General features: G+C 72.6%; 129 protein-coding genes, 1 other RNA gene and 1 riboswitch. Of the genes, 92 read left to right on the top strand and 38 right to left on the bottom strand.

The genetic code is table 11. The features are described from left to right. The first annotated feature begins 81 nt into the window (after nt 1–81). From ABZ449_RS11900 to ABZ449_RS11835, 14 genes are all read left to right on the top strand, one after another. A complete protein-coding gene (locus ABZ449_RS11900; protein WP_360344174.1) occupies nt 82–1,473 on the top strand; it encodes a DNA methyltransferase in 1,392 nt (463 codons plus the stop codon). 55 nt (nt 1,474–1,528) lie between these two features. Then, on the top strand, nt 1,529–1,732 hold the full coding sequence (locus ABZ449_RS11895) for a hypothetical protein (protein ID WP_360344171.1): 204 nt from the start codon (nt 1,529–1,531) through the stop codon (nt 1,730–1,732). An 11-nt stretch (nt 1,733–1,743) separates the two neighbouring features. Beyond that, on the top strand, nt 1,744–2,280 hold the full coding sequence (locus ABZ449_RS11890; protein ID WP_360344168.1) for a hypothetical protein: 537 nt from the start codon (nt 1,744–1,746) through the stop codon (nt 2,278–2,280). Nucleotides 2,281–2,345: 65 nt separating this feature from the next. Continuing rightward, on the top strand, nt 2,346–2,585 hold the full coding sequence (locus ABZ449_RS11885; protein ID WP_360344165.1) for a hypothetical protein: 240 nt from the start codon (nt 2,346–2,348) through the stop codon (nt 2,583–2,585). A gap of 64 nt (nt 2,586–2,649) precedes the next feature. After that, nucleotides 2,650–3,000 carry a hypothetical protein gene (locus ABZ449_RS11880; RefSeq protein ID WP_360344162.1) on the top strand — a complete coding sequence of 117 codons (351 nt, stop codon included), beginning with the start codon at nt 2,650–2,652 and terminating at the stop codon, nt 2,998–3,000. Beyond that, nucleotides 2,997–3,197, top strand: coding sequence for a helix-turn-helix transcriptional regulator (locus ABZ449_RS11875; RefSeq protein WP_360344159.1), 201 nt, complete (start codon nt 2,997–2,999; stop codon nt 3,195–3,197). Before ABZ449_RS11880 ends, ABZ449_RS11875 begins: the two co-directional genes overlap by 4 nt. Next, nucleotides 3,197–3,454: a hypothetical protein gene (locus ABZ449_RS11870; protein WP_360344156.1), complete on the top strand. Its 258-nt coding sequence runs from the start codon at nt 3,197–3,199 to the stop codon at nt 3,452–3,454. Before ABZ449_RS11875 ends, ABZ449_RS11870 begins: the two co-directional genes overlap by 1 nt. Then, nucleotides 3,451–3,612 (top strand): hypothetical protein, encoded by a 162-nt coding sequence (locus ABZ449_RS11865; RefSeq protein ID WP_360344153.1) that lies wholly within the window; start codon nt 3,451–3,453, stop codon nt 3,610–3,612. The genes ABZ449_RS11870 and ABZ449_RS11865 overlap by 4 nt, the downstream gene beginning before the upstream one ends. Beyond that, nucleotides 3,609–3,761 (top strand): hypothetical protein, encoded by a 153-nt coding sequence (locus ABZ449_RS11860; protein WP_360344150.1) that lies wholly within the window; start codon nt 3,609–3,611, stop codon nt 3,759–3,761. The genes ABZ449_RS11865 and ABZ449_RS11860 overlap by 4 nt, the downstream gene beginning before the upstream one ends. Further along, entirely contained in the window at nt 3,758–4,345 is a 588-nt protein-coding gene (locus ABZ449_RS11855) for a hypothetical protein (RefSeq protein WP_360344147.1), read from the top strand. Before ABZ449_RS11860 ends, ABZ449_RS11855 begins: the two co-directional genes overlap by 4 nt. 60 nt (nt 4,346–4,405) lie before the next feature. Next, nucleotides 4,406–4,555 (top strand): hypothetical protein, encoded by a 150-nt coding sequence (locus ABZ449_RS11850; RefSeq protein ID WP_360344144.1) that lies wholly within the window; start codon nt 4,406–4,408, stop codon nt 4,553–4,555. A gap of 51 nt (nt 4,556–4,606) precedes the next feature. Beyond that, on the top strand, nt 4,607–4,873 hold the full coding sequence (locus ABZ449_RS11845) for a hypothetical protein (RefSeq protein WP_360344141.1): 267 nt from the start codon (nt 4,607–4,609) through the stop codon (nt 4,871–4,873). Nucleotides 4,874–4,971: 98 nt separating this feature from the next. Continuing rightward, complete coding sequence (locus ABZ449_RS11840) at nt 4,972–5,607, top strand: hypothetical protein (RefSeq protein WP_360344138.1); 636 nt, start codon at nt 4,972–4,974, stop codon at nt 5,605–5,607. After that, nucleotides 5,607–5,831, top strand: coding sequence for a hypothetical protein (locus ABZ449_RS11835; RefSeq protein WP_360344135.1), 225 nt, complete (start codon nt 5,607–5,609; stop codon nt 5,829–5,831). The genes ABZ449_RS11840 and ABZ449_RS11835 overlap by 1 nt, the downstream gene beginning before the upstream one ends. Before the next feature lie 84 nt (nt 5,832–5,915). Here ABZ449_RS11835 and ABZ449_RS11830 read toward each other — a convergent pair whose 3' ends face one another. Continuing rightward, the gene (locus ABZ449_RS11830) at nt 5,916–6,191 is read right to left on the bottom strand and encodes a hypothetical protein (protein ID WP_360344132.1); all 276 of its coding nucleotides are present in this window, start codon (nt 6,189–6,191) and stop codon (nt 5,916–5,918) included. 688 nt (nt 6,192–6,879) lie between these two features. On the opposite strand from ABZ449_RS11830, the gene ABZ449_RS11825 reads away from it, so the two are divergent. The 36 genes from ABZ449_RS11825 to ABZ449_RS11650 all read left to right on the top strand — a co-directional run bounded on the left by ABZ449_RS11825 (nt 6,880) and on the right by ABZ449_RS11650 (nt 30,875). Continuing rightward, nucleotides 6,880–7,938, top strand: a complete 1,059-nt coding sequence (locus ABZ449_RS11825; protein WP_360344129.1) for a protein transporter Sec31 — start codon at nt 6,880–6,882, stop codon at nt 7,936–7,938. A 6-nt stretch (nt 7,939–7,944) separates the two neighbouring features. After that, on the top strand, nt 7,945–8,091 hold the full coding sequence (locus tag ABZ449_RS11820; RefSeq protein WP_360344126.1) for a hypothetical protein: 147 nt from the start codon (nt 7,945–7,947) through the stop codon (nt 8,089–8,091). Between the two features lie 2 nt (nt 8,092–8,093). After that, on the top strand, nt 8,094–8,252 hold the full coding sequence (locus ABZ449_RS11815; RefSeq protein ID WP_360344123.1) for a hypothetical protein: 159 nt from the start codon (nt 8,094–8,096) through the stop codon (nt 8,250–8,252). Next, nucleotides 8,252–9,274 (top strand): hypothetical protein, encoded by a 1,023-nt coding sequence (locus ABZ449_RS11810; protein ID WP_360344120.1) that lies wholly within the window; start codon nt 8,252–8,254, stop codon nt 9,272–9,274. Before ABZ449_RS11815 ends, ABZ449_RS11810 begins: the two co-directional genes overlap by 1 nt. A gap of 20 nt (nt 9,275–9,294) precedes the next feature. Then, on the top strand, nt 9,295–9,702 hold the full coding sequence (locus ABZ449_RS11805; protein ID WP_360344117.1) for a hypothetical protein: 408 nt from the start codon (nt 9,295–9,297) through the stop codon (nt 9,700–9,702). Between the two features lie 5 nt (nt 9,703–9,707). Then, complete coding sequence (locus tag ABZ449_RS11800; protein ID WP_360344114.1) at nt 9,708–10,703, top strand: hypothetical protein; 996 nt, start codon at nt 9,708–9,710, stop codon at nt 10,701–10,703. 24 nt (nt 10,704–10,727) lie between these two features. Continuing rightward, nucleotides 10,728–10,889, top strand: a complete 162-nt coding sequence (locus ABZ449_RS11795) for a hypothetical protein (protein WP_360344111.1) — start codon at nt 10,728–10,730, stop codon at nt 10,887–10,889. Nucleotides 10,890–10,927: 38 nt separating this feature from the next. Next, a complete protein-coding gene (locus ABZ449_RS11790; RefSeq protein WP_360344108.1) occupies nt 10,928–11,095 on the top strand; it encodes a hypothetical protein in 168 nt (55 codons plus the stop codon). Between the two features lie 86 nt (nt 11,096–11,181). Then, on the top strand, nt 11,182–11,310 hold the full coding sequence (locus ABZ449_RS11785; RefSeq protein ID WP_360344105.1) for a hypothetical protein: 129 nt from the start codon (nt 11,182–11,184) through the stop codon (nt 11,308–11,310). Nucleotides 11,311–11,376: 66 nt separating this feature from the next. After that, complete coding sequence (locus ABZ449_RS11780) at nt 11,377–11,640, top strand: hypothetical protein (protein ID WP_360344102.1); 264 nt, start codon at nt 11,377–11,379, stop codon at nt 11,638–11,640. A gap of 184 nt (nt 11,641–11,824) precedes the next feature. Beyond that, the gene (locus ABZ449_RS11775) at nt 11,825–12,223 is read left to right on the top strand and encodes a DUF6221 family protein (protein ID WP_360344099.1); all 399 of its coding nucleotides are present in this window, start codon (nt 11,825–11,827) and stop codon (nt 12,221–12,223) included. 266 nt (nt 12,224–12,489) lie between these two features. After that, nucleotides 12,490–12,762 carry a hypothetical protein gene (locus ABZ449_RS11770; protein ID WP_360344096.1) on the top strand — a complete coding sequence of 91 codons (273 nt, stop codon included), beginning with the start codon at nt 12,490–12,492 and terminating at the stop codon, nt 12,760–12,762. 17 nt (nt 12,763–12,779) lie between these two features. Next, entirely contained in the window at nt 12,780–13,067 is a 288-nt protein-coding gene (locus ABZ449_RS11765) for a hypothetical protein (protein ID WP_360344093.1), read from the top strand. Continuing rightward, the gene (locus ABZ449_RS11760) at nt 13,064–13,234 is read left to right on the top strand and encodes a hypothetical protein (RefSeq protein ID WP_360344090.1); all 171 of its coding nucleotides are present in this window, start codon (nt 13,064–13,066) and stop codon (nt 13,232–13,234) included. Before ABZ449_RS11765 ends, ABZ449_RS11760 begins: the two co-directional genes overlap by 4 nt. 2 nt (nt 13,235–13,236) lie before the next feature. Continuing rightward, entirely contained in the window at nt 13,237–13,413 is a 177-nt protein-coding gene (locus tag ABZ449_RS11755; RefSeq protein WP_360344087.1) for a hypothetical protein, read from the top strand. A gap of 4 nt (nt 13,414–13,417) precedes the next feature. Then, a complete protein-coding gene (locus ABZ449_RS11750; protein ID WP_360344084.1) occupies nt 13,418–13,813 on the top strand; it encodes an HNH endonuclease signature motif containing protein in 396 nt (131 codons plus the stop codon). Between the two features lie 128 nt (nt 13,814–13,941). After that, nucleotides 13,942–14,400 carry a phage terminase small subunit P27 family gene (locus ABZ449_RS11745; protein WP_360344081.1) on the top strand — a complete coding sequence of 153 codons (459 nt, stop codon included), beginning with the start codon at nt 13,942–13,944 and terminating at the stop codon, nt 14,398–14,400. Continuing rightward, nucleotides 14,366–16,096 carry a terminase TerL endonuclease subunit gene (locus ABZ449_RS11740; RefSeq protein WP_360344078.1) on the top strand — a complete coding sequence of 577 codons (1,731 nt, stop codon included), beginning with the start codon at nt 14,366–14,368 and terminating at the stop codon, nt 16,094–16,096. The genes ABZ449_RS11745 and ABZ449_RS11740 overlap by 35 nt, the downstream gene beginning before the upstream one ends. Nucleotides 16,097–16,151: 55 nt before the next feature. Next, nucleotides 16,152–16,331, top strand: a complete 180-nt coding sequence (locus ABZ449_RS11735; protein ID WP_360344075.1) for a hypothetical protein — start codon at nt 16,152–16,154, stop codon at nt 16,329–16,331. Further along, a complete protein-coding gene (locus ABZ449_RS11730) occupies nt 16,331–18,268 on the top strand; it encodes a phage portal protein (protein WP_360344072.1) in 1,938 nt (645 codons plus the stop codon). The genes ABZ449_RS11735 and ABZ449_RS11730 overlap by 1 nt, the downstream gene beginning before the upstream one ends. 3 nt (nt 18,269–18,271) lie before the next feature. Beyond that, nucleotides 18,272–19,162: an HK97 family phage prohead protease gene (locus ABZ449_RS11725; RefSeq protein ID WP_360344069.1), complete on the top strand. Its 891-nt coding sequence runs from the start codon at nt 18,272–18,274 to the stop codon at nt 19,160–19,162. Between the two features lie 10 nt (nt 19,163–19,172). Further along, nucleotides 19,173–20,441 (top strand): phage major capsid protein, encoded by a 1,269-nt coding sequence (locus ABZ449_RS11720; RefSeq protein WP_360344066.1) that lies wholly within the window; start codon nt 19,173–19,175, stop codon nt 20,439–20,441. Between the two features lie 14 nt (nt 20,442–20,455). Continuing rightward, complete coding sequence (locus ABZ449_RS11715; RefSeq protein ID WP_360344063.1) at nt 20,456–20,668, top strand: hypothetical protein; 213 nt, start codon at nt 20,456–20,458, stop codon at nt 20,666–20,668. Nucleotides 20,669–20,772: 104 nt separating this feature from the next. Further along, entirely contained in the window at nt 20,773–20,976 is a 204-nt protein-coding gene (locus tag ABZ449_RS11710; protein WP_360344060.1) for a hypothetical protein, read from the top strand. Beyond that, nucleotides 20,966–21,517: a mobile element protein gene (locus tag ABZ449_RS11705; RefSeq protein ID WP_360344057.1), complete on the top strand. Its 552-nt coding sequence runs from the start codon at nt 20,966–20,968 to the stop codon at nt 21,515–21,517. The genes ABZ449_RS11710 and ABZ449_RS11705 overlap by 11 nt, the downstream gene beginning before the upstream one ends. 86 nt (nt 21,518–21,603) lie before the next feature. Next, nucleotides 21,604–21,861, top strand: a complete 258-nt coding sequence (locus tag ABZ449_RS11700) for a hypothetical protein (protein ID WP_360344054.1) — start codon at nt 21,604–21,606, stop codon at nt 21,859–21,861. A gap of 12 nt (nt 21,862–21,873) precedes the next feature. Then, nucleotides 21,874–22,164 (top strand): hypothetical protein, encoded by a 291-nt coding sequence (locus ABZ449_RS11695; protein WP_360344051.1) that lies wholly within the window; start codon nt 21,874–21,876, stop codon nt 22,162–22,164. Further along, complete coding sequence (locus ABZ449_RS11690; protein ID WP_360344048.1) at nt 22,161–22,583, top strand: hypothetical protein; 423 nt, start codon at nt 22,161–22,163, stop codon at nt 22,581–22,583. The genes ABZ449_RS11695 and ABZ449_RS11690 overlap by 4 nt, the downstream gene beginning before the upstream one ends. Nucleotides 22,584–22,601: 18 nt before the next feature. Then, nucleotides 22,602–23,381, top strand: a complete 780-nt coding sequence (locus tag ABZ449_RS11685) for a hypothetical protein (RefSeq protein ID WP_360344045.1) — start codon at nt 22,602–22,604, stop codon at nt 23,379–23,381. An 89-nt stretch (nt 23,382–23,470) separates the two neighbouring features. Further along, nucleotides 23,471–23,824 carry a hypothetical protein gene (locus ABZ449_RS11680; RefSeq protein ID WP_360344042.1) on the top strand — a complete coding sequence of 118 codons (354 nt, stop codon included), beginning with the start codon at nt 23,471–23,473 and terminating at the stop codon, nt 23,822–23,824. A 47-nt stretch (nt 23,825–23,871) separates the two neighbouring features. Further along, nucleotides 23,872–24,213: a hypothetical protein gene (locus ABZ449_RS11675; RefSeq protein WP_360344039.1), complete on the top strand. Its 342-nt coding sequence runs from the start codon at nt 23,872–23,874 to the stop codon at nt 24,211–24,213. Between the two features lie 29 nt (nt 24,214–24,242). Beyond that, entirely contained in the window at nt 24,243–26,939 is a 2,697-nt protein-coding gene (locus tag ABZ449_RS11670) for a hypothetical protein (RefSeq protein ID WP_360344036.1), read from the top strand. Nucleotides 26,940–26,945: 6 nt separating this feature from the next. Continuing rightward, complete coding sequence (locus ABZ449_RS11665; protein WP_360344033.1) at nt 26,946–27,845, top strand: hypothetical protein; 900 nt, start codon at nt 26,946–26,948, stop codon at nt 27,843–27,845. 18 nt (nt 27,846–27,863) lie between these two features. Continuing rightward, nucleotides 27,864–29,033 carry a hypothetical protein gene (locus ABZ449_RS11660; RefSeq protein ID WP_360344030.1) on the top strand — a complete coding sequence of 390 codons (1,170 nt, stop codon included), beginning with the start codon at nt 27,864–27,866 and terminating at the stop codon, nt 29,031–29,033. Then, nucleotides 29,033–30,145, top strand: coding sequence for a hypothetical protein (locus ABZ449_RS11655; RefSeq protein ID WP_360344027.1), 1,113 nt, complete (start codon nt 29,033–29,035; stop codon nt 30,143–30,145). The genes ABZ449_RS11660 and ABZ449_RS11655 overlap by 1 nt, the downstream gene beginning before the upstream one ends. Then, nucleotides 30,138–30,875: a hypothetical protein gene (locus tag ABZ449_RS11650; RefSeq protein ID WP_360344024.1), complete on the top strand. Its 738-nt coding sequence runs from the start codon at nt 30,138–30,140 to the stop codon at nt 30,873–30,875. Before ABZ449_RS11655 ends, ABZ449_RS11650 begins: the two co-directional genes overlap by 8 nt. Here the strand turns inward: ABZ449_RS11650 and ABZ449_RS11645 are convergent. Next, the gene (locus ABZ449_RS11645; RefSeq protein ID WP_360344021.1) at nt 30,872–31,051 is read right to left on the bottom strand and encodes a hypothetical protein; all 180 of its coding nucleotides are present in this window, start codon (nt 31,049–31,051) and stop codon (nt 30,872–30,874) included. The genes ABZ449_RS11650 and ABZ449_RS11645 overlap by 4 nt on opposite strands. A 1-nt stretch (nt 31,052) precedes the next feature. Here ABZ449_RS11645 and ABZ449_RS11640 point away from each other — a divergent pair, with 1 nt between their 5' ends. The 4 genes from ABZ449_RS11640 (at nt 31,053) to ABZ449_RS11625 (ending at nt 32,971) form a co-directional block, all read left to right on the top strand. Then, nucleotides 31,053–31,337, top strand: coding sequence for a hypothetical protein (locus tag ABZ449_RS11640; protein ID WP_360344018.1), 285 nt, complete (start codon nt 31,053–31,055; stop codon nt 31,335–31,337). Nucleotides 31,338–31,434: 97 nt separating this feature from the next. After that, complete coding sequence (locus ABZ449_RS11635) at nt 31,435–32,421, top strand: hypothetical protein (protein WP_360344015.1); 987 nt, start codon at nt 31,435–31,437, stop codon at nt 32,419–32,421. After that, nucleotides 32,421–32,648 (top strand): holin, encoded by a 228-nt coding sequence (locus ABZ449_RS11630; RefSeq protein ID WP_360344012.1) that lies wholly within the window; start codon nt 32,421–32,423, stop codon nt 32,646–32,648. Before ABZ449_RS11635 ends, ABZ449_RS11630 begins: the two co-directional genes overlap by 1 nt. Then, nucleotides 32,645–32,971: a hypothetical protein gene (locus tag ABZ449_RS11625; protein ID WP_360344010.1), complete on the top strand. Its 327-nt coding sequence runs from the start codon at nt 32,645–32,647 to the stop codon at nt 32,969–32,971. The genes ABZ449_RS11630 and ABZ449_RS11625 overlap by 4 nt, the downstream gene beginning before the upstream one ends. 62 nt (nt 32,972–33,033) lie before the next feature. Here ABZ449_RS11625 and ABZ449_RS11620 read toward each other — a convergent pair whose 3' ends face one another. Beyond that, a complete protein-coding gene (locus tag ABZ449_RS11620) occupies nt 33,034–33,600 on the bottom strand; it encodes a hypothetical protein (RefSeq protein WP_360344007.1) in 567 nt (188 codons plus the stop codon). Further along, nucleotides 33,600–34,028, bottom strand: coding sequence for a hypothetical protein (locus ABZ449_RS11615; RefSeq protein ID WP_360344004.1), 429 nt, complete (start codon nt 34,026–34,028; stop codon nt 33,600–33,602). Before ABZ449_RS11615 ends, ABZ449_RS11620 begins: the two co-directional genes overlap by 1 nt. A gap of 335 nt (nt 34,029–34,363) precedes the next feature. Here ABZ449_RS11615 and ABZ449_RS11610 point away from each other — a divergent pair, with 335 nt between their 5' ends. Further along, entirely contained in the window at nt 34,364–34,519 is a 156-nt protein-coding gene (locus ABZ449_RS11610; RefSeq protein ID WP_360344001.1) for a hypothetical protein, read from the top strand. Nucleotides 34,520–34,526: 7 nt separating this feature from the next. Here ABZ449_RS11610 and ABZ449_RS11605 read toward each other — a convergent pair whose 3' ends face one another. The 3 genes from ABZ449_RS11605 to ABZ449_RS11595 are packed head-to-tail and all read right to left on the bottom strand — an operon-like array spanning nt 34,527 to nt 36,633. Further along, nucleotides 34,527–34,781, bottom strand: coding sequence for a hypothetical protein (locus ABZ449_RS11605; protein ID WP_360343998.1), 255 nt, complete (start codon nt 34,779–34,781; stop codon nt 34,527–34,529). A gap of 36 nt (nt 34,782–34,817) precedes the next feature. Continuing rightward, nucleotides 34,818–35,366, bottom strand: coding sequence for an NUDIX hydrolase (locus ABZ449_RS11600; RefSeq protein ID WP_360343995.1), 549 nt, complete (start codon nt 35,364–35,366; stop codon nt 34,818–34,820). A gap of 10 nt (nt 35,367–35,376) precedes the next feature. Next, entirely contained in the window at nt 35,377–36,633 is a 1,257-nt protein-coding gene (locus tag ABZ449_RS11595; protein WP_360343992.1) for a helix-turn-helix transcriptional regulator, read from the bottom strand. A gap of 240 nt (nt 36,634–36,873) precedes the next feature. Between ABZ449_RS11595 and ABZ449_RS11590 the strand changes: the two genes are divergently transcribed. Then, on the top strand, nt 36,874–37,011 hold the full coding sequence (locus ABZ449_RS11590; protein ID WP_360343989.1) for a hypothetical protein: 138 nt from the start codon (nt 36,874–36,876) through the stop codon (nt 37,009–37,011). Between the two features lie 208 nt (nt 37,012–37,219). Here the strand turns inward: ABZ449_RS11590 and ABZ449_RS11585 are convergent, their stop codons facing one another. Further along, nucleotides 37,220–37,465: a helix-turn-helix transcriptional regulator gene (locus ABZ449_RS11585; protein WP_360343986.1), complete on the bottom strand. Its 246-nt coding sequence runs from the start codon at nt 37,463–37,465 to the stop codon at nt 37,220–37,222. 74 nt (nt 37,466–37,539) lie between these two features. On the opposite strand from ABZ449_RS11585, the gene ABZ449_RS11580 reads away from it, so the two are divergent. Next, nucleotides 37,540–37,845, top strand: a complete 306-nt coding sequence (locus tag ABZ449_RS11580) for a hypothetical protein (protein WP_360343983.1) — start codon at nt 37,540–37,542, stop codon at nt 37,843–37,845. Here ABZ449_RS11580 and ABZ449_RS11575 read toward each other — a convergent pair. The 3 genes from ABZ449_RS11575 to ABZ449_RS11565 all read right to left on the bottom strand — a co-directional run bounded on the left by ABZ449_RS11575 (nt 37,842) and on the right by ABZ449_RS11565 (nt 41,403). Then, nucleotides 37,842–38,837: a hypothetical protein gene (locus tag ABZ449_RS11575; protein ID WP_360343980.1), complete on the bottom strand. Its 996-nt coding sequence runs from the start codon at nt 38,835–38,837 to the stop codon at nt 37,842–37,844. The two genes, ABZ449_RS11580 and ABZ449_RS11575, sit on opposite strands and share 4 nt — an antisense overlap. A gap of 712 nt (nt 38,838–39,549) precedes the next feature. Then, an RNA gene (rnpB, locus tag ABZ449_RS11570) (RNase P RNA component class A) lies at nt 39,550–39,947 on the bottom strand. Between the two features lie 13 nt (nt 39,948–39,960). Beyond that, on the bottom strand, nt 39,961–41,403 hold the full coding sequence (locus ABZ449_RS11565; RefSeq protein WP_360344302.1) for a DHA2 family efflux MFS transporter permease subunit: 1,443 nt from the start codon (nt 41,401–41,403) through the stop codon (nt 39,961–39,963). A 276-nt stretch (nt 41,404–41,679) separates the two neighbouring features. Between ABZ449_RS11565 and yaaA the strand changes: the two genes are divergently transcribed. Continuing rightward, nucleotides 41,680–42,465, top strand: coding sequence for a peroxide stress protein YaaA (gene yaaA, locus ABZ449_RS11560; protein ID WP_360343977.1), 786 nt, complete (start codon nt 41,680–41,682; stop codon nt 42,463–42,465). A gap of 18 nt (nt 42,466–42,483) precedes the next feature. On the opposite strand, the gene ABZ449_RS11555 is transcribed toward yaaA, so the two are convergent. Genes ABZ449_RS11555 through ABZ449_RS11545 form a run of 3 tightly spaced genes read right to left on the bottom strand, consistent with a single transcriptional unit; the run spans nt 42,484 to nt 45,225 of the window. Then, complete coding sequence (locus ABZ449_RS11555; protein ID WP_360343974.1) at nt 42,484–43,617, bottom strand: bifunctional RNase H/acid phosphatase; 1,134 nt, start codon at nt 43,615–43,617, stop codon at nt 42,484–42,486. Nucleotides 43,618–43,621: 4 nt separating this feature from the next. Continuing rightward, complete coding sequence (locus ABZ449_RS11550; protein WP_360343971.1) at nt 43,622–44,365, bottom strand: C4-type zinc ribbon domain-containing protein; 744 nt, start codon at nt 44,363–44,365, stop codon at nt 43,622–43,624. A 23-nt stretch (nt 44,366–44,388) separates the two neighbouring features. Further along, nucleotides 44,389–45,225, bottom strand: a complete 837-nt coding sequence (locus ABZ449_RS11545) for a Nif3-like dinuclear metal center hexameric protein (RefSeq protein WP_360343968.1) — start codon at nt 45,223–45,225, stop codon at nt 44,389–44,391. A gap of 910 nt (nt 45,226–46,135) precedes the next feature. Between ABZ449_RS11545 and ABZ449_RS11540 the strand changes: the two genes are divergently transcribed. Together ABZ449_RS11540 and ABZ449_RS11535 are read left to right on the top strand one after the other, a co-directional pair. Continuing rightward, the gene (locus ABZ449_RS11540; protein ID WP_360343965.1) at nt 46,136–48,121 is read left to right on the top strand and encodes an alpha/beta fold hydrolase; all 1,986 of its coding nucleotides are present in this window, start codon (nt 46,136–46,138) and stop codon (nt 48,119–48,121) included. A gap of 426 nt (nt 48,122–48,547) precedes the next feature. Beyond that, nucleotides 48,548–48,721 (top strand): hypothetical protein, encoded by a 174-nt coding sequence (locus tag ABZ449_RS11535; protein WP_360343963.1) that lies wholly within the window; start codon nt 48,548–48,550, stop codon nt 48,719–48,721. 128 nt (nt 48,722–48,849) lie between these two features. Here the strand turns inward: ABZ449_RS11535 and ABZ449_RS11530 are convergent, their stop codons facing one another. Continuing rightward, nucleotides 48,850–49,932, bottom strand: a complete 1,083-nt coding sequence (locus ABZ449_RS11530; RefSeq protein WP_360343960.1) for an alcohol dehydrogenase catalytic domain-containing protein — start codon at nt 49,930–49,932, stop codon at nt 48,850–48,852. Between ABZ449_RS11530 and ABZ449_RS11525 the strand changes: the two genes are divergently transcribed. From ABZ449_RS11525 to ABZ449_RS11505, 5 genes are all read left to right on the top strand, one after another. Next, the gene (locus ABZ449_RS11525; RefSeq protein WP_360343957.1) at nt 49,931–50,077 is read left to right on the top strand and encodes a hypothetical protein; all 147 of its coding nucleotides are present in this window, start codon (nt 49,931–49,933) and stop codon (nt 50,075–50,077) included. The genes ABZ449_RS11530 and ABZ449_RS11525 overlap by 2 nt on opposite strands. Nucleotides 50,078–50,122: 45 nt before the next feature. After that, nucleotides 50,123–50,776, top strand: coding sequence for a class I SAM-dependent methyltransferase (locus ABZ449_RS11520; RefSeq protein WP_360343954.1), 654 nt, complete (start codon nt 50,123–50,125; stop codon nt 50,774–50,776). A 147-nt stretch (nt 50,777–50,923) separates the two neighbouring features. Beyond that, nucleotides 50,924–52,165: a hypothetical protein gene (locus tag ABZ449_RS11515; RefSeq protein ID WP_360343951.1), complete on the top strand. Its 1,242-nt coding sequence runs from the start codon at nt 50,924–50,926 to the stop codon at nt 52,163–52,165. A 7-nt stretch (nt 52,166–52,172) separates the two neighbouring features. Further along, on the top strand, nt 52,173–53,213 hold the full coding sequence (locus ABZ449_RS11510; protein ID WP_360343948.1) for an N-acetylmuramoyl-L-alanine amidase: 1,041 nt from the start codon (nt 52,173–52,175) through the stop codon (nt 53,211–53,213). 187 nt (nt 53,214–53,400) lie between these two features. After that, nucleotides 53,401–54,297, top strand: a complete 897-nt coding sequence (locus ABZ449_RS11505) for a hypothetical protein (RefSeq protein ID WP_360343945.1) — start codon at nt 53,401–53,403, stop codon at nt 54,295–54,297. A gap of 127 nt (nt 54,298–54,424) precedes the next feature. Here ABZ449_RS11505 and ABZ449_RS11500 read toward each other — a convergent pair whose 3' ends face one another. The 3 genes from ABZ449_RS11500 to ABZ449_RS11490 all read right to left on the bottom strand — a co-directional run bounded on the left by ABZ449_RS11500 (nt 54,425) and on the right by ABZ449_RS11490 (nt 57,788). Then, the gene (locus tag ABZ449_RS11500) at nt 54,425–55,486 is read right to left on the bottom strand and encodes a prenyltransferase (protein WP_360343942.1); all 1,062 of its coding nucleotides are present in this window, start codon (nt 55,484–55,486) and stop codon (nt 54,425–54,427) included. Continuing rightward, on the bottom strand, nt 55,483–56,226 hold the full coding sequence (locus ABZ449_RS11495; protein WP_360343939.1) for a class I SAM-dependent methyltransferase: 744 nt from the start codon (nt 56,224–56,226) through the stop codon (nt 55,483–55,485). Before ABZ449_RS11495 ends, ABZ449_RS11500 begins: the two co-directional genes overlap by 4 nt. 251 nt (nt 56,227–56,477) lie before the next feature. After that, the gene (locus tag ABZ449_RS11490; RefSeq protein ID WP_360343936.1) at nt 56,478–57,788 is read right to left on the bottom strand and encodes a glycosyltransferase family 4 protein; all 1,311 of its coding nucleotides are present in this window, start codon (nt 57,786–57,788) and stop codon (nt 56,478–56,480) included. A gap of 262 nt (nt 57,789–58,050) precedes the next feature. Between ABZ449_RS11490 and ABZ449_RS11485 the strand changes: the two genes are divergently transcribed. From ABZ449_RS11485 to ABZ449_RS11460, 6 genes are all read left to right on the top strand, one after another. Continuing rightward, the gene (locus ABZ449_RS11485) at nt 58,051–58,641 is read left to right on the top strand and encodes a TetR family transcriptional regulator (protein ID WP_360344299.1); all 591 of its coding nucleotides are present in this window, start codon (nt 58,051–58,053) and stop codon (nt 58,639–58,641) included. 144 nt (nt 58,642–58,785) lie between these two features. Continuing rightward, a riboswitch (cobalamin riboswitch) is annotated at nt 58,786–58,868 on the top strand. A gap of 106 nt (nt 58,869–58,974) precedes the next feature. Continuing rightward, on the top strand, nt 58,975–60,219 hold the full coding sequence (locus tag ABZ449_RS11480) for a prenyltransferase/squalene oxidase repeat-containing protein (RefSeq protein WP_360343933.1): 1,245 nt from the start codon (nt 58,975–58,977) through the stop codon (nt 60,217–60,219). Continuing rightward, the gene (locus tag ABZ449_RS11475; protein ID WP_360343930.1) at nt 60,219–60,989 is read left to right on the top strand and encodes an SCO2322 family protein; all 771 of its coding nucleotides are present in this window, start codon (nt 60,219–60,221) and stop codon (nt 60,987–60,989) included. The genes ABZ449_RS11480 and ABZ449_RS11475 overlap by 1 nt, the downstream gene beginning before the upstream one ends. Before the next feature lie 24 nt (nt 60,990–61,013). Beyond that, entirely contained in the window at nt 61,014–62,123 is a 1,110-nt protein-coding gene (locus tag ABZ449_RS11470; RefSeq protein ID WP_360343927.1) for a CbiQ family ECF transporter T component, read from the top strand. After that, the gene (locus ABZ449_RS11465) at nt 62,120–63,721 is read left to right on the top strand and encodes an ATP-binding cassette domain-containing protein (RefSeq protein WP_360343924.1); all 1,602 of its coding nucleotides are present in this window, start codon (nt 62,120–62,122) and stop codon (nt 63,719–63,721) included. Before ABZ449_RS11470 ends, ABZ449_RS11465 begins: the two co-directional genes overlap by 4 nt. After that, the gene (locus ABZ449_RS11460) at nt 63,718–64,554 is read left to right on the top strand and encodes an ECF transporter S component (RefSeq protein ID WP_360343921.1); all 837 of its coding nucleotides are present in this window, start codon (nt 63,718–63,720) and stop codon (nt 64,552–64,554) included. Before ABZ449_RS11465 ends, ABZ449_RS11460 begins: the two co-directional genes overlap by 4 nt. Here ABZ449_RS11460 and ABZ449_RS11455 read toward each other — a convergent pair. From ABZ449_RS11455 to ABZ449_RS11435, 5 genes are all read right to left on the bottom strand, one after another. Beyond that, complete coding sequence (locus tag ABZ449_RS11455; RefSeq protein ID WP_360343918.1) at nt 64,551–65,348, bottom strand: helix-turn-helix domain-containing protein; 798 nt, start codon at nt 65,346–65,348, stop codon at nt 64,551–64,553. The two genes, ABZ449_RS11460 and ABZ449_RS11455, sit on opposite strands and share 4 nt — an antisense overlap. Nucleotides 65,349–65,636: 288 nt before the next feature. Then, nucleotides 65,637–66,827, bottom strand: coding sequence for a UDP-N-acetylglucosamine--N-acetylmuramyl-(pentapeptide) pyrophosphoryl-undecaprenol N-acetylglucosamine transferase (locus ABZ449_RS11450; RefSeq protein WP_360343915.1), 1,191 nt, complete (start codon nt 66,825–66,827; stop codon nt 65,637–65,639). A 93-nt stretch (nt 66,828–66,920) separates the two neighbouring features. Then, a complete protein-coding gene (locus ABZ449_RS11445; protein ID WP_360343912.1) occupies nt 66,921–68,009 on the bottom strand; it encodes a methyltransferase domain-containing protein in 1,089 nt (362 codons plus the stop codon). Nucleotides 68,010–68,127: 118 nt separating this feature from the next. After that, complete coding sequence (locus ABZ449_RS11440) at nt 68,128–68,739, bottom strand: ATP-binding protein (RefSeq protein ID WP_360343909.1); 612 nt, start codon at nt 68,737–68,739, stop codon at nt 68,128–68,130. 99 nt (nt 68,740–68,838) lie between these two features. Then, entirely contained in the window at nt 68,839–70,053 is a 1,215-nt protein-coding gene (locus ABZ449_RS11435) for a helix-turn-helix transcriptional regulator (protein WP_360343906.1), read from the bottom strand. Nucleotides 70,054–70,165: 112 nt separating this feature from the next. Between ABZ449_RS11435 and ABZ449_RS11430 the strand changes: the two genes are divergently transcribed. The 3 genes from ABZ449_RS11430 (at nt 70,166) to ABZ449_RS11420 (ending at nt 72,013) form a co-directional block, all read left to right on the top strand. Next, on the top strand, nt 70,166–70,705 hold the full coding sequence (locus ABZ449_RS11430) for a GNAT family N-acetyltransferase (protein WP_360343903.1): 540 nt from the start codon (nt 70,166–70,168) through the stop codon (nt 70,703–70,705). A gap of 140 nt (nt 70,706–70,845) precedes the next feature. Then, nucleotides 70,846–71,496, top strand: coding sequence for a M15 family metallopeptidase (locus ABZ449_RS11425; RefSeq protein ID WP_360343900.1), 651 nt, complete (start codon nt 70,846–70,848; stop codon nt 71,494–71,496). 103 nt (nt 71,497–71,599) lie between these two features. Continuing rightward, complete coding sequence (locus tag ABZ449_RS11420) at nt 71,600–72,013, top strand: NUDIX hydrolase (protein ID WP_360343897.1); 414 nt, start codon at nt 71,600–71,602, stop codon at nt 72,011–72,013. A gap of 9 nt (nt 72,014–72,022) precedes the next feature. On the opposite strand, the gene ABZ449_RS11415 is transcribed toward ABZ449_RS11420, so the two are convergent. Continuing rightward, nucleotides 72,023–73,099 carry an FAD-dependent oxidoreductase gene (locus ABZ449_RS11415; RefSeq protein WP_360343894.1) on the bottom strand — a complete coding sequence of 359 codons (1,077 nt, stop codon included), beginning with the start codon at nt 73,097–73,099 and terminating at the stop codon, nt 72,023–72,025. Nucleotides 73,100–73,270: 171 nt separating this feature from the next. On the opposite strand from ABZ449_RS11415, the gene ABZ449_RS11410 reads away from it, so the two are divergent. Together ABZ449_RS11410 and ABZ449_RS11405 are read left to right on the top strand one after the other, a co-directional pair. Continuing rightward, a complete protein-coding gene (locus ABZ449_RS11410; RefSeq protein WP_360343891.1) occupies nt 73,271–74,179 on the top strand; it encodes an RNA polymerase sigma-70 factor in 909 nt (302 codons plus the stop codon). A gap of 159 nt (nt 74,180–74,338) precedes the next feature. Next, a complete protein-coding gene (locus tag ABZ449_RS11405) occupies nt 74,339–75,250 on the top strand; it encodes a LysR family transcriptional regulator (protein WP_360343888.1) in 912 nt (303 codons plus the stop codon). A gap of 2 nt (nt 75,251–75,252) precedes the next feature. On the opposite strand, the gene ABZ449_RS11400 is transcribed toward ABZ449_RS11405, so the two are convergent. From ABZ449_RS11400 to ABZ449_RS11390, 3 genes are read right to left on the bottom strand one after another with little or no spacing between them, the layout of a single operon-like run. Continuing rightward, nucleotides 75,253–75,576, bottom strand: coding sequence for an antibiotic biosynthesis monooxygenase (locus ABZ449_RS11400; RefSeq protein WP_360343885.1), 324 nt, complete (start codon nt 75,574–75,576; stop codon nt 75,253–75,255). A 45-nt stretch (nt 75,577–75,621) separates the two neighbouring features. Further along, entirely contained in the window at nt 75,622–76,107 is a 486-nt protein-coding gene (locus ABZ449_RS11395) for a hypothetical protein (protein ID WP_360343882.1), read from the bottom strand. Between the two features lie 25 nt (nt 76,108–76,132). After that, complete coding sequence (locus tag ABZ449_RS11390; RefSeq protein ID WP_360343879.1) at nt 76,133–78,241, bottom strand: MFS transporter; 2,109 nt, start codon at nt 78,239–78,241, stop codon at nt 76,133–76,135. 386 nt (nt 78,242–78,627) lie between these two features. Between ABZ449_RS11390 and ABZ449_RS11385 the strand changes: the two genes are divergently transcribed. Then, entirely contained in the window at nt 78,628–79,854 is a 1,227-nt protein-coding gene (locus ABZ449_RS11385; protein WP_360343876.1) for a peptidoglycan-binding domain-containing protein, read from the top strand. A 55-nt stretch (nt 79,855–79,909) separates the two neighbouring features. On the opposite strand, the gene ABZ449_RS11380 is transcribed toward ABZ449_RS11385, so the two are convergent. The 4 genes from ABZ449_RS11380 to ABZ449_RS11365 form a co-directional block, all read right to left on the bottom strand. Further along, on the bottom strand, nt 79,910–80,497 hold the full coding sequence (locus ABZ449_RS11380; RefSeq protein WP_360344296.1) for a TMEM165/GDT1 family protein: 588 nt from the start codon (nt 80,495–80,497) through the stop codon (nt 79,910–79,912). 266 nt (nt 80,498–80,763) lie between these two features. Beyond that, a complete protein-coding gene (locus tag ABZ449_RS11375) occupies nt 80,764–81,549 on the bottom strand; it encodes an ABC transporter permease (RefSeq protein ID WP_360343873.1) in 786 nt (261 codons plus the stop codon). Between the two features lie 83 nt (nt 81,550–81,632). Beyond that, complete coding sequence (locus ABZ449_RS11370; RefSeq protein WP_360343870.1) at nt 81,633–83,264, bottom strand: phospholipid carrier-dependent glycosyltransferase; 1,632 nt, start codon at nt 83,262–83,264, stop codon at nt 81,633–81,635. 187 nt (nt 83,265–83,451) lie between these two features. Continuing rightward, entirely contained in the window at nt 83,452–84,759 is a 1,308-nt protein-coding gene (locus ABZ449_RS11365) for an MFS transporter (RefSeq protein WP_360343867.1), read from the bottom strand. 144 nt (nt 84,760–84,903) lie between these two features. On the opposite strand from ABZ449_RS11365, the gene ABZ449_RS11360 reads away from it, so the two are divergent. Next, nucleotides 84,904–85,485, top strand: a complete 582-nt coding sequence (locus tag ABZ449_RS11360) for a MarR family transcriptional regulator (protein ID WP_360343865.1) — start codon at nt 84,904–84,906, stop codon at nt 85,483–85,485. Between the two features lie 155 nt (nt 85,486–85,640). On the opposite strand, the gene ABZ449_RS11355 is transcribed toward ABZ449_RS11360, so the two are convergent. The 3 genes from ABZ449_RS11355 to ABZ449_RS11345 form a co-directional block, all read right to left on the bottom strand. Further along, on the bottom strand, nt 85,641–87,458 hold the full coding sequence (locus ABZ449_RS11355; RefSeq protein ID WP_360343862.1) for a glycosyl hydrolase family 18 protein: 1,818 nt from the start codon (nt 87,456–87,458) through the stop codon (nt 85,641–85,643). A gap of 375 nt (nt 87,459–87,833) precedes the next feature. Beyond that, entirely contained in the window at nt 87,834–88,457 is a 624-nt protein-coding gene (locus ABZ449_RS11350) for an FxLYD domain-containing protein (RefSeq protein WP_360343859.1), read from the bottom strand. Nucleotides 88,458–88,581: 124 nt separating this feature from the next. Next, nucleotides 88,582–89,142: a DoxX family protein gene (locus ABZ449_RS11345; RefSeq protein ID WP_360343856.1), complete on the bottom strand. Its 561-nt coding sequence runs from the start codon at nt 89,140–89,142 to the stop codon at nt 88,582–88,584. Between the two features lie 212 nt (nt 89,143–89,354). Here ABZ449_RS11345 and ABZ449_RS11340 point away from each other — a divergent pair, with 212 nt between their 5' ends. Continuing rightward, on the top strand, nt 89,355–89,987 hold the full coding sequence (locus tag ABZ449_RS11340) for a MarC family protein (RefSeq protein WP_360343853.1): 633 nt from the start codon (nt 89,355–89,357) through the stop codon (nt 89,985–89,987). Nucleotides 89,988–90,076: 89 nt separating this feature from the next. On the opposite strand, the gene ABZ449_RS11335 is transcribed toward ABZ449_RS11340, so the two are convergent. Further along, complete coding sequence (locus ABZ449_RS11335) at nt 90,077–90,616, bottom strand: NADPH-dependent FMN reductase (RefSeq protein WP_360343850.1); 540 nt, start codon at nt 90,614–90,616, stop codon at nt 90,077–90,079. Nucleotides 90,617–90,726: 110 nt separating this feature from the next. After that, nucleotides 90,727–91,188, bottom strand: coding sequence for an Lrp/AsnC family transcriptional regulator (locus tag ABZ449_RS11330; RefSeq protein ID WP_360343847.1), 462 nt, complete (start codon nt 91,186–91,188; stop codon nt 90,727–90,729). A 187-nt stretch (nt 91,189–91,375) separates the two neighbouring features. Between ABZ449_RS11330 and ABZ449_RS11325 the strand changes: the two genes are divergently transcribed. The 5 genes from ABZ449_RS11325 to ABZ449_RS11305 all read left to right on the top strand — a co-directional run bounded on the left by ABZ449_RS11325 (nt 91,376) and on the right by ABZ449_RS11305 (nt 96,956). Beyond that, nucleotides 91,376–92,206, top strand: a complete 831-nt coding sequence (locus ABZ449_RS11325; protein ID WP_360343844.1) for a tryptophan 2,3-dioxygenase family protein — start codon at nt 91,376–91,378, stop codon at nt 92,204–92,206. Between the two features lie 143 nt (nt 92,207–92,349). Continuing rightward, entirely contained in the window at nt 92,350–93,576 is a 1,227-nt protein-coding gene (gene kynU / locus ABZ449_RS11320; protein WP_360344293.1) for a kynureninase, read from the top strand. 920 nt (nt 93,577–94,496) lie between these two features. Continuing rightward, the gene (locus ABZ449_RS11315; RefSeq protein ID WP_360343841.1) at nt 94,497–95,222 is read left to right on the top strand and encodes an AfsR/SARP family transcriptional regulator; all 726 of its coding nucleotides are present in this window, start codon (nt 94,497–94,499) and stop codon (nt 95,220–95,222) included. Between the two features lie 59 nt (nt 95,223–95,281). Then, complete coding sequence (locus ABZ449_RS11310; RefSeq protein WP_360344290.1) at nt 95,282–95,887, top strand: dTDP-4-dehydrorhamnose 3,5-epimerase family protein; 606 nt, start codon at nt 95,282–95,284, stop codon at nt 95,885–95,887. Between the two features lie 61 nt (nt 95,888–95,948). Next, a complete protein-coding gene (locus tag ABZ449_RS11305; RefSeq protein WP_360343838.1) occupies nt 95,949–96,956 on the top strand; it encodes a Gfo/Idh/MocA family oxidoreductase in 1,008 nt (335 codons plus the stop codon). Between the two features lie 208 nt (nt 96,957–97,164). On the opposite strand, the gene ABZ449_RS11300 is transcribed toward ABZ449_RS11305, so the two are convergent. After that, on the bottom strand, nt 97,165–98,340 hold the full coding sequence (locus tag ABZ449_RS11300; RefSeq protein WP_360343835.1) for a nucleotide disphospho-sugar-binding domain-containing protein: 1,176 nt from the start codon (nt 98,338–98,340) through the stop codon (nt 97,165–97,167). 31 nt (nt 98,341–98,371) lie between these two features. Next, nucleotides 98,372–99,172, bottom strand: a complete 801-nt coding sequence (locus ABZ449_RS11295; protein ID WP_360343832.1) for a methyltransferase domain-containing protein — start codon at nt 99,170–99,172, stop codon at nt 98,372–98,374. A gap of 237 nt (nt 99,173–99,409) precedes the next feature. Between ABZ449_RS11295 and ABZ449_RS11290 the strand changes: the two genes are divergently transcribed. The 8 genes from ABZ449_RS11290 to ABZ449_RS11255 form a co-directional block, all read left to right on the top strand. After that, nucleotides 99,410–100,558 carry a DegT/DnrJ/EryC1/StrS family aminotransferase gene (locus ABZ449_RS11290; protein WP_360343829.1) on the top strand — a complete coding sequence of 383 codons (1,149 nt, stop codon included), beginning with the start codon at nt 99,410–99,412 and terminating at the stop codon, nt 100,556–100,558. Nucleotides 100,559–100,733: 175 nt separating this feature from the next. Next, entirely contained in the window at nt 100,734–101,885 is a 1,152-nt protein-coding gene (locus tag ABZ449_RS11285; RefSeq protein ID WP_360343826.1) for an acyltransferase, read from the top strand. Between the two features lie 64 nt (nt 101,886–101,949). Then, entirely contained in the window at nt 101,950–102,819 is an 870-nt protein-coding gene (gene rfbA, locus ABZ449_RS11280) for a glucose-1-phosphate thymidylyltransferase RfbA (protein ID WP_360343824.1), read from the top strand. A 140-nt stretch (nt 102,820–102,959) separates the two neighbouring features. After that, nucleotides 102,960–104,264 carry an acyl-CoA dehydrogenase family protein gene (locus ABZ449_RS11275; RefSeq protein WP_360343821.1) on the top strand — a complete coding sequence of 435 codons (1,305 nt, stop codon included), beginning with the start codon at nt 102,960–102,962 and terminating at the stop codon, nt 104,262–104,264. A gap of 5 nt (nt 104,265–104,269) precedes the next feature. Next, nucleotides 104,270–105,391, top strand: a complete 1,122-nt coding sequence (locus ABZ449_RS11270) for a DegT/DnrJ/EryC1/StrS family aminotransferase (RefSeq protein ID WP_360343818.1) — start codon at nt 104,270–104,272, stop codon at nt 105,389–105,391. A 22-nt stretch (nt 105,392–105,413) separates the two neighbouring features. Then, nucleotides 105,414–106,658: a class I SAM-dependent methyltransferase gene (locus ABZ449_RS11265; RefSeq protein WP_360343815.1), complete on the top strand. Its 1,245-nt coding sequence runs from the start codon at nt 105,414–105,416 to the stop codon at nt 106,656–106,658. Nucleotides 106,659–106,884: 226 nt separating this feature from the next. Continuing rightward, complete coding sequence (locus ABZ449_RS11260) at nt 106,885–107,286, top strand: hypothetical protein (protein ID WP_360343812.1); 402 nt, start codon at nt 106,885–106,887, stop codon at nt 107,284–107,286. Nucleotides 107,287–107,393: 107 nt separating this feature from the next. After that, nucleotides 107,394–109,108: beta-ketoacyl synthase N-terminal-like domain-containing protein (locus ABZ449_RS11255; protein ID WP_360343809.1), on the top strand; the 1,715-nt coding region annotated here is incomplete at its 3' end.

The following is a 109,108-nucleotide window of genomic DNA, read 5'->3' as shown; positions in this document are numbered from 1 at the left end:
GCGCACCGGACCACGGACACCACGGGGGCGCGCCAGGCCCGTGACGCGCCCCCACAGCCACGCCACAAGCCGAGGAGCACCATGCCCCAGCCCCACTACCAAGACGACGCCGTCACCTTGCACCTCGGCGACAGCCTTGCAGTGCTCCCCACTCTCGCGGACGCCAGCGTCGACGCCATCGTCACCGACCCCCCGTACGAGATCGCCTTCATGGGCCGCGCATGGGACTCCACCGGTATCGCCTACAGCGTGGAGCTGTGGCGGCACTGCTGGCGCGTCCTCAAGCCCGGCGGCCACCTCCTCGCCTTCGGCTCCCCCCGCACCTACCACCGCCTCGCCGTAGCCATCGAGGACGCCGGCTTCGAAATCCGCGACTCCCTGCACTGGATCTACGGCTCGGGATTCCCCAAGGGCCAGGACATTGCCAAGCTGATCGACCGACACCGCGACGACCGCGCCCTAGTCCTGCAGGTCACCGCATGGCTGGCCGCCGCCCGAGACGCCGCCGGCTGGACCAACCCGCAGATAGACGCCCTGTGGGGCTTCAACGGCATGGCCGGCCAGTGGACCACCCAAGGCAGGGCCGCGGCCGTGCCGAGGCCCGAGCAGTGGGACCGCCTGCGCGAGGCACTCGGCTTCGACGATGCCGACATCTGGCCGGTCGTTGCCGAGCTCAATGCCCGCAAGGGCCAGCTTTGCGAGGCCTGGGCGAGCCGCGAGACCGTGGGCCAGGGCCGCCGGGTTCGCCGAGCATCGGATGTCCAACTTGCCCCGCTCAGCGACGGCGCCTACCCCTTGACCGCGCCGGCCACGGACGCGGCCCGCCGGTGGGACGGCTGGAACACCCAGCTCAAGCCCGCACACGAGCCGATCGTCCTCGCCCGCAAGTCGACCGGCTTCGAGTCGACCGTCGCGAACGTGCTGCTGTACGGCACCGGCGCCCTCAACATCGACGGCTGCCGAACCGAGGCTGGCCAGGACTACCTCGACAAGTGCGCATCCGTCGTTGGCCTCGCCTCCAACCGCAACGGCGCCACCCTCGGCGAGTGGACCGGACAACGAACGGACAGCTCCCACCCTGCTGGCCGCTGGCCCACCAACCTGCTGCTCGGCCACAGCACGCGGTGCGCCGAGGCAACCTGCGCGGGCGACTGCCCCGTGGCCGAACTCGGTCCGCGGGCCCGGTTCTTCCCCGCCTTCCGGTACGAGGCCAAGGCCCCGGCATCAGAACGCCCCAAAACCGCAGGCGGCACCGTCCACACCACGGTCAAGCCCCTGGCACTGATGCGCTGGCTTGTCCGGCTCGTCACTCCCCCTGGCGGCCTTGTCCTCGACCCGTTCGCCGGATCCGGCACCACGCTCGAGGCTGCTGCGCTGGAAGGCATGCACGCGGCCGGCATCGAGCTCGACCCCGCCCACGCCGAGCTGTGCCGCGTCCGCCTCTCCCGGCCGCTGCCCGCCGCCCTCTTCTGACCCACCCCGGGCGGCCGGCACCCACCGGCCGCCACACACACACCACGGAGGCCCGATGCCCAAGCGCACCGACCACAACCCCGACACCTGCATGGGCATCTGCTGCGGCACCTGCGCCCGCTGCGGCCGGCAGTTCGACCACACCGACACCCGGTTCGACGGCCACGGCCGTCACGGCCTGACCGACTACTGCCGCGCCTGCGTGGACCAGTGCGACGACAGCGAGAGCGCCGACCACCGCTGCGTCATCTGCGCCTGAGAGGACACCCGATGAACCAGCCCACCATCCGCGAGCAACTGCTGACCGCCCTGTGCGACCCCACCGAATCGGACGCCGACATCCTCGGCCTGCCCGAGCACGAAGCCGAACGCCTCCTCGATGCCTACCGCGACGAGGAACTCGCCTCCGAGGCTGGCGAGCGCTGGATCCGCAGCCAGGAGGACCAGCTCGGCATCAAGTGGGCCGACTTCCGCGCCGGGCGCTGGGAGATGGACCTCGCCGCCGGCCGCGACTTCGCCGCCGCCTACGTGGCCGCTGCCCGGGCCCTGCTCGGCGACGCGCCGAACTACAGCGAGACGAAGCTGATGTTCGACGTCAAGATCGCCAAGTTGCCGGAGACCTACACCCTCGTCGTCCAGCGGCACGCGCCCGGCGCCCTGACCCCACACGAGGCCCGCCAGCGTGCGGAGGCCGAGAACGCCCGGCTCCGCGCCGAGTTGGACGAAATGGTCCGACTCAGCCACCACTACCGCACCCTCGCCGAATCCGCCGAACGCCGACTCGGCACCAGCGCCACGACCACCTGACGACCCGCTGACGCCCGTCACCGCCGCCCGCAACCCGTGGGCAGCCCAACCCCGAAGGAGAACCCGTGTCCTACTACGACACCCCGCTCGACATCGCCGCAGCCGAGACCGTGCACTACGCCAACGACCCCCGGATCCGCGAACTCGCCGCAGCGCGCTGGCGCATGCAAACGGGACGCAGCCACGCGAGCTGGCTCAGCCTCGGCAAGGACAACCCCGACGCCCTGATCCGTGAGGCCCGCGAGTGGATCCGTGCCGCCGTGGCCGCCGGCATCCTCCCGCCCCCGGACACGACCCAGGACTGACCACCACCCGCCCCGGCCTGCCGCACCCCGCGGCAGGCCCCACCACCGACCCCAAGGAGTACCCGTGACCGACCGTCACGAGCAGCGCATATACCTCAACGACGTACTCGCCCGGGCCGAGCAGCGTACCGCCGCGAGCCTGGCCGCCCCGGCCAACCAGCCCGCCGACGTGCTCGCTGCTGCAGCCCAACGCCTCATCAACGGCGCCCCCGAGATCGCCAACTCCAACATCGCCTGGGCCCTCGCGAAGTGGCTGGAGCGAGAGGTACGCGGGATCACCGCATCTGAGGTCGCCGCCGCTCAGGTCTGGCCGGACGACCCCTCCGCCCGCGCGGCCTGGATCGCCCGTCAGCAGCCCGAGCACGCCCTTGCCGTGGCCCGCGCGGTGCTCGGCCAGGACGGAGACCAGAAGTGACCCGCCCCCTCACCCCGCGCGAGGCCGACGTCCTCCGCTACACCGCCCAGGGTTACTCCGTCCGCACTATCGCAGCCCGCCTTGGTCGCGCCTCCAGCACCATCCACGGCATCTTGCGCCGGGCCGCCACCGCGCTCGGCGTTCGCACCGTTGACCAGGCGATCCAGACCTACAACCAGCCCGGAGACCAGCAGTGATGCACGCCGCCATCCGCCCCGGCCAGATCTACCGCTGCCTTGACCCGCGCGGCGGCCCCACCATCCGAATCGTCGGGGAGCCGATCAGCACTTTGGGCCACTACAGCTTCGGCAAGGTCGACGTGGAGACCGTCCGCCGCGACGGCACCGGCCACCGCCGCCGCGCGCTGGAGGCCACCCAGCTCCACGACAGCCCGACCACCAAGAACGGGCAGCCCCGCCGCACCGGCTACGTGCTGGTCCGAGACGCCGCGTGACCGTCAGCCCGTGGCTGGTCCTGGCCGGCGCCCTCCTCGGCGTCGGCCTCGGAGCGGCCCTCCTCGGCCACCTCGACACCCGACAGCAGGCCGAGGACGAACAGGCCCAGTTCGACGACCAGTTCGCCCAGCTCATCACCACCCTGGAGCGCCAGTGACCACCGAGCGCCCCCCGCGGCCCGGCCGCACCTGGGAGACCACCACCGTCCGCAACGAGGTGGTCGTCCCCGACAACGCGCCCGACCCCCGACCCAACCGCGCCACCCGCCGGGCCCTCGCCCGCAACGCCAGGAAGGCCGCCCGATGACCCCCAGCGCCGAGCAGCTTGACCACCTCATCGGCCACACCTCCAACCGGCGCCTCACCCCCGAGGAACACGCTCTGCTCCGCGCCAACGTCTGGGCCCTGCGCGACTTCGCGGGCAGGCTTGCCCTCGCCGCCGGCCAGCTCTCCACCGTCGCCCGCGAGAACCTCGAGCACGCCGAGCAGGCCGAGGGCCGCATCGCCGCCATCAGAGAACTCCACCAGCCCGTCACCGGCTACACCGGCTGGGGCCCCGACGACGACCCCACCCCCGGCGCCTACGGGGCCATCAGCCAGGCATGCAGTGCCTGCGGATCCGAGGACAACGCCATCCGCTGGCCTTGCGCCACCGTCCGCGCCCTCGACAACGCCTCGGCCAGCCCGACTTCGGCCGTCACCGTCACGCCCGGCGTGGCCGTGATCGGCACCGGCGACCAGCAGCACCGCCTCATCCCCCAGCAGGACCCCGCCGAGGACCGACTGTGCCGGTGCGGCCACCTGGCCACCACCCACAGCGACACCCACTGCCAGGGGTGCGCCGCAGACGGCATCCAGATCCTCTGCAAGCACCCGCACACCGCCAGCTGACGTCCCACTGGCTGCCGCCCCGCCCCGCCCACGACCCGCACAGCGCACCAGGAGACCGACATGAGCACCCAGCGCATCACCATCACCACCACCAGCGGCGAGATCACCCAGACCACCACCACCGACCCCGAGGTGGCCCGCCAGTACGAGCTCCTCCCGTTCGAGGCCGACCACATCGAGTCCGTCACCGTCACCGTGACCGAGGACTGACGCCGCGGGTAACCGCCGCCCTCGTTGTCATCCGCTGACCTGGAGGTCACCATGTCAAACGCCGGAGTGATCATCATTCCCCAGCCCGCGCACCACGGCAGCGGCATGCCGACCGAGTACGTCATCGGCTACATCGCCATCGCCCTGATCGTGTGGATCGTCACCGCGGTCCTGCTCGCCCGCTACGACGACAACTCGGACACCGGGCTCGCCGTGATGGCCGGCGCCGCTGCCGCCATCGGTTGGCCCCTCGTGGTCCTCGGGTTGCCGGTCTGGCTGCTCGCACGTGCCGCATCCCGCAAGCCGAAGCGCGACTGACCTGCTGCATGACGAAGGGGCGCCCCCGAACCCACCACGGCCAGGGCGCCCCACGCGGTCCGATCACCATACCGCCCACGCACCATCAGGAGACCGGCATGCTCCCCGCCCCGCACCTGGACCGCCTCCGCACCCAGCTCGGCCAGCTCCCCGAGCTGATCACCCTCGCGCACCTCGCCCTCGCCCCCGGCTCCGGCCGGCGCGGGGCCCGCGTCTCCGGCGCCACCCGCACCGCACCCCTCCCGTGCCGGCTCGACGTGCTCTCCCTCGTCGGGCCGACCGCGGCCGGCGCGGTGCACGATGACCACCACGACCAGGACGACACCCCCGGCCTCGACCTCCTCGCCAACTGGGCCCGGATCATCCTCGAGGACCGGGCCCGCGCCAACGACTGGACGGCCTGGCTCCGGCCCGCGGGCTACGAGTGGGAACGGACCGTCAGCCGCGCGGTGAAGGTGCTCGAGTTCCACCTCGACTGGGCCGCCGCCCGCCCGTACGCCCGCGACCTCGCCGACGAGATCGGCCGCCTCCACGGCCACCTCAACCGCGCCACCGGCCTCCCGATAGCGACCCTGGCCCGACGACAGGTCTGCCCCAGCTGCCGGATGCTGACCGTCACCGTGCGGCCCGACGGCTGGCGCGAGTGCAGCAACCAGGACTGCCTCAGCATCCGCACCGCCGCCGAGTACGCCGACCGCGCCGAGCAGGTCCTCACCGAACTCGCGGCCGCCTGATGCGCACCTACCACTGGCTGGCCACCATTCAGTGGACCTCACCCACCACTGGTCTGCTCCGGACGCAGACCTCCAGCGGCACGGTGATGGTGCACCCGCAGTCAACGCGCCAAGAACTCACGACGGACGTTCTGGCGCAGGCCCAGTCCCTGTCGGGTGTTCCGGCAGGCGGATGCTGTGTTTTGTTCCTGCAGATCGAGCCGAACGACCTGATGCGCCGGTGATGCGCGGCTGATACGCCGCAGGTCAGAGGCATGAAGCGGCCCCGCCCGGATGTCCCGGGCGGGGCCGTGATGCGCGGTGATACGTCAAGACTGCGGGGGCTTGGCCTTCGCGCTCACAACGGTGCGCTCGCGGAGCGGGGGGACACCGCCCGCCTTCGCAATGCGTCCGACGTGCTGGCGCTCGAAGGGGACGAGGCGGGTCACCTCTGACGGTCCGAGGGTTCGAGACATGAGCACATCGACGATGCCGGCGCTCAGCGCTTCCCGGGCTTCCTCGAATTTGGCTTCGGCATCCGCATAGGCAGCACTGAGCTCGGCGAGCCTGCTGCGTGCCGCCTGCTGGTCATCAGTGCTGGTCATGCACCGATGATGCCACGCCGCTCTGCGGCGCTGATAGGGGCGATACATGCCACCTCTTGATGCATCTTGACGTTGCAACTTCATGATGCAAGTATGGGCGAAGGCAAGCAGTAACGCCACCCCCAAGGGGAGGAACCCGATGCGCACCACTGCCAAGATCCGCACCCGCAACACCCGTGCCGCCCGTGACACCAGCCGGGCCGCCCAGTACGCCACCCTCAACGGCCGTCTCCAGGCCGCCCTCGACCGCGGCCAGATCACCCGCACCGGCGACCACCTCGACCGCCTCGGCATCCACCTTCCTGACGGACAGCAGTCCTGGTACGGCCGGCACGTCGCCAACGCCCACCGGCCACAACGCGCCCCGCGCCTGGGTCCAGCACCGCACCACCAGCCGCTGGATCGCCGTGTACGTCTACACGCCCGACGCCCCCGCGCTCACCGCCGGCCTCTGGTCCTACAAGGCCACCCGCACCGCTGCCGAGCGCCTCTACGCGGAGGCCGCCTAGACCACGCAGGCCGCCGCTCTCCTCGACCTGATCGTCGCCGACATGCTCGCCGACTGCCCGCACAACGCGGCCACCGAGGCCGAGTGCCAGGAGTGCCAGCAGCAACTCGCCGACGACGCCGCCGAGTACCGCGCCTACGCCTACCACTGACCACCCTCCCTTCCCCGGAGCACACCACCATGACCACCATGACCTTCCGCCGCACCCGGCAGGTGCAGCAGGAACGCATCGTCCCGCACACCATCAACGGCGTCACCGAGATGGTCACCGAGAAGTACTCCACCGCCGTCCCCATCCCGCCCCGCGACTGGGACCACATCGTCCGCGGCGCCGTCACCGGAGCCACCGCCCTCACCGTCGCTGGCAGCATCGCCTGGTCCACCGCCAGCATCGGCGACCTCCTCGCCCGCACCGTCGAACCCGTCATCGGTTACGCCGCGGCCGGAGTCTTCGACCTCGCGTGGATCAGCTGCATGGCCCTGGAATGGCTCGCCCGCTACGACCGCCGCAAGGCCAAACTGCCGATGATCGCCGGACACGTTGCCCTGGTCATCGCCATGGCTGCCGTCTGCACCCACGGCATCCTCCAGGACGGCAAGGGCGCCACCGTCATCGGCATCATCGGCGCACTCGTCTCCGCCCTCGCCAAGGGCATGTGGACCATGACCATGAAGCACTTCAGCGTCAACCTCGACGACCGCTCCCAGCAGTGGGTCGAGGCCCGGTTCTCCGCCGCCCACGCCCGCCTCGCCACCGCCGCCATCCAGCGCGAGCTCGCCCGCGTCGAAGGCGCCACCGCCAACATGCACGCCGCCTACGAGCTGCCCATCGCCGAAGCCGAGCTGACCGATACCGACCGCGCCGCCGAGTACGCCCGCAGCCTCATGCCCGGCGCCACCGACGACGAACTCACCGCCCAGCTCGCGGCGGCCGGCCTGGTCACCCCGCCGACCAGCACGCTGCTGTTCGATGACCACCACGGTGACCACCAGGACGACCACATGATGACCACCGTGGCCGCCGGCCAGGCGGTACGCGAGACGGTCACCTCGGTGGTCACCCCGGACCCCGCCACCATGACCAGGTCTCAGCTGATTGCAGCCGCTCGACGCCTGGACCGGCAGGCCCGCAAAGGGCGTTCCGCCCGGCCCGTCACCATCGGCACCTTGCAGCTTCAGCTTGGTCTCTCGCGCCGCGAGGCGACCGAGATCCGCAAGATCGTCGTCGGCGCCGAGTAGCACCCCGTGCCCGCGCTGCTCTGGGCGGTCCCCGCCGCCGCGGCCTACGCCGGCCTCTATCTCACCGCCGGCACCGACCGACGCGCCACCCTGCGCCTGTACGGCGCCTGCGCACTCAGCGCCCTCACCCTCGCCCTCCTCATCTGGAGCTGACCATGGGCCTCTGGTCCACGCTCACCGGCAGCAAGACCACCACCAAGACCGGCCGCACCCCGCGCGAGCGGGCCCGCCGCAACGCTGAGATCCGCCGCATCGACGCTGGCACCACCTCGTGGCTCCGCCGCGGCGGCATCGGCCCCCGGAAGGACCGCTGATGACCGCGATTCCCCCGCCCCCGGACCAGCCGCCCACCGCCGGTATGCCCGAGCCCGAGCCCGTGGCCGAGTGGTGGCGGAAGGACGGCCCGCACATCCCGGCCCCGACCGGGCCGGCCGACACCGTCCACACCCCGGTCCCGATCGGCACCGACCACGGCCAGGCCACCCAGGCCGCCTCCATGGCAGCCGCCGCCGAAACCTTCTGGGCCCCGGCCCGCGCCATCCTGGCCGAGCAGGCCTCGGCGATCGCCTCCGAGGTCAAACAGCAGGTCGGCCAGCTGCTGACCGAGACCCCGGCCCAACGCGCCGCCCGCGAGCAGGTCGAGTACGAGGCCATGCTCGCCGCGCAGCGCGCCCGGATGGACTCGGCGCTCGGCAAGGTCGGGGAGACGCCGAAAGAGAAGGCCGAGCGGCACCGCGTCGAGGACGTCCTCACCCCGACGACCCCGGGCCAGCGGGACGACCTCGTCGGCCTGGTCGACCTGCTCGCCGACCGGCTCTCCGAGACCCCCGAGGACCGGGCCGCCCGCCAGGCGACCCAGCGGGAGGTGGAGAAGCAGCGGGCCCGCGCCCGAGAGGACGCTCGCCTCGCCGCCACAGGGGAGACCCCCGCCCAGCGCGACCTGCGCCACCGCCAGCAACACCTGGCCGACGAGCGCGAGGCCAAGCAGCGGGCCCGCCGCCAGCGCCGCCGGGCCGCCCGCGCCCAGCTCAGTGCCTCCACCCGGTACAAGCGCTTCCGCCGCTGGTGCGTCCTGACCGCGATCAGCGCCGTCGGCGGCTACAGCATCGGCCTGGTGACCGTGATCAGCCCCGGCGGCCCCTGGGTCGGCGCGCTCCTGGCCACCTTCGGCCACGCCTTCGACCTCTACCTGCGCGACCGCGGCCGCCTGCGTGTGACCGAGGTCCGCGGCGCCGGACGCCTCGCGCTGCTGACCGTCGTGCGCATCCCCGTCGCCTCCGGCCTGGCCGTCGCCACCGGCCTCGCCCCCCTCCTTCCCGCCCTCCACCTCTACTGACCCGCCAAGGAGCCACCACCATGAGCAGCCTCATTGCCCTCGGCGCTGGCGGCGCCGCCACCGTCACCTCCGCATACCTCCTCGTCGGCATCCGCGGCAACAACAAGATCAAGGTGGACCCCGACCACGTCCCCTACTGGGCGTTCGGCATCGGCATGCTGAGCGCCAACGCGGGCACCGCGTTCCAGCAGCTGAGCGGGATCGGCAACAAGCTCGGCGCCAGCTTCGAGGGCAACGCGGCACTGGGGGACTGGCAGTCCGGCGCAACCGCCGCCCTGCTGACCATCGCGGTTTTCGGGCTCAAGCCGAAGCCCTGGAAGGACGTCGTCTGCGGCGCCGTCGCCCCGTCTCTCTACGCGAGCGCCGGCGGATTCTGGGCCATTCCCGCGAGCATCTTCAGCGGACTGATCAGCCCGTTCATCGGCTGACCGCCATGGAGAAGATCTTCCCCACCGAGAAGCTGATCCCCACCCTCCTGTGGCCGTTCACCGGCCTGGCCACCGGCACGCCCGCCCTCGTCCGCAAGCTGACGGCCCCCCAGCGCGAGCGCCGCGCCGAGGCCGCCGCGCTCAAGGCCAAGCAGGACGAGCTCGCCGCCCAGGCCGCCCAGGCCGCCCAAGAGGCCTTCACGAAGAAGCTCACCATGGAGGCCGACCCGGCCAAGCGCGCCTCGATGCTCCAGGCCCGGGAAGCCGGGCAGGTCGCGGCCCGCCAGGTCGAGCTGGAGCAGGCCAAGGCCGCCCGCAAGGCCGCGCGCGGCAGGCTCGGCGACGCCGCCGGCGCGGCCGCCCTGATGCTGATCGTCGGCGGCCCCCTCGTTTGGTCCCTCGCCCGCCCCTGGATCGAGCCCGGCATCGGCCTCGCCATCGGCGGATGGTGGATCGCCGCGCTCATCCACGCCCCCGTCCCTGGCAAGAAGGCCGTCGAGGAGGAGGCCGAGCAGAGCACCGCCGAGGACGTCGCGGAGCGGCCCTCCCCGGCCACCGATCAGGCCCCCGCCGACGCACCCGTCGAGACCCCCACGGCGACCTTCCCGACCCCCGCCGAAGCCCGCCACGCGGTGGCCCTCCTCGGGGCCGACGGCACCCACGTCGCCCTCTCCGCCGTGGTCGACCATCTGGCCTCCGCGCGCCCCCTCTGGGAGCGCTCCGGAAAGGCCGTGAAGGTGCTCCTCACCCAGGCCGGAATCCGCTACCGGGCCGGGGTCAAGGTGGACGGGGTCAGCGTGCCCGGCATCCACCACGACGACGTGCCCCCGCTCCCCTCCCCCTCCGGCTCCGCCCCTGAGTCCGTTGTTGTTGCAGGTCAGAGCAACAACAACAACCACAACAACGCCCGCGAGTGGACCAGTCGAGAGGGGTTCGTGATGCGCCCCGACCCCGACAACCCCGCCCGGACGATCATCATCAACCCCGTCCCCGCAGCCTGACCTACCGACACGAAAGGCACCGCCATGACCGACCGCTGGCCCAACAAGACCACCCCGGAGTTCACCGACGCCGAGCTGGCCGCCGCGATCGAGCAGCACCAGAACGACCCCGACCCCGTGACCCGCGACCTCGTCGCCAGCTGCACCCGCGAGTGGGAGCGCCGCCACGGCCTCCCCCAGACCTGACCCCACCCCAGCGCCAGCTGACCCGAGAGGACAACGCCATGACCATCGACCAGCAACTCGCCGCCGCCGAGGCCCGACTCACCGAGCTCCAGCACCGACTCGTGGAGCACGCCTCCGACGCCGACGAGCGCGGCCGGATCTACGACCAGATCTGCACGATCCGCCGCGAGATCGACCGCCTCGCCCGGCTCCAGCCGACCGCCTGACCACGCCCCGGGGCGGCCGCACCGCCTGCCAGCAAGCCGGCCGCCCCGGGCCCTCCACCACCCAACAGAGCAGGGAGACCCACATCATGACCTACGCCAACGGCACCGACCAGCAGCCTGACCAGCCCGAGCCGACCATCCTGTCGCGCGGAGGCGGCGAGAGCACCATCTGGCCCCAACCCGAACCCCAGCCCCAGCCCCAGCCCGAAAGCTGACCCACACCAGCAGACCCGCCCGCCCCAGCACTACCCGGGGCGGGCGGCCGCACGAGAGGATGAGACATGAGCACCGACCGCGAGGCCAGCGTCGACGCCGCAGCAGCCCTGCTGCTAGCCGCCATCACCATGCGCGACCTTGCCGCCGCCATGGCACCCCACGTGTACGCCGCCATGCCCGACGACATCCGCCACCGAGTCGACACCCCCGACTACACGGCCGCCTTCGACGCACTGCCTCAGGACATCAAGCAGGCCGCCCGCCGGATCGTGGACACCAACCCCGACATCCGCCGCGCCCGCCGCATCGACGCCGAGGACCACGCATGAACCGCACCCGCCCGCCGTGGCGCGCCTCCTGGATCGGGCGCCTCCTGGGGATCCACTCACCGTCAGCTCATTACCTCGACCGGTGCTGGTGCCAGCAGAAGGCGCCTACCTCCTCGGCGGCCACTGACTCCAGCAGCGCCAGCCGACTGGTACGGGTGCAACTTGGCGAGAACGAGGCGGCACGATGACCGACGACCTGCTGCAGTTCCTCACCGCTCGCCTCGACGAGGACGAGCAGGCCGCCAGACTCGGCACCGCAGGGCAGCCGCTCACCCGGCAGCAGATCGAGACGACGGGCGTCATCGTCGCCGTCGACGGCCGCCACTCCGAGGAGTGCGCTACCGGAAACTGGGCTGGGATCGCCGAGCACATCGTCCGCCACGACCCGGCCCGGGTACTCGCCGAGGTCGACGCCAAGCGGCGCATCATGGCCGAGCACCAGTGGCGGCGGGAGCCCGATTGGCCGTCGGGTCGCCAGTGCAGGCAGTGCGCCACCGAGCACCCCTGCTCCACACTCCGCCTGCTGGTCCTGTCGTACGCCACCCACCCCAACTACCGGCCCGCGTGGGCGCCCGGCACCTGACCTGGAGGAACCCGTGGACGCTGAATACCCAAGCACGGCCGACCTTCGGTACGTCGGGGCTGAGCTTCACCTCGGCCGGATCCGTGCGGACCTGGAACGCCAACTCAGCGCCACCTGGCAAGGACGGCTCGCCCTGCGGCTGACGCGCTTGCGCTTGATCGCCGCCCGTCGTAACCTGCGTTGCAGCAGGTAGCCCCTGCCCAGAAACGCCCCGAAGGCCCCGACAGCCCACGCTGCGGGGCCTTCGTGCTGCCCGGGGAGGTGCCGTGGTCCGCTACCCCAACCCGCCGCTCCACCAGATCCGACCGGACGACCTCGCCACCCGCGCAGGCACCGCCGAGGCGTTCGACATCAGCGAGTCGGCGGTGAAGAAGTGGACGATGCTCGGCCTCATCGAGGCCCTGCCCATCCCCGGTGGCCCCCACCTCTACCACCTACCCACCGTCGCCAAGGCCGAGCTAGCTACCTGGCAGAACGGCGCCAACCGGCCCGCCCGCGGCGGACGCCGCCCCGGCTGGCGCGTCGGACAAGCCGCCTAACACCCTGGAGGCACCGCATGCAGCCAACCATCGGACGCATCGTCCACTACCGCCTCAGCGAACAGGACCAGCAGCGGATCACCGCTCAGCAGAACCGCCCACTGCCCGACGGCCGAAGCCCTCTGGCCAACTCGTCCCAGGCCGGCGCCGTGTTCCCCGCCGTGATCGTTCGCATCTGGAACAACAACCCCGACGCCCCGCTCTGCAACCTGCACGTGCTGCTCGACGGGGAGCTCACCCTCTGGGTCACCAGCCGCGCCGAGGGCGCGGAGCAGGGCACCTGGACCTGGCCCCCACGCTCGTGAGCGCCCGCAACACGGTGCAGTACTACCGCCTGCCGAACGGCGGCTACATGATCGCCGAAGAGCACACCTGGACTGCCGAGGACGAGGCCGAGGCGATCGCCATTGCGGCTCTCCCCAGGGCTACTGCCAACCCCATCTACCTCAGCACCATCGGGACGGAGGAGTAGCCATGGCCGCCACCATGGAGATCCCCGTCCACCTGCGCGTCGGCGATGAGCCGGAGTTCCACCTCGGCACCATCGAGGCCGACCTGGACGATGACGGCACCGATGTCCGCGAGTTGCTTGCCGAGTTCCTGGTCAGCGCCGCTGCCGTCGTCCGCAGCGCGGCCACCCCACGGGGGTAGAGCGATGCCTACTGCCCCGCCCTCCCGCTGCGGCGATCCGGCCTGCCGGGAGCTCGCGACGAACCGCGGCCGATGCGACGAACACCAGCCACCGCCATGGGCCGGCCGCACCAACAAGGCCCGCCGCTACCGCATCAGCTCCGGCAGGTGGCGTGCACTCAAAGCCCGCGTCGACCGGCGCGACAACGGATGCTGCTACCGCTGCGGCACCGAGCCCACGGACGACCCCGACCAGCCCGGCTTCGAGCTCGACCACATCACCCCCGTCGCCGAAGGCGGAGCCACCGAGGACCTCGACAACCTCGGCCTCATCTGCCCGCCCTGCCACCAGGCCAAGAGCAAAGCCGAAGCAGCCCGAGGCAACCAGCGACGACTCCAACGCAGACGTCACACCACGTGACAACGGTCACCGACCGTGCCAGCCCCTCCAGGGGGTAGGGGAGTCCAAATCCCTAACCTCCCAGCTCAGGGGCCCGCCGCGGTTAACTCAGAAGACGCCCACTCAGAATCCGGTATAGGGGGTCTGCCATGGGTCGCATCGCTCAGCCAGCTGCCCTCAAGCTGCTCAAGGGCTCCTCGGAGGGCCGAGACTCGGGCGGCCGGGAGGTCAATACCGGGCCGGCGTTCAAGCGGATCGCCCCCAACCCACCCACCTGGCTGAGCGCCGAGGCTGCGGCTGAGTGGCGCCGCGTCGTTCCGGGGCTGACCCGGCTCGACCTGCTCAAGCCGGAGGACCGGGCGGTCTTGGCCGCGTACTGCGAGACCTGGGCGACGTTCGTGGAGGCGATCCGGGTTCAGCACTCGGAGGGCCTGACCATCGAGGCAAAGCAGGGCACTCTTGCACACCCCGCGGTCGGCATCGCACGGGCAGCGGCCCGGGAACTGCGGTCGTTCGCCGCGCATTTCGGGCTGACTCCATCGACCGAGCAGGCCCTGGCGAGGGGGGCCGACGGTGGCAAGGCGGACGAGGACAACCCCTTCGCCTGACCCGGAGCTGGAGCGGCTCAAGCTGTCGCCCGAGGTCGCGTGGTACCTGATCAGCCGGGGCATTCCGCTGCCGGACTGCCCGCCGCTGATCCAGACCCCGAACCCGGGCGAGGCACCGGGGGCGGTCTTCGATCCGGACCGAGTGGACCGGGTCCTCAAGGCCTTCGGACTGCTGCGGCACACCCAAGGGCAGTGGGCCGGCCAGCCGCTGCGGCCGGACCCGTGGCAGGTCGCCTACATTCTCGCGCCGGTGTTCGGCTGGGTTCGCTGGGACGAGGATGCCGACGCCTACGTGCGGATCGTCCGCACCCTGTACGTGGACGTGCCGCGCAAAAACGGCAAGAGCACCTTGTGTGGCGGCATCGCGATCTACCTGACCTGTGGCGACGGTGAGCCCGGCGCCCAGGTCGTCGCGGCGGCGACCAGCGAACGTCAGGCCGGGTTCGTCTTCCAGCCGGTCAAGCAGCTGGCCGAGAAGGCGCCCCGGCTCAAGGGCCATGTCCAGGCCCTGAAGAAGAAGATCATCCATACCAGGACGGGGAGCTACTTCGAGGTCGTCTCCTCGGTTGCGGATGCCCAGCACGGCGCGAACTTGCACGGTGGGATTGTCGACGAGCTGCACGTCCACAAGACGCCGGACCTGGTCGAGACGATCGAGACCGGCACCGGTTCTCGGCGGCAACCACTGATCGCGATGATCACGACGGCCGACGCCGGGAAGCCGCACACGGTCTACGCCCGTAAGCGCGAGTACTGCGAGCAGCTCTCGCGCCGGGTGTTGACCGACCCGACGTTCTACGGCGTGGTGTGGGCCGCGGAGAAGACTGACGACCCACACATCGAGGCGACATGGCGGCGGGCCAACCCCGGCTACGGGATCAGCCCGACCCGCTCCTACCTGCAGGCCAAGAGCAACGAGGCAGCCAACAGCCCCGCCGACCTCGCGAAGTTCCAGCGCCTGCACCTGGGGCTGCGGACCAAGCAGGAAACCAAGTACCTGACGATGGAGTCCTGGCGGGCGAACGCCGGGATGGTCGACGAGCAACTGCTGGCCGGCCGGGAGGCGTACGGCGGCCTCGACCTCGCGGCCACCAGCGACCTGCTGGCGCTGTGCTGGCTGTTCCCGGACGACGAGCGCGGCGGCTACGACGCGCTATGGCGGCTGTGGACACCGGAGGCCAACGTCGAGGCGCTGGACCGGCGTACGGCTGGCGCCGCGTCGGTGTGGGTACGTCAGGGCCTGCTGCAGGCCACCCCGGGCAACGTCGCGGACTACGACTGGATCCAGGCCGCGATCGAGCGGGACCTCGACACCTTCGACGTCCGCTCACTGGGCTACGACCCATGGTCGGCCGTCCCGCTGACCAACGATCTCCAGAAACGCAACGCGCCGCTGGTGAAGGTGCGGCAGGGCTTCGTAACGCTGTCGCCGCCGCTGAAGGAACTGCAACGGCTGCTGCTCAAGGGCACGCCACAGGCGCCGATGGTGCGGCACGGCGGGAACCCGGCCGTGGAGTGGATGGTCGACAACCTCGCCGCCTCGATGGACCCGGCGGGCAACGTCAAGCCGGACAAGGCCCGCAGCTCCGAAAAGATCGACGCCGTTTCGGCGCTGGTCACCGCACTGTCGGAGGCCATGACCCGGCCGGAGCCCGTGCGCTCCGCCTACGAGGACGGCGAACTCGACGTCATGTGAGAAGGGGGCCGGTCCGGTGTTCTGGTGGCGGCGTACGGCGCTTCGGCGTCGGGTGGTGGTGAACCTCTCGGACAAGGCGTTCGCAGGGGTGCTGTGGGCCAAGCGGGGCCCGCTGTTGGTGCTGCGGGACGCCGAGCTGTTGCAGGCCGGCGCGCCCGCGGTCGCCATGGACGGCGAGGTCGTCGTCGAGCGGGCCCGGGTCGAGTTCATCCAAATCGTGGCGGGGGGTGGCTGATGGCGTTCGTCGTCTCCGCCGGCTCGCTGGACCTAGTGTCGCCGCTGCCGGTGTCGACCATGCCGGTACAGGTTCGACTCGCGGACGGCGTGTACCGGGACTACGCGACGATGTACCGAACCCAGCCCCAGCTGCGGACGGTCATCAGCTTCCTGGCCCGCAACATCGCCCAGCTCGGCATCCATGTGTTCCGGCGGGTGTCGGACACTGACCGGGTCCGGCTCGGGCCGGCGGACAGCCAGATGGCGGCGCTCATGGGGCGCCCGTCGCCGACGATCACCCCGTACCGGCTGGTGGAGCGCCTGGTAGCCGACATCGGCCTGTACGACATCGCCTACTGGGTAAAGGTGACGACCGACGCTGGCCAGCTGGCCCTCGCGCCGCTGCCGGCGGCCCGGGTCCGACCCAAGGGCAACAACATCCTGGAGCCGGAGTACTACGAGCTGTCCGGGGTCCGCGGCACGAAGCGTTTCGAGCCGGACGAGCTGGTCGTTTTCCACGGCTACAACCCGGACGACCTGCGCATCGGGAGTTCGCCGGTTGAGGCCCTGCGGACGATGCTCGCCGAGGAGTTCGAGGCGACGCGCTCGCGGGAGCAGATGTGGCGCAACGGCGGACGCCTGTCCGGGATCTTGAAGCGTCCGGCCGGAGCCCCGACCTGGGCGCCCGACGCGCGGGCCCGGTTCAAGGAGTCCTGGAGGTCGTTCCGCCAGGGCGGCGGCAGTGAGGGCGGTACGCCGCTCCTCGAGGACGGCATGGAGTACGAGGCGATTGACCTCGACCCCCGTACTGCCTCCTACGTCGAGTCCCGCAAGCTGACCCGCGAAGAAGTGGCTGCGGCGTACCACATCCCGCTGCCGATGGTCGGGATCCTCGACCACGCCACCTTCAGCAACATCAAAGAGCAGCACCAGCAGCTCTACCAGGACACTCTCGGTCCGTGGCTGGAGATGATCACGCAGGAGATCATGCTGCAGCTGCTGCCTGACCTCGACGGGCCAGCATCCGGCGTCTACGTCGAGTTCAACCTCGAAGCGAAGATGCGCGGCTCGTTCGAGGAGCAGGCCGCGGCGGCGTCCACTGCAACCGGCGGCCCGTGGATGACCCGCAACGAACAGCGCGCCCGCTTCAACCTGCCGTCCCTACCTGGCGGCGACGAGCTCATCACCCCGCTGAACGTCACCGCGGGCGGCCTCGCCTCCCCGCGCGACAGCGCCCCCAAGACCCGCACTCCAGCGGCCCGGAAGTCCGGTCCACCAAAGGGGATCGCCGGGTTCGACGCTGAGCGGGACACGCTCGCCTCGAAGCTCCAGGCGCTGTCCGAGCGGCAGATGGACGCGGTCCTGCGGCAAGCTGGCGTGAAGGACGTCGTTTTGCCTGATCTGCTCGCGGCGTGGGAGGCGTCCGCTGGTCCGAACGCCGCACAGGTACAGGCCCTGTTCTCGGACCGGGTGTTCCGGCTTGCGCAGGTCGGCGCCTGGGAGGTCCTCGCCGAGCACAACGACGGCGCCGAGGGCTGGTCCGCGGACGTCATGCTGCCGTGGCTGCTGGCCGCCGCCGACAGCCACGCCGCCCAGCACATCGCCGCAGGCACCGCCCTGCTGCAGGCCGCGGTCGCCGAGACCGACTGGCGCCAGGCGATCACGGCTGCAGCCGCATCCTGGGCCACTGCCGTGGCGGGTCGCCGGGCCGTCACGGCCGCGACCGAGGCCCGCTCCTTCGGCGGCCACGACGCGGCGCAGGCCTCCGGCCTGGAGTACAAGGTCTGGCACACGGGCGGTTCCAGTCCCCGAGTGTCGCACCGGGCTCTGGACGGCGACCGGGTGCTGCTGGACGACGTGTTCGGCAACGGCTGCCGGTGGCCCGGCGACGCCCACGGCCGCGAAGAAGAGACCGCGAACTGCAACTGCAGGCTCACCTACGACAGGAAGGGGTAGGCGGTGCCACGCACCAAGGAGTGCCGCGCCCGGGTCAAGGCCGCTGGCACCGCCGACGGCCTCGCCGAGGGTCAGTTCACCGCACTCGTCTCAGTGTTCGGCAGCGAGGACAGCGTCGGGGACGTCGTCCAGCCGGGCGCGTTCACCAAGACCCTCGCCAACTGGTCCGCCAAGGGCGACCCGATCCCGGTGATCTGGAGCCATGACTGGGGCGACCCGTTTTCCCATGTCGGCATCGTCCTGAACGCCGAGGAGACCGCGGACGGCCTGCTCGTCACGGGCCAGATCGAGGACGTCGACACCAACCCCAAGGCCGCGCAGGTCTACCGCCTCTTGAAGGGCCGCCGGGTCACTCAGTTCAGCTTTGCGTACGACGTTGTCCAGGGCGCATGGGTGGAGGGCACCGACGCCCAGGGCGGCTGGTACGGCTACTACGAGCTGCGCGAGCTGAAGCTCTACGAGGTCGGCCCGTGCCTGGTCGGCGCCAACCAGGAGACCGAACTCCTCGCGGCGAAGGCCACGGCGCTGGCCGCCGGCGCCAAGGAGGGCCGGGTCCTGGCGTCCAAGCACGTGGACCGCCTCAAGGAAGCCCACCAGGCGCTCGGCGAGGTCATCGCCGCCGCCGAGCCCGAGAAGAACACCGAGCCCACCGGGTCGGCCGCCGCCGCCACGGCGCCCGCCAAGACCCTGGACACGGACGAGCTGTTCGACCGGTTCGCCGACCTGATGGCCGCCAAGTACGGCCTCACCACCATCACCAGCAGCACCGAGCAGACCACGTCGGACCTCCGCGAAGACCCCCAGCCGGGGGCCGCCAAGGACGATGCCGCCTCGCTCCGCCTGCGCATCGGCCTCGACGCACTCGCGCTTGAGGTCTCCACGCTCACGGACTGAGGAACCCCGCATGGACAAGATCAAGGAGCTCACGGACGAGCTCAAGCACCACCTGGCCGAGGCCCGCGCGATCTCGGCGAAGGCCGACGAGGACAACCGCGACTTCACCGACACCGAGCGCGACGCGATCGTCGCGGCGATGGCCAAGGCCAACGAGGTCAAGGCCCGCCTGGAGCAGGCGAAGGCGGACGGCGCGGTCCGGCAGGCCATCACCGACCTTGGCGACGGCATCGGCCTCAACGCCAAGACCGAGAAGCGCACCGCCGCTGGCCTGATCGTCCCCGACGGCCGCAAAAGCATCGGCCAGCACTTCGTGGAGTCCGCGGAGTACGCGGCCCTGCTGGCCACCGCCCCGAACGGCCAGTTCGGGCAGAAGCAGCGCGTGCAGAGCATGCCGGTCGGGTTCAAGACCCTCGTGACCGGAGCCTCCGACACCAGCGCCGGCGCCTGGGTCGTCAACGACAACATCGGGCAGCAGGTCGGCCTGGACGCCTTCCAGCGCCCGCTGACCCTGCGCGACGTGGTCACGCCGGGCACCACGACCTCCGACACCGTCGAGTACGTGCGGCTGACCTCGGTCACCAACGCCGCCGCGCCGGTCGCCGAGGCCACCGCAACCAGCGGATCCTCGGGCACCAAGCCGGAGTCCGCGCTGGCCGCCGCGAAGGTGACCACCACGGTCAAGACCATCGCCAACTGGCTGCCCACCACCAAGCGGGCGCTGTCGGACGCCGGCCAGATCCTCACCCTGATCGACAACTTCCTGAGGTACAACCTTGAGGAAGAGCTCGAAGACCAGATGATCCAGGGTGACAACACCGGCGAGAACTTCGAGGGCCTCGGGAACGTCTCCGGCGTCCAGGCGCAGGCCTGGGACACCAACGCGCTGACCACGCTGCGCAAGGCCAAGACCAAGGTCCGCACCATCGGCCGGTCCGTGGCCAACGCCTACCTGATCAACCCGGCCGACCTGGAGACCGTCGACCTCCTCCAGGACAACGAGGGAAGGTACTACTTCGGCGGCCCGGGCGGGGTCGGCTCCGCGTCCGTCCTGTGGGGCCTGCCGGTCATTGAGACCGAGGCCGTTCCCGCGGGCACCGGCTACGTCGGCGACTTTCGCAAGGCGATCCTGTGGGACCGCGAGCAGGCCAGCATCACCATGACCGACTCCCACTCGGACTTCTTCGTCCGGAACATGGTCGCGATCCTCGCCGAGATGCGCGCCGCCTTCGGCGTCATCCAGCCCAACGCCTTCGTCGAGATCGACCTCACCCCCTGATCGGAGACACGACCATGGCGTACCTGAACCCGGGCGCCGCGGCGGTGCGGGCGGCCAAGCAGGCGGCCGCGTCGGCCGACGCGGCCGCCATCACCACCACCGCAGCCGCCGGCGCTAACCCGACCAAGGCCGAGTTCGACAAGGTCGTCACCGACCTCGGCAACCTGCGGACCGCGCACAACGACCTGCTGGCCAAGCTCCGTGCCGCCGGCCTGCTCGCCCCGTGACCGGGCCGGGTGGAGGGCGATGCCCGCTGTGCGGCACCGGGCACACCGCCTGCGGCCCGCCCTCCACCTCCGTCCCCGCCGACCGCAACATCGAGGAGGCCGCCATGAGCGGACCACTGCGCCGCTACCGCGTCGTCATGCACGGCACCGAGACGGTGATGAGGCTGAACGAGGCCGACGCCGAGCGCTTCGACGGCGAGCCCATCGACCCGGTCCCGGCGGCCGTCGAGCCGCCGGCCAAGGCCCGGCCCGCGGCGGCGGACAAGGCCCGGACGGCGAAGACCAAGGACGGCGGCGGTGGCGGCTGACCTGCTGGCCGACCCCGCCGAACTCGCCGTCTGGCTCGGCGTCCCGGCCGACGATCCCAAGCTCATCGCGGCGCTCACCGCGGCGAGCCGGCGCTTTCGCGGCGCGGTCCGCCACCCGGTGACCCGCGTCATCGGGGACGTCACCGTCCTCGACGGCAACGGTCGCACCAGTCTGTTGCTGCCCGCCGCCCCGGTCACCGCCGTCACCAGCGTCACCGTGAACGGCGCGCTCCTCACGGACGGAACCGACTACCGGTGGTCGGCCGACGGCTACCTGCGCCGCCTCGGCGGCTGCACCTGGCCCGACCTGCTGCGGTCAGTCACTGTCGTCTGGGACCACGGGGACGCGATCGTGCCCGAGGACATCCAGGAAGCGGTCATCGACCAGGCCCGCACCCTGTACCGCGTCCAGCCCGGTATCCAGGCCTACACCGCCGGCAGCGAGAGCGTGACGTTCGGCGCCCAAGCTGCAGTCGGTGTCACCTCGCAGTGGTCGGCGGCCGTGGAAGCCCACCGGCTACGGCGGGGTGACGAGGCGTGATCTGGGACCAGAGCGTCGTCCGTGTCCGGGCTGGCACGCGGACCGATCGCAGTGGCAACACCGTCCCCGACTGGTCCCCAACAGCCGTGAACCGGCTCTCGGTCGGCCAGCTGTCCGTCCAGCCCGTCTATCAGAACGAGACCGCCACAACGGAGCGGACCGCCGTCCTGACCGGCTGGCGCGTCCTGTCCGCACCCGGCACCGCCCCGGACGTCCGATCCGGAGACCGAATCGAGTACGACGGCCTCACCTGCGAGGTGCAGGGCGAGGTCGGCCGCTGGCCCGATCCGATCACCGGCGCCGTGCACCACGTCGAGTGGCAGATGAACCGCTCGACCGGCTGAGGAGGTGACCTCTTGCCTCAGAAAGTCGAGTTCCAGTTGGACTCCGCCGGCGTGCGTGAGGTGCTGGAGAGTCCCGAGGTCCGCGCGATGGTGGACGAGGCCGCCGGCCGGATCGCCGAGCGCGTGAAGGGTGCCGTACCGGCCCCGGAGACGGTCGAGGTGCATCCGTACACCACGGACCGACAGGCCGCCCGCGTCACCATCGCCGACCGCCGTGCGATGGCGTGGCAGGCCCGTGACGGTGCCCTCACCCGGGCCGCGGCCGGCGTCGGAGCGGACGTCAAGGAGCGGGGCGGCCAGTGAAAGCCGCCGTCCTGTTCCCGGACGCGGCGGCTGCGGCCTGCGGGATCCTGCGAGCCGCACTCACCATCCGGACCGAGCCTTACGCGGCCGGCGCCACGGTTGGCACTCGCGTGCCGGACGCCCGAAGCCCGGAGGATCCGCGGCTGCCGCTCGTCTTGGTCGCGCTCGACGGCGCTACCCCGGCACCGTCCCGGCTCAACTCCGTCGCGCTGCTGCGGGTGAGCGTCTGGCACACGGATGAGGACCAGGCCCACGACCTCGCGCAGCTGTGCGCCGCGCTGCTGCACACCGCCGCCGGCCCGGTCATCCGCTCCACCCGCCCGGGCACCGGGCCCGTACCCGGCATCGACCCGGACTCGCGCGTCCCGCTGGCCACGCTCACCCTCACGGCCAACATCGCGCCCATTCCCCTGAACTGATCACCCTGGAGGACCGGCATGTCCGGCAACACCACCAACGCGCACCTGTGGACGGACGCCGACGTCTGGGTCGCCGACAGCCTCACCACCCCCAACCCGGCCGACGCGAACACCCCCTGGGGCGCGGGCTGGACCATGGCCGGCCTGCTCGACGGCGACGACGGCATGCCCGAGAGCCGTGACGAGGACACGGCCGACTACTACGCCTGGGGCGGCATCCTCGTGCGGTCGTCGCGCAAGAACTTCAAGTTGACGAAGAAGTTCAGCGTCCTGGAGGACAACCCGACCACCAGGTCCCTGATCTGGCCCGGGTCGACGGCCTCCCAGATCGTCGTGCCCCGGCCCGGCCCGGTGAAGCTCGGCTTCGAGAAGCGCGATGCAGGAACCGGCCTGTGGGTGCGGCGGATCACTCGCAACTACGCGATCGTCGCGCCCGACGGCGACATCGACGAGAACGAGTCCGACCTCTCCAAGACCACGCTGGCCGCCGTCATCTACCCGGACGCCAACCGGGTGCTGTTCGACCGCCAGGACAGTCAGGCCGTCGTCGCCCTCGCCGTCGCCCCCGCCACGAAGGCTCTCGCCGTCGGGGCGGTCGCCCCGCTGATCGCCACCGCGACCCTTGCCGACGCGAGCACCCGCACTGTGACCGCGGACCCGTACCTGTCCTGGACCACCTCCGCCGCGGCGAAGGCCACCGTCGCCTACGGCTACGTCAGCGGCGTGGCGGCCGGCGCGGCCACGATCACCGCCACCTACCAGGGCCTGACCGCCTCCTGCGCAGTCACTGTGTCCTGACCCTCCGCGCCCCGGGGCGGGCGAGCGCGCGGTCCGCCCGCCCCGGCCACCACCCTGACCACCGCGCACCCCGGAGAGGACCACCGCGCATGTCCAACACCCGCCGCCCCCGCCGCCACAGCGACGACGGGCGCCCCTTCGACTTCGACCTCGGCGCCGTGAAGGCCGGTGCCGAACTGCGGCCCTTCGTCGTCCGAGACGCCGACGGCACCCGCTGGACGTTCGCCCACATGGACAGCCTGAACATCTGGCCCCTGCTCGCCGCCGCCGAGCAGGGCGACAACATGGCGATGCGCGCCGTGTTCCGCGAAGCCCTCGGCCAGCAGTGGGAGGAGTTCCAGAAGCGGCCCATGCCCGGCTACCGGATGCTGCCGCTGTTCAAGGCCTACCAGCGGCACTGCGGGGCGGCCGAGGGGGAATCGCCGGCCTCCACCGACTCCTGAGTGAGCACGGGGAGGCCATCACGGCTGACCTGCGCGCCGAGTACGGCGTGCGCCTGGCCGACCTCGGCACCGGCCGCCTGACCTGGATGGAGCTGGTCGCGCTGGTGCGCGGCCTGCCCCCCACCTCGCGCCTGCACGCGGCCCTGTCCGGCACCGGCCGCCCCGCCTGGTCGCAGGCCGAGTACCTGCTCGCGGACATCTGGGACGTCCTGGCGTCCGCGAACTGGCAGCGCGGCGGCGACCGCCACGCCACCAGGCCCAAGCTGTATCCGCGCCCCGGCACCGCGAGCGCCCGCCGGGATCCGGCCGAGCGCGCCGCGGCCCTGGCCGCCGCCCGCAAGCGCGCCGCCGCGCACCGTGCCGCAGTCGAGGCCGGACACCTCACCTGACGCAGGACCACCGGAGGGGGTGATCTTCGGTGCCTACCGTCGGCTACGCCAGCCTTCAGATCGTCCCCTCCGTGCGCGGCATCGGCTCCGCGATCCGCGACCAGATCTCCGGCCCGGTCGCTGAGGCTGGTGACGAGGCCGGTGACGGCTTCGCCAAGCGCGTCCTGAAGGGCTCCGCGGTCGTCCTTGCGGCCGGCGCCGCTGGCGTCGGCGCCTTGCTCGCCAAGGGCATAGGCGGCGCCATGGAGCAGGAGCAGATCGCCGGCAAGTTGCAGGCCCAACTCGGTGCCACCGGCCCGGAGGCCGCCAAGTACGGCAAGGTCGCCGGCCAGCTGTTTGCCGGCACCATGGCCGAGTCCTTCGAGCAGGGCACCGAGGCCATCCGGTCCGTAGCCTCCGCGGGCCTGCTTCCGCCGGGCGCCACCGAAGCGCAGATCAAGCAGATCTCCACCAAGGTCCTAGACCTGAGCTCCACCTTCGACGTCGACCTCGGCGAGACCGCGACCGCTGTGGGCCAGCTGATCCGCAACGGCATGGCGAAGGACGCCCAGCAGGGCCTCGACCTGGTAGCTGCAGGCCTGCGCGGTACGGACGCCCGTGGTGCGGACGTCCTCGAGACGTTCGGCGAGTACTCGCCGGTCTTCAAGACCATCGGACTTGACGGCTCCACCGCCATGGGCCTGCTGCGGCAGGGCCTCGAAGGCGGCGCCCGCTCCACCGACAACGTCGCCGACGCCCTCAAGGAATTCTCGCTCAAGGTCACCGGCGGCGGTGCCGCCATCGACCAGGCGTTCAAGGACGCTGGCCTCAACGCCAAGCGGCTCACCGACGACGTCGCCGCGGGCGGCCCGCGCGCCAGCGCGGCCCTCGGCACCGTCCTCGACGCCCTGCGCGCCATGCCCCCGAGCGTCGAGCGGGCCCAGGCCATCCAGAACCTCTTCGGCGGGCCCGGCGAGGACCTCGGCGCCGCTCTCTTCTCTCTCGACGTCAAGACCGCGGCCAGCAGCCTCGGTGAGGTCGCGGGCGCCGCGGACGCCGCGGGCAACGCCCTGCGCGACAACGCCGCCACCAAGGTCGAAGCGTTCAAGAGGAGCCTGGAACAGGGCCTGGTCAACTTCGCCGGCGGCCAGGTCCTGCCGGTCCTGGAGCGCCTCGGCTCCACCGTGGCCGACAAGCTCGGTCCTGCGTTCACCGCGGCCGCCGCCTGGATCACCGGCACCGCGGTACCGGCCGTCACGGCCTTCGGCCGCGAGGCCGCCAACACGGTCCTGCCGGTTCTCTCCAAGGTCGGCAGTGAACTGGCCGACCGGTTCGGACCGGTGGCGGCCAAGGCCGGCCAGGTACTGCGCGAGGACCTGGCGCCCGCGGCGACCAAGCTCGGCCGGTTCATCAAGGACGACGTCGTCCCGCCCATCATGGACGTAGCAAAGTGGCTCGGCGAACATCTCGTCCCTGCCGCCGCCACGGCCGCCGGCGTCCTCGCCGGCACCGTCGTTCCCGCGCTCGCCGACACCGCCCGGTGGCTCTCCGACAACAGGACCGCCGTTGCGGTGGTGGCCGGGGTCATCACCACCCTGCTGCTGCCCGTCCTGATCACGACCGCCGTCGGCTACGCGCAGGCCGGCATCGCCGCTACCGTCTCGGCCGCGCAACAACTGGCCGCCTGGGTGACCTCGGGATCCGCCGCCGTCACCAACGGGGCCCTGTCCATCGTCGCGTCGTACCAGACCGTTGGCGGCTGGATCGCGGCCGGCGCCTCCGCCGTCGCATCCGGTGCCCAGCAGGTCGGAGCCTGGATCGCCTCCGGGGCTGCGGCCATCACGAGCGGCGCCCAGCAAGCCGCCGCCTGGATCACCATCGGCGCGCGGATCGTCTGGGGCATGGCCCTCCAGGCCGCCGCCGCTGCCGAGATCGTGGCCGGCTGGGTGCTGATGGGCGCCCAGTCTCTGCTCAACGCCGCGCGCATGGCCGCCGCCTGGGTCCTCGCCATGGGGCCGCTCGGCTGGGTCATCGCCGCCGTCGTTGCCCTGGTCGTCGCAGTGATCGCCAACTGGGACACAGTCCGCAACGCCACCGTCAGCGCCTGGAACTGGCTGTCGAACCTCGTCCTCGGCGTGGCCCGCTCGATCCGTGACTTCTTCACGGGCTGGGACCTGGGAGCCGTCCTGTCCCGCATCTGGTCCACGATCTACGACGGCGCGGTCAGCGGATGGAACAACACCATCAACTGGATCAAGGGTGTCCCCGGGGCGATCAAGAGCGCGATCGGGGACCTCGGCGGCCTACTCGTCTCAGCCGGTGGAGACGTCATCAGGGGCCTGTGGAACGGCATCAGCAACATGGGCAGCTGGCTCAAAAGCCAGTTGATCTCGTTCGTCTCGGCGGCGATCCCCGGGCCGATCAAGAGCGCGCTCGGCATCGCCTCCCCCTCGAAACTGATGCGCCGCGACGTAGGCCGGTGGATCCCCGCCGGCATCGAGGCGGGTGTCGAGGACGGCCGTCCATCGCTGGAGCGCACCATGGCGAGCCTGGTACAGCCGCCCGACGTTTCCGTCCCGGCCTGGTCCTACCAGGCCCAGGCACCCATGGGCCCTGCGGGCGGGAGTTGGGCCGAGCAGGCCGCCGCTACCCCGGTGCTGAACATCGAGCAGTACTACGAGAGCGACAGCGGGGGCGCGCGGCAGACCGCGATGCAACTCGCGCTGCTGGCCAAGGCGAGGGGGTGATGCCTCGTGCCGGGTGAGCTCATCACCGGGGACCAGCAGATCCAGTGGGCCGGCCTGCTGCTCGGCGACGGCACCCCCTACACCGTCACCCGGGTCACGGGGTGGTCGTCCCGGCCAGCCGTCGACTCCGGGACCAGCCCTCGGGCCCAGCAGCACGGCGCCCGCCCCGGGCGCCTGCTCGCGCAGGCCCGGACGATCGGCATCGACCTGCGCATCACCGGCCCGGACGCGACGTTCCCGGCCGTCCTCCAGGCGCTGGAGGACGCGACCGCGATCCGGCAGGACGAGGAGCCCCTCGTCATCCAACTCGCTGGCCGCCAGCTGCTCGTCAGCGCCCGGGTCACCGACCGGGTGGTCCCCGACGACGGCGACTTCACCGCCGGCGTGCCCGCGGTCGCGCTCCTGTTGGAGGCGACGGACCCGCGCCGGTACGCCGTCACCGAGCAGAGCGGATCCAGTGCGCTTCCCGCACCCGAGAGCGGCCTGCCCTGGGGCGACCCTGCGGAGACCGGTCTGTCCTGGGGCACCCCGACGGAGACCGGCGTGGTCTGGGGCACCCCGGGCAGCACCGGCGATATCACCGTCACCAACATCGGCAACGCCGAGGTGCACCCAATCATCGAGATCCGCGGCCCGGTGACCAAACCGTCCATCACGGCCGGCGACCTACGCCTGGAATACGACATCACCCTCGCCGGGACCGACGTCCTGGTGGTGGACACCTGGGTCGGCACCGTGACCCTCGCCGGCCAGGACCGCCTCGGCACCGCCACCCTCCGCAGCGCGCCGGAGGGGGCTTTCCTGCTGCCGCCCAAGGCGACAACCACCCTCAACTTCCGCGCCGCACCCGGCAGCACCGACCCCGCCGCGTCCGCCACCGTGCGCTGGCGCTCCGCCTACTGGTAGCCGAGGAGGCACCGACCCATGACCGTGCGCTCCGTATGGCACCTCAACCCGGGCCAGACGAGAGAGGACACCAGGCTCGCGCCGGTGGGCACTTGGACGCCCACCGGCGCGACGACCACCCGCTCCGGCGTCGTCCCCGGCGGAAACCCGCTCACCCTGACCGTCACCGGCATGACCGCCACCGTCGGCATCGGCCGCGTCGTCGTCCAGGGAACCACCGGGCAGGGTGCGTACGGCCTGGTCGTCACCGCCCCGGAGACCATCACCATCGCCCCCGGCGCTGGCCAGACCCGCTACGACACGATCTGGATCGTCGCCTACGACAAGTTGTACGACACCAGCGGCCAGACGCTCGCCGCAGTGGTCTACCAGCAGGGCACCCCGGGCTCCGGCGCCCCGCCGACCGCGCCGGCCTCCGGCACCGCCTACATGCGGTTGTGGGACATCCAGGTACCCGCAGGTGCCTCAGCCGGCTCCCCACCGAACTGGATCGGCCTCGGACTGCTGACGGACCGCCGGATCTTCAGCGTGTCGCTCGGCGGGATCCACCCCGGGGCCGACAGCGGTCCCGGCGCCTACGGCGGCCAGTACCGCGACAACCCAGCTACCGGCGCCCTGGAGCGCTGGGACGGTACCTCCTGGGTGCCGTGGTCCTCGGCGATCCGCGGCATCGCCCCGGGCAGCCTCGCCGCCGGTAGCTACACCGGGCAGTGGCGCGACGGGGCCGTTGGCCTGGAGCGCTGGTCCGGGACCGCCTGGTCCAAGGCGGACGGCGAGTGGCAGCCCTACGTCGCGCTGTGGACTGCCAGCGTCACCGCCCCGACACTCGGGCCCAACGGGTCACTGATCGCGCACTGGTGCCGCGTCGGACGCAAGATCGACGTCGAGGGCACCTTGGCCCTTGGCGTCGGCTCCAACGGCGGCACCGGCTTGTGGAACATCTCGTTGCCCGTGCCCGCGGCCAACGACGGCATCCTCCACGTGGGCGGCACCTGCAACTACGTCATCGCCAACACCCAGGAGTGGCTCGGGATCGTCCAGATCCCGCCCGGCGGCACCGCGATGGGATTCCTCATCAAGACCGCCGCCTCCGGTGACTCCACGGGTGGCGTCTCCAACACGTCGCCGACCGGGGCCGCCACGACGACGCGCGTCCACTTCTACGCGACCTACAAGGCCGCGTCCTGATGGCCACCTACGACGTGCTCGTCTGCGATCTGCGCACCGACCGGCTGCTGGACCGGCTGGAGATCACGGGCGTCAGCTACGACCTGTACATCGGCAAGACCGGGTCCCTGTCCGGGACGGTGCACATCCCGGACCCCGACACGGCCCGTCGAGTTCGAGCCGCGCTGGTGCCCGGCCGCACGATGATCTACCTGTCGCGCAGCACCGCGTTCGCCTCCGAGATCGTGTGGGGCGGCATCCTGTGGACCAGGACCCCCGGCCGCGACGGGCGCGGGTACTGGACGGTCAACATCCAGGCCGCCGGCCTGGAGTCCGTCCTGCGCGCGCACCGCCTGCTGACCGACACCTTCACCGCGGCCGCCATCGACCAACTCGACATCGCCCGTCAGCTCGTCGCCTACGCCCAGGCCGCCCCCGGCGGGGACCTCGGAATCGAGATCGACTGGAGTCAGACCAGCGGCGTCACCCGGGACCGGGTGTACAGCAGGTACGACCTGCCGTGGATCGGCACGCTCCTCGACCAACTCGCGGGCGTTCAGGGCGGCTTCGAGTGGCTGGTCCACGTCTTCCGGGACGACACCGGTGCCAGGCACCGAACCTTGCGGCTGGGCTACCCGCGGATCATCGTGGCCGGCGGCGACGTCATCCTGAAGAGTCCCGGCCTCATCGGGACGTACAGCCTGCCCGAGGACGCCACCCGGTTCGCCACCGCCTGGCAGTCCCGAGGTGCCACGGTCAACACCAACTTGGCCGCCGCGAGCGTGCCGCTCATGTCCGCGCTGCTGACCAGCCCTGACGACATCGCGGCCGGCTGGCCGAGGCTGGACGGCACCTCGGACTACAGCACGGTCACCACCCAGGACGTCGTCGACCAGCACGCCGCCGCCGACCTCGCTGCCGCCCGACGACCCGTGCTCGTGCCCGCCGTCACCTACGCCAGCGGGGACACCGCCCAACCTCAGCTCGGCGCCTACGCACGCATCTCGATCCGGGACGACTGGTTTTACGACGGCATGTCCGAGAGATACAGGATCGTCGGCCTCAAGGTCTCACCCGAAGAGCGCGGCCGGCCCGAGTCCACCGAGCTCTACCTGGAGGCCCCAAGTGCCTGACCTGCCAGCAGACTTCCTGGAGGAGTTCCGTGCCCTGAAGGACGAGGTGCGTCAGCTCGCGGGCCGTGCCCAGATGCGGCCGGCCATGACCCAGATCCTCGCCGGGGACGTGGTCGTCGGGCAGGGCGGCACGCTCCGCGTGGACGACACCACAGGCGCCTCACTGATCTACGTGGGCAAGATCACCCCGACGCAGCCCAACGGCGCCGAGCAGCGCGGCGTCAAGATCTCCCGCCAGGACGGGAGCAAGGCGATCTACCTGACCAGGACCACGACGACCCAGAGCGACCCTCAGGCGATCGTGATGTCGGACGCCCGTGGCGGCACTCTCTTCGCTGAGGACGTTGTCTCGGGCGGTCTGGCTGTTCCGTACATCGGGGCCTCTGGCTGGTATGGCGCGACCGAGGTCCCTCAGTGGACTACGACGTCCAGCTCCTGGACTACCTGCATGACCCTGCCCTGGCACAAGCAGCACCCGCAGGTGCAGGCCCACTACATCGCCCGCTGCTCGGATGGGACAACGACCGGAGAAATCCGCATCATCGACGGCGCCGGCCAGGAGATCGCCAAGTCCAGTCTCGGCGCTGGTGCCTACGTCGTCTCGTACATGATGGGGCCAGTCTCGGGCACGTACCTCGGGATCCAGTACTTGGAGCTGCAGGCCCGGGTAACGGCCGGATCCGGGAACGTGGGCGTCAAGGGGCTGTCGACGTTCGGCGTCGGCAACTAGGGCTTCTGCGGTGTTGCCTCGCTGGTGGGTGTGATCCGGGTCGGGTAGGGGCCCTTGTCGACCGTGCCGCTCCCGCCGTTGTTCTGGTTGCCCGGGTTGCTGGTGGGTGCCGGGGGCTGTGTGGCTGGCTGGGTGTCGGCCGGGTCTGCGGGGGCGATCTGCTTCGGCTCCTGCACGGTGCTCTCCTTCGTCTTGCTGCTGGGCTTCGTGGCGGTCGGGCTGGGCGCGTGCTGCTGCACCGGGGTGGTGGCTGTCGGCGAGACCGTGCTCGGTACGGCGGTGGGTGAGGTGGTGGCCGTCGGCTCGGCCGTTGCGGTCGGACTGGGCGACGTCGTCGGCGTGGGGCTGGGGCTGACCTCGGCGGACACCGGCGCCGGCTTGTCGCCGCCGCTGGTGAGCGCCGCGGCGGTTGCGCTGCCACCTGCGATCACCACCACGCTGCCGATGATCGCCCACGTCTGACGCTTCAACATCCCTACCCCCAGGCCGGATTCGTGTGTGCTCCGACGGTACCGGCCCCACCCGACACGTGACCATCACAACTACGAAAGGAGCTCGCGTGACCCCGCAGTGGAAACGCCTGCTCGATCACGTCCAGTCCATACCCGAGCGGGTGTACGAGGGCTGGACCGCCCGGGACGGCTACGACAACGACACCCCGTGGGGCGAGCGCTTCGGCGAGCCCGGCGTCCCGTGGTGCGTGATCTTCGACTGGTGCATGTACGACGACGTCGGCCTCGCCGGGATCGTTCCGAGGGTCGACAACGTGAGCGCGTTCACCGACTGGGCCCAGCGCCGCGGCCAGTTCAGCCAGTACCCGAGCGTTGGCAGCTGGGTGAACTTCGGCAACGGCTCACACACCGAGCTGGTCGTCGGCTGGGATGCGGACACCGTGTACACCAAGGGCGGCAACTCCGTCCGGGCCGGCTCGACGGACGCCGGGCAGGGCAACGGCGTCTGGTCTCACGCCACGCCGCGGAGGTCGAGCCGGATCGTCGGTTACTTCGCGCCCCGCTTCCCGGACGGCTGTCCGCCGACCGCGGACCCGAATGACCCGCGTGGCGGCCACGCCCAGACCACATACCGCTGGCCCGGGCCCGACCCGGCACCGGCCCCGACCGTCCAGGAGGACGAGATGCCCCCGCAGGACTTGATGCAGTTCCGGATCGGCTCGCAGTACGCCGAGGACGGCTACGAGCCGACCGTCGCCGACTGCCTGCACGGTGCCGCGTACGCCACGCAGCGCGCGGAGGAGGCGATCGCGGCGATCGCCCAGCTCCGTGCGGATCTGCCGCAGCTTCTGCTGTCGGCGCCGATGCCCGAGTACGCGGCGCTCGCGAACGGCTACCGGCCGTCCGTTGGCGAGGCGCTCAACGGCGGGAAGCAGGCGGACGGCCAGATCGCGGCGCTGAACTCCACGGTGAAGGCGATGGCTCAGGCCCTGGCGGCCGGTGGCCAGGTCGACGCGGACGCGCTGGTGGCTCGGATCGAGCAGGCGATCGCCGGCATCACCGTGCACCTCACCACTGCGAAGGAGAACAGCTGATGCGGAAGCTCATCCTCGACCTGGTCGAGCGCACGGTCGCCACGTATGCGGTGGCGTTCCTCGGCCTGCTGCTGGCCGACAACTTCGACCTGACGTCGGTCGGCGCGCTGCGGGCGGCGGCGGTGGCGGCGCTGCCGGCCGCGCTGACCGTGGTCAAGGGGACGGTGTCGACCTTCGTCGGCGACCCCAACTCGGCCGCGCTGCTGGGCCGTCGGGCGCGCGAGTGACCAGCCCGCCCCCGGACGCCGGGGTGTACATCAGCCCGGCCCAGACGCACGCGGAGGTACGCAGGATCGCCGACGGCCAGATCCGGATGGAGGAGAAGTTGGACCGGCTGCTCGACGACCAGCGCGAGCATCGGGAGACGATCGCCGACCATGAGACGCGCCTCCGTACCCAGGAGCGCACCGCTCTGACGGAGGCTGACGTGTCTGGGCTCCGGACCGACGTCGAGGCGCTGAAGCGCAACCGGTGGCCGATGGCGACGATCGGTGTGCTCGGCGGTCTCGCTGGCACGGTCGTCGCCGTGGTCGCCCTCTTCCGCCCCTGAACAACCAAGCGCCCCCGTCCAGCTCTCCCTCGGGAGGGCCGGGCGGGGGCGGTTCCTTGTGTTCAGGCGGTCCACGCCTGGATTTCGGCCGGGTTCCACAGGGGGGTGCGGCCCACTTTCCGGGCGGGCGCGGGAGCTTGTCCGCGGGCGACGTACGAGCTCCATGTCCCGGGCGCGATCGGCCTGCCCGCCGCGCGCAGGTAGTCGAGCACCTGCTGGCGGGTCCACCCGTTATCTGCTGCACCGGCTGCGTAGGAGGGCACCGGGGTACGCGGGTAGGCGCCGACGATGGAGTAGGCGGGGTTGATGCGGCGGGCCTGCTGTTCAAGGTAGTCGTGCGGGTCCATCTCGGAGTCGTCAGGGTAGGCGGACCAGGCGGACCAGGGGACGAACACGGGTTCGCCCAGGTCATCGGCGTCGTGCCACTGCTCGGCGTCGGGGATCAACGCACGCACCGTGCCGAGGGCGCACCAGATCACGCCGACGGTGGCCAGGCTCCGCTGCTGAACCGCTTCGGCGAGGGCTCGGGCGCGGGGGGAGAGCTGTTCGAGGTCAACGTCCTCGTAGCGGGAGTTGGCGGTTCCGTCGAGCGGGGGCTGGCGCAGGGCAAGGCTGGCGATGGTGGGCATCAGGCACCGTCCTCGGAGAGCCGGTCGAGGCGGTCGTCCTCGGAATCGACCCGGGCCTGCATGTCCAGCAGCCGCTGTGTTCGGGCCGCCTTCTCCTGCCGGTACGCCTCCGCGATGCCGGGCGCGTCCTCCAGTCGGTCCATGTCGATCAGGTAGACCGCGAGGCGTTCGCCCTTGTAGGGGCCGGCTGCCGACGTGAACTCCTGGTCGAGGCCGATCCGCTGGAGCACGACGGCGTCACGGTCGAGGTCGTAGGCCTCGCGCTTGATGCCGAGGTAGACCCGTTCCCCGGTGAACTGTCGGCCGTCGATGGTGATCTGGGTATCGGTCTCGTAGGCGGCGGCGAGAATGTCGGGCTTGCCGATCGCGCCCAGGCCCCGGTGTCCGGTGGTTCGGATTTTGTTCGTGATTCCGATCGGGACGTCCATGTTCGTTCCCTTCTGGTGGCTGGTGGTGCCGACACAAGAAAGCTACAGCCTCACGCTGTACAGCGTCAAGCTGTATCTGGGTTGTGCCGCAGCGCCGGCCGCATCCCCTACAGTCGCATCCGTCGGCGCCGCGCTTCGCGGGGATTGCCCGTGGCTTTGTTTCACCAGATCGTTGCGCCCGCGCTCGCGGGCAACAGAACGCCCCCGCTCGGCTTCGGCCGGGCGGGGGATCTTCGTGCGTTCCGGCCCAGCCGACTGCCGGGTCCGGCCATCATGGGGATATGACTACCGCTCCTCCTCCGCTGTCACGGCACCTCGCGATGCATCTCGGCCGGATGGCGATCACCACACAGGGCCTTGCCCCCGAGGCGCGGGCGCGGGTCGAGGGCGCGATCGAGTCCACGATGCGCGACGGCACCGAGGCTGGCGTGTGCGCACTGCTGGACGTGCTGATGGCGGAGGCGGTGCGGGCGGCGGGGCCCGGAGAGTAGGTGCGGCCTACGCGGGCTGCTCGCCGTCGAGTGCTGCCTTCGCGGCTTGGAGGCTGGCCTGCCGGGCCTGGTAGTGCTGGCCGGCCTGCCGCATCTCCTCCCAGACGGGGTGGGCGTCCAGCGCTGCGGCGGCGGCAAGGTAGGCCTCGCGCGCGGCATCGACGTCCCCGCCGGCCTCCCGCACCGTCGTCATCGCCCGGTCCGCCGCGAGGGCGGCGATGTGCAGGGGCAGCAGGTCAGCAGGGAGATCCAGGTCAGCCATGCCGCCCATGGTACGACCGGCATCGGACCGCGCAGGTCAGGGGCGCGGTCGGCTCAGCCGGTGTGGGCCGAGGTAGTAGGAGAGCGCGGCATGCGACGGGCCGTCCGCGACCTCGCCGCCGACCAGCAGATCAACAACATCGGCTTCGGGCACCCACTCCACGCGGGTCGATTCGGAGACGTCCTGTGGCTCGCTGACCTGGGTGCATCCGGTGGCGTGGTAGGCGTGGAAGTGCGCGTTGCTGATGCCGGCCATGGCGTCATACTCGGTCAGCAGCTCGACCCGGCCGGGACGCCAACCGGTCTCCTCCTCGACTTCGCGGGCGGCTGCTGCTGCCGGGTCCTCGCCGGGCTCGGCCCACCCGGCCGGCACCTCCCAGCCCCAGCGGCCCGTGATGAACCGGTGACGGTAGAGGAGAAGGAATCTGCCCTGGTCGTCGGTGACGACTGTGGTGGTCGACTTCTTGGGGTAGCGGACAACGTGGTGGTCGATCCGGCCGACTCCGGGCACCTCGACGTCGTCCAGCCAGACCTCGACCCAGGGACTGCCGTAGACCTGCCGACGTCCGAACGTCTCCCACTCCACAGCGGCCTCCCTACATGCGCACGAGCTGTGCTCCCGACTCTCTCACGCGCGCGGCCAGCTCTCGCACGAGCCTCTCGGCCGCCCACGGGGTGACCGATCGCTCGAAGGCCCGCGCGCGGAGGATGATCGGCTGGACGACGCTCCCACTGGCGACGTCGAGGGCCTGGTGCGCGAGCGCGCAGGCTGCGTCGAGGCTTCCCTGTGCGAGCCGGACCTCCGCGAGGTCGAGGGTGAGTACGGCGCGGCCCTTGACGTCTGTGGCTGCTCGCTGCTGGATGGCAGTCTCCAGCAGGGTGCTGGCCGCGTCATGCTCACCGAGGTAGGCATATGCCTCGCCTGCGAGGCCATCGAGCCGTGGAGCATCGAAGAAGTCGAGACTGCCGGGAGCATCGTCCGCGCGGTCGAGGTGGTGGGCGGCCTGGTCGAGCTCGGCCAGGGCCGCTGTACGCTCGCCTCGTGCCGCGAGAACGCGGGCCAGGTTGGCGGCAACCCAGGCTCGCCGCCGGGGTGCTGCAGTCTCAGCGTGGAGGGCAGCCTGCTGGAGTAGGCCAGCCGCCGCGTCCCGGCGCCCGGCGGTGTACTCAACGATGCTCTTCATGGTGAGGAGCCACGCGATGAGGTCGTCTGCCTCTCCCTCGCCGGCCGCGATGGTGCCGAGGTGGAAGTGTGCGTCGCTGCGGTTGCGGTCGCCCAGGTCGTGGTGCGCGAGGCCGAGCAGGCCCGAGACGGCTGCCAGTATCCGCACGCCACGACGCCGAGCGGCGAGAGACTGCGGGCGGGCGAGCATCTCGTGCACGCCGACCAGCTGCCTCTGGAGGGTGGGCACGGACTCTGCGGGTGGCGTCGAGGGGTAGTGGAACGCCGTGTCGGCGACAGCTGCCTCCAGGTGGCTGAGGGCGGCATCGGACGCAGTGGTGCGGGAGAGCATGTCCAGTACTTCCCAGGTCTCGGGGACGGCTGCGGGCCGGTAGGTGGTGGTCTCGGCAGCGGCTTCCCAGGGCCGGTCGGCGAGGCCGAGCATGCGCCCGGGGATGCGCAGGCCATCGGCGATTCGCTCGATGACGGCCATGCTCTCCACGGTCCGGCCGCCGGTCATGATCTCGCTGACGCGGCTGGTGGAAAGACCAGTGCGGCGAGCGATCTGGGCCGGCCCGATGCCAGCACGTCTTGCGGCGGCCTGGAACACGGCACCGATCTGGCGGGCGGCGCAGGCCGCTGCGAACGCCGGGTCGGCGAGCAGATGCGTGGGAAGTGGTTCCGTGGGCATCGGGGCCTCCCGGGTCGATGGTGGCATGAGGCTACCGGCCACCGTGGTTCCACGGTGGGTACTCACCATGGCCCTAGTGGCGGCCTGCACAGCTACCGATGCTGTGCCTGTGACCATGCATCAGCCGCCGCCCACTCGGGCGCAACTCCAGGATCTGCTGTGGCGGGGAGGACGGCGATCTGGTTCCTGCCCTCGGCTGGGCCGTGGTCGCACACCCCACATGCATTGAGGAGAGAGCTGATGGCTGAGCCCTACGAGACGATCGACCCGGAGGAGCTGGCGCGGATCGAGGCGTCCCACGCCGAGATGCGTGCACACATCCGATCCCTCCAGCCGACCAGCGAGGCGCTGCCCGAGGCGCCGGAGACCGAGCGGTGAGCGCTGCCGGGGGAAAGCCGGCCGTGCGGCCCGTGACGATCGGTACGTGCCCGTACTGCTACGCCCGTGTCCGCGGCCGCCTGATCCGAACGGTGGACGAGCGAAACGAGCTCGTTGAGCATGACGACTGCCCTGGATCTCCGCCGCCCGGCGCCAAGGCCCGCACCTACAACGGCTAACCTGGCCGGCCGTTCCTCAGTGCGGCCGGCTACCCGTAGAACAGTCGCCAGGTCTCCACGCCGAAGGCCCGGGCCATGGCAACGAGGTCGTCGAGGCTGGCCGGGGTGAGGCCGTGTTCGTAGTGCCGGATGGTCTGCCGATCGCGGCCGATCAGCTCCCCAAGCTTTTCCTGGCTGACGCCCTGCTGGCGGCGTAAGAAGCGGATCCGGTCACCGACCTCGCGACGTTCCCGCAGCTGGCGGGCGTCTGGCTGTCGCTGGGGTGGGGTCGGCACCTCCTGACCGTCGCCCGACCAAGATCAAAAGTCTGCATACCAAAGTCCCCACTTGTTCGATTTTACGTTCGCCTATGATTGGCACATGCAACCGGGGGGACCTGAACCGGGAGCACACGCTGAGCACCGCCTACACCCTCACCATCGAGGGCCTCGCCGAACCGACCACATGCATCGATCTTCAGGACGCGCTCGACATCCTGGCTGAGGTCCTTAGGCGCACACCGATCCGCCCGGACCGCCTTTCCGCCTACCTGTGGATGATCAGCGGAGAGGGGGCCGCGGACCGCGTCGGCGACTTCATGCGGAGGGACGGGGAGTTCCTCCTCCGGTTCACCTCCGCCAATCAGCGATACGTCGCAGTGATCCGCCAGTCCTAGCGCTGGAGCTCCCGCTTCGCCCACCAGTACAGCAACTGCGGGACCGTGGTCACGCCGGCCATCGCCTTCAACTCGCTGAGGCGGCTGGTCACGGTCCGGCGGGACACCTCAAGTTGGGCTGCCGTCTCGTCCTGTTCGAGGCCACGCGCCAGTGCCGACAGAATGCCGATGTGGATGGGGAGAAGCTCCATCTCCTGGCTGCCGCCCCAGGGCTCGGAGTGGGCCCAGTCTCGTTCGAATGACGCGCAGACCAGGGCGACCAGCACCTCATCGGTGACGACGGCCGCGCGGTCCGGCGCTACCTCAGTGGAGCTCCACGGTTCGAGTACGGGCACGACGGCCACGCGCCGGTCCACCACGATTGCTCGGCCAAACGTCCGCCCTGTGCGGATCTTGGCGCCGCGCTCGGTCATCGTCAGTGCCCATCGAGCAGTAGGCCCGTCAGAGCGTGCGCTCGGGAGGTAGATCGTGCGCATGGCGGCTCCCCGCTTCAGCACGCCCAGGTCGCGCTGATAGGAGACTGCCAGCACGTCGGCACGTCTGGGGCCCGTCGGCTGGGCGGTGAGGAGTTCGCGAGTACACCCGTTGACGACAGTCTCCAGGCGCTCGTTGATCACCTTGAACCCGGTGAGGATCTCCACGCCCGGAGTCATGCTGCGGCCGGGGTGTGTGGCTCGGTAAGCCGATGCCATCCCAGCAAGCTGGGACGGGAATGACTGGGCCTCGGAGAGCATGCCGGCTGCCATCTGGACGAGGGATGACTGCCACTGCCGGACTGCCGCATCGACGTCGAGGGCCTGCATGCGGTCGGGTCGCCCCGGTTCGGAGGCAATGAGGCCGACACTGACCAGCTGGTCTCGGGCTGGACTCGGCGGCGGGCTGAGCTCCGCGCCCGAGAGAACCTTGAGGTAGAGATCAACTGCTTCCGGAATGAGAAACAGGCGACCATCAACAGTGTCCGTTTCCACCGTTTCACCCCAGATGACATGCAATCAGGACTGCGCACATGCGCAACTTTCCGAGCATATCGTGAGAAGGGTTGATTCAACGTAGAACAGTGCGAACACTAGTCCATGAGGGAACTCATACCTCCGGTTTACTCTCCCGCCACACCACACCAGCCACAAAAGGGGTGCCCCATGCCTGCAGGCAGGACTACCGTCCGGGTTCTGGCCGGCGCTCTCGCTGGCGCCGCCCTCATCGCCGGGGTCGCGACCTCTGTCGCTACCGCAGGGCCGCAGCGAAACACCGCCGACTCCGTCTGGGGCGTTGTCGCGCCGCAGCCGACGGAGACACCCACCGCGACTCCGGCGACGACTGCCACCCTCGACGACTCCGTCTGGGGCTGACGTCAGCTCCGGTCGGCCGCCGTCATGGCGGCCGACCGGGCCTTGAGCTTCCCGCCGCGGCAGTGCCCGCTTTCACCGGGCGCTGACCGGCGGGAATCCAGGGGCCGGTAGGAGACCCTCACACCGTGGGAGGTATGCGGGATCCTACCGACCCCATCAGCCGCCCCGTACCCCCCATGTGGAGGGTGCGGGGCGGCTTACATGCGTCCCGAGGCGGGAAAATCTGGGGAGTTTCCGGGGAGTGGGGAGTCCCTGGGGAGCCCCAGATCAAGCACCCATGGGAACGCATGAGTAATCCTGAGGAAACTAAACCCCCAGATCAGGCCGCGTTTCGCGGTCCCGACCTGGAAGGGGGCGGAAGAGTCGGCCTGTACGCCGGGTTCTGTCTCCCGGGTTGCTCGCGCGGCCCGGGGAGGCGGCCATCCATCTAGGGCTGCCGTTGCCGACAGCCTCGTGCGGTCCACCCGCGGACTCGGGCGAGCAGCCTTCAAACGTCCGCGCACGGTGCCCGAGGGCACCGATCTTGACCTTGCTCCAGGTGGGGTTTACCTAGCCGGCCGGGTCACCCCGGTCGCTGGTGGTCTCTTACACCACCGTTTCACCCTTACCCACCACGAAAAGCGGTGGGCGGTCTGTTTTCTGTGGCACTGTCCCGCGGGTCACCCCGGGTGGGCGTTACCCACCACCCTGCTCTGTGGAGCCCGGACGTTCCTCGGCGGGTCTGGGACCCGTCGCGACCGCCCGGCCGGCTCTTCCGCCGTAGTGGTCATCGTAGCCGCTCGGGCGGCGCCTCCCGTACACCGGACCGGACGGCCGGGGGCTCGGCGCCGAGGCGGGCGGCCACCCGGGCGGCCGTCGCGCTCGCCCAGGCGGTGGTGGTGACCAGGCCCAGGACGAGGACGGCGGCGCCGAGGCCGACCAGGATCCACCAGCCGGCGTGGCTGGCCCGGGCGAAGCCGGTCGCCACCGGCCCGACCACGGCCGCGGTGACGACCGTGCCGATCACCGCCACGCCCAGCGACTGGCCGATCTGGCGGCTGGTCGAGGCGACCGCGGCCGCCACGCCCGCCTGGGCGCGCGGCATGCCGGACACGGCGGCGTTGGTGATCGGCGCGTTCACCATGCCGAAGCCGAAGCCGAACAGCCCGTACGCGACCAGCAGCAGGGCGGGCGGGGAGTCGGCGGCGAGCCGGGTGAGCAGCAGCCCGCTCGCGGCGAGGCCGAGCCCGGCCGCGACCAGCGGCAGGCGCGGGCCGCGGCTCGCGACGATCCGTCCCGACAGCGGCGCGCAGACCAGCATCATCCCGGCCATCGGCAGCGTCCACAGGCCGGCCTCGACCGGGCCGTAGTGGCGGACGTCCTGGAGGTAGAGGGTGTTGAGGAAGAGGAAGCCGCCGAGCGCGGCGAAGGCGCAGACCGCGGTGACGGTGGCGCCGGTGAACGGCGCGCTGGCGAAGAACCGGGGGTCCACCAGCGGCTCGGCCACCCGGCGCTCCCAGAGCGGGAAGGCGATCAGTGCGGCCACGGCGGTGGAGGCCAGCGCGAGGATCAGCGGGGAGGTCCAGCCGTTGGCCGGGCCCTCGATGATCGCGGCGGTGCCGCAGCCGAGCAGCACGATCATCAGCAGCTGCCCGACCGGGTCCAGCCGGCGCGGCCGGGGCGCCCGGGACTCGGGCACGAAGCGGGCGGTCAGCGCGATCGCGGCGACCGCCACCGGGACGTTGATCAGGAAGATCGACGGCCAGCCCGCGCCGTCCACCAGGAAGCCGCCGAGCAGTGGGCCGAGCGCCATCGAGATGCCGACCACACCGCCCCAGACGCCGATCGCCCGGGCCCGCTCCTTCGGGTCGGTGAAGGTGTTGGTGATGATCGACATCGCCACCGGGTTGAGCATCGACCCGCCCACCGCCTGGAGCGCCCGGAACGCCACCAGCCAGCCCAGGCTCGGGGCCTGGCTGCACAGCAGCGAGCCCAGCGCGAAGCAGACCAGGCCGGTCTGGAACACCCGGCGGCGGCCGAAGCGGTCGGCCACCGAGCCGAACAGCATCAGCAGCGAGGCCAGCACCAGGGTGTAGGCGTCGATGATCCACTGCAGCCCGGACGCCGGGGCGCCCAGGTCGCGCTGGATCGCCGGCAGGGCGATGTTCACCACGGTGTTGTCGAGGCCGACGATGAACAGGCTCAGGCAGCAGATCGCCAGGACGAGCAGACGGCGGCGGGGCCCGAGCGCGGGCCCGGGGGCTGGCGCGGGCGCGGACGCGGCGGCGGCGCGGGGCTGGAGGTCGGGCACGGACCGATCCTCCCACCGCGCGGTGGCCCGGGGCGGGTCGGCGGCGCGTCCGGGTGGCGGGGCCGGGAGCAGGGGCGCACCCGGGGGCGGGGGCCGGACGGCGGGGGCGGGGGCCGAACGGCGGCCGCGGGGTGCGCACGGCCGGCGCAGTAGGGTTGCGGGGTTCGTGTGCCACAGATTGTTGAGGAGTCCGCTGTGCTGGTGCTTTTGCCGCCCTCGGAGGGCAAGGCCGGGTCCGGCGACGGCGGGCCGGTGGCGCTGGAGCGGCTGTCGCTGCCCGGGCTGACGGCGGCGCGCGGTGCGGTGCTGGACGCCCTGGTGGGCCTGTGCCGGGGCGACGAGGACACCGCCGCCGAGGTGCTCGGACTCTCCCCCGGTCTGCGCGGCGAGATCGCCAAGAACGCCGGACTGCCGACGGCCGGGGCCCGCCCGGCGGGCGAGGTGTACACCGGGGTGCTGTTCGACAACCTCGGCCTGGCCACCCTGGACGCCGTCGCGTACGACCGGGCCGAGCGTTCGCTGCTGGTCTTCTCCGGCCTCTGGGGCGCCGTGCGGATCTCCGACCGGATCCCGTCCTACCGCTGCTCGATGGGCGTGAAGCTCCCGCGGCTGGGGGCGCTCGGCGCGTACTGGCGGAGCGCGATGGCCCCCGTGCTCCCGGAGGTCGCGGACGGGCTGGTGCTGGACCTGCGCAGCTCCGCGTACGCGGCGGCCTGGCGGCCGGCCGGCGAGGTGGCCTCCCGGACCGCGACCGTCCGGGTGCTCCAGGAGCGGGGCGGCAAGCGCACCGTGGTCAGCCACTTCAACAAGGCGACCAAGGGGCGGATCGTCCGGGACCTGCTGGTCACCGGCGCCGAGCCGAAGACCCCCGAGGAGCTGATGGACGCGCTGCTGGAGCTGGGCCACCGGGTGGAGCTCGCGGCGGAGGGCACCGCCCGCAAGCCGTGGCAGCTGGACGTGGTGGTCACCGAGGTGCACTGACCGGCTGCCCCGGCCGGGTCAGCGCAGGTGCGAGGTGTCGTTGAGCAGCCGCAGCGAGGCGTTGCCGTCCGCGTAGTACTGGACGGCGCAGATCGAGGCGGCGGACAGCTCCATCCGGTACATCGAGTCCGGCGGGGCGCCGAGCGCCAGCCGGACCAGGGTCTTGATCGGGCTGACGTGCGAGACCACCAGCACGGTCTTCCCGGCGTACCGGGCGATGATCTTGTCCCGGGCGACGCCGGCCCGGTGGGTGAGCGTGGTGAAGCTCTCGCCGCTGCCGGTCGGCTTGGCCTTCGCGGAGCCGAGCCAGGCGGTGAGGTCGTCCGGGTACCGCTCCCGCACCTCGGCGAAGGTGAGGCCCTCCCAGTCGCCGAAGTCGACCTCGCGCAGCCCTTCCTCGTACCGGACCTCCAGGCCGAGCCGGGCGGCGACGGTCTCGGCGGTCTGCCGGGTGCGGCACATCGGGGAGGCGACGACCGCCTGGACCGTGCCGCGCGCGGCCAGCGCCTCGGCGGCCCGCTCGGCCTGCCAGCGGCCCTTGTCGGAGAGCTCCGGGTCGCTGCCGCCGCTGCCGGAGAAGCGCTTCTCCGGGGTGAGCGGGGTCTCGCCGTGGCGCAGCAGGACGAAGGTGGTCGGGGTGCCGAGGTCGGCCGGGGCGGCCCAGCCGGCCTTGGGGGCGGCGGTCTCCAGCGGCGGTTCCTCGACGGCGGCCACCGGCGTGCGGGGCTCCCACTGGCGCCCGGCCTTGCCCGCGTCCATCGCCTCGTTGGCCAGCCGGTCGGCGTCCTTGTTCCGCTCGCGCGGGATCCAGGTGTACGTGACCCGGGAGCGCGGGAGGACGGTGCGCGCCTCGGCGGCGAGCGGCTGCATGTCGGGGTGCTTGATCTTCCAGCGCCCGGACATCTGCTCGACGACCAGCTTGGAGTCCATCCGGACGTCCACCGAGGCGTCCGGGTCCAGCTCGCGGGCCGCCTTGAGCCCGGCGATCAGGCCCTTGTACTCGGCCACGTTGTTGGTGGCGTGACCGATGAACTCGGCGGCCTCGGCGATGATCTGCCCGGTGTCCCCGTCGCGGACCACCGCGCCGTAGCCGGCCGGCCCCGGGTTGCCCCGGGACCCGCCGTCGGCTTCGACGATGAAGCGCGCCGTCACCGGATCAGACGCCCGAGTCGGAGGTGCGGACCAGGATCCGCGAGCAGTTCTCGCAGCGGACCACCTTGTCGGCCGGCTCGGCCTTGATGGCGTTCAGCTCGGTGATGGAGAACTCGGTGCGGCAGCCCTCGCAGCGGCGCTGGTAGAGGCGGGCCGCGCCGACGCCGCCCTGGCTCTCGCGCAGCTTGGCGTAGACCTTCAGCAGGTCGGCCGGGATGACGGCGGCGACGGTCTCGCGGTCGCGCTTGACCTTGTCGGCCTCCCCGTCGATCTCGGCGAAGGCGGCGTCGCGGCGGCCCTCGGCCTCCTCGAGCACGACGGTGGAGTGCTCCAGGCGCGCGGACAGCTCCTCGACCCGGCTCTTGGCGCTCTCCTGGCGCTCCATGATCTCCAGCACGACGTCCTCGAGGTCGCCCTGGCGCTTGGCGAGCGAGCCGATCTCGTGCTGGAGGTTCTCCAGGTCCTTCGGCGAGGTGATCGCGCCGGAGTCCAGGCGCTGCTGGTTGCGGGCGGCACGGGCGCGGACCTGCTCGACGTCCTGCTCGGCCTTGGTCAGCTCGCGGGCGGTGTCGCCCTTCTGGGCCTCGGCGGCGACGACGAGGTCCTTGAGCGCGGTGTGGTCGGCGGAGGCCTTGTCGATCTCGGCGTGCTCGGGCAGGCTCCGGCGCCGGTGGGCCAGCTGGTCGAGCTTCGAGTCGATGGCCTGGAGGTCGAGCAGGCGGATCTGGTCGGCGGGCGCGGCGTTCAAGCGGAGAGCTCCTGTGAATCGGGTCAGGCGGTGAAGGACATGGGGGCGTGCGCGGTCCACGGGTCGGTGACCCGGTGGGAGACCTTGGTCTCCACGGCCCAGCCGCGCTTGTCGGCGGCGGCCAGCAGGGCCCGCTCGGCCAGGGTGAGCCAGGGCCACTCGGTGGCCCAGTGGGCGGCGTCGAGCAGCGCGACGGGCGCCGCCTCGGCGGCCTCGGAGGCCGGGTGGTGGCGCAGGTCGGCGGTCAGGTAGGCGTCCACGCCGGCCGACCGGACGTCCGCGAGGAAGCCGTCGCCCGAGCCGCCGCACACCGCGACCCGGCTGACCAGCCGGTTCGGGTCGCCGGAGACGCGGACGCCGGCGGCGGTGGCGGGCAGGCCCTTCGCCACCTGCGCGGCGAAGGCGGAGAGGGGCAGCGGGGGCTCCAGCAGGCCGATCCGGCCACTGCCGCGGCGGCCCAGCGGGTCGGTCGGGTCCGGCACCAGCGGGCCGGTGACCCGCAGGCCCACGGCCTCGGCGAGCGCGTCCGAGACGCCGGGGTCGGCGTGGTCGGCGTTGGTGTGGGCGACGTGCAGGGCGATGCCGTTGGTGATCAGCGTGTGCACCACCCGGCCCTTGAAGGTGGTGGCGGCGACGCTGGTGGTGCCGCGCAGGTAGAGGGGGTGGTGGGTGACCACGAGGTCGGCGCCCCACTCCACGGCCTCGTCGACGACCGCCTGGACGGGGTCGACGGCGAACAGCACGCGGTTGACCTCGGCCTGAGGGTCTCCGCAGACCAGGCCGACGGCGTCCCAGGACTCCGCCCACTGCGGCGGATAGACCTCTTCGAGCGCGGTGATGACGTCGGACAGTTTCGGCACCTGTCGAGACTACCGTGCGCGCGGGCGCGGTCGGGCCTCGGCCGTTCGGCGGGCTGCCGGGGAAGTCGTCGCGGCTGTTCGGACGCGGGAGCTGGGGGCGTACGGGTGCGCGTCAATCTTCGACGGGCGGCGCCCGACGGGGCCCGCGCGCTCCGTACGCGGCCGCGCGCCGGGCGTCCGTTACTCACAGCAGGGGTCTCGTACGAATTCGAAACCATGCCTTGATCACCCTTACGAGTGAAGTGACCGGCTCTGCGTTGAGCCTTCGGTTGGCTCGAAAGTAACTTCACTCCTGCGAAGGGGAGTTGCCCCGGCGGCAGCCGCGACAGGAGTCGGGCGGAGGCCGCGCCGGGCCGGACGGGATCCGGGTGAGCGCTCCCAAGCCGGGGCGGCACCGCCGCCCCCTCCGGGAAGACCGATCAGGCCGGGCCGTGGCCCTGGTGCCGCGAGCAGTGGGTACCCGGGGCAGCCGCAGGGACGAAGGGATGTGGTGGCGAATGCGGGCGGGCACATCGCTGCGTACGGCCGGGGAGCGGGGATCGGTGGAGACCGGACCGGCTGCGGCGGGCTCGTGGCCGGAGGCGACACGGGCGGTACTGGCCGGTGCCGGAGGCCGGGGAGACGGCGGTGACCGGGGCGTCACCGGCGGCGGCCTCCGGCGCACGGCCAGGCCGCCCGCGTCCCCGCCGCCGGAGCGGGGGCCCCGGGCGCGCACCGGGGCGGACCGGGGAGAGGGGCCCGGCCGGGCCCGGCAGGCATGGAGGGGCCCGGCGCCGCACGCCGCCGAGCCGATCGGGCAGGAGGGCTCCGTCCTCCTGGTGCAGGAACGAATCGCCGGGCAGCCCCCGGGCGGCCGGGTGACCGACCGGCTGCGGCCCGACGGCAGCCCCGGGGTGAGTGGAGCATGAACGTGGCCACCCGGACCGTGACCCAGGCCCTGCGCCGGCTGAGCTTCACCTTCGCCGCCGACGGCGGCCACGCCGCCTGCCTCGCCTCCTCCGCCGACAGCGGCTGGTACGTGGAGAGCTGGCGACTGCCGCAGGACGGCGGCCCGGCCGTGCCGACCCCGCTGCCGCTGCCCGGCAACCGCTCGGAGAGCCCGCGCTCGCAGCTGGTCGCCCTGCCGGACGGCTCGGTGCTGACCTGCCGGCACGACGGCGAGCAGCACGACCTGGTCCGCCTGGCACCCGGCGAAGGCTCCACCGTGGAACAGCGGTCGGGCTCGCTGCGGATGGCCGGACTGCGGGTGCTGCCGTTCCCGGCCCAGGCCGGGAACGGCCCGCGGACGCCGGTGGCGGTCGCCCTCGGCAGCGACACCCGCCCGGCGACCACCGTCTGGCTGGTGCGGGCGGACGGCAGCGAGCCCGAACAGGTCGCCGAGATCCCGGGGCTGCACGGCGGCGGCACCTGGCTGGACCGTACGGGCACGCTGCTCGCGCTGGACCGGGTGAACGCGGGCCTGGTCCGCAGCGTGGTGCTCGACCTGCGCAGCGGCTCCACCACCCCGCTGCTGGAGATCGGCCCGGACAGCAACGACCGCCTGGTGCTGTTCGACCCGGACAGCCGCTTCGCGATGGTCCGCAGCGACGCGCCCGGCACCGACCGGCTCGGCTGGGGCGTCCTCGGCACCGGGGAGCCGCTGCGGTTCCCGGAGTGCCTGCACGTCGCGGGCATGCTCCTGCGGCCGGTGGCGCTGCGGGTGGCGGCGGACGGCCCCCGGGTCGCGGTGCAGATCGACCACGGCGCGGGCTCGACGCTCGCGCTGTGGCGGCCCTCCGCCGGGCGGCTGGACCCGCTGCCGGTGCCGCCCGGGCGGCTCGGTGCGGTCGGCCACTGGAGCGGGGCGGGGCTGCGGCTGCCGTACTCCTCGCCCGACCATCCGGCGGCGCTGGCCACCCTGGACGTCGACGCGCTGCTGGCGCACGGTCCGCTCCCGGCCGCCTCCGGTCCGACGCCACTGCCGCTGCAACTCGCGCCGCTGGCCTCGGGGTTGCCCGGGCCGTGGCGGGACACCATCCTGCCCTGGCAGCCCGGCGGGGTGCGCCCGGTGCGGACCGAGCCGCCCGGCTGGCGGCTGGACGGCAGCACCGCACCCGGCGACGGCGGCCGCTGGCAGTCCGCGCAGAGCCTCGAACTGGCCGGCCCGGCAGGCCCGATGGAGGCCGTGGTGTACGGCGGGGACGCCTGGCTGAGCAGCCCGCACCTGGTGCTGGCGCTGCACGGCGGCCCGGCGGACGCCTGGCGGCTGGAGTTCGACCCGGCGCTGCAGCGGATGGCCGCCGAGGGCCTGGCGGTGGTCGCGCCGAACCAGCGCGGCTCCACCGGCTACGGCGTGGCGCACGCGCTGGCCATCCGGGGCGCCTGGGGCGGTCCCGACCTGGACGACGTGCTGCACCTGCTGGACGGCATCGCGGGCCAGCGCGCCGCCCTCGGCCTGGAACCGCCGGCCCTCTTCGGGGTCAGCTACGGCGGATTCCTGGCGCTGCTGGCGGCCGCGCACGCGCCGGCCGAGCAGGTCTCCCGCTGCGCGGTGGTCGCGCCGTTCCTGTCCGGTGCCCGGCTGCTGGCCGAGGCGGCGCCCCCCGTGGGGGCGCTGACCACGCGCCTGGGCGGCGGCGAGCCGATCGCCGACGCCCGCGGCCCGCGCGACGTCCTGCAACTCGCACACCGGCTGAGCGCGCCGCTGCTGATGGTGCACGGCAACCGGGACGAGGTCGTGCCGGTGGGCCAGTCCCGGTCGCTGCGGCACGAGCTGCTGCGGATCGGCCGGATCGAGGGCGAGGACTTCCGGTACGTGGAGGCGGCCGGCGCCGGGCACGAGGTACTCGCGGACGAGGGCGCCGCCGTCCTGCACGAGCTGCTGGCCACGTTCCTGCGGACCGGCCGTCCGGGCTGATCCGCCGCCGGGCACGGCGTCGGCCCGGAAGCCTCGGGAGCCCGGGAGCCCCGGAACCCGGAAGCCCCGGGAGCCCAGCGCGGCGTCGGCCCAAGGGCCCGGCAGCGGCGCCGCGCTGGGCGATCCGGGTGAACTCGCCGCAGGTGGGCGCCGATTCCGGACCTTGGTACGGACCTGCCGGGCGCCCGCCCCGGGACGCGGCGCCGGTGGGCCGCCGGCCCGGTTCCGGGCCCCGGACCGGCCCGGGACCCGCGTCGTGATCTCGATAGGATCTCGTCCGTTCCGGCCGTTATGGTGGCCGGGGCACGGGCCGCGATCACCGGCTACGGGCGCGTACCGAGCGCCCGATCGGGGCCCCGACCGTGCGCCACCGGCGTCGGCCGGGCGCCGATGACCTGCACCCTCCGCACGGAAAAGACGAATCTCATGTCCGACACCCTCACCGACACCACCGGACCCGCGGTTACCGGGACCGACGCCGACGAGAAGACGGCCAAGGACACCGCGTCGCACGGCCGCCACCGCGGTGGCTCCGCCGCCGACGACAGCCCGCAGTCCGACCCGCACGGCCGCCACCGCGCGGCCGGCGCGCAGGGCTGACCGCAGCGGCGCCTCAGGGCGGCGCCGCGCCCGAGGGCCCGCCGGGAGAGCACGGACTCCCCCGGCGGGCCCTCGTCTTCCCCGTGGCCCACCGGGTCCGCGCCCGCGCTTCGTCCTGCGGCCCGCCCTCAGTCCATCGTCACGACGGTCCGCAGCGCCTCGCCGCTGCGCATCTGCGCGATCGCCTCGTTGACGTCCGTGAGCCCCACCCGGTGGGTGACCATGCCGCCGAGGTCGATCCGCCCGGCCCGCCAGAGGTCCACGACCAGCCCGATGGTGCGCGTGACCGTCGCCCCGCCGTACAGCGAGGGCAGCAGGCGCTTCTCGTTGAAGAACAGCTCGCCCATGGTGAACTGCGCGAGGTCGTCCTGCGCGCCCGCGCCGATGACCACCACCGCACCGCCGCGCCGGGCGGCCTCGTAACCGGCCCGGACGGTGGCCGCGCGGCCGACCGCCTCGAAGACGTAGTCGAAGCCGCCGCCGGGCAGCTTCTTGGCCGCCGCCTTCAGTTCCTCGGGCACGATCGCCTCGGTGGCGCCGAAGGCCAGGGCGCGTTCACGGCGCGAGGCCACCGGGTCGACGACGGTGATCCGGCCGGCGCCGCAGACCCGGGCGCCCTGCACGGTGGCCACGCCGACCCCGCCCGCCCCGATCACCGCGACGGAGGCTCCGGGCTCGACCCGGGCGGTGTTCACCGCGGCGCCGACGCCCGTGGTCACCCCGCAGCCGATCAGCGCGGCGGCCTCGTACGGGAGGTCGGCGGGCACCTTGATGACGGCGTTCGCCGCGACCACGACCTCCTCGGCGAAGGCCCCGGTGCCGTAGAAGCCGGAGGCGTCCACCTCGCCCTCGGCGATCCGGAACCCCGGGGCGCCGAGGCTGCGCAGGCTGGCGACGCACAGGTGGCCGCGGTCCTGGCGGCAGTGGTCGCAGCGGCCGCACGGGGCCATCCAGCAGAGCACCACCCGGTCGCCGGCGGCGAGGCCGGTGACGCCCTCGCCGACCTCCAGCACGTCCCCGGCGCCCTCGTGCCCGGGGACGAACGGCGCGGGCTGCGGCAGCACGCCGCTCATCGCGGAGAGGTCCGAGTGGCAGAGGCTGGCGGCGCGCATCCGGACCCGTACGGTGCCCGGCCCGAAGCCGACGGCCGTGACGTCCTCGCGGACGTCGAGGGTCTCCTGGCCGGTCTCGTGCAGGACGGCTGCGCGCATGGTGCTGCTCCCGGGGTGCCTGGTGTTCCTCGGATCGGCGGTCGCGCCGATTCTGGCACGGGCGGCGCGGCGCGACGAGAACGCGTTCCACGGCCTCCCGGCCGTCGGCCGCCCCGGGGCCGCCGCCCCCGCTACCGTCGAGTAGGGTCCGTGCACGTCCGTCCGCGCCCCGACCCCGAGGAGTACCCCCATGTCCGACCTGCTGCTGAGCGCCGCACCGGCGCCCGAGGTGCTGGCGGCGTTCGAGGGGGCCACCGGGTTCATGCCGGTGGACGAGGGCCTCGCGCTGTACGCGGCGGCGGTGACGGCGGCGCGGGGCACCGGGCTGCCGGTGCTGGAGATCGGCACGTACTGCGGGCGGTCGGCGATCCTGCTCGCGGCGGCGGCCCGGGAGGCCGGGACGGTCGCGCTAACCGTCGACCACCACCGCGGCTCGGAGGAGCAGCAGCCCGGCTGGGAGTACCACGACCCGACGCTGGTCGACCCCGAGGTCGGGCTGATGGACACCCTGCCGCGGTTCCGCCGCGCCCTGCACGCCGCCGGGCTGGAGGAGCACGTGGTGGCGCTGGTCGGCCGCTCGCCGCGGATCGCCGCGCTGTGGGGACGCCCGCTGGGCCTGGTGTTCATCGACGGCGGGCACACCGACGAGCACGCGACCGGCGACTACGAGGGCTGGGTGCCGCACCTGGCGCCGGAGGGCCTGCTGGTGGTGCACGACGTCTTCCCGGATCCGGCGGACGGCGGCCAGGCCCCGTACCGGGTGTACCTGCGGGCGCTGGCCGAGGGCTTCGAGGAGATCTCGGTGACCGGCTCCCTGCGCGTCCTGCGCCGCGCCGCCCGCTGAGGCCGGTGCCCTGAACCCTTCCCGCGGCCCCGCGCCGATGCTCTAACGTCGTGCTGGGGCTGCCCGGCGGGGGTTCGAACGGTACGGTGGCCGCGCAGCACCAGGCAGAGCGCAGAGCATCGGCGGACGGTGGGGGCCAGCAGCGACATGACGGACCAGCAGAACAGCGCTCCGGCGGTCTGGGACCCCACCGCGCGCGGCGGTGCCGGCGGCTGGGTGCGCGGCCCGCAGCCCCCGGCCGACCCGCAGCCCGCCCCCGGGGCACCCGTCGCCCCGGCCTCCGCCGCCGTGCCCCCGCCGTCCGCGGCCGAGCAGTCCGCCGCCCGCCCCGGCCCGATGGCCCCGCCGCCCGCGGCCGGCGGCGTCGGCGACCAGGGCCCGCCGCTGGGCGCCCGCCCGTACCTGGCCGCCTCGCCCGGCTACGATCCGCCGACCGCCCGGCTGTTCCCCGGCGCCGCCCCGCCGCCCCCGGCCGCCCCGCCGGCGGCCGCGCCGTTCCCCTCCCACCCGGGCGCGCAGGCTCCCGGGCACGACTACCTCCTGCAGCCGCCGGCCGGCCCGCCGACCGCCCAGCCGCCGTACGGCACGCAGCCCCCCTACGGCGTCCAGCCCCCGTACGGCGTCCAGCCCGACTATCCGACCGGCCCCGGGGACGAGGAGGACCGTCCGGCCAACCGCAAGGCCCCGCTGCTGATCGGCTTCGCCCTGCTCCTGGTGCTGGCGATCGGCGGCGGCCTGCTGCTGGCCACCCAGGGCGACGACAAGGACGGCCAGGCCTCGCCCGCCCCGGCCTCGGCCCCGGCGGCCGGCTCGGACAACCCCCCGCCCGCCCCCGCGCCCACGGGTACGAACGGCGCGCCGAGCACCGCCGCGAGCACGTCCGGCGCGCCCACCGGCGCGCCGTCCCCGACCGCGACCGTCCCCGGCCCGGGCGCCCAGACCCAGGCCCAGGCGCTGGACAGCCTGCTCAGCGAGGGCGAGAACGCCAAGGCCCCGATCGGCAGTGCGGTCGCCAAGGTGACCAGCTGCCCGTCGAAGGCCGACATCGAGAGCGCCGCGCAGACCTTCGACAACGGCGCGAGCCAGCGGACCGCCCTGCTGGCCAAGCTCTCCCAACTGAGCGTCACGGACGTGCCGGGCGGCGCGGACGCGGTGAACTCGCTGAAGTCCGCCTGGCAGCTGTCGGCCGACATCGACAAGGCGTACGCGAGCTGGGCGCGCGCCGTGGCCGCCCAGGGGTGCACCGGCAGGGCGCCGGCCACCCAGGACAAGAAGCACGCCGACGAGCTCAACCCGCAGGCCACCCAGGCGAAGACGGACTTCATGAACAAGTGGAACCCGATCGCCAAGAACTACGGCCTCACTCCGCGCACCCAGGACAGGATCTGACCGACCAGTGACCGGTTCCGCCGCCCGACCGCCCCGCCGCTCCGCCCTGCTGCGCGCCACCACGGCCGCGGCGGTGGCCGTTCCCCTCTGCACGGCGGGCTGGTTCGGCTGGCGGGCCCTCGACCACTCCGGCCCGACGGGCGCAACGGCCCGGGCCACGTCGTCGCAGGCCGCGACCGTCCCGCCCCAGGCTCCGACGGCGGCGACGGCGACGCCGACGGCCACGGACCAGCCGGGCGCCACCGGCACGCCCCTCACCCCTCCGGTCGCGCCGGCACCCACCGACGGCGCGACCGCCGCCGGCACCCCCTCGGCCGGCACCCCGGCCCCGCCCGCCGACCCGGCCACCGGCCTGGCCGGCCGCACGATCCTGCTCGACCCCGGCCACAACCCCGGCAACTCCTCCCACACCGCCGAGATCAACCGTCAGGTGGACATCGGCAACGCCCGCAAGGAGTGCGACACCACCGGCACGGAGACCAACGCCGGCTACACCGAGGCCGAGTACTCCCTGGACGTCTCCCGCCGGGCCCGCGCCATCCTGACCGCCCGGGGCGCCGAGGTCGTGCTGGTGCAGGACGGCGACCGCCCCTGGGGCCCGTGCATCGACGAACGCGCCCGAGCGGGCGCCGAGGCGCACGCCGACGTCGCGCTCTCGGTGCACGGGGACGGCGGCCCGGCGAGCGGCAGCGGTTTCCACGTGATCGTGCCCGCCAGGGTGGTGGCCGGAAAGGCGGACAACGCGGCGATCGTCGCCCCCTCGCACCGGCTCGGCCTCCTGCTGCGCGAGCGGTTCCACGCCGCGACCGGCGAACCGTACGCGGACTACACCGCCAAGGACGGCCTGGACACCCGCTCCGACCTGGGCGGCCTCAACCTCTCCACCGTCCCCAAGGTGTTCATCGAGTGCGGTAACATGCGCAACTCGACGGACGCGAAGCGGATGACGGACCCTCAGTGGCGCCAGCAGGCGGCCCAGGGGATCGCCGACGCGCTGACCGCGTTCCTGACGACCCAAGAGAAGACCGAAGAGCGACGCGGGAGTTGAACCGCACACCCCCGGAGGACGACGCTCCGCCCGGACCGCACGGTTTGCAACGACTTCGCCCCGTTCCCCGTCCCGCCGTGCACCGGCAGGACGGTTGGGCCTAGGCTTCTGGTCCGTTCGGGAGTTTCGGCCGGTCAGCCCGACCGCACGAACCACCGTCCACGACACGTCAACGAGGGGAACGTTAGTGAATCTGCGCGCTCTCACCAGGGGAGACGCCGCCGTCGCAGGCGCGGCCGTCCTGCTCTTCATCGCCTCCTTCCTGCCCTACCTGACCGCGGACTGCAGCGGCCGGTTCTGCGCGGATGCCTCAAAGAACGCGTGGAGCACCGAACTGTTCCCCGTCCTGCCCTCGATCTACCTGCTCGGCATCGTCGCCGCCGTGCTGATCCTGGTGCAGCGCTTCCAGGGCCAGGCCGCGACCAACCGCCAGGTGCTCGGCCTGCGCCTGGACCAGTGGGGCATCGCCTTCGCCGTCGCCGCGCTGTGGACCTCGGTCTGGTCCCTGGGCGCGAGCCCGTACGGTTCGACCGTCAGCCACGGCTTCGGCGCCTGGCTCGGCTTCATCGCGCTGATCGTGCTCGCCGGCGCGGCCGCCGCGAGCCCCCTGGTGCCCGCGCTGAAGGCCCCGCTGGTCTCCGAGCGCCCGGCGGCCGTCCCCGGCCAGTACGGCTACCCGGGCCAGCCCGGTGCGGCCGGCCAGCCCGGTCAGTACGGCTACCCGGCCCAGGGCCACGACCCGGCGTTCGGCGGCCAGGGCGGCTACGGCTACCCGGGTGCCGGCCAGCCGCAGCCCGGCCAGCCGGTCCAGCCGCACGACGCCGGTGTCCCGGCCCCGCAGCCGGCCCAGGCCGCGCAGCAGCAGGCGGCCGCCCCGGCGGCGGACTTCCAGCCCTTCTGGTTCGCCGTGCCGGCCCCGCGCCAGCTGGCCCCGAAGGACAACCCGGCCGGTGCCCCGGTCGGCGAGGTCGTGCCGGGCACCTGGTACCTGGCCGTCGAGCAGCGCGGCGCCGCGCTGGTCGCGCAGCTGCCGGACGGCAACCAGGGCGTGCTGGCCGACACCTCGGGCATCCAGCGCGGCTGACGTCCCCCGACGCACCGCGAAGGGGCGGGACCGGTTCTCCGGTCCCGCCCCTTCCGCATGAGCGCTCGGCCTCCGCCTGCCCCGCCGGTTCCCGCACGTGCGCGCGACGCCCGCACGCACGCCCGGATCAGCAGCAGTCCTCGACCACCAGCCCGGCCGGCAGCTGCTCCCCGCCGAAGACCGCGACCGTCGCCGGGTCCCCGCCGAGCGCGGCCACCGCGAGCAGCAGCGCCCCCGCCGTCCAGGTGGTGCGCTCCTCCGGCCAGATCGCGTCGTCCTCGAAGACGTACCCGGTCCAGTACGAGCCGTCCTCGTGCCGCAGGTGCTTCTGGATCCAGCGCAGGATGTCCACCGCGCGGTCGGACTGGCCGATCGCCCAGAGCGCGAGCGCCAGCTCGGCGCTCTCCCCGCCGGTCACCCACGGGCGGTCGCTGACGCAGCGCACGCCGAGGCCGGGGACGACGAAGCGCTCCCAGTCCCGTTCGATCCGGGCCAGCGCGGCCTCGCCGCGCAGGCCGGTGCCGAGCACCGGATAGTACCAGTCCATCGAGTAGCGGTCCTTGTCCAGGAACCGCTCGGGGTGGTGGGAGACGGCGTGCCCCAGCCGCCCGGCCGCGAGCTCCCAGTCGGGCTGCGGCTCCTCCAGGTACTCGGCGATGGCCAGGCCGCAGCGCAGCGCGTGGAGGATGCTGGAGGAGCCGGTGAGCAGCGCCTCGTCGGTGGCGGTGCCGTCCTCGTCGACCCGCCAGGCGATCGGGCCGCCGGGCAGCCGCAGTCCGACGATGAAGTCCAGGGCGCGCCGGACGACCGGCCAGATCCACTCCAGGAAGGCGTCGTCGCCGGCGCTGAGGTGGTGGTGCCAGACCCCGACCGCGACGTACGCGCAGAAGTTGCTCTCCTTGGCCCGGTCGGTGACCACGCCGTCGGTGTAGGCGGCGTACCAGGAGCCGTCCGGGTTCTGGGCGGCGGCGAGCCAGCGGTAGGCGGCCTCGGCGGCGGCGTGCTCGCCGGCGGTGTCCAGGGCCATCGCGGCCTCGGTGTGGTCCCACGGGTCGAGGTGGTGGCCGGTGAACCAAGGGATGGCGCCGTCGGGGCGCTGCTCGGCCAGGATGCTGCGGACGGTGTCGGCGGCCTGCTCGGCGTCGAGCACCCCGTCGAGCAGCAGCACCTCGGGGACGGCGGCGGTCATGCCGTCCTGCCCGGCGCGCGGTTGGGCTTGGAGGCGTACGCGACGAAGCTCTTGCCGATCACCGGGTTGAGCGCCCGCTCGGCGGCCTTGGTGAGGGTGCTGATCACCGGGGTGCCGACGATGTCCCAGACCAGCAGCTTGTGGTACGCCTTGACCGGCAGCGCCTTGTCGTTGTCGACGCCGACCGCGCACTTGATCCACCAGTACGGCGAGTGCAGCGCGTGCGCGTGGTGGGTGCCGTAGGGCTCCAGGCCGGCGTCCTTGAGCTTGCCGAGCAGCTCGTCGCCCCGGTAGATCCGGATGTGGCCGCCCTCGACCTCGTGGTACTCGTCGGACAGCGCCCAGCAGATCTTCTCCGGCAGCCAGCGCGGCACGGTGACGGCGAGCAGGCCACCCGGCTTGAGGACCCGGAACATCTCGTCGAGCACGCCCTTGTCGTCCGGGATGTGCTCCATCACCTCGGAGATGATGATCTTGTCGAAGGACTCGTCCTCGAACGGCAGCGCCAGCGCGTTGCCCTCCATCGCGACCGCCGACGCGCCCTCCGGGGCCTCACCGGCCTGCTCCATCGCCGCGAACCACTTCCTGACCTCGGCGATCTCCTCGGCGTTCTGGTCGAGGGCGATCACGTTGGCGCCGCGGCGGTAGCACTCGAACGCGTGCCGGCCCCCGCCGCAGCCCAGGTCGAGCACCCGGTCGCCGGGGGCGAGCGGGAAGCGCGAGAAATCGACGGTCAGCACTGCTGGACTCCCATTCCTATTGCTGCCAAGCGTTCTTGACGCCTCGTCAGGCATGTGTTCGGTGTGCCGCCGCGCGCCGCCGGTCGGGTCGCCGACCCGCCGTCACCGGCCGGGCGACCGGCCGGGCGACCGGCCGGGCGACCGATCGGGACGGTGCCGACCTGGACGGTGCCGGTCGAACGGCCGACCGGGGCGGTGTCGCCCGGGTGGCCGACCCGGACGGTGCCGCCCGCCGTGCGCGTCGACACGGCCTAGGCCACGTACCGCCAACCCGGTCCCGAACGGGCCCGGGCGCCGACGCCGGTGGCGACCGCCGCGCGGTAGGCCTCGGCGGTCAGCTCGGCGGCCCGCTCCCAGGTGAACCGGGCCAGCACCCGCTCCCGTCCGGCCGCGCCGAGCCGGGCCCGCAGCTCCGGATCGTCCAGCAGCCGGCCGAGCGCGGCGGCCAGTGCGTCCGCCTCCCCCGGCGGCACCGCCAGGCAGGTCTCCCCGTCCGGCCCGGCCACCTCGGGGATCGCCCCGCCGGTGGTCGCGACCAGCGGGGTGCCGGTCGCCATCGCCTCGGCGGCGGGCAGCGAGAAGCCCTCGTAGAGGGAGGGGACGCAGGCCACCTCGGCCGAGCGGTAGAGGTCGACCAGTTCCCGGTCGGTCAGTCCGCTGCGGAACTCGATGTGCTCGGCCAGCCCGAAGCGGCGCACCGCCTCGGCCACCGGGCCGTCCTCCTTCTGCGGCTTGCCGACCACCACCAGGTGGGCGTCCCGCTCGGTGCGCACCTTCGCGAGCGCCTCGACCAGGAAGACCAGGCCCTTCAGCGGGACGTCCGCGCTGGAGGTGGTGACGATCCGGCCGGGGACGCGCTCGACCTCCGCCGAGGGCGACCAGAGCCGGGTGTCGGCGCCGATCGGCACCACCGAGATCGCGCCCGGCACGGCGCCCAGGTGCTCGGCGATCTCGCGCTGCGAGGATCCGGAGACGGTGATCACGTGGTCCAGCCGGGCGGCGACCCGGCGCTGCATCCGGGTGAAGGCGTACCAGCGGCGCAGCGAGAGGCGCTTGCCCCGGGTGGTGGCGGCGTCCAGCTCCAGCTGCCGGTCCACGGTGATCGGGTGGTGGATCGTGGTGACCAGCGGGAAGCCGTGCCGGGCCAGGCCGAGCAGGCCGTAGCCGAGGGTCTGGTTGTCGTGCACCACGTCGTAGCGGCCCTTGTGGGCGGCCAGGTGGCGGCGGGCGCGCAGCGAGAAGGTGAGCGGCTCGGGGAAGCCGCCGGTGCGCATGGTGGCGAACTCCAGCACGTCCACCGGGCCGCGGAACTCGCCCCGGGCCGGGGTGCGGAAGGGGTCGTCGGCGCGGTAGAGGTCCAGGCTCGGCAGTTCCACCAGGCGCACCGAGCCGGGGCCGTCGACCTCGTCGAGCACCGGGTAGGGCTGGGCGCCGATCACGTCCACGTGGTGGCCGAGCCTCGCCAGCTCGCGGGAGAGGTGTCGTACGTACACGCCCTGACCACCGCAGAAGGGGTCACCCCGGTACGACAGCAGGGCAATCCGCAGCGGCTGCGCGGTCATCCTGGGCCCTCTTCTCTAGCTGCTATCGGTGCTGCCGGTCGTGCTTCCGGTCGCTAAAGTAGATCAGGTTTCAGTAGCCGGGGAACTCGTCGTCGACCACATGAACAATGAGAGACCTCGAAGATACCGGCCCGTAGCATTTCCTCAGGAGCCAGGGCTGGTGATTCCCGCCACGCCGGATCCTGCCGACCACGTGGAGCACGCCGCCACTCTCGCCCGCCCGGGAGCACCCTTGCCGCCGCACTCTCCTTCGACGTCGCCGCTGCCCTCCCCTCCGGGCGAGCCGCCGCTGACCGCGCGCCAGGCCGAACGGCGCCGACGCATCCTGCGGGCCGCCACCGCGCTGGCGGTGCGGGGCGGGTACGAGGCGGTGCAGATGCGGGAGGTCGCGGAGAGCGCGCAGGTCGCCCTCGGCACGCTCTACCGGTACTTCCCGTCCAAGGTGCACCTGCTGGTGGCGGTGATGCTGGAGCAGCTCCAGGGCCTCCAGGAGCACATCCGGCGCCACCCGCCGACGGACCCCGAACCGGCCCCGCGGGTCGCCGACACCCTCACCCGGGCCTTCCACGCGCTGCAGCGCGAGCCGCTGCTCGCCGAGGCGATGGTCCGGGCGCTGTCCTTCGCGGACCGCTCGGTCGGGGCCGAGGTCGATCAGGTCAGCGTGGCCACCGGACAGCTCATCCTGGACGCGATCGGCCAGTGCGGACCGCCCAGCGAGAGCCAGCGCGCGGCGGTGCGGGTGATCGAACACACCTGGCACTCGGCACTGGTCGCCTGGCTCTCCGGCCGCGCCTCGATCGCCGAGGTACGGGCCGACCTGCACACCGCGGCCCGGCTGCTCACCCTGCCGTGAGGCGGCGGCAGCCCCCCGCGCCCCGTCGGATCCGGTCGCTTTCGACCGCCTGACTGGAACCTGTTCCTGCCGTCTCCGGGCCGCACGTCGTGCTCCGGCGGCTAGAGTCGACAGGCAGCACAACTCCATCCCGCTCCTCCCCCGGGGAAAGCCGGTGCGAATCCGGCGCTGACCCGCAGCCGTGAGACCGGCGCCGTCACCGGCCGCCCGGACGAGCCGGAGCACCCGGGGAGGGGCGAGCGGCCGACCCGGACGCACGCGCCCGGCACCGTCGAGGACTACGGAACGGCCCCGCCCGGGCCACCACCGCTCACCGAAAGGCACACCCGCACCATGCTGACCGCCGCCCGCCTGGGCGCCGCCGCCCTGTCCGCCGCGCTGCTCACCGGCATCGCCGCCGGCCCGGCCCTCGCCGACGTCGCCCCGCCCACCGTCCCGGACGGCCTGTACGGCAAGAGCGACCCGACGTACGACGGTGTCTGGCGGCAGTCCCTCGCACTCACCGCGCTGACGGCGGCCGGGATCACCCCGGCCGACTCCGCGGTCGGCTGGCTCACCGGCCAGCAGTGCGAGGACGGCGGCTGGCCCTCCTTCCGGAACGCCGGCGCCGCCTGCGACGCCAAGTTCGAGGACAGCAACGCCACCGCCGTCGCCATCCAGGCCCTCGTCGCCCTCGGCGGGCACCAGGAGGCCGTGGACAAGGGCGTCGCCTGGCTCAAGACCAACCAGAACGCCGACGGCAGCTGGGCCTACAACCCCGGCAACCCGGGCGACGCCGACTCCACCGGACTCGCCGTCAACGCGCTGTTCGCCGCGAAGACCGACCCGGCGGGCGTCGCCAAGGCCGGCAAGTCCGCCTTCGACGGGCTCGCCCTGTTCCAGCTCGGCTGCGCCGCCCCCGCCGACCAGCGCGGCGCCTTCGCCTACCAGGCCGACCCGGCCGGCGGCGCCCTCACCCCGAACGCCCTGGCCAGCGCCCAGGCCGCGCTCGCCGCCGGCGGCGGCCACCTGCCGGTCGCCACCTCGGTGCGCGCCGACGCCGCGCCCAAGGCCCTGGTGTGCCCCTCCGACGCCTCGGCCGCTCCCGGCCCGGTGTCGCACGCGGACTCCGGCGAGGCCGTCGGCGCCCACCTCACCGCCCAGTTGGCGGCCGGCGGCGCCCACCTCACCCTCACCACCCCGGGCGCCGCCCCCACCCCCGACTACACCGCCACCGCCTGGGCCACCCTCGCCCTCACCCAGAGCGGCCACCCCCAGCAGGCCGCAGGCGCCGTCGACTGGCTCACCAAGGAGGGCGCCACCTGGACCAAGGGCGGCACCGACGCCGGTGCCACCGCCACCCTCCTGCTGGTCGCCCAGGCCGCCCACCGCGACACCGCCGCCCTGACCGGCCAGCTCACCGCCCTCGGCCCGACGCCCAAGGCCGCCGAAGCCACCGCCTCGGCGACGCAGGCCCCGAAGGAGAAGAAGGAGGACGGCGGCATCGGCCAGTACTGGCTCATCGGCATCGGCCTCCTCGTCGGCGTCGGCGGCGGCCTCCTCCTGAGCCTCCAGCGCAAGCGCAACTCCCACCTCTGATGCACCCGGCACCCCGCCCCACCGCGCCCGGCCCGGGCCCCACCCCGCCCGGCCCGGGCCCGGCCTCGGCCGTCCGGGCCCGCCGCTCCACCCTCCCCGCTCGCGGGCGGCGGCCCTCGATCACACCGGCCGCGCTGCTCCTCCCCCTCCTCGGGGCGGTGCTGCTGCTCGCCTCCGCCGCACCCGCGCAGGCCGCCGGGTACCGGTACTGGTCGTTCTGGCGCGGCGCCGAGGGCGGGGGCTGGACGTACCAGCAGCAGGGCCCCGCCGTCGCGGTGCCGCCGGACGGCGCGGTGGACGGGTGGCGGTTCGCGCTGAGCCCGGACGGCGGGCAGGACGCCGCGAAGCCTCGGACCGCCGGGAGCTTCGCCGACATCTGCGCGGCCACCCCCGCGCAGGAGGGGCACAAGCGGGTGGCCGTCGTGCTGGACTTCGGCACCGCCGAGGACGCCGGCTCCACCGCCGCGCCGCCCGAGCAGCGCACGGCCTGCGCCAGCGTCACGCCGCGGGCCACCTCGGCCGAGGTGCTGGCCGCCGTCGCCCCGCCGCTGCGCTACGACACCAACGGGCTGCTCTGCGCCATCGCCGGGTACCCGACGGCCGGCTGCGGCGACCAGATCGGCGCGGCGGGCGCCGCCCAGCCGGGCACCGGCGCCACGTCGAGCGACCGCGGCAGCGGCCCGGACATCGGGCTGATCGCCGGTGGCGCACTGGTCGCCGTCCTCGCCGGTGGCGCCGTCTGGCAGGCCCGCCGCCGCCGTCACTCCTGATCCCCCACCCCTGGACAGCCAACCGTGAGCAGCACCGCCGCCCGTAGCACCCGGCCGCCCACCGGCCCCCGTCAACTGCACCCCGGGGCCTGGTGGTTGTGGGCACTCGGGCTGGGCGCGGCGGCCACCCGCACCACCAACCCGGCGATCCTGCTGCTGCTCGCGGCCGTCGCCGGGTACGTGGTCGCGGCCCGGCGCGGCGACGCGCCCTGGTCACGCTCGTACGGGGCGTTCCTGCGGCTGGGCCTGCTGGTGCTCGGCATCCGGCTGGTGTTCGCCGTGTTCCTCGGCTCGCCGATCCCCGGCACCCATGTGCTGTTCACCCTGCCCGAACTCCCGCTTCCCACCTGGGCGCAGGGCGTGCGGATCGGCGGCCGGGTCACCGCCGAGGGACTGCTCGCCGCACTGTACGACGGACTGCGGCTGGCCACCCTGCTGATCTGCGTCGGCGCCGCCAACTCCCTGGCCAGCCCGGCCCGCCTGCTGCGCACCCTGCCCGGTGCGCTCTACGAGGCGGGCGTCGCCGTCGTCGTGGCGATGACCTTCGCCCCGAACCTGATCGCGGACGTCCGCCGACTGCGCGCCGCACGGCGCCTTCGCGGCCGCACCGACAAGGGCGTCACGGCCGTGCTGAGCGTCGGACTCCCGGTGCTGGAGGGTGCGTTGGAGCGGTCCATCGCACTGGCCGCCGCGATGGACACCCGGGGCTTCGGCCGCACCGCCGACGTCCCGCGCCGACTCGCCCGGGCGACGGCCGCGCTCACCCTGGCCGGGCTGCTCGGGGTCTGCCTGGCCGCGTACGGGCTGCTGACGGCCGACGGCGCGGGCTGGGCCCTGCCCGTGCTGCTGCTCGGCCTGGCCGCCGCCTCGGCCGGGCTGCTGCTCGGCAACCGACGATCCGTCAGAACCCGCTACCGGCCGGACCCGTGGGCCCTGCCGGAGTGGCTGACCGCCGGCTCCGGGGTGGCCGTGGCGGCCCTCACCACCTACCTGGCCGCGCGGGACCCGGCCGCCTTCGCCCCCACCGTCGTCCCGCCGACCGTCCCCGCGCTGCCCCTGACCGCCGTGCTGGCCGTCCTGCTCGGCCTGGTACCGGCGTTCGCCGCCCCGACCCCGCCCCGGAGGGCATCGTGATCACCTTCGAGCAGGTCTCCGTCCGGTACGCGGACTCCGCCGCACCCGCGCTCAGCGGCGTCGACCTCACCGTCCCCGAGGGCGAACTCTGCCTGCTGGTGGGCCCGTCCGGCTCCGGCAAGTCCACCCTGCTGGGCACGGTCAGCGGCCTGGTGCCGCACTTCACCGGCGGGGTGCTGCACGGCCGGGTCACCGTCGACGGCCGGGACACCCGCGAACACCGGCCGCGCGATCTCGCCGACGTGGTCGGCACCGTGGGGCAGGACCCGCGGGCCCACTTCGTCACCGACACGGTGGAGGACGAACTCGCCTACGGCATGGAGTCCCTGGGCCTGCCGGGCGACGTGATGCGCCGCCGGGTCGAGGAGACCCTCGACCTGCTCGGCCTCGCCGACCTGCGCGACCGCTCGCTGACCTCCCTCTCCGGCGGCCAGCAGCAGCGCGTCGCGATCGGCTCGGTGCTCACCGTGCACCCCCGGGTGCTGATCCTCGACGAACCCACCTCGGCGCTCGACCCGGGCGCGGCCGAGGAGGTGCTGTCCGTCCTCCAGCGGCTGGTGCACGACCTCGGCACCACCGTGCTGATGGCCGAGCACCGGCTGGAACGGGTCGTCCAGTACGCCGACCAGGTGCTGCTGCTCACCCCCGGCGCGCCCCCGCTGCTGGGCGAACCGGCCGAGGTGATGGCGCACTCCCCCGTCCACCCGCCGGTGGTCGGCCTCGGCCGGCTCGCGGGCTGGCGACCGCTGCCGCTCTCCGTCCGCGACGCACGCCGCAAGGCCGCCCCGCTGCGCGCCGAACTGGACGGCCGGGCGCCCGCCGCCGTCTCCGCCCCGACCGCGTCCCCCCTCGCCGTGGCCGACCGCCTCGCCGTCCGGCGCGGCCCGGTCCAGGCGCTGCGCGGCGTGGACCTCGCGCTGCGCCCCGGCGAGATCACCGCCCTGATGGGCCGCAACGGCGCCGGCAAGTCCACCCTGCTGGGCAGCCTGGTCGGCCTGCACGCCCCGGCCTCCGGCAGCGTCCGGGTCGGCGGCCGCACCCCGCACCGCACCCGCCCCGCCGAGCTGATCCGCGAGGTCGGCCTCGTCCCGCAGGACCCGCGCGACCTGCTCTACGGCGAGTCGGTCGCCGCCGAGTGCGCCGCGGCCGACACCGACGCGGGCGCCGCCGCCGGCACCTGCCGCGCCCTGGTGGAACGCCTGCTGCCCGGCATCGCCGACGACGCCCACCCGCGCGACCTCTCCGAAGGGCAGCGGCTCACCCTCGCCCTCGCCGTCGTGCTCACCGCCCGGCCCCCGCTGCTGCTCCTGGACGAACCGACCCGCGGCCTCGACTACGCCGCCAAGGCCCGGCTGGTGGAGATCCTGCGCTCGCTGGCGGCCGAGGACCACGCCGTGCTGCTCGCCACCCACGACGTCGAACTGGCCGCCGAACTCGCCCACCGCACGGTGATCCTGGCCGAGGGCGAGATCGTCGCGGACGGACCGACCGCGGAGGTGGTGGTCTCCTCCCCCGCCTTCGCCCCGCAGGTCTCCAAGGTGCTGGCGCCCGGGCCGTGGCTCACCGTCGGGCAGGTCGCGGAGGCGCTGGGCGCATGAGCACTCGTCCCGTCCCGCTGGGGCGCCGGTCCGTCACGGCCCTCCTCCTTGTCACGGCCGTCGGCGTGACCGCCTTCGGCTGGCCGCTGCTCGCTTCCACCAAGTCGGCGCTGGTCGGCCACTCCGCGGACGCGCCGTGGCTGTTCGCCCTGCTGCTGCCGCTGCTGCTCGCCGTCGTCATCGCCCAGATCTCCGAAGGCCGCTCGGCGGGCGGCGGGGCGCCGGGGCTGGACGCCAAGTCGGTGGCCCTGCTGGGCGTGCTGGCCGCGGCGGGCGCGGCGCTGCGGCCGCTCGGCGCGGGCACGGCGGGGCTGGAGCCGATGTTCTTCCTGATGGTGCTGTCGGGGCGAGTGCTCGGGCCGGGCTTCGGCTTCGTACTCGGCTCGCTGTCGATGTTCGCCTCCGCGCTGCTGACGGGCGGGGTCGGGCCTTGGCTGCCGTTCCAGATGCTGGCGATGGGGTGGGTGTGCCTGGGGGCCGGGCTGCTGCCGGGTGCTTCCTCCCTGCGCGGCCGCCGCGAACTCTGGCTGCTCGCGGGGTACGGCGCCGTCGCGTCCCTGCTGTACGGCACGATCATGAACCTCCAGGGCTGGCCGTACATCGGCGGCCTGGCCGGCTCCATCTCCTTCGTGCCGGGCGACCAGCTGCCCGCCAACCTGGTCCGCTTCGCCGCGTACTGCCTGACCACGTCGCTCGGTTGGGACCTTCCCCGGGCCGTCCTGACCGTCGTCCTGTGCCTCACCCTCGGCACCCCCGTCCTGCGCGCCCTGCGCCGGACGACCCGCCGCGCCGCCTTCGACGCCCCGGTCACCTTCCACCCGCCGGAGCGCTAACGGCACGCCCCGCACACCTGGCCCGCACCGGCGACGGGCCGCCCGCACATCCCGGCTTGCCCGGGGCATTCGTGCCTGCGGGGGCCACCGCTTTCCTGCCTGGGTGCCGGAACGATCGGCACCTTGGCGATCCGCGCCGCCACGATCGCCCCCACGCTGTGCGTGACCTTGTCCGGCAGCGGCGCCGCGATGATCCCCGCCAGCGCGTCCCGCGTCCACCCGCCCGCCAGCAACCCCTCCACCCGCGCGGCCTGATCACTCAAGGGCTTCCCCGCCAACGCCATCCGGGGCTCCCGGCGACCGAGTTCGAGCAGCAGTGCCATGCCGGCCGTCAACTTCTCGGGAGGACGGACGGAAGGTTGTTCTGCTTCCTTCTTCCTCGGTTCCTTGGAAGGGCTTCCCGCCTTCCCGCCGCCTGGCTTGCCTGGAGCTGGGGCACCGGCGGCCGGGGCCACGGGAAGCGGCGGCACCGCGTGCACCGCTTTGGCCGACGTGACCGGCACCTCATGAACCGAAACGACCGTCCGCACCTGCCCGGTCAGCGGGTCCCGCTGCGTCCGCCGCACGTAGTGCCCCGCCGCCTCCAGCTCCCGCAACGCCCGGGCGACGGTGGTTCGCCCCTCCACACTCTTGGCGGCGAGGGTACGGATGTCCTCCCGGGCCCCGTCCGGCAGGCTGAGCAGATAGCCCAGCAGCCCGCGCGCGGCCCAACTCAGCGAGTGCTTACGGACGACGTGGCCGTTGTCCAGGATCGTGTACCCGGGAGCATGCTGAGGGATACGATGGATCTGCATCTTGGAGGTCCTGTCTCCTGGTGCCGAACCCCGGGGTGTTGGCGCACCGCCGGGGTAACTTCTGCGCAAGCGCCGAGCACCCTTCCCGAGCACCCGGCATCGCAATCTTCACCGTAATGCCGTAACGCCTCGTCAAACTCTGTTCCTCGTCACCCATTCGGGCGGCGCGTGCACGCACTCCCCCGCGCGCCCTGGGCTCGCGAGCCCAGGGCGCGCTTCACCGCACCTCGTCAACCGACCACCATGCATCCAGGCCGGCGCCGTCCGGCACCTGCTGGGCCTGGAGAACTAGCGGTCCACGACCGACAGCAGCACGTCCACGAGACGGTCGGCGGCGTCCGGCCGACCGTGCTCGGCGGCCCGTCGCGCGATGTCCGCGCGACGGGCCGGGTCCGTCAGCAGCGGACCGATCGCGGCCTGGAGGGTGTCCGGTGCGGCCCGACCGAGCAGGGCCACCGCCGCGCCGGCGTCCGCCAGGTGACGGGCGTTGTGCTCCTGTTCGTTCCCGGCCGACGTCGCCAACGGGATGAACACCGCGGCCCGCCCCAGCGCGGTCAGCTCGGCCAGCGTCCCCGCACCGCTGCGGGAGACGACCACGTCCGCGAGGGCGAGCACGTCCGGTAGCTCCGGGCCGACGAAGCCGGTCACCAGGTACCGTGATCGCAGGTGCTCCGGCAGCCCCGCTGCTCGCTCCCGGAGCCGCTCCTCGTGGCTGGGCCCGCACTGGTGGACCACGTTGGCGTGGCCGAGCAACCACGGCAGGATCTCGCTCACCAGCTCGTTGATCTGCCGGGAGCCCTGTGCACCGCCGGTGACGTACACGGTCGGCAAGGAACGGTCGAAGCCCCACAGCCCGAGCGCCTGGATCGCCTTGTCACCCTGGCCGGTCAGCACCTCCGGGCGGACCGGGTTGCCGGTCACCACGGCGGTGGCGCGGGCGGACTCGGGCAGGAACCGGAGCGTCGACTCGGAGGAGACCGCGACCCGGGTCGCCATCCGGGCCAGCGCCCGGTTGCCCAGGCCGAGCCGGACGGTCTGCTCGTGGACCACCAGCGGCCGATGGCACATCCGGGCGGCCATCCCGACCGGCACCGCGACGTAGCCGCCCGTACCGAGCACCACGTCCGGGCCGAAGTCGGCGACCGCGGAGCGGGCCTGGGCCACTCCCAGGGGAACACGGCCCATGTCCTTGACGTTGGCGGGCGACACCAGCTTGAGCGGGTTGGCGGAGCGCCGGATCTTCCCGGTGGCGACGGTCCTGAAGGGGATGTTCTCGGCAGCGGTCACCTTGGCCTCAAGGCCGGCGGCGGTGCCGATCCACAGCACATCCAGCGCACCATCGGCCTCGGCGAGCCGCGAGCGCAGGGCGCGGATCGCAGTGAGCGCCGGGTAGGTGTGGCCGCCCGTTCCGCCGCCGGTGACGATCAGCCGCAGAGGTCGGCCAAGACGAGAGACGAGATCGCTGATGTCCCGGTTCACGTCTGGAACATAGCAGTGCCGTCGGGCCTTCCGCCCATCTCGCCTGCGCGTCCCGGGCTCGCGAGCCCGGGACGCGCTTCGCACCACCGCACCTCACCCGACCACGCGGTCCGGATAGTCCAGCCACGCCCGGTGCTCGCCCGCGACGGTGACGGTCAGGCCGAACCGGTCGAGGCCCGGCGCGCCCTGGCGCTGCCACCAGGCGTGGGCGGCGGTCACCTCGTCCCACAGGTTGCGGGGGCCGGACTGCGAGACGGCGTGCTCGCCGTCCCAGTCGGCGAGGCGGCAGTGGGCGTACGAGACCCCGTCCCAGACCTCGAACCGGCCCGTGCCGAAGCGGTCGTAGCCCGCCCACACCTCCTGCCGGAACAGACCCGGCAGCCGCAGCCCGATCGCGAAGGCGGCGTCGGTGTGCTCGGCCACGGCGGCGGGGTCGAGCGCGGACGGGCCGTGCCGGACGTCCCCGATCTCGAACTCGCCGCTCCCGGGGCGTTGGCCCCGAACCCACATGAAGGCGACGTCCTCGACGAACGGCCCGCTCGCGGACCGGCCGTCCTCGGCGACAGTGAGCTTCAGCAGCCCGCCGTTGCAGAACGCCGTGCCGTACGGGACGACGATCACGCCGCCGGGAACCGTCTGCTCGATCAGTGCCCCGGGGACGCGCTGCACGGCGGCGGTGACGTGGACCCGGTCGTACGGTGCGCCCGCCGGATGGCCGAGCATGCCATCGCCGACAACGGCCTTGACCGGCAGGAGATTCGACGCCAGACGGCGCCGCGCGGCCCCGGCCAGTTCGGGGTCCAGCTCCACGGTGGTGACGTTCGCCGCCCCGAGCCGGCGGGCCAGCAGCGCGGCCGTCCAGCCCGTGCCGGTGCCGATGTCCAACACCCGCATGCCGTCGGCGGCCTGGAGGTGCCGGAGCATCTGAGCCACGACGGTGGGCATCGATCCGGCCGAGGACGGCGTGCTGCCGTCCTCGTCCAGCCGGGTCACCAGCGGGATGTCCGAGTGGACCAACTCACCCCACTCGACCGGGCGTTCGGTCCGGTCGAGCCACTCGCCCCCGTGGTGGATCCGGTCCGGGACGAACAGGCGGCGGGGCACGGCCCGGAACGCCGGCTCCCAGTCGGCCGACAGCGCCCCGGATTCCAGGAGTGCGTCGGCGAGCGCGTTCCACTTCACGTGGCTGCTCCTCTCAAGGCTTCGACGGCTTGGGCAGGTTGGTGGGCGGGGCATCCCGCTTGCCGTCCTGCGACGCCGCGTCCGGCTTCCCGGAGTGGCTGCCACCCCGGCGGCCGGTTCACCGCGTCGCCGGGGCGGACGTCGCGAGATCAGCATGCACGACCTTCCCGAAGGGGCGGAGGCTGACACCCCAGCGGCCTTGAGTGAGCCGGTGGACCAGCGCAAGCCCGCGCCCCGACGTCGCGTAGGGCCCGGCCTGGATCATCACGGGCATCGTGCGGGAGCCATCACCGACGAGAATGCGGACGATCCGGTCGCTCGGGCGACGCACGGCGACAACCATGCGCGTCTGGCAGCCGGTCTCGACGGCGTTGGTGGCCAGCTCACTGACGATCAACAGGGCATCGTCCACCAGCGCGTCCAGCTCCCATTCCCGCAACTTTGCGCCAACGACACGACGCGCAGCACCCACGGACTCAGCCTGGTACGGCAGGCTGGCAGTCGCCGGCCTGATGGCCACCCGAGAGGCGGCACTGGAACAGTCGATTCGGACCTCTGGTTCCGCCTCACGGGCCCCCGGTTCGACACGTCGGTCGTCACGCACACGGTTGACTTGCGCCATCGGGTCCCGGCGAAAGCCGTAGCCGTAGGTCGACGCCGGATCGAGTTCCGCCACCACCACATCGGACAGCCTGACCGTCTTCGCCGCCGCAGCTGCATCCTGCGCCATTCGTACGCTCCCTCACGCACCGAGACCGTAGCGTCACTCGACGCTACGGTCTCGGTGCGATGCGAGGGGCAGAGTTTCTGCCTCCAGTTCCTGCGGTCGCTACGCCGCCATTCCGATGGAATCAGCCAAACGCCGTCCGGCCTCCCGCATCGAGGGCTGGCCATCGACCAACCCTCGAACCATGGCTCGGGCCTCCTCGTTCCAGCGCGCCGTCTCGGGCGCGACAGCGACGGCGTCCGTAAGCAGTCCGGCAACGGACCCCGATTCGCCGCGGAGAGCGTGCGCCCTCGCGACCTCGATCAGGTGGCGACCGCGGCGGGGAACCGCCGTGACATCGGCGGTCGGCAGCCGTCGAGCCCAGCGCAACGCCGTGCCGGTCTGCCGGAGCTCGACGGCCACAGTCACCGAGTGCAGCGCGACAGCCTGGCGAGACCCCGAGGTAGGGGCGCTCCAGAAGTCCTCCGGCAGGCGCTCGGCGACGGCCGCCGCACGGTCGATCCAGCCCCACGCCTCACCGGCTTCCCCGGCCACGGCGTGAGTGATGGCGGCATGGAATGCCATGTCAGCCCAGGCACAGGCCAGTTCCGGCGTGCTCGCCCGAATCGGATCCAGCAGCCGAAGAGCGTCTTCGGTGAGCGACTGGGCGCTGTCCCACTGGCCGGACTTCCGGAACGCCTCGACCAGGAACCAACATGCCTGCCCGATCGCCTGCGCGTCGCCCGCCGCCCTCGCGGTCGCCAAGGCACGCTCGGCCACCCGCCAGACCAGGTTGCCGTCACCCTGGAACGCCGCGTACATCTGCGTCAGGTTCAGCGCGCTGGCATACATCACCTCCGCCCGTCGCCGGTCTGCGCAGTCCGGATGGGAAACCGCTGAAGAGGCGGCCGACACAAGCGACGGCAACAACTCCGCCAAGGCGGTTCGGTGATCTCCCCGGGTCATCCTGGTCCGCCAGGCGTTCGCCAACCGGGCCGCGACGTGGTCCAGGTTCGGCACCGGCCCGGAGGACAGCCCCAACGGCGATCCGTCGACCGCCCGCCGTACAGAGTCCAGGGACGCGTGCTCCACTCCGGAGTACAGGGCCGTTGGCATACTGACATCGCCCGTCAGCAAGGAGATGTCGTCAATCCCCAAGTGCTGAGCGATACGCACGAGCATCGGCAGGCGCGGCGGCAACAACGCCCCGTTCTCCACTTGCTTCAGCCAACTCGACGACCGCCCCAGCAAGGCGGCCAACACCGGACGGGACTTTCCGGCACGCTCCCGGTAGTACTGGATGCGCCGGCCAACGGGCAGTGCGGGATCCAAGGCCATGCCAACAGCCTATGGCCGCGGGGCCGTCTCGGGCAGCCTGGAGAATCCGGGGCTGCGTTGAGGAACTTCGAGTACTTGGGGTTGCGGCCCGGAAGCAGAGGGCGGTGTGACAGTGACGGTTCAGCTCCTGAACGGTGAGCAAACTGCCGAACTGGAGTCAGAGTTGAAGCAGGTGTTCGCCGAAGCATTCGCGGAGCCTCCCTACGGTGAAGGTCCGGCCGATGTGGAGCGAGCGTTTCGGCGGTTCCGCTCCCAGATGCGGCGGCCCGGGTTCCGGGCAGCGATCCCCTTCGACGAAGAAGCCGTCGTCGGGATGGCCTATGGCTACCCTCTGTCTGCGAACACCGGATGGTGGGACACCTTGATCGACCCCGTGCCCAATGACCTCAGGCGCGAGGACGGCAAGCGGACGTTCGGCCTCTTCGAACTGGCGGTCCGGCCCCAGCGGCGCGGCCAAGGCATCGCCTCCCACATGCACCGTGCCCTCACCGAAGTACTCGACAACGAGCGGGTGATGCTGAACAGCCGTCCAGAGGCAACGAACGCCCAGGCCGCTTACCGAGCCTGGGGCTACCGCCGGGTCGGATCAGCAATCCCCTGGGAGGGTGCGGCCCGACACGACGTGATGGTCCTCGACCTGCCGCATCCGTAGGCCACTCGGCAACAGCCGGAACGAGAAGTGGGCGTCTCAGGGCCTGCGCTGGCCGGCGCAGGCCCTGCCCGCACCGAGGCCCCCTCCTCGAGCACGGCACTCCCCTGCCGTAGCGTGGGTTCCCTTCCCCAGGAGGCGTGTTGAGCGAGATCATCCTCATGTCCGATCCGAAGGTCGCCGCGATCCCCGTCGCGCACCGCGCCGAACAGTTGCTGGACGTACGGAGCGGCAACGGGCTCCTCGTCGACGAGCGCAAGCAGGACGGCACCGGCGCCTTCGCGCACCTGAGGGCCGGTGTCCTGGACCGGCTGCTCGACGCGCAGGCCGCGCTGCCCGACGGCCTGCGGCTGCTGTTCGTCGAGGGCTACCGGCCACCGGCTCTCCAGAGCAGCTACTTCGACGAGTACGCCGCCGAGTTGCGCACCGCGAACCCCGACTGGCCGGCCGACCGGATCCGGTCGGCGACCAGCCGCTACGTCTCGCCGCCGGAGATCGCGCCGCACAGTGCCGGGGCCGCCGTCGACCTCACCCTCGTCGACGCCGACGGCCGTGAACTCGACCTCGGCACCAGGGTCAACGCCAGTCCGGAGGAGAGCGCCGGGGCCTGCTACACCCACGCCGACGGCATCAGTGCTCAGGCCCGCGCCAACCGGCGGCTGCTCAGCGACGCCCTGACCGGCGCCGGGCTCGTCAACTACCCCACCGAGTGGTGGCACTGGTCGTACGGGGACCGCTACTGGGCGCTGGCCACCGGCGCGCCGTCCGCGCTCTACGGGCCGGCGCACCGGTAGCCGCGAGCGGCCACGACACGCGGCCGCGCACCGGTACCCGACCGTGCCCCCGGCCTCGGGCCAAGATGGCGTCGACACCGGAGCGGGCCCGAGGAGCAGGACGATGACCGAGCAGAACCCCGAGCAACTCCCCGCCGTCGCCGTCGCGATCGTGGTCAAGGACGGCCGGGTGCTGATGGTGCGGCGGCGGGTCGCCGAGGGCGAGCTGTCCTGGCAGTTCCCCGCCGGGGAGGTCGAGCCGGACGAGTCCCCGGAGGAGGCGGCCGTGCGTGAGACCGCCGAGGAGACCGGCCTCCGCGTCGCCGCCGCCCGGCTGCTCGGTGAGCGGGAGCATCCGCAGAGCGGGCGGCGGATGGCGTACACGGCCTGCGAGGTGGTCGGCGGCACCGCCATGGTGAGGGACGCCGACGAGTTGGACCGGGTGGTGTGGGCGTCCCGTGCCGAGCTGGCGGGATACGTGCCGTTCCCGATGTTCCCGCCGGTCCAGGAGTACCTGGACGGCACGCTCGCCGGCTGAACGGGGAACTCAGCCCCCGATGCCCGTCCGGGCACCGAACTTCCCGCCGCGGGAGGCCAGTTCCTTGAGCATGACCCCGCCGCGCCCGGCGAGGTGCGAGCGCCGCAGGCTGTCGTCGCGCCGGGTGAACTGAGCCACCGCGCCGCGCCGGCCGAGGGTGACGGCCCGGGCGACGTAGCGCGGGGTGTACGGCGCGGGGGTGCGGCCCGCGAGCAGGCGACGCAGGTTGTCCACCGCGCGGACGGCCTGCGGGCCGGCCAGCGCGCAGGCGAAGCGGGCGCCGGGGACGGCGGCGCAGTCGCCGATGGCGAAGAGCCGCTCGTCGTCGACGCTGCGCAGGGACGCGTCCACGGCCATCCGGCCGTCCCCGTCGACGGTGAGGCCGCTGCGGGTGGCGAGCCCGGGGACGCCCGACACGATCGCCCACAGGGTCAGGTCGGAGGCGAGCGCCACGCCCGACCGCAGGTGCACCGCACTCTCGGTGGTCCGCACGACGTGGCCGTCCACCGCCTCGACGCCCAACCGCGCCAGCCCGTCCCGGACCTTCCGGTGCGCCCGCTCGGTGAAGTCCCCGGCCACCGCCGACCCGACGATCCGCACCCGCAGGTCCGGCCGCGCCTCGGCGAGCTCGGCCGCCGTCTCGATGCCGGTCGGGCCGCCGCCGACCACCGTGACCGCGCTCCCGGCGGGCAGCGCGGCCAGCGCCGTCCGGGCCTGCTCCGCGCCCTCCCAGCTGCCCACCGGGACGGTTCCCGGCATCGGCCGCACCGTGCTGCCCACGGCGAGGAACGCCCAGTCGAAGGTGAGGCCCGTTCCGTCGTCCAGCGTGACGACGCCGTCGCCGATCCGGTCGACGGTGCCGACCTCCAGCGCGACCCCGTCCCGGAGCATCGACGCGATCGGTTCCACGGCGGCGGCCGTCCCCGCGATCCGCTGGTGCAGCCGCACCCGCTCCACGAAGTCCGGGCGCGGGTTGACCACCGTCACCTCGGCGGCCCGCACCTTCCGCGCGACCCGGTTCGCCGCGAGCATGCCCGCGTAACCGGCGCCCACCACGACCACCTTCATCTCGGGTACCACCGTCATCCCGGCCTCCTGCCGACGCACCGCGTTTCCGTTCGGTCGGACAGGAGATGCCGACGGGCGCCCCGGCGTGACACCGGCGGCCGTATGGCGCAGGTCACATCGCCGGGCTGTCACGGATCGGCGGGCTCCGGCGTCCTGTGGGAGGCACCAGCCGACGGAAGGAGACCCGAGATGAGCGGCGAGCACGCGGACGGCCGCCACCCCGACCCGGCCACCGAGGCCTTCGTCGCCCACCGCAACCTGCTGTTCACCGTCGCCTACGAGATGCTCGGCTCGGCGGTGGACGCCGAGGACGTCCTCCAGGAGACCTGGCTGCGCTGGGCGGGCGTCGACCTCGCCGTCGTGCGGGACCGGCGCGCCTACCTCGTCCGGATCACCACCCGACAGGCGCTCGGACGGCTGCGCACGATCGGCCGGCGCAAGGAGTCCTACGTCGGCCCGTGGCTGCCCGAACCGCTGCTCACCTCGCCGGACGTCGCCGAGCAGGTCGAGCTGGCGGACAGCATCTCGATGGCGATGATGATGGTCCTGGAGACCCTCGCACCCACCGAGCGGGCGGTGTTCGTGCTGCGCGAGGTGTTCGGCCTCGGGTACGAGGAGATCGCGGAGGCCGTCGACAGGACCCCGGTCACGGTCCGCCAGATCGCCCACCGGGCGCGCGCCCACGTCGCCGCCCGCCGACCGCGCGGCGCGGTCTCGGCCGACGAGGCCCGCACCGCCGTCGCCGCCTTCCGACGGGCCGTCGAGACGGGCGACCTGCAACAGCTCCTGGACCTCCTCGCCCCCGACGTGGTCGCGCTGAGCGACGGCGGCGGCATCAAGCAGGCCATGCCCCGGCCCACCGTCGGCGCGGGGCCCGTGGGCCGCCTGCTGGCCGCGGGCGTGGCGGTGTGGGGGCCGCTGAGGACGTGCGAACCGGCCCAGGTCAACGGGCACCCGGCGCTGATCCTGCGGATGGACGGGGAGATCGACCTGGTGGTGGCGATGCGGATCGACGAGGGGCTGATCACCGGCATCTACTCGGTGCGCAACCCGGAGAAGCTCACCCACATGGAGCGGGAGACGCCGGTGAGCCTCTGAGAGGGCGGTCCGCCCTCCGAAGCCCCGGACGGCCGGAACCCGGGAACGCCCCCGGACGGCCGGAACCCGGGAACCCCCGTGCGCCCTCGCACGCCCCCGTACGCTGTCCCGCAGCACCGGGAACGAGGGCGTTCGGGGGAGCCAGTGGAACTAGGTCAGTTGCGCGTCTTCGAGGCCGTCGTCATCCATCGCACCGTCGCCGGCGCGGCCATGGCGCTCGGGGTGACCCCGTCCTCCGTCTCCGAACAGGTCCGCACCCTCGAGCTCAGCCTCGGCACCGACCTGTTCGACCGGGCGCGGCGCGACCTGACCCTCACCTCGGCGGGAGAGCGGCTGCTGCCCTGGTCCCGCCGTCTCCTCGACCAGGCCGAACAGGCCCGCCGCGAAGTCTCCGTCGCCGTCGCCGCCCGGACCCGGCTGCGCCTCGGCGTCCTGGCAGCCGTCGCCGCCACCCACCTCCCGGCCGTCCTCGCCCGCCTCACCGACCGCCGGCACGGCCTGGACCTGTCCCTCCACACCGACCGCGCCCGTGACGCGCTCCTCGACGGTGTCGCGGCCGGTGCCCTGGACGCCGCCGTCGTCCTGGACGCCCCCGGCCCGCTCGGCGCGCTCGGCTTCCCCCTGCCACCCGCCCCGCTCGACCACCTCGACCTCCAGGCCGTCCCCCTCGCCCTGGTCGCGGCCCCCACCCACCCACTGGCCCGCGCCACCACCCTCACCCCCGACCACCTCCGCGGCCAGCGCCTCCTCGTCGGCTCCCCCACCTGCTCCTACCGCCTCGCCGGCGACCGCCTCCTCGGCTCCCACGTCCAACGCCTCCACACCGGCGCCGTCCCCACCACCCGTGCCTGCGCCGAACAGGGCCTCGGCATCGCCCTCCTCCCCGCCCACGCCGTCCACGACCGCCTCACCGCCGGCACCCTCACCCGCCTCCCCCTCGACCCCCCGCCCCTCCACCTCCGCCTCCTCTGGCCCACCGACCACGCCCCCCTGCCCGCCCTCCGCCCCCTCCCCGCACACGAGCGCGCCCCGGGGTTAGACGAACCCCGGGGCGCGCAACGGCTCTCCTGACGTCAGGCCTTGGGGCCCGCCGACTGGACGACCTCGAAGGACCAGAGCGTGGAGCCGGTGGCGGCGGGACGCTTGGGGGCCTCGCCCTCACCGCCGTTCTGGTGGGCGGACTTCATGGGGCCCTCCATCCAGGCCTTGAAGTCCTCCTCGCTGCGCCAGCGGGTGTAGACGAGGTACTGGTCGGTGCCCTCGACGGGGCGCAGGAGCTCGAACCACTCGAAGCCGTCCGAGTTCTCCACCGCGCCGGCGCGGGAGGCGAAGCGCTGCTCCAGCACCTCGCGCTGCTCGGCCGGCACCGTCAGGACGTTGATCTTGACGACGGACATGGCACGCTCCTTCTGTTTCGGTGACTGCTGACGGACAGCAGTCTGCTACACCTCACGGCCGGGCCGTCCACGGGTCGCGAGGGTCTGGTTCTTGTAGGCCTTCACGCCGGTGATCTCGGCGCCGAACCACTCCGGTGCCGAGAACGCCTCCGCCTCGGCCTCCGAGCCGAACTCGACCTCGGCGGTGCGCAGTCCGGCCAGCTCCCCCTGGTAGACGTCCGCGTAGACCGTGACGCCGGAGGCCTCGAAGGTGTAGCGGTCCTTGCTCAGTCGCGCCCCCTCGGTGGCGGGCCAGAGTTCGGTGAACTCCTGTTCCCCGAGCTCGCGTTCCACCTCGATCCGGACCGGTGCGCCGGCCGAGGAGTCCTTGCGCTTGACGCCGAGGACGCAGCTGTCGGCGATCCGCCGCAGCCGCACCTCCGTCCCGTCGTCCTTGATCGTGATGTAGCCCTGCTCGATGTGCTGCCGCACCGCCGTGTCCGGCGGCTCGAAGTCACCCAGCAGGAACTTGCGCTCGATTTCGAGCGGCATGCCGCACCACCTTTCCGGCAGGCCGTCAGAACGACCGGCCCTCCCCACGGTACGGCCCCTGGGGTCCCGACGGGTCCGGTCGGTCCCGCAGGTCCGCACAGAGCGAGGAGCTGAGCCGGTTCAGCACCCCGGCGAGTTCGGCGTACCGCTGCTCGTCCCAGTCCCCCAGCAGTTCGGCGAGCTGGGTGCGCCGGGCGGCGACCAACCGCAGCGCCACCTCCTCCCCCGCTTCGGTGAGCCGCAGCGGCAGCCCGCCGGACCGTACGGCCAGTCCCCGGCCCTCCACCTCCCGGACGGCCTCCTCCACGACGGCCATCGGGACGATCCGCCGCTCGGCCAGTTCGGCCGGCTCGACCGAGCCGTGCTGGTGCACCTGGAGGAGCAGCCAGCTGGAGGCGGGCCGCAGGTCCAGCCCGGCGGTCTCGGTGATCCGCCGGAAGAGGTCGCGCCGGGCCTCGCGGCCGTTCAGCACCGAGAGCGCGCGGGCGATCTCGTCCAGCGAGGTGCGCTCGACCGGGTTGACGCCGATGGACTCGCCGAGGTCCGGCGCGGTGACGCTGGAGCGCAGCTTCTGTTCGCGCAGGAACAGCGACAGCACGAAGGCGACCACCGCGACCGGCACCGCGTACAGGAACACCCGGGTGATCGACTCGGCGTACGCGTGGTAGACCGCCGGCTGGACGTCGGCCGGCAGCTGGGGGATGACCCGCGGGTCGGAGGTGATGGTCTCCGGCTGGAAGCCGGGCGGCAGCGGCACCCCCGCCAGGGCGTCGGCGAGCCGGCTGCTCAGGCCGCTCGCGAAGACCGTCCCGAAGATGGAGACGCCGAAGGAGGCCCCGATGGAGCGGAAGAAGGTGGCGCCCGCGGTGGCCACACCGAGGTCCTCGTAGCCGACCGAGTTCTGCACGATCAGCACCAGCACCTGCATCACCAGGCCCAGCCCGAGTCCGAAGACCAGGAAGTAGAAGCTCGTCTCGGCGGTGCTGCTGTGCTCGTCCAGCCGGGAGAGCAGCAGCAGCCCGACGGTGGTCACGGCCGTCCCGGCGATCGGGAAGATCCGGTAGTGACCGGTGCGGGCGACGATCTGACCGGACCCGATCGAGGTGAGCAGCATGCCGAGCACCATCGGCAGCATGTGGAGGCCGGACAGGGTGGGCGAGACCTGGTGGACCACCTGGAGGAAGGTCGGCAGGTAGGTCAGCGCGCCGAACATCGCGAAGCCGACCACGAAGGAGATCACCGCGACCAGGCTGAAGGTCCGCGAGCGGAACAGCCGCAACGGCAGCACCGGCTCCACCGCGGTCCGCTCGACCAGGACGAAGGCGAGCAGCAGCACCAGGCCGAGCACGCCGAGGCCGACGATCTGCCAGGAGGTCCAGTCCCAGGTGGTCCCGCCGAGCGAGGTCATCAGCACCAGGCAGGTGGCGACGGCGGCGATCAGGACGGTGCCGAGGTAGTCGATCCGGTGCTCGCGCCGGACCTCCCGCCCGTGCAGCACCATCGCGATCACCACCAGGGCGACGACGCCGATCGGCAGGTTGATGTAGAAGACCCAGCGCCAGCTGAGGTTGTCGACGAACACGCCGCCGAGCAGCGGCCCGAGCACGCTGGTGACGCCGAACACGGCACCGAAGAGGCCCTGGTAGCGGCCGCGGTCCCGCGGGGCGACGAGGTCGCCGACGATCGCCTGGGAGAGCACCATCAGCCCGCCGCCGCCCAGGCCCTGGAGTGCGCGGAAGGCGATCAGCTCGCCCATGTTCTGGGCGATCCCGCACAGCACCGAGCCGAGCAGGAAGATCACGATGGAGGCCTGGAAGAAGCGCTTCCGGCCGTACATGTCGCCGAGCTTGCCCCAGAGCGGGGTCGCGGCGGTGGACGCCAGCAGGTAGGCGGTGACCACCCAGGAGAGGTGTTCGAGGCCGCCGAGGTCGCTGACGATGGTCGGCAGCGCGGTGGAGACGATGGTCTGGTCGAGGGCGGCGAGCAGCATCGCCAGCAGCAGGGCGCCGATCGGCACCCAGAGGTTGGGGACGGTGACCGCCGGCGGGCCGCTCCCGCCCGCGGCACTCCGGTCGGACCCGGCGGCTCGGTCGGACCCGGCGCTCCGGCCGGACGCGGCGTGCTGCTCCGTCATGGCGTCTCCGTCGACATCACGACGTCTCCGTGGGCATCACGACGTCTCCGTGGGCATGGCGTCTCCATGGGGGCGCGGGCCCGTCGGCCGGGCCGTGCGGATGATCACTCCCAGCTCACAGCGTGCGCCGGTTCGTCCCGATGTGTTCCATCGGGTTGAGCCGAGCGTAAGCGCCGGGGACAACCGCCGCGCCCCGGGCATTCTCCGGAGAGCCAACCGGCACCAACCGGCACAACACCCCCGCCGGGGGACGGACGCCCCTGTCCACCCTTCGGGCGGTCCTGCATAATCAGGCGCGATCGTGCGCCCCGGGTCCGCCCGGAAGGTGCGCCGAACGACCGAACATCCGCCCGCGAAGTCGACGCGAAACCGAGGAGGACCGGCCGATGCCGGACCAGCACTGCCCGACGTGCGGCACCGCACGCTCCACCGGCTGCGGCTGCGTCCCGGACCCGAGCCTCACCGAGACCGCCGTCCTGCCCCACCTAGGGGGCCCGCTGGTGCGCCCGTACGTCCCGCAGACCGCCGACCAGGTGGCCGACGGGACCCACCCGAACGCGCCGGTGGTGGACCCGTTCGCGACCACGGTGCTGCCGCCCGCGCCCCCGGGGCGGCCCGGGCCGCCGGCCGCTCCCCCGCTCGGACCGGACGCCGACGCGTACGCCACCACCGTGCTGCCGCCCGTCGCCCCGGGGCAGGACCCGTTCGGGGTGGCCGCCGGTGCCCACGCGGGGGCCGGCGGCTACCCGGGGGCCGACACCTACCCGGAGGTCGACGGCTACGCCGCCACCACCGTGCTGCCGCCCGTCCCGCCCGGGCCGGGCCCGCACCCGCACGCACCGGCTTCGGGGCCGGCCGGGAACGAGATCGGCCTCTTCTCCTTCGGGCAGGCGCCGGACGCCGGGCCGGCCTCGAACACCGGTCGGGCCCCGGGCGCGCCCGGGCCGGAGGCCGGCGGCGGCCGGGCCGCCAGGAGGGCGGCCGAGCAGTCCGACCGGCGCCCGCTCGCCCAGCGCAAGGGGCTGCTCGCCGGGGTCGGCGCCGCCCTGGTGGCGCTCACCATCGGTGTCGCGTACGCGGTGACGCCCTCCGGCGAGCCGCCGGCCAAGCGGGCGCAGCCGCTGCCGACGAGCACCCTGGTGCCCGCGCCCGTGGACCCGCCCACCCTGGCGGCGCCCGCCCCGAGCACGGCGGCGCCGACCAGCCAGGCGCCGAGTCCGACGCCCACCCCCACCCGCAGGCCGAGCCCGACGAAGACGGCCGCCCCGGCCCCGACCGCCACGCCGACCGCCGAGGCCCCGGCCGCTCCCCCCGTCCCGACCCCCACGCCGACCGCGCCGGCGCCGAGCACCCCTGCCCCGGCCCCTTCGCCCACCGCCACCCCGACCCCGCGGGTCCTGCAGTACGGGATGAGCGGCCCGGACGTCACGGCCCTCCAGCAGAAGCTCGCCGTCGTCGTCTGCTGGGCGAGCGTGCCGGTGACCGGGCTGTACGACGACACCACCGTGAACACCGTCAGCTACGTCCAGTGGATGTGGGACGTCAAGGGCGACAAGCGGGGCATCTTCGGCCCCAACACCCGCGCCGCCCTGGACAAGCACAACACCTGCTGACCGCAGGGCCCGGTCGGCGGTCGTCCCGAGAGCCGACCGCCGACCGGCGCGGGGATCAGCCCGTGATCGCCCCGAAGATGCTGATGCCTGCCAGCACCACCATGATCGTCGCCGCGACCCGGATGATCAGCTTCATCGGCACGTACTTGAGCAGCTTCTGCCCGCCCACGATGGCGATCCCGCCGACCGCGCACAGCGCCAGCCAGGAGCCCAGGCCGACGGCCAGCGGGTCGGCGTACTTGGCGGCCAGGTTGGCGGTCATGATCTGGGTCAGGTCACCGAACTCGGCGACCGCGACGACCACGAAGCTGGCCCCGGCCACCTTCCAGAAGCTGTTCGAGGACGGCTCCTTGGCCGCGTGCTCGTCCTCCTCCTCGCCACCGTGGAACAGCAGCATCGCCGCGCCGACCAGGAACAGCACGCCGGTGACGCCCTCCACCCAGCGGTGCGGCAGCAGGGTGAGCAGGTGCCCGGCGACGAGCGCGAGGCCCACCTGGAGGGCGAAGGCCGCGGCGATGCCCGCGAAGACGTAGCTCGCGCGGTACTTGGTGCCGAGCACCAGGCTGGCCAGCGCGGTCTTGTCCGGCAGTTCGGACAGGAAGATGATGCCGAAGGTCAACGCGGCAATGGTGATACTCATCAGGAGTCCTCGGTCGGGCTGCCCGGCCTCCGCAGCTCCGTCAGGGGACACTTCGGCCCGACAGCACTGGTCATGGTCACAGCACTGCGGCCGAAGGTCTCGCCGGCAACGCTCTTCGAGCGGTGCCCCGGGCGCCGGACCCCTGGGGGGTCAGTATGTCGACGGTCCGGTGGAGGGCTACTCCCCTTCAACGACCACCAGCGTACCCGACGGGGTCAACGGGCCCGTCCGGGGAGACCGACCCGCGACCCGCGGCATCGGCCGACGCCCTAGCGGGCGACCCCGTCCGGCTCGGCCGCGACCAGCCCGCGGCCGACCAGTTCCAGCACCACCACGATCGCCACCGATTCCACCGCCAGCAACCCGATCAGCACGAACAGTTGCACGGCCCCCGCCTGGACCGGCGAGGCCCCGCCCAGCAGCATCCCGACGAAGGCCCCGGGCAGGGTGACCAGGCCGACCGTCCGGGTCTGGTCCAGCGCCGGGACGAGCGAGGTCGCCGCCGCCGTCCGGCAGATCTCCAGCCGGGCGTCGCGCTCCTCGAAGCCGAGCGCCAGCGCCGCCTCCACCTCACCGTGCCGCAGCCGCAGCTCGTCCAGGGCCCGCCGCCCGGCCAGCGAGGTCGCGCTGAGCGCCCCGCCGATCAGGATGCCCGCGACCGGGATGACGGACAGGCCCTCGGCCGGCAGCAGCCCGGTGCCCAGCAGCAGGGCGAGCACCGGCAGCACCCCGGCGCCGATCGGGGCCGCCGCCCGGACCCAGTCCGGGCCCGGGGTCATCCGCCGTCCGGCCGTGCGCACCGCGACGGAGAACATCAGCACCACGAACAGCGCCGACCACCAGAGCGAACCGACCACCCAGGTGATCACCGCGGCGACGGCGGCCAGCTGCACCACGGCGCGCAGCCCGGCCCGCAGCACGGCGTGACCGTGGCCGAGCAGGCCCCACCCGGCCACCGCGACGGCGGCCAGCAGCAGCACCGCGGTGACCGCCCCGAGCAGCGGGGTGACCGGCAGCAGCTGGCCGCCGGAGGCCGCCAGGTCCGCCGGGAGCATCAGATCCGGCCCATCGGCCGGCGCCCATCAGACCCAGGCCCATCGGACACGGCCCGTCGGATACGGCTCATCGGGTGCGGCCCTCAGATCCAGCTGGTGAACCACATCCGGTCCTGCCAGGACGACATCGGGATCACCTCCGCCGTGTACAGCGGGTAGAAGAAGGCGAAGCAGCCGACGATCGCGAGCACGACCGCCCCGGCCCCGATCGCCCCGATCCGGCGGCGCTCGGGGCTGCACCCGGGCGGGCCGAGCATCGCCCCGAGCATCTGGGCGACGGCCAGGCACAGGAACGGCACCAGCACGACCATGTAGAAGGAGAAGATCGTCCGCTCCTGGTACCGGAACCAGGGCAGGTAGATCCCGGCCACCGCGCACAGCACCGCGCCCGAGCGCCAGTCCCGCCGGAAGAACCAGCGCCACAGCAGGTAGACCAGTGCGAAGCAGGCCGCCCACCAGAGGAAGGGCGTGCCGAGGCCGAGGATCTGCGAGGCGCAGCCGCCCGAGGAGGTGCAGCCGCGCTGCCCGTACGGGACCTGCTCCCAGTACATCGAGACCGGGCGGCCGTCGACCAGCCAGGCGAAGGGGTTGGACTGGTAGGTGTGCGGGGTGCTCAGGCCGGTGTTGAAGTCGTACATCTGCGAGTGGTAGTGCCAGAGGCTGCGCAGCGACGCGGGCACCCAGCTCATCGGGATCTGCGGCAGCGGGATGCCGAGGACGCTGTCCGGGGAGAGCCCGGCGCGCCCGTCGGCCCAGTGCCGGTCGTAGCCGCCCCCGCCGGTCGGGCCGGAGCCGCCGGTGGCGAGCCAGCCGCTCCAGGCGCCGACGTACACCACCACGGCGGAGCCGACCATGGCGAGGAAGGCGGGGACGGCGTCCCGGCGCAGCATGGACCGCCAGGGGTGGCGGGCGCCGGCGGCGCGGCGGCCGGACTGGTCCCACAGGACGGTCAGGATGCCGAAGGCGGCGAGGATCGGGGCGCCGTTCCACTTGACCGCGCAGGCGGCGCCGAGGAACACCCCGGCGGCGATCCGCCAGGGGCGCCACCCGAGCCGGACGGTGTCGCCGCCGACGGTTCCGGCGGCCGTGGCGAGCCGGGCGCGAGTGCGGTCGCGGTCGATCAGCAGGCTGCCGAAGGCGGCGAGCACGAAGAACATCTGGATGCCGTCGAGCAGGCCGACCCGGCTCATCACCAACTGGAGGCCGTCCACCGACATCAGCAGCGCGGCGGTGCAGCCGATCAGGGTGGAGCCGAAGAGGCGGCGGCCGATCCGGGCCAGCATCAGCACGGTGACGGTGCCGAGCAGGGCGGTCATGAACCGCCAGCCGAAGGGGTTCAGGCCGAACAGCTGCTCGCCGATCGCCATGACCCACTTGCCGAGCGGCGGGTGGGCGATGAACTCGGGCGCGGAGGTCAGCGGGATCGACTGCGGGACGGAGAGGATGTCGGCGTTGGCATGGTCGGGCCAGGTGCCCTCGTAGCCCTGCTGGAGCAGCGACCAGGCGTCCTTGGGGTAGTACGTCTCGTCGAAGACGAAGGAGTCGGGGTGGCCGAGGTTCCAGAACCGCAGCAGGCCGGCGAAGAGCGCCACGGCGATCGGTCCGAGCCAGCCGGAGCGGTCGGCCGCCCAGCGGACCAGGCCCCCGCGCGGGGCCGGTGCCGGGGCGGCGGTGGCCGGGGCCGCCGGTGGGTGCGTGAGCGCCGCTTGCGTCATAGCCTCGCCGATTCGCCTGTCTGGTCTGCCCGGGTCCTGGCTCCGCCCGGGTCGTGCCGCGCCGGGCGGGGCCGGGCGGTCAACAGCCACTGACACTATGTGGCGGTGCGCGCGAAGCCAAGCGCGACGGGCGCCGACCAGGTGACCTGGTCGGCGCCCGTTCCGAACGCTCTTGCCGTCCGTTCCGCTACGCGGCCGTCTGCAGCTCCCGGACCGGGGCCGGCGTGTGGACCACGGCCGGAGCCGCGTTGTCCTGCTCCGGCGTGAGGTACGGGCGCAGCCGCAGCGCCATGGCGACGACCAGCAGCGTGGAGCCCGCCATGGCCGCCAGGTAGAGCGGCCAGGTGCCGGAGCCGACCAGCAGCACGCCGACGGCCGGGCCGACCGCGACCGCGATCTGCTTCACCAGGGCGTACCCGGCGTTGTAGGTGCCGAGCAGCCGGGCCGGGGCGAGGTCCGCGACGATCGGGCCCATGGTGGGCGCGAGCAGCGACTCGCCGACGCCGAAGAGGGCGTAGATCGAGACGATGGCGACCGTGGCGGCCATGGTCTCGGTCCGGATCAGGCCGGCCACCAGGGCCATCGCCCAGGCGCCGAGCCAGACCACACCGGCCGCGGCCATCGCGGTGGTGCGGCGGCGCCGCGCGGTGATCCGCACCACGAACATCTGCAGCACCACGATGGTCAGCGCGTTGGCGCCGATCGCGAGGCCCAGGGTGGAGGGCGCGGTGCCGACGGTGTCGGTGGCGAAGGCCGCGACTCCGGACTCGAACTGGCCGTAGCAGGTGAAGAAGATCAGCCCGGCGAGCAGGCAGAGCCGCAGCATCGCCTTGTCGGCGACCAGCGCGCGCAGCCCCGTCGGGCCGTCGTTCTTCTCCTGGACGACGGTCAGCTGGACCATGGGCATCCGGGCGGTGCCGGTGACCAGGGCGAGGCCGAGGAACGTCACCGCCTCGATGGTGAACAGCCGGGTGAGGCTGGCCGGGTCGGCCACGTTCACGATCTGCCCGCCGACCAGGGCGCCGATGCCCATGCCCAGGTTGACCAGGGTGAACTGGAGCGCGAAGGCGTGCGAGCGGGTGGCCGCCGTGGAGCAGCGGACGATCATCGTGGCGAGGGCCGGCTGGCAGGTGGTGACACCCGCGCCGAACAGGAAGGAGGAGACCAGCAGGGCCGGGGTGCCGGTGGCGTGGCCGAAGGCGAACGCGCCGGTGGCGGCGAGCGCCGTACCGGCCAGCAGCACCGGGCGGGGGCCGTACCTGTCGATGCCGCGGCCGGTGAACGGCAGGACGGCGAGGGCCGCCAGCGCGAAGACGGTGAACACCATCCCGGCCGCCAGCGAGCCCAGCCCGCGCACCTGGTCCACGTACACGAACATGTACGGCATCGTGAACCCGCTGCCGAACGCACTGAGCGCGTTGCCGATCTGGACGCGGCGCAGCGGGCCGCCCGCTCCACGCCGCTGCTGCCTCTGCTGCTTCACCGTGCCGGTCACCGTGCACATCCCTTCCTGAGTTTCGACTGGAACTCTTAAGTCCAGAAGATTTCAGAGCTAAAGTTTGACGAGATAAAGTCTTAGCACCAGAAGAGTGCGGAGTCAAAGGCTTAAGGGGTGCATCCTCGTGCGACACTGTTCGGCATGACTACGGACAAGCCGCGGCCGGCTGACGGCAAGCCCGCCCCGGCCACCCCCCTGGAGTTCGGCATCGCCGAGCAGGTGGCCGTCTACCAGCGGGAATTCCCCACCGTCGACCCCCAGGTGGAGACGATCGTGCAGACCCTCAACCGGGTCTCCCGGCGGATGGGCGTGGCGTACGACCGGCAGCTGACTGTGCTCGGAATCACCTCCGCCGAGTGGGAGGTGCTCAAGGCGCTGGTGGTCTCCGGCAGCCCGTACCAGCTGGGGCCGGGCGAGCTGGCCAAGCGCCTCGGGCTCACCCCGGCGGCGATGACGCACCGGATCGACCGGATGGTGGCGGACGGCCTGGTCACCCGGGAGCGGGACGAGACCAACCGGGTGCGGGTGATCATCGAGCTCACCGAGACCGGCCGCGACAAGTGGCTGGAGTCGATGCGGATGGCCGCGGTCTTCGAGGAGGAGCTGCTCCAGGACGTCGCGGGCGAGGAGCGGGCCACGCTCTCCGCGATGCTGGGCCGGATGCTGCGGCGGATCGAGGAGAGCCAGCCGGACGCGCTCGGGCGCACCGCCGACCTGGACTAGGGCCGGTCCGGGCGCCTCGCCGGACGGACGTGCCCCGGGGGACCGGGGAACGCGAACGGGTCCGGCCCGCCGGGAGGATGCTCCTCCCGGCGGGCCGGACCCGTCGCTTCAGGTGCTGCGGGGATCCGTCGGGCCCCCGGTGGTCCGGTGGACCGTCAGCAGGGACCGTTGTCGGTCCAGACGCCCCACTGGCCGCTCAGGCTCGGGTCGTCGCCCTTGGTCCACCACTTGTTGGTGTAGTAGTGGCCCTTCCACGAGACCTTGGTGCCGCCGGCCGCGTAGGTGGTGTTCGCGTCCCAGCTCGGGGCGCTCGGGCAGGAGGCCGGGGTGGTCGGGGTGCCGGTCGGCGTGCCCGTGGGGGTGCCGGTCGGCGTGCCCGTCGGCGTGCCCGTGGGGGTGCCGGTCGAGGTCGGGGTCGGGGTCGGCGTGCCGGTCGGCGGGGCCGGGCAGGCGGACGCGGAGCCGTTGGTGGCGCTCACCATCTTGTCGAACAGGGCGGTCTTGGTGCCCAGGTCGTACAGCGAGAAGGCGAAGGAGCCGCCGAGGCCGTTGCAGTGCGCGTAGTCGAGCTTGGCCTGGATGGACCTGGCGTCCTCACCGCTCCAGAAGGTGTTGCCGTCGTAGAAGTACGTGGCCTGGGCGCCGTCGTCCCAGAAGGTCTTGGACGGGTTGTCGACGAAGCCCGAGAGCTCCTTGTACATCTGGATGCCGGGGACGTTGCCGGACATCGCCGCGCCGGCCGCCGGCTGGGTGGCGGGCTGGAACAGGCCGTGCTTGCCGTTGTCCTTCACGCCGGTCCAGCCGCGGTAGTAGAACGGCACACCCATGTTGATCTTGTTGGCGGGGAAGCCGCCGGGGATGCCGTACTCCTTGTCACCGACCGTCCACGCCTTGATGGCGTTGTCGATCGAGTACTTGCCGTTGCCCGGCTTGGCCGGGGTCGACGGGTCGTCCGGGGTCGAGTAGAGCGCGGACTGGTGGTTGGTCGGGCCCTGGGCGTCCCAGCCGCCGTGCATGTCGTAGGTCATGACGTCGAGGAAGGTCAGGTACTGACCGATCTTGTCGGTCTCGACGTTCATGATCTTGTCCTGGCCGGCACCGACCGCCGCCGACAGGCCGTAGGTCTTCTTGTCGGCCGCGCCCTGCGCGTCCAGCTGGGTGCGGAACTCCTTCAGCAGCGCGGTGAAGTTCTGCTTGTCCGCCGGGCTGGAGATGTTGCCGGTGTGGCCGCCGCCGCCCGGGTACTCCCAGTCGATGTCGATGCCGTCGAAGACACCGGCCGCCGACCCCGGGCCGCCGAAGCCGGCGTCCTTGGGCAGGTTGCCCTTGATGAACATGTCGATGCAGGACGACACCAGGTGCTTGCGCGAGGCGTCCGTGGCGGAGGCCGGCGAGAAGTACTTGGAGTAGGTCCAACCGCCCAGCGAGAGCAGGACCTTGAGGTTCGGGTTCTTCGCCTTCAGCTTCTTCAGCTGGTTGAAGTTGCCCGCGATCGGCTGGTTCCAGACGTCGCCGACGCCGTCGACCGAGATGTCCGCGCCGAAGCTCTTCTGGTAGTCGGCGAACGCGTCGCCCGCGCCGTCACCCGCATTGGGGTTGTTGTCGTTCCCGTCGGCGGCCTTGGTGGCCTCGAAACAGCCCAGGTCGGTCGGGTGGATGTTGGCGAACGAGTAGATCAGGTAGTCCAGGTTCTTGGCGACGCCGGTGTCCTGGATCGTCTTGGGGTAGTACGCGTTCGCGTAGACCGACCACTGGTCGAAGTAGGCGACCTTGATGCCGCCGCTGGTGGCGGGCGCACCGGTGGAGTTGGTGGTCGCGGCGTTGGCCGCGCCGCCGCCGGACAGCGCGAGGCCGGCGCCGAGCAGCAGGGAGGCGGTGGTGCCGGCCGCGATGGCGGCCATGCTCTTCGGGCGGCGTCGGCGGCCGGCCTGCGGCGCCGGGGTCCCGGCCCTTTCAATGCGTGAGCGCAGCATGGGTGCGTGACTCCTGGTTGTGGGGGTTCCCGTCGCCCCGGGGGGGCACGCGTCCGGGGTGGGGCCGGACGACCGGGACATGACAGGCATGGGTGGGGAATCGAGCGGGATCAGACCATGACGGACTACCGGGATGTGCCGAACCGGCGCCGGCCGCACGAGGCCGCCGACGCCGGTTCAGGGGCTCCCTGCACCTGGGCAATAAAAATGGACTAGACCAACTCGCCCGTCAAGGGGTGCCGTTGGGCCTTGAGGCCCGCTTAAGGTTCCACCCCCGCGCCGAGCTGGGCGGCCGCACCCTGAGCCGGCACCGGACTCACGGCAGGAGCCGGCACGGACTCGACGGAGGAGCCGGCGCCGGCCCCGGCGGCCGGGTCAGTAGCGGACGGCGTTGGCCACCTCGGCCTTGACCGTGCCGGAGAGGTCCCGGTGGGCGTGCGCGGTGACCTGGGTGCTCTGCCCGACCGCCAGGTCCTGGACGGTCACCGCGGTCGCGTCCAGCACGTTGCCGGACCCGTCGGTGAAGTTCAGCTGGATCACGTACCGGTACGACTGCTGCCCGTGGTTGGTGACGGTCAGCTGCACCTGCGGCTTGCCGTCCGAACCGGTGGTCACCGCCCCGGCGGTGACGTCCCCCTTGGCGTCCAGCCCGCCCTTGATCCCGGCGACCGCGGAGGAGGCCGCCGACACCGCCGCCGAGGCCTGCGCCTCGGCCGAGGCGATCGCGGATCCCGCCCCGCCGGCCACCGAGGCCAGCGCCGAGGCCGCGGAGGCGGCGGCGCTCGCCCCCTTCTCCACCGCGGCCGCCGCCGAGGAGGCCACGCTGCTCGCGCTCTGCCCGGAGGAGCAGCCCGCGAGCGCCGCCGCGCCGGCCACCGCCACGGCCAACACCCCTGCCACCACGTGCCGTTGGCGACGCAGCGGCGGTGCGTCCAGGTCCTGGGCGGTGACCCTCGGCGGGGTCAGGGCGCTCGCGCGGGTGAGCGGCTGGCGGTCCATGCGGTCCCTCGTTTCCGGTCGGCGCCGGGCTGCCCGGCACACCTCCAGGCCCACCCTCCGAGGGCCGTGGGGCCGCCGCCAGCAGGGCTGCTGCCTCCGGGTGAGCCGGGCCGCCGGGAGGGCTTCAGGACAGCCCCGAACCCTCCTGCGAGTCGGACTCCACCGCGGCCCGCTCCTCGCGCAGCCGCACCTGGTGCCGGCGCCGGGCGACGACGCCGTACGCCCCGGCGGCACTCGCCACGAAGGACACCAGGCCCACCCACGGCCGGTCGAAGACGTGGCCGGTCAGGTGGTCCAGCGAGTAGCGGCCGGCGCCGGCCAGGCCGAGCGCCAGCCCGGTCGCGCCGAGGAACGCCGGGTACTCGTAGCCGCCGGACATCGCGAAGAAGCCGGCCGGGGCGTGCACCGACACCGCGCCCGCCATCGTCCCGGCCACCACCGCGCCGGCCGCCGGGGTCGCCAGCCCGGCCACCAGCAGCGCGCCGCCGCCCGCCTCGCCGAGACCGGCCGCCAGCGCGCTCTGCCGGGCCGGGTGGAACCCCATCTGCTCCATGGCCTGGGTGGCGCCCTCCAGGCCGCCGCCCCCGAACCAGCCGAACAGCTTCTGGGTACCGTGCGCGATCAGCACGCCGCCGACCGCGCTGCGCAGGGCCAGCAGGCCCAGGTCCTTACGGTTCAGGCACATGTCGCATCCTCGCTTCCGCGGCGGAGTGGCCCCGCTCGCCGGCCGTCCTGACTCCATAGCAACCGAGGGCGCCCGTCCCTTCGACCCGGGGCCGCCATCCGGGCGAATTCGGCCGTGACCGGGAATGAACCGCCGGTGGGGAGAGCCACGCCACGCCCGGCCGCGGGGCGTGGCGGACCGGCCGCCCCGGGCCCCGCGGTCATGCTTGGCCCATGTTCGTCTTCAACCTGAGCAGCGCCTTCATCACCTTCTTCGCCGTGGTCGGCCCGCCGAAGACCCTGCTGGCCTTCGCCCGGCTGGCCGGGACCCGCAGCAACCAGGAGCTGCGCCGGCTGGCCGCGCTGAGCACGGCCATCGCGGCGGTGATCGGTCTGGTGCTCGGCTTCGGGGCCGACGAGCTGACCACGCTGTTCCACATCAGCGACCAGTCGCTCCAGCTCGCGGGCGGGGCGATCTTCTTCGTCTACGCCGTGGCCCTGGTCTTCGGCGTCCACCTCGGCTCGGACGCCGACGAGGACGAACACCTGGCGAACCCGCTGGTGGACGGCATCCGCGAACTGCTGCTGCCGTACATCGCCAGCCCGCTCGCCGTCACGGCCGTCATGGTCGCCTCGCTCAACCAGGACGACTGGAGCTGGAAGGCCGCCGTCTCCGGGGCGTACGTGGCCGTCGCGGTGATCAACTACCTCTGTGTGGCGGTGCTCGCGCCGCTGATGCGCCGCACCCACCGCACCTCGCTGGAGGTGCTGTCCCGGCTGCTCGGGCTGCTGCTGGCGGCGGTCGGCGTCGAGCTCTTCCTGGAGGGCCTGGCCGGGTTGGGGGTGCACCTGCCGGAGGGCCACTGAGCCCGCCCGGACCCGCGCCCGGGGCCGCGACGGACGGGCGCCGGGCGGGCGCCGGGCCGTGACGGGCGTCGAGCCCGGAATCCGCCCGGTCAGCCGGCCGCGAGGCGGGCCAGCACCTCGCCGATCCGCTCGCGCACCAGCGGGTCGGCGACCAGCCCGTCCGGGCCGACCGCGCCGCGCTCCAGCGGAAGCCGGACGCAGGCCTCGTCCAGCACGGCCGCGCCGGTGTAGCCGAGGACGGTGCGCAGGGTGGCCTCGGCGCCCAGGCCGCGGCCCGGGCCGGCGGCGTTGATCCAGCCGGTGGGCTTGTCCGAGATCTCTATCCCGCCGACCGTCCAGTCCAGCAGGTTCTTGAACGCGCCCGGCAGCGTCCCGGCGTACTCGGGGGTGCAGACCAGCAGCGCGTCGGCCGTCTCGATCGCGGCCCTCAGACCGACCACCGGCTCCGGCAGCGGGTCGGTGTCGTGGTCCGGGTTGAAGTGCGGCAGCCCGGCCAGCCCGCCGTAGTACGTGGCCCGCAGGCCCTGGGCGGCCGCCGCCACGGCGGCCGCGGTGCGCAGCACGGTCTCGTTGGTGGAACCGGCCCGCAGGCTCCCGGGCAGCAGCAGGATGTGACGCTCGTTCGGCATGCCGGGCAACCTACTCCTTGACGCCCGCGTCAAGGCCAGCCGCCATCCGCCATCCGCCATCCGCCATCGCCGACGACCGGCGGGGCGGCGGGGCGGCGGGGCGGCGGCGTTCAGCGCGGCACCACCGACCGCCAGGGCACCGGGCTGGAGAGGATCATCGAGCTGGACGGCTGGCCGTAGCCGCCGAGCCGGTCGCACACCGCCTCGAACTCGGCCATCGTCGACACCGCGACCAGCAGCACGCAGCACGCCCCGCCGGTGACCCGGTGCAGCTGGATCACCTCCGGCCAGGTCGGCACCTCCGGATCGCGCAGCACGCAGCGCGGGCCGTAGCACTGGATCTGGACCAGCGCGGTGATCGGCAGCCCGGCCCGGGTGAGGTCCACGTGGGCGTGGTAGCCGCTGATCACCCCCTCCGACTCCAGCCGGCGGACCCGTTCGGCCACCGCGGGTGCGGACAGGCTCACCCGGCGGGAGAGTTCGTTGTACGAGAGCCGGGCGTCGGACTGGAGCTCGGCGAGCAGACGGCGGTCGACGGCGTCCAAGGCGGCCTCCCCGGTGGTCGGGATCAAGGGATTTCCGTTCGTAAAGCGAATCGGCGGAACGCCTCGCGAACGACAGCCGCGACGGCGGTTGCGATGCCCGTCGACCATTCAAGCGGGGGGCACCGCCGCCGCACAATGGGCACCAGGTGGAACCCGGCAGTCCGGCTGGTTCACCGGACCGGGCGACGGGCCCGGAGGATCAGGAGGGATCGGGATGGGGCACGACACGGTGGAGAGGCCCAACCTGTCGTTCGGTCGGGGCGGAGCACCGGGTCGGGGCACCCCGTACTCCGAGTACGTGCGCCTGGAGGAGCTGCACGGCCTGCAGCACCCGCGCAGCAAGGAGCCGGCCGAGCTGTCGTTCATCGTCACCACCCAGGTGATGGAGCTGCTGTTCGACCTGCTGCGGCACGAGTGGACGCTCGCCCGGCAGGCGCTGCGCGAGGACGACCTGAGCGCCGCGCTGGCCGCGCTGCGCCGGGGCACCCACGTGCAGGACGTGCTGGTGGAGTCCTGGGACCTGCTGGCCACCATGACCCCGCACGAGTTCAACTCCTTCCGCTCGCTGTTCGGCGAGGCATCCGGCTTCCAGTCCTCCGCCTTCCTGCGACTGGAGTTCCTGCTCGGCAACAAGAACGCCGCGCTGCTGAAGATGTACGACGGGATGCCCGGCACCCAGGCCGAGCTGACCGAGGCGCTGCGCTCCCCCGGCCTGTACGACGAGGCGCTGGAACTGCTGGCGCGCCGCGGCCTGGCCCCGCACCGCGCGCCCTCCGAACAGCGCTACCAGCCCTCCGCGGAGGTCGAGGCGGCCTGGCGGCGGGTGTACACCGAGCCGGAGTTCGCCGCGCTCCAGCCGCTCGGCGAGGCCCTGCTGGACGTGGCCGAGCGGGTGACCCGCTGGCGCCAGCGCCACCTCTCGGCGGTCAAGCGGACCATGGGCGGCAAGCCCGGCTCGGGCGGCTCCAGCGGGCTGGCCTGGCTGCGCAAGTCGGCCGAGCAGGACGTGTTCCCGGAGCTGTGGACGATCCGGGACGGGCTGTGACCGGGCCGGCTGTGACGGAGCAGGCGGGGACGGGCCCGGCCGGGACGGAGCGGGCCGTGACGGAGCGGGCCGTGACGGAGCAGGCGGGGACGGGACGGGCAGGGACGGAGCGAGCCGTGAGCAAGGGGACCGAGGGGATGGGCATGACCACGCGCGAGGACTGCGCGGCGCTGGACGCCGTCGACCCGCTGGCGACGTTCCGCAAGGAGTTCGCCCTGCCGGACGGGGTGATCTACCTGGACGGCAACTCGCTCGGCGCGCTGCCGGTGCGCACCCCCGAGCGGGTGCGCCAGGTGGTCGAGGAGGAGTGGGGCCGGGAGCTGATCCGCAGCTGGAACGACGCCGGCTGGTTCGAGCAGCCGTACCGGCTGGGGCGGCGGATCGCGCCGCTGATCGGCGCCGGTCCGGCGCAGGTGGTCGTCTGCGACACCACCTCGGTCAACCTGTTCAAGGTGCTGTCGGCCGCGCTGCGGCTGCGCCCGGGCCGGCGCACCGTGCTCGGCGACGCCGAGGCCTTCCCGACCGACCTGTACATCGCCGAGGGCGTGACCGGTCTGGTCGAGGGCGCGCGCAGCGCGCTGATCCGCCCCGAGGAGCTGGACCGGCACCTGGACGGCGACGTCGCCGCGGTCGTCCTCTCGCACGTGGACTACCGCACCGGCGAGCTGCTGGACATGCCCGGCATCACCGCCCGGGTGCGGGCCGCGGGCGCCCTGATGATCTGGGACGTGTGCCACTCGGTGGGCGCACTGCCCGTCGAACTCGACGCCGCCGGAGCCGACTTCGCGATCGGCTGCACCTACAAGTACCTGAACGGCGGCCCCGGCTCGCCGGCCTTCCTGTACGTCGCCGAGCGGCACCTGGCGGCCGGCCCGCTCCAGCCGCTGAGCGGCTGGTTCGGCCACGCCCGGCCGTTCGCCTTCGAGCCCGGGTACGACCCGAAGCCGGGCATCGGCCGGTTCCTGACCAGTTCGCCCTCGCTGCTCGGCCAGGCCGCCCTCGGCGCCTCGCTGGACGTCTGGGAGCGGGTGGACCTGGCGGCGGTGCGGGCGAAGAGCCTGGCGCTGACCGACCTGTTCGTCTCGCTGACCGAGGGGCTGGAGGGCGTCGAAGTGGTGACCCCGCGCGAGCACGCCCGGCGCGGCAGCCAGGTCGCGCTGCGGCACGCCGACGGCTACCCGGTGGTGCAGGCGCTGATCGAGCGCGGGGTGATCGGCGACTTCCGCGCACCGGACCTGATGCGCTTCGGCTTCACGCCGCTCTACCTGTCGTACACCGAGGTCTGGGACGCGGCCCGGCAGCTGGCCGAGGTGCTGGAGAGCGGTGAGTGGCGGGCGGAGCGCTTCTCCCGGCGGGGCGAGGTGACCTGAGGCCGTCCCCGACGACGGTTCCCATTCCGCGAGGGCCCGCTCGAGGCGATCCCGGCAGACAGCCGGAAGCCCCGGGCGGGCCCTCGCGCGTACCCGCCCGCATCCGCGGACGCGGCCCCGTCCCGGACACCGGACAGCGGGTGGCAGTTATCGGTCATGGAATAGGAATAGCGCCCTCCGAATTCCGTCGAGCCAGGCCCGGACGGCCTCTTCGGATAATCGAACGAACATCCGCCGGGATCGGCGCCGGGACGTCCGACGAGGGGGCGCCGCGGATTATCCACGGGCCGTCAACACCACCCCCGGCCCTCCGGGGGGAAAAGGGGCGGCCCATCCGGCCGCGGGGGGCGCGAACGTGAACCCGGCACCACCGGGACTCACGTGGCGGGAGGGGGTGGCGAAGCCGGCCCCCCCGACATCTCCGCAGGCCCGGGGCCGACCACCCCCTCCAGCACCTCCTGCGGCACTCTTCACGAACCGTTCGTCAAATATCCTCGATACCCCCCGCCAGGGGCGACCAGCACCTTTGGCCGCCACCGTCAACCATGTCTGTCCAAAATGAATAGAACCGGAACGACCAGATCTCGATTGCATCACTAAAATTCGGTTAAAATCCCAGCTACGGCCACCCCGTCGAGCCGGTGTGATCCACATCACTCAAGGATTGACGTATGCCGTTCCCGGTCGACCTTGCTAGAGTTCCTTTCGGCACATTCAACTCAGCTGCCCGGCGAGAGGTGACGATACCGGCGACCGCTATCTCTGGTCAGTCATTCTCGCATATTGACTCTTTCGATCACCGGTGTCATTCCCGTTGGGAGCCTATTGGGGGAGGCCTGAGCTTGAGATATGAAATTCTTGGCCCTGTGCGCATTGCGACCGACGACGATTCACCGCCGGTCGGCACGCACAAGATGGAAATGCTCCTGCGGACCCTGCTGATCCGCAACGGCCAGATCCTCTCGCTGGACCAGCTGACGAGGGAGCTGTGGGGCGAGACACCGCCCGTCCGGGCCCGGGCGTCGATTCACGTGTACGTGTCACAGTTACGGAAGATCCTCAACCGTTTCTCCCGGAACGACGGGGTCATCACCACCCGCACCCCCGGCTACGTCCTGAACCTGGGGCACGACGAACTCGATCTGGAACTGTTCCTGGCCCTGTCGGAGAAAGGCCGGGAGCAGATGGCCGCGCACCGGTACGCCGCGGCGGTCCAGACCCTCGGCGAGGCGCTCCGGCTGTGGCGCGAGCCGGTCCAGGCCACGTCCTACGAGGGCCCGATCATCCGGGAGTTCGCCAACTGGGCGGAGGAGCTGCGGGTCGAGTGCCTCGAGATGCTGGCCCGTTCACTGCTCGCGGCGAACGAGACCAGCGAGGCCGTGCGCATCCTCTACGCGCTGATATCCGAGTACCCGCTGCGGGAGAAGTTCCACGCGTTCCTCATGGAAGCGCTCACCCTGTCCGGCCGGCGGGCGGACGCCCTGGAGGTGTACCAGACCGCCCGGAACCAGATCCGCGCGGAGCTGGGGCTGGAGCCGTGCCGCTTCCTCCAGGAGACGCACGAGTACATCCTGCACGACCGGCTCGACCACCTCAGCGTCGTCCGTGCCCGCCACGACCGGCTGGCACAGGCGCACATCGCCTGACCCCGCCAGCCCGTGGCGGGGCCCACCCGTTCAGCCGGAGGAGGCCAGTTGTGGGCAGCATGGACATCACCGAGATGTCGATTCCCGGCGCGTACCGGATCGGCACGAAACACGTTCCGGACCGCCGGGGTAAATTCTACGAGGCGTGGCGGGTCACCGAACTACTGGAACAGACCGGCCACCACTTCGAGATCCGACAGGTGAACTACTCGGTATCCAAGAAGAACACGGTGCGCGGAATCCACGGCACCACCATCCCCCCGGGGCAGACCAAATTGGTCACCTGCGTCCGGGGCGCGGCGCTCGACGTGGCCGTCGATCTGCGGGTCGGATCCCCGACCTTCGGAACATTCGACGTGACGCTGCAGGAGGCGGAATCGGGAATCGGTGTCTATCTCTCGGACGGCATCGGACACGCCTTCCTCGCGCTGACCGACGACACCTGTATGAACTACCTCTGCGGCGCCGAATACGTACCGGGCACCATGGTCGACATCCAGGCGTTCGACCCGGCCCTGGGCATCCCCTGGGACCGGCACCTGGACGGCCCGCCGATCATGTCCGACAAGGACGCGGCGGCACCGACCCTCGCCGAGGCCGCTGCGCAGGGCCTGCTCCCGACCTACGAGCAGGCCCTGGCGTTCACCGCCTCACTCGCCCGTTGAGGTGCCCCGCAACCGGCCCCAGCGGCCGTCCACCGACCGAAACCTTGTTCTAGGAGTTCCGATGGAGCACGCGGGGAATGCCAGACCGGTCCGAGTCGGGGTCATCGGATGTGCCGACATCGCCTGGCGGCGCACGCTGCCGGCCCTGGTGGCCGAACCCCTCATCGAGGTCACGGCCATCGCCAGCCGGCAGGAGAAGAAGGCCCGGCAGTTCACCGACCGCTTCGGGGGCACCCCGGTCGAGGGCTACGACAGCCTGCTCGAACGCGACGACGTCGACGCGGTGTACGTCCCGCTGCCGGCCGTCCTGCACGCCGACTGGATCGAGAAGGCGCTGCGGGCCGGGAAGCACGTGCTCGCGGAGAAGCCTCTCACCACCGACCGGACGCAGGCCGAGCGGCTCTTCCGGATCGCCGACGAGCAGGGCCTGCTGCTGATGGAGAACTTCATGTTCCTCCACCACCACCAGCACCGGCGGGTGGCCGACCTGCTGGCCGACGGCGTCATCGGCGAGGTCCGGTCGTTCGCCGCGAGCTTCACGATCCCGCCCAAGCCGCAGGGCGACATCCGCTACCAGGCGGCGGTGGGCGGCGGGGCGCTGCTGGACATCGGCGTCTACCCGATCCGCGCGGCCGGGCTGTTCCTCGGCCCGGGGCTGGACGTCGCGGGCGCGGTGTTCCGCCGCGAGCGGTCCCGGGACGTGGTCCTCGGGGGCAACGCCCTGCTGACCACCGACCAGGGCGTCACCGCGCAGCTGGTCTTCGGCATGGAGCACTCGTACACCAACAGCTACGAGTTCCGGGGCAGCCTCGGGCGGCTCTGGCTGAACCGCGTCTTCACGCCCCCGGCGACGCACCAGCCCGTGGTCAGCATCGAGCGGCAGGACCATCTGGAGCAGATCGTGCTGCCCCCGGACGACCAGTTCGCCAACATCGTCCGGGCCTTCGCCCAGGCGGTGCTGCGGGGCGAGCGCCCGCAGGAGTGGACCGAGAACTCGCTCCACCAGGCGTCCCTGGTCGACGCCGTGCAGGCGAACGCCCGGAACTTCGTCTTCTCCGCCGGGGACTGACGCCGGGCCGGTCGGCGCGAAGGGCCCGCCCTCGATCTCCTGGCATCCAGGAGAGCGAGGGCGGGCCCTTCGCCGTGCGCGGGTCACGGCGGGTCACCGCACTGGGGCACCGCACTGGGGCACCGCGGGGACGGACGACGCCCGCGGGCCGCGGACTCCCCCCTCCGGGGTCGTCCGCGGCCCGCGGGCGTCGACGGACGGCTGGTCCCTACCGACCGGCCGCAAGGTCGGCGAGCGTGGCGACCAGCTGCGTCGGGTCGGGCCGCGCCGCGTTCCGCTCGGCGAGCTCCCGGGCGGCGGGCCGCACCGAGTCCCCGTCGAGCAGTTCGGTGACGGTCGCGACGACGGACTCGGCGGTGAGCTCGTCGGGCCTGAGGGTCAGGCCCGCGCCGCTGTTGGTGAGCAGCTCGGCTCCGAGCGGCTGGGCACTGATCTGCGGGACGACCAGCTGGGGCACGCCGTTGACCAGGGCGGCCAGGACCGTCCCCGGGCCGCCCTGGCTGATCAGGGCGTCACAGGTCGGCATCAGCATCGACAGCGGCATCCAGTCGACCACCCGGACCTGCTCGCCCGCGTCGCCGAGCAGCTCCCGGCCGGCCTTGCCGAGCGCCGCCACGATCTCGACGTCGAGGCCGGCCAGCGCCTCGATCGCCAGCAGCGGCGGACGCAGCACCTCCGGCCCCATGAACTCGCTGGTGGTGCCCCAGGTGATGCAGACCCGCGGCCGCCGCTTCGGCTCGTCCAGCCAGTCCGGGGTGACGCCGGCGCCGTTGTACGGCACGTACCGCGCTTCCTGGCGCTTGGCCATCCGGATCGCGAGCAGCTCCTCCGGGCAGGGGTCCACCACGAGGTCCGCGTAGTCCGGGCCGAGTTCGACGTTCCAGGTGTCGAGGAACGCCACCAGGTCCTTGGGCCAGTTCTCGCGCGCCGTGCGCTCGGAGGTGAGGTCGGCCCACAGCTGGTCCGGCATCGGCCCCCAGGTGTGCAGGACCAGCGGGACCCCGGCGGCCTTGGCGATGGCGGGCGCGGCGAAGGCCGCCGGGTCCGCCACCACCAGGTCCGGCTTCCAGTTCTTGGCGAACGGGACCAGGTCGGCCACCACCGCCTCGGCGATCCGGATGTGCGGTACGACGATCTTGTCGATGCTCGGCGCGGTGCCCGGCGGGGTGCCGCCGTCCGAGTCGATGGACTTCTTCAGCTCGCTCATGAAGTCGGGGCCGCGGCCGACCTCGACGGCGGGCAGACCGGCCGCGGTGACGTCGCCCACCAGCGACGGCTGGACGGCGATCCGCACGTCGTGCCCCGCCGCGCGCAGCGCCCACGCCAACGGGACCAGGGGGTAGAGGTGCGACCGGAAGGTGGCCGCGGTGATCAGAACCCGCATGACAGGAACCCTTCGCAGTTGCCGGAGGCCATCAACTCGGACGGCGCCCGATGAGGTGGAACATGCGCGCCGTGGACGGGTAGGGCTGCCGGGCCGCCAGGGCGATCTCCAGCTCCTCCAGCCGGGCGAAGAACCGCGGGTCGTGCTTGATCTCGTTGTCCGCGATGAGGTTGCAGACGTTCATCACGCCGTGCGTGCCGACGACCTCGAGACCGGACTCGCGGTACAGCCCGGCGATCTCGGCGACGTCCAGGACGTCGATGTCCTTGCCGTACACGACGTTGGCCTTGGTCCGGGCGTCGACGGCGCGCAGGGCCGCTTCGAGGTCGAGCTCGCGGACCGCGGCCTCCAGCGGCACCGCGTAGGTGTTGGGGCAGACCACGGAGAGCAGCCCGCCCGGCTTGAGCAGGGTCGCGAGGCCCCGGAAGACCTCGGCCCGGTCCGGCACGTACTGCAGCAGGTTGTGGCAGAGCAGCAGGTCGAACTCCTGGCCCTCGAACAGCTTCGGGACGTCGTGCGCGTCGCCCTCGCGGACGTCGACGAGGTCGGACACCCCGCGCTCCTCCGCGAGCCTGCGCGCGCCCTCCAGGGAGACCGGCGCCACGTCGAAGACCGTCACCCGGTGGCCGGCCAGCGCCAGCCGGACGCCCTCCTTGCCGTTGCCGCCCGCGACGTCCAGCACGCGCAGCGGACCGTCCCCCAGGTGGCGGTCCAGGTTGGCGGCCACCACCGAATAGCGCAGCTGCCCCCACGGGGTTTCCTGCCAGTTCTGGAAATTCGCAAGGCGCTCGTCGAAAACCGCATTGTCGACCGCGCCGACGCTCTCGGCCATGCTACCTCCGGGGTGCGCTGGGCGACCGGGCGCTCGCCCGGTCAGGAACCGTCGTGATCTCCCAACGGATATCCCGGACGACTGAAGAGCCCCTAAAACCGGAGCGTCCGGCCGAGGTTTAGGACACCTTTAGCCGGACGCCCGAAACTCGGCCCATCCCTGTGCACTCCCCGGCGGTTGTCGGCACGTCATCCGAGCCGCCGCCGACCACCGTACCGCTCGATCCGGAGACGCGTAATGATAAATGTGACCCAGCCCAGTGTCGGGGCGGAGGAACTCGCCGCGATCGGCGCCGTGTTCGACAGCAAGTGGCTCGGTTCCGGGCCGCGGACCGAGGAGTTCGAGGCGCAGTTCGCCGAGCACCTCGGAGTGTCCTCCGACAACGTGCTGTTCCTCAACTCGGCGACCTCCGGTCTCTTCCTCACCATGGAGCTGGTCGGCGTCGGGCCGGGCGACGAGGTCGTCCTGCCGTCGAACGGCTTCATCGCGAACGCCAACTGCGTGGTCGACGCCGGTGCCCGCCCGGTGTTCTGCGACATCGACGACGAGACCCTCAACCCCCGGGTCGAGGACATCCTCGCCGTGCTCACCCCGCGGACCCGGGCCGTGATCGTCCTGCACTACGGCGGCTACCCCGGCGAGGTGGAGAAGATCGCCGCGCTCTGCGCCGAGCGCGGCATCGCCCTCATCGAGGACGCGGCCGTGTCGGTCGCCTCCAGCGCGCACGGCCGCCGGTGCGGCACCTTCGGGGACTACGGCATCTGGAGTTTCGACGCCCGCAAGGTCATCACCACCGGTGACGGCGGCATGCTGTACGTCCGGGACCCGGAGGGGGCCCGCCGGGCGCGCCGGCTGGCCTACCACGGCCTGGAGGACCGCAGCTCGTTCACCACCGCCGCCAAGTCCCAGCACCGGCACCTGTGGTGGAGCTTCGAGGTGGAGGACATCGGACGCCGCCTGGTCGGCAACGACATGACCGCCGCGATGGGCATGGTGCAGCTGCGCCGGCTCGGCGGGTTCGTCGACCGGCGGCGGGCCATCGGCCGGCGGTACGACCGGGCGCTGGCCGGCGTGCCGGGGATCCGCACCCCCTGCGCGCTGCCGGAGGGCCACGAGTCGACCCACTACTTCTACTGGCTGCGGTTCGACTCCCAGGAGATCCGCGACGGGGTCAGCGAGGACCTGCTCGCCCAGGGCATCTACACCTCCTGGCGCTACTACCCGCTGCACCGGGTCCAGCGGTACGAAGCCACGCAGAGCGTGCTGCCGGTGACCGACGCCGTGTCGGACACCGCCCTGCTGCTGCCCGCGCACCAGGACCTGCTCGACGACGAGGTCGACCAGGTCGCGCGCGAGGTCGTCAAGTCGGTCGAAGCCCGCCGCTGACCCGCGCGCCGGCGCCGGCCGGGCCGGCCGGGGACACCCGGTGCGGCTCCCGCGTCACGCCCTAGCCGGGGGCAAGACCGGTTTTAGCGGTCCCGGTGACCATGAACAGGACAGTGCCCGAACGGCCGTGACCGGCCATGTGAACGACCGAGGCCCCCCAGAGAGGAACGTACACATGGCCGTTGACGAGACCCGGGTGCGAAGACTCGACTCCATGACCGGGCTGCGGTTCTTCGCCGCCCTGAGCGTCTTCCTCTTCCACGCGGGATCCATGCGGGTGTTCCGCACCTCCACCCCGGAGCCCGACCCGTTCGCCCGGATCACCGCGCACGGCGGATCGCTGGGCGTCACGTTCTTCTTCGTGCTGAGCGGCTTCATCCTGACCTGGTCGGCGCGCACGTACGACACCGTCGGGCAGTTCTGGCGGCGGCGGCTGGTCAAGATCTTCCCCAACCACCTCGTGGGGTTCGCGCTGTCGCTGGTGCTCTTCGCCTCCGTCGGAGCGGCCGTGCTGCCGGCGGTGCTCAACCTGACGCTGCTGCACGCGTGGGTGCCGAGGATGGACACCTTCCTCAGCTTCAACTACGTGACCTGGTCCCTCTCCTGCGAGCTGCTGTTCTACCTGCTGTTCCCGTTCCTGCTGAAGGCGGTCCGGCGGATCCCCGCCGAACGGCTCTGGTGGGCGGTGGGCCTGGTCGTGGCCCTGGTGCTGTGCGTGCCCCTGGTGGCGGAACAGCTGCCGACCGAACCGAGGTTCCAGCTGGCACTGGGCGGCCAGGGCTTCCGCGAGCCGATCGTCCAGTACTGGTTCGTCTTCACCTTCCCGCTGGTCCGGCTGCTGGACTTCCTGCTCGGCATCCTGATGGCGCGAACCGTGCTGGAGGACCGCTGGATCGGCCTGCGGCGGCTCCCCGCGCTGGCCCTGCTCGTGGCCGCCTACGTCCTCGCGGACCACACCCCGTACCACTACTCGCTGAACGCCGTGCTGCTGCTCCCGATGGCGCTGCTCATCCCGGCGGTGGCGTGCCACGAGGCGAACGGGGGACGCTCGTTCCTGTCCGGCCGGCTGATGCTCCGGCTCGGGGAGACGTCCTTCGCGCTGTACATGCTGCACATCCTGGTGCTCGTCCGTGCCCGCCGGGAGCTCGGGTTCCGGACGGTCCTGTCCCCGCTCCACGGGATCGGCTGGATCCTGCTGACCCTCGTGGTCTCGCTGGTCGCGGCGCGACTGCTGTACGTGCTCGTGGAGCGGCCGGCCTCGCGGTACCTGGGCACCTCCCGGCGACGGCCGACGGCCGCGGGGCCCGGTCCGGCGGGCGCCCTGTGAACGAACGGAAAACGCCCGGTCCCAGTATTCCGACGCCCGATCCCAGGTAGCAGAGGTGCCGCCCGTGAAGGGAATCATTCTGGCCGGCGGAACAGGTTCGCGGCTCCATCCGCTGACCGCCGCCTTCTCCAAACAACTGCTCCCGGTCTACGACAAACCCATGGTCTACTATCCGCTGTCCACGCTGATGCTGGGCGGAGTGCGGGAATTCCTCGTCATCACCACCCCCACCGACGCCCCGATGTTCCGGAAGGTCCTCGGAAACGGCTCGGAAGTCGGCCTGGACATCACCTACGCCCAGCAGTTGCAGCCCGCCGGAATCGCCGACGCCCTCCGGATCGGCGCCGAATTCATCGGAACCGGACCGGTGGCGCTCATCCTGGGTGACAACATATTCTCCGGCGCGGACCTGCCGGACCTGCTCGCCCGGAGCCTGGCCGACGTCGACGGCTGCACCCTCTTCGGCCTCACCGTGCCCGATCCGCGCCCCTACGGAGTCGCCGAGAAGGACGCCGCCGGACGCCTGATCGGCCTGGAGGAGAAGCCGGCGCGGCCACGCAGCTCCGAGATCGTGACGGGCCTGTACGTCTACTCCGGCGACGTCGTCGACGTGGTCCGCGGCATCACTCCGTCGGCGCGCGGCGAACTGGAGATCACCGACGTCAACCGCGCCTACCTCGCCCAGGGCCGCGCCCGGATCCACTCGCTGGACAGCGGCACCAGGTGGCTGGACGCGGGCACCTACGACGGCCTGTTCGACGCGGCCGCCTTCGTCCGGGCCGAGGAGCAGCGCGGGGTGCGGCTCGGCTGCCTGGAGGAGATCGCGCTCCGCCTCGGGTACATCGACGCGGACGCCTGCTACGCGCTCGGCAGCAAGCACCGGAAGTCCGGCTACGGCCGGTACGTCATGGCGATATCGGGCAAGGCCGACTGAGCCGGGCACGGGGACGTGTCGTCGAACCACCGGCCGCACGTCGACGACCGCTGCCGCAGAAGTAGCGAACGACCGGACGCACCGACGACCGGGAGCACGGAACGCCGATGACCGCCGACGGAAAGAGTACGGAGCACACCATGTCCACACCGACGGCACACCAGACCCCGCCAACGGGACTCCGCGCGCCGGTCACCCCCGCAGGCCGCGCCCTGCTCGACCGGCTCACCGGCTACCTGCCGCAGATCCGCGCCACCGCGGCGGAGCACGACCGCGACGGCACCTTCCCCGTCGAGACCTTCGACGCCTTCCGCAAGGACGGCCTGATGGGTGCGACGGTGCCGGCCGAGCTCGGCGGTCTGGGGGTGGACCGGCTGCACGACGTCGCGGTCGCGCTCGTGCACGTCGCCCACGCCGACGCCTCCACCGCGCTCGCGCTGCACATGCAGTTCAGCCGGGGCATCACCCTCGGCTACGAGTGGCGACACGGCGGCCCCGAGGCCCGCGCCCTCGCCGAGCGGCTGCTGCGGATGATGGTCGCGGGCGAGGCCGTCGTGTGCTCGGGCATCAAGGACCACCACACGGCGGTCACCCGGCTGACGCCCGACGGCGCCGGCGGCTGGCGGCTGTCCGGCCGCAAGACCCTGGTGAGCATGGGGCCGATCGGCACCCACTTCGTCATCAACGCGAAGACGGAACTGCCCGGCGAGGCACCCCGGTTGATGTCCCCGGTGGTCACCCGCGACACCCCCGGGTTCAGCGTTCTGGACAACTGGGACGGCCTGGGGATGCGGGCCTCCGGCACGGTCGACATCGTCTTCGACGACTGCCCGATCCCGGCCGGTGACGTCTTCGTCCGCGACCTGGTCGGCGCCCGCAACGACGCGGTGCTCGCCGGGCAGACGGTCAGCTCGATCGGGATGCTCGGCGCCTACGTCGGCATCGCGCAGTCCGCCTACGACCTGGCGGTGGCCTCGCTCGCCCGCCGGTCCGAACCGGTGCCCGCCGCCGCGCGCACCCTGGTCGCCGAGCTGAGCGCCCGGCTGTACGCGCTGCGCTCCACCGTCGCCACCGCGCTCACCACGGCCGACGCCCGCAGTGCGGACCTGTCCGGGGACTCCGCCGAGCGCGGCCGGCAGATGATGCAGCCCTTCCAGTGCGCCAAGCTGATCGTCAACCAGCTGGCCCCCGGAATCGTGAACGACTGCCTCACCCTGGTCGGCGGCGCGTCGTTCACCGCAGCCCACCCGCTGTCCCGGCTCTACCGCGACGTACGGGCCGGCGGGTTCATGCAGCCGTACGCCTACGCCGACGCCGTGGACTTCCTGAGCACCCAGGCGCTCGGGATCGAGCGGGACAACGACTACATGAGCACCTGGGCGACCCGCGCCACCAAGGACGGAAAATCCGTGGATGCACCGCATCCTGACCCGATGTCACGGTGAGGAACATGACGACTCGTGTATGGGATTACCTTCCGGAGTACCGGGAGGAGAAGGCGGACCTGCTCGCGGCAGTCGAGACGGTGCTGGAGTCCGGACAGCTGATCCTCGGCAGAAGCGTGCACGGCTTCGAGGCCGAGTTCGCGCAGTACCACGAACTGGCGCACTGCGTCAGCCTCGACAACGGGACCAACGCCGTCAAGCTGGGGCTCCAGGCACTCGGCGTCGGCCCCGGCGACGAGGTGATCACCGTGTCGAACACGGCGGCGCCCACCGTGCTCGCCATCGACGCGACCGGTGCGACACCGGTCTTCGTCGACGTCCGCGAGGAGGACTTCCTCATGGACACCGAGCAGGTCGCCGCCGCGATCACCCCGCGCACCAAGGTCCTGCTGCCGGTCCACCTGTACGGCCAGTGCGTCGACATGGAGCCGCTGAGGCGGCTGGCCTCCGAGCACGGGCTGGCGGTCCTGGAGGACTGCGCGCAGGCCCACGGCGCCCGCCAGCACGGACGGATCGCCGGGACGATGGGCGACGCCGCCGCGTTCTCCTTCTATCCCACGAAGGTGCTCGGCGCCTACGGCGACGGCGGGGCCGTCCTCACCGACGACCCGGACATCGCCAAGGAACTGCGCCAACTGCGCTACTACGGCATGGACAAGGTCTACTACGTCGTCCGGACCCCCGGGCACAACTGCCGGCTCGACGAGCTCCAGGCCGAGATCCTGCGCACCAAGCTGCGCCGGCTCGACACCTACATCGAGCGCCGCCGGGAGGTCGCCCGCCGCTACCAGGAGGGCCTGGGCGACCTCACCGGGCCGGGCGGCCTGGTCCTGCCCTCCGTCACCCCCGGCAACGAACACGTCTACTACGTCTACGTCGCGCGCCACCCGCGGCGCGACGAGATCATCGACCGGCTCAAGCAGCGCGACATCGCCCTGAACATCAGCTACCCGTGGCCCGTCCACACGATGAGCGGGTTCGCCAAACTCGGCTACGCCCAGGGCTCGCTGCCGGTCACCGAGCGTCTCGCCGAGGAGATCTTCTCCCTGCCCATGTACCCGTCACTGCCCCCGGATCTCCAGGACAAGGTCATCAGCGCGCTGCGCGAGGTACTGACGGAGCTCTGACTCACCACCAAGGAGTTCGATCATGACCGATCCAGCCGATGTGACCGCACCGGTCGCCTGCCGCGTCTGCGGCGGCGACGTGACGGAGTTCCTCGACCTGGGCCGCCAACCCCTGTCCGACCGGTTCCTCGAACCCGACCGCACGGAAGGCGAGTTCTTCTACCGGCTCGCCGTCGGCCAGTGCGCCGCCTGCCGGATGGTGCAGCTGACCGAGGAGGTCCCCCGGGACCTGATGTTCCACGAGGAGTACCCGTACCACTCGTCGGGCTCCTCCGTCATGCGCGAGCACTTCGCCGGCCTCGCGCAGCGCCTGCTCGACACCGAACTGACCGGGCCCGACCCGTTCGTGGTGGAGATCGGCTGCAACGACGGCATCATGCTGAAGGCCGTCCAGGACGCCGGCGTGCGCCACCTCGGGTTCGAGCCCTCCAGCGGCGTCGCCAAGGTGGCGCAGGCGAAGGGGGTGCGGGTGCGCACCGACTTCTTCGAGGAGGCCACCGCCTCGGAGGTCCGCGCCGCCGAGGGCACGGCAGACGTCATCTACGCCGCCAACACCATGTGCCACATCCCGTACCTGGATTCGGTGTTCAAGGGTGTCGACGCGCTGCTCTCCCCCGACGGCGTGTTCGTCTTCGAGGACCCGTACCTCGGCGACGTGGTCGCCAAGACGTCCTTCGACCAGATCTACGACGAGCACTTCTTCGTGTTCTCGGCCGGCTCCGTGCAGGCCGCCGCCGAGCGGTTCGGTTTCGAACTGGTCGACGTGGACCGGCTGCCCGTGCACGGCGGCGAGGTGCGGTACTGGCTCGCCCGCCGGGGCGCCCGCACCCCGTCCGAGGCCGTCGCCCGGCTGCTCGCCGAGGAGGCCGCGCAGCAGCTCGGCGAACTCGCCACCCTGCGGGCGTTCGCGGCGAACGTCACCGCGATCCGGGACGACCTGAAGGCGCTCCTGACCCGGCTGCGGGCCGAGGGCCGCACCGTGGTCGGGTACGGCGCGACCGCGAAGAGCGCCACGGTGACGAACTTCTGCGGCATCGGCCCCGACCTCGTGCAGTTCGTCTGCGACACCACGCCGGACAAGCAGAACCGCCTGACGCCGGGCATGCACATCCCGGTCCGGCCGCCGACGGCCTTCAGCGAGTCCTACCCGGACTACGCGCTGCTGTTCGCCTGGAACCACGCCGAGGAGATCATGGCCAAGGAGCAGGAGTTCCAGCAGGCCGGCGGCCGCTGGATCCTGTACGTGCCCGAAGTCCACGTGGTCTGACGGCCGAACACCCCGCCGCGGCGGACACCGGGCGCAAGGCGCCGGGTGTCCGCCGCGGCGGCTTTTCCGCCGCCCCCGCGGCGCCGGCACCATCCCGAATTCCCCTCCCGCGCCCCGGCGGCCGCCCCTTTCTTAGGACCGGTTAAGGCCCGCTGGCCATGATTTTCCTGACGGTCCCGGAAGCGCCGGCCCGCCGTCACCGTCCGGAACGGGAGAACTGGAATCCATGTACCTGGAGAATCTCCGCGAGGTCTGTCACACCACGGTGCACCGTGAGACCCGGCCCGGAGTCGGGCACCACCTGACGTTCACCGAGGAGCTCTACGACGCGGACGGCGCGCTCGTGTCCACGTCGGAGGGCATGTCGGTGGTCTACGGGAACCCCGTGGACGGCGGCCTGATGCAGCTGATGACCGCCACCGAGACGCTCGCCGACGGGGTCATCAGCTGGACCGGCCCGGTCGCCCAGGAGGACCCGGACGGGGCCGAGTTCCGCGTCAACAGTTTCCCCGCGATCGGCGTCAGCGGACGCTACGCCGGAAAGACGGGAACGCGGACGTTCAAGTTCGTCGAACGGCCCGACGAACACACCACGATCTGCGTGGCGACCCTTTTCATGGAGGACTGAGCCGCGCGTTCCGGCGTTTCCCCGAGCGGCGAGGAAAAGACCTGGCCGCTCGGTTTCTCCATGTCACCCGACGATGTTCAGCTGTGCGAGGAAGGCGGCCAGGACCCATGCCCGACGACTTCACCGTCCCCGGGGGAGCCCTCCCCGAACAGGGCGCCGCGATCGCCATCGTCGGGCTGTCCTGCCGCCTGCCCCAGGCACCGGACCCGGCCGCGTTCTGGCAGCTGCTCGCACAGGGGCGCAGCGCCGTCTCGGCGACCCCGGCCGACCGCTGGCCCGGGGCGGACCGGGCGGCCGGACTCCGGCACGGCGCGTTCCTCGACGACGTCGACCGGTTCGACGCGGCCTTCTTCGGCATCTCCCCCCGCGAGGCCGCGAGCATGGACCCGCAGCAGCGGCTCATGCTCGAACTCTCCTGGGAGTCCCTGGAAGACGCGATGACCGTCCCCGCCGACCTGGCCGGCCGGGCCGTCGGCGTCTTCGTCGGGGCCATCGGCGACGACTACGCCGCCCTGAGGCGCCACCACGGCCCCGAGGCCGCCGACCGGCACTCGCTGACCGGCACCAGCCGCGGCATCATCGCCAACCGGATCTCCTACGCGCTCGGGCTGCGCGGCCCGAGCCTCACCGTGGACGCCGCGCAGGCCTCGGCGCTGGTCGCCGTGCACCTGGCCTGCGAGAGCCTGCTGTCCGGCGAGTCGGAGGTGGCGCTGGCCGGCGGCGTCAACCTCAACCTCGCGACGGCGGCCGCGGTCGAGACCGAACGGTTCGGCGGACTCTCACCGGACGGCCGCTGCTACACCTTCGACGCGCGCGCCAACGGCTACGTCCGGGGCGAGGGCGGCGGCTTCGTCGTCCTCAAGCCGCTCGCCCGGGCGGTCGCCGACGGCGACCGGGTCTACTGCGTGATCCGCGGCTCCGCGATGAACAACGACGGGGCGACGGACGGCCTGACCGTGCCCAGCGCCGAGGCCCAGCGGGACGTCATGCGGCTGGCCCACGACCGGGCCGGCCTCGCCCCCGGCACCGTCCAGTACGTGGAGCTCCACGGCACCGGCACCAGGGTGGGCGACCCCGTCGAGGCCGCCTCGGTGAGCGCCGCGCTCGCCACGGCCCGCACGGACGGGCCGCTACAGGTCGGCTCCGCCAAGACCAACGTCGGCCACCTGGAGGGCGCGGCGGGGATCGTCGGCCTCATCAAGACCGCGCTCAGCGTGCGGCACCGGCAGCTCCCGGCCAGCCTGAACTACGAGACGCCCAACCCGATGATCGACCCGGTCGCCCTCAACATCGAGGTGCGCACGGAGCCGGGGCCCTGGCCCCGGCCGGACGCGCCGCTGGTCGCGGGGGTCAACTCGTTCGGCATGGGCGGCACCAACTGCCACGTGGTGGTCGCCGAGCCGCCCCCGGCCGTCGGGGAGCCCACCGGGGGCCCGGCACCGGAGACCGGACCCGGCACCGGGGCCGCCGACGGCCGGGTCGTGCCGTGGGTGCTGTCGGCGCGGGACCGGACCGCGCTGCGCGCCCAGGCCTCCGCCCTGCGGACCGCCGTCGAGGAGCGGCGGCTCGACCCCGTCGACGTCGGCTTCTCGCTGCTGACCACGCGCTCGTCGTTCGAGCACCGCGCCGTCGTCCTCGGCTCCGACCGCGAGGAGCTCCTGCACGGACTGGCCGCGGTGGCCGGGGACGACCCGGCGCCCCTGGCGGTGACCGGCCGGACCGGCGACGTCCCGGGGAAGACGGTGTTCGTGTTCCCCGGCCACGGCACCCAGTGGCCCGGCATGGGCCTCGAACTCCTCGACACCTCACCCGTCTTCGCCGA

It is taken from the genome of Kitasatospora sp. NPDC005856 (genome assembly GCF_040629945.1).
In the GTDB taxonomy this organism is placed as follows: domain Bacteria; phylum Actinomycetota; class Actinomycetes; order Streptomycetales; family Streptomycetaceae; genus Kitasatospora.
The sequence above is the reverse complement of the archived record's forward strand: the minus strand, read 5'-3'. Positions and strand labels throughout refer to the sequence as shown.

Bases quoted from the DNA above. Each gene is read 5' to 3' on its own strand.
- ABZ449_RS11805 (WP_360344117.1), top strand. From the start codon at position 9,295: ATGAGCAGCCTCATTGCCCTCGGCGCTGGCGGCGCCGCCACCGTCACC.
- ABZ449_RS11435 (WP_360343906.1), bottom strand. From the start codon at position 70,053: ATGGCCTTGGATCCCGCACTGCCCGTTGGCCGGCGCATCCAGTACTAC.
- ABZ449_RS11480 (WP_360343933.1), top strand. From the start codon at position 58,975: ATGCTGACCGCCGCCCGCCTGGGCGCCGCCGCCCTGTCCGCCGCGCTG.
- ABZ449_RS11375 (WP_360343873.1), bottom strand. From the start codon at position 81,549: ATGCTCCCGGCGGACCTGGCGGCCTCCGGCGGCCAGCTGCTGCCGGTC.
- ABZ449_RS11655 (WP_360344027.1), top strand. From the start codon at position 29,033: ATGGCCACCTACGACGTGCTCGTCTGCGATCTGCGCACCGACCGGCTG.
- ABZ449_RS11395 (WP_360343882.1), bottom strand. From the start codon at position 76,107: ATGCCGCTCGAAATCGAGCGCAAGTTCCTGCTGGGTGACTTCGAGCCG.
- ABZ449_RS11810 (WP_360344120.1), top strand. From the start codon at position 8,252: ATGACCGCGATTCCCCCGCCCCCGGACCAGCCGCCCACCGCCGGTATG.
- ABZ449_RS11775 (WP_360344099.1), top strand. From the start codon at position 11,825: ATGACCGACGACCTGCTGCAGTTCCTCACCGCTCGCCTCGACGAGGAC.
- ABZ449_RS11340 (WP_360343853.1), top strand. From the start codon at position 89,355: ATGTTCGTCTTCAACCTGAGCAGCGCCTTCATCACCTTCTTCGCCGTG.
- ABZ449_RS11400 (WP_360343885.1), bottom strand. From the start codon at position 75,576: ATGTCCGTCGTCAAGATCAACGTCCTGACGGTGCCGGCCGAGCAGCGC.
- ABZ449_RS11310 (WP_360344290.1), top strand. From the start codon at position 95,282: ATGGACATCACCGAGATGTCGATTCCCGGCGCGTACCGGATCGGCACG.
- ABZ449_RS11610 (WP_360344001.1), top strand. From the start codon at position 34,364: ATGGCGATCACCACACAGGGCCTTGCCCCCGAGGCGCGGGCGCGGGTC.
- ABZ449_RS11795 (WP_360344111.1), top strand. From the start codon at position 10,728: ATGACCGACCGCTGGCCCAACAAGACCACCCCGGAGTTCACCGACGCC.
- ABZ449_RS11745 (WP_360344081.1), top strand. From the start codon at position 13,942: ATGGGTCGCATCGCTCAGCCAGCTGCCCTCAAGCTGCTCAAGGGCTCC.
- ABZ449_RS11335 (WP_360343850.1), bottom strand. From the start codon at position 90,616: ATGCCGAACGAGCGTCACATCCTGCTGCTGCCCGGGAGCCTGCGGGCC.
- ABZ449_RS11305 (WP_360343838.1), top strand. From the start codon at position 95,949: ATGGAGCACGCGGGGAATGCCAGACCGGTCCGAGTCGGGGTCATCGGA.
- ABZ449_RS11755 (WP_360344087.1), top strand. From the start codon at position 13,237: ATGGCCGCCACCATGGAGATCCCCGTCCACCTGCGCGTCGGCGATGAG.
- ABZ449_RS11815 (WP_360344123.1), top strand. From the start codon at position 8,094: ATGGGCCTCTGGTCCACGCTCACCGGCAGCAAGACCACCACCAAGACC.
- ABZ449_RS11850 (WP_360344144.1), top strand. From the start codon at position 4,406: ATGAGCACCCAGCGCATCACCATCACCACCACCAGCGGCGAGATCACC.
- ABZ449_RS11350 (WP_360343859.1), bottom strand. From the start codon at position 88,457: ATGGACCGCCAGCCGCTCACCCGCGCGAGCGCCCTGACCCCGCCGAGG.
- ABZ449_RS11420 (WP_360343897.1), top strand. From the start codon at position 71,600: ATGACCGAGCAGAACCCCGAGCAACTCCCCGCCGTCGCCGTCGCGATC.
- ABZ449_RS11890 (WP_360344168.1), top strand. From the start codon at position 1,744: ATGAACCAGCCCACCATCCGCGAGCAACTGCTGACCGCCCTGTGCGAC.
- ABZ449_RS11345 (WP_360343856.1), bottom strand. From the start codon at position 89,142: ATGTGCCTGAACCGTAAGGACCTGGGCCTGCTGGCCCTGCGCAGCGCG.
- ABZ449_RS11355 (WP_360343862.1), bottom strand. From the start codon at position 87,458: ATGCTGCGCTCACGCATTGAAAGGGCCGGGACCCCGGCGCCGCAGGCC.
- ABZ449_RS11300 (WP_360343835.1), bottom strand. From the start codon at position 98,340: ATGCGGGTTCTGATCACCGCGGCCACCTTCCGGTCGCACCTCTACCCC.
- ABZ449_RS11730 (WP_360344072.1), top strand. From the start codon at position 16,331: ATGGCGTTCGTCGTCTCCGCCGGCTCGCTGGACCTAGTGTCGCCGCTG.
- ABZ449_RS11295 (WP_360343832.1), bottom strand. From the start codon at position 99,172: ATGGCCGAGAGCGTCGGCGCGGTCGACAATGCGGTTTTCGACGAGCGC.
- ABZ449_RS11440 (WP_360343909.1), bottom strand. From the start codon at position 68,739: ATGGCGCAGGATGCAGCTGCGGCGGCGAAGACGGTCAGGCTGTCCGAT.
- ABZ449_RS11260 (WP_360343812.1), top strand. From the start codon at position 106,885: ATGTACCTGGAGAATCTCCGCGAGGTCTGTCACACCACGGTGCACCGT.
- ABZ449_RS11415 (WP_360343894.1), bottom strand. From the start codon at position 73,099: ATGACGGTGGTACCCGAGATGAAGGTGGTCGTGGTGGGCGCCGGTTAC.
- ABZ449_RS11790 (WP_360344108.1), top strand. From the start codon at position 10,928: ATGACCATCGACCAGCAACTCGCCGCCGCCGAGGCCCGACTCACCGAG.
- ABZ449_RS11855 (WP_360344147.1), top strand. From the start codon at position 3,758: ATGACCCCCAGCGCCGAGCAGCTTGACCACCTCATCGGCCACACCTCC.
- ABZ449_RS11520 (WP_360343954.1), top strand. From the start codon at position 50,123: ATGTCCGACCTGCTGCTGAGCGCCGCACCGGCGCCCGAGGTGCTGGCG.
- ABZ449_RS11325 (WP_360343844.1), top strand. From the start codon at position 91,376: ATGGGGCACGACACGGTGGAGAGGCCCAACCTGTCGTTCGGTCGGGGC.
- ABZ449_RS11515 (WP_360343951.1), top strand. From the start codon at position 50,924: ATGACGGACCAGCAGAACAGCGCTCCGGCGGTCTGGGACCCCACCGCG.
- ABZ449_RS11785 (WP_360344105.1), top strand. From the start codon at position 11,182: ATGACCTACGCCAACGGCACCGACCAGCAGCCTGACCAGCCCGAGCCG.
- ABZ449_RS11620 (WP_360344007.1), bottom strand. From the start codon at position 33,600: ATGCCCACCATCGCCAGCCTTGCCCTGCGCCAGCCCCCGCTCGACGGA.
- ABZ449_RS11685 (WP_360344045.1), top strand. From the start codon at position 22,602: ATGTCCGGCAACACCACCAACGCGCACCTGTGGACGGACGCCGACGTC.
- ABZ449_RS11835 (WP_360344135.1), top strand. From the start codon at position 5,607: ATGCGCACCTACCACTGGCTGGCCACCATTCAGTGGACCTCACCCACC.
- ABZ449_RS11590 (WP_360343989.1), top strand. From the start codon at position 36,874: ATGGCTGAGCCCTACGAGACGATCGACCCGGAGGAGCTGGCGCGGATC.
- ABZ449_RS11535 (WP_360343963.1), top strand. From the start codon at position 48,548: ATGTCCGACACCCTCACCGACACCACCGGACCCGCGGTTACCGGGACC.
- ABZ449_RS11490 (WP_360343936.1), bottom strand. From the start codon at position 57,788: ATGACCGCGCAGCCGCTGCGGATTGCCCTGCTGTCGTACCGGGGTGAC.
- ABZ449_RS11270 (WP_360343818.1), top strand. From the start codon at position 104,270: ATGACGACTCGTGTATGGGATTACCTTCCGGAGTACCGGGAGGAGAAG.
- ABZ449_RS11385 (WP_360343876.1), top strand. From the start codon at position 78,628: ATGCCGGACCAGCACTGCCCGACGTGCGGCACCGCACGCTCCACCGGC.
- ABZ449_RS11615 (WP_360344004.1), bottom strand. From the start codon at position 34,028: ATGGACGTCCCGATCGGAATCACGAACAAAATCCGAACCACCGGACAC.
- ABZ449_RS11285 (WP_360343826.1), top strand. From the start codon at position 100,734: ATGGCCGTTGACGAGACCCGGGTGCGAAGACTCGACTCCATGACCGGG.
- ABZ449_RS11390 (WP_360343879.1), bottom strand. From the start codon at position 78,241: ATGACGGAGCAGCACGCCGCGTCCGGCCGGAGCGCCGGGTCCGACCGA.
- ABZ449_RS11845 (WP_360344141.1), top strand. From the start codon at position 4,607: ATGTCAAACGCCGGAGTGATCATCATTCCCCAGCCCGCGCACCACGGC.
- ABZ449_RS11900 (WP_360344174.1), top strand. From the start codon at position 82: ATGCCCCAGCCCCACTACCAAGACGACGCCGTCACCTTGCACCTCGGC.
- ABZ449_RS11265 (WP_360343815.1), top strand. From the start codon at position 105,414: ATGACCGATCCAGCCGATGTGACCGCACCGGTCGCCTGCCGCGTCTGC.
- ABZ449_RS11660 (WP_360344030.1), top strand. From the start codon at position 27,864: ATGACCGTGCGCTCCGTATGGCACCTCAACCCGGGCCAGACGAGAGAG.
- ABZ449_RS11870 (WP_360344156.1), top strand. From the start codon at position 3,197: ATGCACGCCGCCATCCGCCCCGGCCAGATCTACCGCTGCCTTGACCCG.
- ABZ449_RS11720 (WP_360344066.1), top strand. From the start codon at position 19,173: ATGGACAAGATCAAGGAGCTCACGGACGAGCTCAAGCACCACCTGGCC.
- ABZ449_RS11825 (WP_360344129.1), top strand. From the start codon at position 6,880: ATGACCACCATGACCTTCCGCCGCACCCGGCAGGTGCAGCAGGAACGC.
- ABZ449_RS11605 (WP_360343998.1), bottom strand. From the start codon at position 34,781: ATGGCTGACCTGGATCTCCCTGCTGACCTGCTGCCCCTGCACATCGCC.
- ABZ449_RS11765 (WP_360344093.1), top strand. From the start codon at position 12,780: ATGCAGCCAACCATCGGACGCATCGTCCACTACCGCCTCAGCGAACAG.
- ABZ449_RS11830 (WP_360344132.1), bottom strand. From the start codon at position 6,191: ATGACCAGCACTGATGACCAGCAGGCGGCACGCAGCAGGCTCGCCGAG.
- ABZ449_RS11895 (WP_360344171.1), top strand. From the start codon at position 1,529: ATGCCCAAGCGCACCGACCACAACCCCGACACCTGCATGGGCATCTGC.
- ABZ449_RS11475 (WP_360343930.1), top strand. From the start codon at position 60,219: ATGCACCCGGCACCCCGCCCCACCGCGCCCGGCCCGGGCCCCACCCCG.
- ABZ449_RS11275 (WP_360343821.1), top strand. From the start codon at position 102,960: ATGTCCACACCGACGGCACACCAGACCCCGCCAACGGGACTCCGCGCG.
- ABZ449_RS11530 (WP_360343960.1), bottom strand. From the start codon at position 49,932: ATGCGCGCAGCCGTCCTGCACGAGACCGGCCAGGAGACCCTCGACGTC.
- ABZ449_RS11680 (WP_360344042.1), top strand. From the start codon at position 23,471: ATGTCCAACACCCGCCGCCCCCGCCGCCACAGCGACGACGGGCGCCCC.
- ABZ449_RS11800 (WP_360344114.1), top strand. From the start codon at position 9,708: ATGGAGAAGATCTTCCCCACCGAGAAGCTGATCCCCACCCTCCTGTGG.
- ABZ449_RS11455 (WP_360343918.1), bottom strand. From the start codon at position 65,348: ATGCAGATCCATCGTATCCCTCAGCATGCTCCCGGGTACACGATCCTG.
- ABZ449_RS11500 (WP_360343942.1), bottom strand. From the start codon at position 55,486: ATGACCGCCGCCGTCCCCGAGGTGCTGCTGCTCGACGGGGTGCTCGAC.
- ABZ449_RS11580 (WP_360343983.1), top strand. From the start codon at position 37,540: ATGATTGGCACATGCAACCGGGGGGACCTGAACCGGGAGCACACGCTG.
- ABZ449_RS11460 (WP_360343921.1), top strand. From the start codon at position 63,718: ATGAGCACTCGTCCCGTCCCGCTGGGGCGCCGGTCCGTCACGGCCCTC.
- ABZ449_RS11370 (WP_360343870.1), bottom strand. From the start codon at position 83,264: ATGACGCAAGCGGCGCTCACGCACCCACCGGCGGCCCCGGCCACCGCC.
- kynU (WP_360344293.1), top strand. From the start codon at position 92,350: ATGACCACGCGCGAGGACTGCGCGGCGCTGGACGCCGTCGACCCGCTG.
- ABZ449_RS11595 (WP_360343992.1), bottom strand. From the start codon at position 36,633: ATGCCCACGGAACCACTTCCCACGCATCTGCTCGCCGACCCGGCGTTC.
- ABZ449_RS11840 (WP_360344138.1), top strand. From the start codon at position 4,972: ATGCTCCCCGCCCCGCACCTGGACCGCCTCCGCACCCAGCTCGGCCAG.
- ABZ449_RS11360 (WP_360343865.1), top strand. From the start codon at position 84,904: ATGACTACGGACAAGCCGCGGCCGGCTGACGGCAAGCCCGCCCCGGCC.
- ABZ449_RS11315 (WP_360343841.1), top strand. From the start codon at position 94,497: ATGCTCCTGCGGACCCTGCTGATCCGCAACGGCCAGATCCTCTCGCTG.
- ABZ449_RS11715 (WP_360344063.1), top strand. From the start codon at position 20,456: ATGGCGTACCTGAACCCGGGCGCCGCGGCGGTGCGGGCGGCCAAGCAG.
- ABZ449_RS11525 (WP_360343957.1), top strand. From the start codon at position 49,931: ATGGTGCTGCTCCCGGGGTGCCTGGTGTTCCTCGGATCGGCGGTCGCG.
- ABZ449_RS11710 (WP_360344060.1), top strand. From the start codon at position 20,773: ATGAGCGGACCACTGCGCCGCTACCGCGTCGTCATGCACGGCACCGAG.
- ABZ449_RS11290 (WP_360343829.1), top strand. From the start codon at position 99,410: ATGATAAATGTGACCCAGCCCAGTGTCGGGGCGGAGGAACTCGCCGCG.
- ABZ449_RS11750 (WP_360344084.1), top strand. From the start codon at position 13,418: ATGCCTACTGCCCCGCCCTCCCGCTGCGGCGATCCGGCCTGCCGGGAG.
- ABZ449_RS11410 (WP_360343891.1), top strand. From the start codon at position 73,271: ATGAGCGGCGAGCACGCGGACGGCCGCCACCCCGACCCGGCCACCGAG.
- ABZ449_RS11630 (WP_360344012.1), top strand. From the start codon at position 32,421: ATGCGGAAGCTCATCCTCGACCTGGTCGAGCGCACGGTCGCCACGTAT.
- ABZ449_RS11780 (WP_360344102.1), top strand. From the start codon at position 11,377: ATGAGCACCGACCGCGAGGCCAGCGTCGACGCCGCAGCAGCCCTGCTG.